Consider the following 115,343-nt stretch of genomic DNA (forward strand, 5'->3'; position numbering starts at 1 on the left):
GTCCCTGCTTTTTGATCAAAAGTAATGAAAGGCATCGAACTTGAAGAGGTTCCCCAATAGGTTCCATTCTCTGTCTTTGACAGTCCACTAACAGGTGATGTATTAATATTAACTGGTGATGTTGAAGTACCAACAGCGATATTGTTTCCTCTCCATGTCATCTTTGAACCTGTCGTTACCATGGAAATGGAGTGCATATTTATAATTCGGTCTGTTGTCAGATAAGGTGTTGAAAATTCAGAGTCGCCATCCAAAGTGACATTTCCTAGATAAACCTGAGTGGTTAAAGGACTAAATGTCGTTGTTGTCGATTGATTGGCCCAGGAATTTCCCCAGAATGCTCCCGTAAAGATTCCTGATTTGCTATCAAATTCGCAACTTGCAAATTGGTAAGCAGATTCCCCTGTTGCATATGTCCCACTGCTTCCACTCGCTCCCGTCGCGCTATTGCTGAAAGTTCCTGTCATTTGTTGTGCAGAAGCCCCATTCAATACTGTCCCCTGCGTATCAAGACCGACCATTGATTCATAGTTTGGATCATAATAAGTCATTGAAGGATTGTTTATTCCTTGTGTCCAACCACTTACACCATAAACAGTACCAACGGGTTGACTCGTTGTAGCATCAGTTGATGTCCGTTCAGTCCACGAGGGTTGAGCAGCGGTCCAAACAACACCACTTGGCGATTCCGTTGCCCCACTTTGTGTGGCGGTCGAAATCGGTTGACCTGGATTCGTTATCCCAGTCCCATTTGTCGTTGCAGCAACCACACTCGAATTTGCCGTCCAGCCTGTTACCGTGCCATATGTACTACTTGCAGTAAAGTCTGGATTATAGTTCAGGGTCAAAATACCGTTATTTTTTACATCAAGTGATGTAAAATTTTCTAATCGGTCAGCAAGATAAATGTGATTTAATCCTGTTTTATTTGCTGAGTTACCTAATGTTACCAAAGCCGTGTTAGAACCTGATGATACCGAACCTGTCGAACTGTTCCAATTTACATTACTTGAAGTAAAGCTCTCAACAGTGGTTGAACTAAATGAAGGATTGATAACACCTGTTGCATTACTTGCATTTCCCGTTGGATAGACACTACCATTGCGCATGGGCATATCAAATAAAGTATTGCTTGATGTTTCTGGTGCAGCATAGCCCTGACCACCTGAAATCTTCATAATTTGCCCAGCATTGAGCACGTTAATATTAACATTATAATTCAGGCCACTAGTCGAAATCCCATTATAATAGGTCAGGAAATGCGTATTGTGGGCAATTGGATAGTCTGAAGCGTAGATATTTCCGAAACTGTCCTTTGGCGCATCAACAGTCATATTGACCCCACTGATGTCAGTGTCAACATTTGGGTTCCCATCCGTCTGATAACCTCCGAAGTTAGCTGAACCATCTGCACGATAGGCAGACATTGAGTCACCTGAAAGCTGTGCCCCATTCAAAACGGACTGCGAAGGATTACCATAAATAAAGAGATTAATACTTGATGTTAAACCAGACCCCATCCAGGGCTCAGTGTCCTGCAAACTTCCATTTGCATTTGTAATTTGTTCGGCTGGAGCACCACCGCCTGTAAATGGCACACCTGGAGAGAACTTCAGGAGAGTACTCGAACTTACGCCGACCATAGGACTAGCACTGCTTGAGGATGTTGCGTTTTCAGCATCAACCGCTATATTTGAACTTCCAGTTTCTTGTCCATTGACTGGGCCACCACAAATTGTCTTGTGTGACAGGTCACTTCCATTTGGTGCTCCTGAATAATCACCACCTGTGATTCGAACTTGGGTTGATCCAATTAATTGCATAGGTGAATAATAAAGTGAATTACTCGAGGACCAGGCGGTACCAGTATTTGTTACATAAGCAATATTCCAGTTTTTGCCACTGCCTCCGCTTGTCCAGTAACCTGACGATATCAGAGTACCGACAAGTGATCCGTTAATGATTCCACCATCCATTTCGGTATTGGCATTCCCCTTGTGGAATGCCACATCGTAGTCTCCACCCGTGGCAACCGTATCGATTTGTCCACCTGTTATCTTCAATTCGGAATCCCCAAAAGTGATTCCTGCACTCCGACCACCACCGAAGGCTTGCCCAATCATTCCTCCATTGATATAAGTACCAGAGGCATAATTAGCTTGCGTGGCGCCACTTGATCCATTTTGATAACCAGAGAAAGCACCACCATAGACTTGAGTGGCAACAAGACCAAAGCCTGCCGCTGGCGTCGATCCAGAAATTAATGTAGACGAACCATTTTGATAATAATTGACGAAGTTTCCAAGTCCTGTTGTTCCACCTGCCGCTTCAAAAACGCCAGTGTTACTTGCGCCACTTGCTGTAACCTCAAAACCTGAACCATTTGCATAGGTATTGTTACTCTCTGAATAAAGACTGTTCAAGTTAGCTGGCAGATTGCCGAATGCCGTCCCAGCTGTACCTGAGGCACTATTTAGGAGTCCTGCACCCCATGTTGAGGTAACTAATCCAGTTGTCCCAATAGAGAGATAGGTTTGTCCATTTTGGTAACCAAAGTAAGAACCGCCACGGACGACACCTGCCCATATATTATCTGTACTATCCGACTTATCTATTGACACTCCTGTACTTGCAAAATTTTGTGTATTGCTGTCACATGAAGAACCTATCCTGCATGTGCTTGATTTGAAGGAACTTGAGGATTGATTTCCAAATCTACATTTTCGGCATGTGCTATGCCCGCACCTCCTCCTATCAAAGCTAAAGTCAGTACAGAGAGGACAATTTTGATTGCATATTTGGGCATCATACACTCCTTCTAAACCACAAATTGTATTCAATTGATTACTCAACTTAAAGCAGTTATAACATTTTTAGATGACAATGTCAATCACAAAATATCAAACACATTATTTTATTACGCTACGTTACGTTACGTTAGTTCTATTTTTTTGTATTTTGAAACCCTTGTAAGTTTGGTCATTCTTTGGCTCCTCCATTTGTCTCCATAAATGAACTGTGATATAATAACTACAGAATGCATTCATTCTCCTGACGAGAACCACCGTACCAGGTAAGCACGACGGCGAAATTTAAGGAGAATATCTATGTTTATCCAAATCACAGGCTCTGCCCTCATCTTATTTGCTTTTGTCCTAAGTCAATTAGGATTACTAAAAGCGACCTCTGTGACCTATCTCATTTTAAATGTGATTGGTTCTAGCTTTTTAGCATTTGATGCCTTTCACCTCCAACAATGGGGCTTTGTAGCACTCGAAGGGGTCTGGGCAATTGTTTCACTTATCGGTTTGATTCGCCTTTATTTTGAAAACATGAAAACTAAATCATCCTAATCTAAGGAAAATAAAAAAGACTTTCACAAGTCTTTTTTTGTTACAAAAAGTCAGTTTTTACGTATTAAATTTTGAGAGGAAAATCATATGCTTTGCACACTTGATATTCAATCCTGCTGAAGTTACATTCATTTCCAATTAATATTGAATATTTTGATTTCCTAATTAACTTTTGACCAGGATTGTTTAATCTTATTCGGTTGATATTCTAAACTAAAGATTTTAAGTAATTGAGACTTGCCTTCTAACCTATAAAAATTTATGTTAAATATACATAATATTTATTTTCAGCTTTTTTCTTTTTTGTTCTTAAAAAAAAAACAAAAAAGAAAAACACTGTGCAATTGCACAGTGCCAGTATTTCTTAACTTAAATTATTTAACTGCGTCTTTCAATGCTTTACCAGCTTTGAATGCAGGAACAACAGTTGCATCGATTTTGATTGCTGCGCCAGTTTGAGGGTTGCGTCCTTCACGAGCTGCACGAGCGCGAGTTTCGAAAGTACCAAAACCAATAAGTTGTACTTTTTCACCTTTTGAAAGGAATTCTGTAACTGCTTCACCAAAAGCGTTAACTGCTTTTTCTGAATCTTTTTTAGTCAAACCAGTTTTTGCTGCAACTTCAGCGATAAGATCTTGTTTGTTAGCCATTTTAAAAATGTCCTCCATTAATTTTTTACCTTTTACTTAGGCACTGTTTATTCTACCAAATATCGCCCGTCTTTGCAAGCTAAATCGGCTTTTTAAGGCTGTTTTTCAGTGTTTTTCAGTATTTTTTTCGTATTTAAGTTGTTTTTTGATGTTTCATCATTTTTTCATCAAGTCGAAAGTAAAATTTCCATTTGTTAAATCGATTTGATTGGTCTTGAGGTACAAATTGTCTGCCAGGATCAATTTATTTAAGTGGATGATGACTTGACTCGTTGAAGACTTTACTTCAACAAAATCAGGTAATTGATAAGATTTCAACATTTGTAAAATTGCGGAAGTGGGTAAACTTAAAGTTCCTGCTGATATACTCGTCACCGTCAAGGAAATTGCTCCATCAGATAAAGCCAGTGGTTCAAAATAGAGATACAAAGGTACTTTTGTTCCTAAAATTTTATAGTCAATATTCACAACAGCTTGTTGTTCAGAAATATAAAATTTGTAACTCATTCCATCTTTTTGATATTTTTTTAAGTAAGAATTCACTAATTCATTTACTTGTGAAGTCGTTGTATTAATTGTTGCAACTTTTTGATTTGTACTTGCACTTGTTGAACTGGTCTGATTCAAGGTGGCAGAGTCACGTGTCCCAGTAATTCGGATCCCGACAAATGCAACAAGAGCTAAGTTGAAAGCCAACAAGAGTAGAAATAAGATTTTCCAGATTTTGAATGAAGATGTCGCTTTTGTATCTTCTTTTTCAATATTGGGCTTTTCTAGATTTTTGCCTCTATTTTTCCTAGAAATTGAAATTTTTTTGTCCATTTTCTTCCTTTATAATTCGCTTATAATTTGCTCGAAATTAGTGGTTTATTTTTTCATAACTTTTAAAAACAGCATCAGCCATAATTTGATAACCCGTGTTGTTAGGGTGGAAATGGTCACCTGTGTAAAGTAGATTGTTGGAAACGTCTGTCGTTTCATCAGTGCTACTGGTGGATTCCTCAACGGCTTGTCCGCTCGTCCCCTTATATAACAAATCATTGATTGGAACAAAATAAGCATCTGCTTGTGAATTAACCACTTCTTCAGTTGCCTGATTCCAATTATTGATTACGTCTTGCATGACGGTAATATCTGGAAAATTAAGGTAAAAAGGGTTATAAATTCCTAAAACATAAATCTGAGCTTTTGAATTCGAATGGCGGATCTGAGCGAAAATTTTCTTTAGGCGACTTTGATATTCTTGAGCTGGCTTAACAAAGTCATTTTCGTTCATGTTTGAGATATTCGCTATATTTTCTCGGAGGACTTTCATGACGTCATTTCCACCGACCGTAATCGTAATGACATCTGCTGATTTCAAGCCAGCCTCGATGTCAGCTTTGCTCGTCATTCGTGAATAAATCTGAGCACTTGTATCCCCGGCTTTACCAAAATTTTGTATCTTCACTGTCGCATTTGATTTATTCTCTATTTTTTTGGCAAAAAGAGGTACAAATCCGCCCTGATTTGTCGCATCTCCAATTCCTTCAGTTAATGAATCTCCAAGTGCAGCATAGTGAATGGTTCTTGAAGTTATTTTATTCTGCCGACTACTAGCAAATTCATCGCCCGCCTTAGGGATTGCAAGCCATAAAATTGAGAAGATAAGCAAAATTGCTAGCAATAAGCCAGCAAGTGTATTGAATATTTTTTTCATCTTATTCGTAACTAATCATAATAGCCCAAGCTCCTGGACCTGTGTGTGTGGCAATCGTTGAATTTGTATCGAGAACTGAAATTGGTTTTTCAACATATTTTTGTAATGTTTCTTTCGCATGAGTTGAAAATTCCAAACTTTCAACATGAGAGATTCCGATTTCTTTGATCTTCCGACCAGATTCGCTCATGATTTTAGCCAAATCATCAAGCCAACGGTAGAATGTTTTCGATCCACGTCCACGAACAAGTGTCCCCAATTCGTGATCGCGTAATGTTCCGATAACTCGAATGTTTAACAAGGTACCAAAGAGTCCCGTCATCCGACTCACCCGGCCACCTTTAACCATATTTTCAAGCGTTGAAAAGCCAATGTATAATTCAGTATTTTCACGTGTTTTTTTAATGGACTCTAAAATTTCTTCTTTACTATGCCCTTCCTTTGCCATTGCAGCTGCCTGAACAACTTGGAATTTGAGCGCCTGATCCGTAAAATCAGAATCAATTACTGTAATATCTTTCCCTGATAACAAACTCCCTTGTCGGGCAGCCTCAACTGTTCCAGATAAAATATCTGTCAGATGGATTGAAATAACTTGATCACCATCTGCGGCTAGTTCATCATAAACTTCAGCGAACACGCCTACTGGTGGTTGGCTTGTTTTGGGTAAATTTTTAGCATTTTCCATTTTCTCCATAAATTCATCCAATTTAAAATCGGAATCCGAATAGAGAACACCGTCAATCATGACTGATAACGGTACGATTGTGATATTTAATGCTTTAACAATCTCTGGTTCGATAGTAATAGACGAATCTGTCACAATTTTTATTGCCATAATGTCTCCAAATCAAGTTCTCGTACCATAACTTGTGCTTGATGAATGTAATACATCGGTACGCGCAGATTCATTCTGCTTTAAAACTCATTTTCTTTTCTTTACAATTTGTGATATTATATATTATATCAAATTTTCAGGTGGAACGACTAAAAAAGATTGAAATCGATTAAAAAATGGCTTCATATTAAACTTTTGTTGATTAATATGGAAATTTATTAACGATTATTTTTTTTGTTTTAATACTGAAAATTTTGGTTTATTAATAGATATATTATTTTCTCAAATCGGGGAATAATAAAAACATTGCTTTCAATGTTTTGTTTTATAGTGAGGATATTATGGAAAAAACAGAATCTCGTCGTTATTTGATTCTTAATGAAATTTTCAATTCAATTACACATGGTGTTGGTTTGGGACTTTCTATTGCCGGACTTGTCTTATTGTTAGTCAAAGCAAGTTCAAGTGGGTCAGCGATGCAAGTTGTCGCAGCAAGTATTTATGGCTCGGCGTTAATTTTATTGTTTTTATTTTCTACATTAGCACATAGTTTACATTTTACAAAAGCTGTAAAAGTTTTCCGTGTTTTTGATCATTCAGGCATTTATTTTCTGATTGCTGGGACTTACACCCCCTATTGCCTCGTCGCAGTTAAAGGCTGGCTTGGTTGGACAATTTTTGGAGTGATTTGGGCTTGTGCCATTGTTGGAATTACTTTGACTGCCATTTATTTACCAAAATGGAATTCCGTCCCCAAGTCTTCAACCATCCTTTATGTTGTAATGGGTTGGATGATTTTGCTTGCCATTTACCCTTTATGGAATACGATTACGCCACTCCAATTTTGGCTTCTTGTTGGTGGAGGAGTCGTTTATTCTTTAGGTGCACTCTTCTATCATTTCAAGTTTCCCTATGCTCATGTGGTGTGGCACATCTTCGTCCTCTTAGCTGCTATATTAATGTGGTTTTCCGTTTACGGATTTATGGGTTAGAAACAAAAAAACTGAATATTGGTTCAGCTTTTTTTATTTAAAAATAATATTTTCTGCATAACCAGTGAGCCTATGGATAAGCACTTCACTTTCTTCAACATAAAGTTTTGTTTGGACCGTTTCTTTACGATCTGAAAAATGGAGAATCACGCGATGGGCCCCTGGAAATTCTCTTAGTATTGAATTTAATCTTGCATTTTTACTTGAATCTTTCAAATTGAGCCAGAGCTGACGTGAACTTGGTTCGGCAGATGCAACTTTTTCAGCGATGAGTTGTAAATTGTCATTGCGTTCCGAAATTTTTCCTGTGATAAAATAAAATTTACCTTTCTCAAGGATTTGAGAAAATTGTCGATAATATTCCGGGAAAAGCGTCACATCAAATTGATTTTGACTATCTGTCACAGTCAAGAAAGCCATGGATTGTCCATTTTTTGCGCGGTGTGTCCGAATAAATTGGACTTCTACTAAAATAGTAGCATGGTCTTTTTTCTTAAGGTCCTGCAAAGGTTTAAACTGTCCTTCATATAATTGTCCCAGTGTTTGCAGCGGATGTGGAGTTATTCCAACACCTAATTGTTCTTTTTCAAGCTCATATTTTTCAGCCTGACTTAGATCTTCTGCTTCTTGATAGGAAAATTTTAGCGGCGAATCCTTAAATAAATCGAGTTGAATATTTTGGATATAATCAATTAAATTTGAAATGTTTTGCAATAATTTTCCACGGTTAGGCTCCATCTGATCAAATGTTCCAATTTGAATTAAGGTGTTAATATATTCAACTTTTTGAAATTTCTCTGGACATTTTCTAATAAAGTCTTCCAAATTAACAAAAGGACGATTTTCAACAATCCAAAAGGCAAAATCACGTGAAATACTTTGGATATGGGATAGACCGAGATTAATTTTCCCTTGGTTGACTCGGTCATGATAAGGCATTTGATTGATATTAGGAGCTTGAATTTTAAAATTGTTATCCAATGCATCCGCAAGAATAATTTCTCTTTTACGATCCTGCAACTGAACTTCGAAAAAAGCATCTGGATAATGTGCCTTGAAGTAAGCAATTTGAAAAGCTAAGGCCGCATATGCATAAGCGTGAGAACGATTAAAACCGTAATTTGCAAAGCGCTCAATTAATTCATAAATTTTTAGGGCTTGTTCACTCGTATGCCCATTTTGAATGGCTCCCTCGAGGAATTCCTGTTTCAGCTTGTCAAACTCATTCCCTTTTTTCTTGGAAATGGCTCGACGAAGTAAATCAGCTTTTCCTAACGAGAAACCAGCAAATTTTTGAGCCACTTGCATAATTTGTTCTTGATAAATCATTATCCCGTAGGTTGGCGAGAGAATGTCTGTGAGTGAGTCATCAACAGGTTCAACAGCTTCTTTTCCATGCCGTCGTGCAACGAACTGAGGAATAAATTGGCTTGGACCGGGACGAAAAATGGAAGTTGCATCAACAATGTCATCAAATTTTGTTGGAGCGAGGCTTCTAAGGAACCGTCGCATTTGTGGATTTTCAAATTGAAAAATTCCCATGGTATTTCCTGAACGGAATAGCGCAAGTGTCGCTTCATCTTCCAAATCAATATCGATTGGATCAATGTCAATTTTTTCATGTTCTAGAACCGTTTGCCTTATCTGAGAAATCAAAGTCAAGTTACGGAGACCTAAGAAATCAATTTTCAACAACCCAAGAGCCTCAACGTCTTGCGCCTCATATTGAGTCAGAGCTAAATCATCTGAAGGTTTTAGAGCAACGTAATTGACGAGCGAGGCTTCACTCAAAACGACACCAGAGGCATGCGTTGAGGTCTGTCGTGGCATTCCTTCAATACGTCGGGCTACATCGTAAATGCGGTGAAGTTTATCATTTTTCAGCAATTCTGCTTTAAATCTAGGATTTCCTTCATATTCTTCAGCTAACGTATTATAACGTCTAGATAGCATCTTGGTCACTTGACCAATTTCAATTTCAGACATCCCAAATGCTTTTCCTGCATCACGTAGGGCCTGTCTTTTACCAAAAGTAGAAAATGTCACAATTTGAGCAACATGGTCACTGCCATAACGTCGCTTCATATATGCCAATAATTCAGCCCTTCGATCATCCGGCATATCGATATCAATATCTGGCATGGCAACACGTTCTGGATTGAGAAATCGTTCAAAAAAAAGATGGTTCTTGACGGGATCAACATGGGTAATTTGTAATGCGAATGCGACAAGTGATCCTGCGGCAGATCCGCGCCCCATGCCACAATAAATTTGATTTTTCCGAGCAAAACGAAGTAAATCACCAACTATCAAGAAATAGTCGTCAAAACCCATTTGATGAATGACAGATAATTCATGTTTGAGCCGCGATTGATAGTCTGGACTGACGAGTTGAAGGTCTATCAGCCCTTTTTCTGCTCGTTCACGAAGCATTTCGGAAGCATTACGACTTTTATCAAATCGAGGTAAGCCTAAGTTTTCCTCGAGGTCGTAGCTGATTTTTTCTGTCAGGGCTGACAGATTTTTAAGTGCTCCTGGAAAATTTTTCTGGTAATAGGCCTCATATGCTTCAGGCCTTTGCATTAATTCCACTGTTGGAAGAGCCAAGCTATGATCAAAACTTCCCCCATCACGTACGGTATGGAGGACCTCAAGGGTCGAATTATCAGTGGGAGTTAAATATCGAACCGCAGGAAACGGAAGCATGGGGATGCCAAAGTGCACTCCTGGTTGCGTTTTTTGATTTATCCCTACATAGAGGTCAACCTGGGACTTTAATTGGACCAATGCTGACAAGTCACCATAAGCTTCAGGAATCACTACAGCGAGGTCTTCTAAATGCGATTGAATGTCAGCAAATTGAATTTGTCCTTGATTATGCAAGGTTGAAATTCGTAGTAAATTTTTGTAGCCTTTTGTACTTTTGGCAATAAAAGAAAGTGTCATCGGAAAACCGAAAATTTCAAATGCTAACTCGATTGACACTACAGCTTGTAAATTGTATGCTTTTGCTTTTGTAATAAATCGGTATGCAGCGTGAAGATTCCCATTGTCACAGATTCCGACCGTTTGATAACCATAACGTTGGGCCAAATTTAGGTAATCATCGACTCGAACCACACTGTCTAAAAAGCTGTATTCTGTTTTCGTGTTGAGGAGTGCGAACATTTCGCTCCTTTCTGAATAAAATATTTTTCAAGTGAAAATTTGAATTTTGTGCTTAATTATATTATACTTGATTTTGTAGAAAAAATAATAGAAAGAAGCGTAAATATGAAACTTATTGTTGCTCTTTTTTGGTCAGCCGTCATTGGTGAGGTCGTTGGCTATATCATGACAGCACTTGCTGGCGTTGCTGACAACGCGATCTGGACGCTTGTTGTTTCAATTATATTTGGCTTGTTTGTTTATGTTGCTAGCAATATTGTTGTGACTAATCCAAAAGAAGAAAAATAATTTTACTTGTCAGATTACTGGCAAGTTTTTTGATTTTTTAATTTCAATTATTACTTTTTTATTATTTTTAAACTTTTAAAACTTGCAAATTGATGAAAACAGGTTATAATAATAAAGGACTGTCCTGAGCAATCAGGCAATTAGAATTATATGAAAGGAGAGTGCCTCAGTCTTGAATAGCGACAACCCTATACCCCCGAACGCAGATTATTTAACAACACAAAAAAGCTCATTCGAGCAAGACTGTCTTTTGCACACTCCTGCTCGTATATCTGCACTTGAAATGTAAACAGTTGAATTAAACTGCTTGTTTTGTTGAGCACCGTTTCATTTCTAAAGCAATTCAATCTGAGGCCACATAAAATATGGCTCCACTTGCATCAAATAAAGTTATCTGTTTAGTTAACGGACGAATTCACCGCGTTTCTGGTGGTGATTATTTAGAGAATCTCGACCCGAGTTTGCAAACCGTTATCAAACGTGACTATCCCAATGCAACTAATCAAAGTTTTATTTGTAATGAACACCAAGTTAAATTCCGTTTGGAAGTTCTTGATACACTTTTTCACCTTGATCTTCAGAAAAATTTTACGGTTAATGATCGTCTTAATGAAGAACTTGAAAAAGCTAATTTTGAAATTTCTGACGTTGAGGAACAACTTGAGGCCCAAGAAACTTGGGGCGAACGTGCTGCCGATAAGGTAACCGAATTCGTTGGTTCTTGGTCTTTTATCTTAATTTATACAGGTATTTTAGTCGTTTGGATGTTCTTAAACGTGACGGGAGCCTTCTTTGGTCTCGAATGGGATAAATATCCATTTATCCTGCTAAATTTATTCTTGTCGGTCACTGCTGCCATGCAGGCACCATTAATCATGATGAGTCAAAATCGGGCTGCCGACCATGACCGTCTCACAGCTAAAAATGACTTTCAGACAAACATCAAATCTGAAAAAGGGGTTGCAGCCCTACATGAAAAATTAGATCATTTGATGATGGATGATCAGACTTCAAATATGCAAATTCAAAAAATCCAAACCGAGATGCTTGGTGATATTCAAATTTTGCTTAATGAAGTTTATCAACAAAATCAAGATATTCGTGACCGTTTGGACGATGTTGAAGATCAACTTGATGATTTCGAAGAAACGCTTGATAACATCGAGGAAAATACGGATGATGAAGATGTAGAAAATTCAAAATAAAGAAAAGTGCTAATGATTAGCACTTTTTTGGTCAGTGCTGACCATTTTCCATCATAAAAAAACAGCTCATCATGAACTGTTTTTTTATTTTATTTGTGATTTTCGAGTGATGCTTTAACGAAGGCAGCATACAATTCTTCTGGTCGGTTCGGACGAGATTGCAATTCTGGGTGATATTGACAAGCTACGAAGAATTTCTTTTCTGACAATTCCACAATTTCAACCAGACGATTGTCAGGGCTGACACCAGAGAATGTAAAGCCTGCGGCTTCGAATTGGTCACGGAATTTGTTATTGAATTCATAACGATGACGGTGACGACGTTGAACTACTTCGGCATTGTTGTAAGCTGCAGCTGCTTTTGAATGGGCTTTAAGTTTAGCAGGATACAATCCAAGACGCAAAGTTCCCCCCATCTCTTCAACATCAACTTGATCACGCATGATATCAATGACTGGATATTTCGTTTCTGGGTCTAATTCAAATGAGTTTGCACCTTCGTAACCGAGCACATTACGTGCAAATTCAATCGCTGTTAATTGCATTCCAAGACACACGCCGAGGAAGGGGATATCATTTTCACGCGCAAATTTAATGGCTGAAATCTTACCTTCGGTCCCACGATGTCCAAAGCCACCAGGAACGATAATTCCGTCAGCATTTGCAAGTCGAGCTGCAACATTTTCATCGTTCAAGTCATTCGCATTTACCCAATCCACATCAACTTCGGCATCGAGTGGGAAGCCTCCATGCTTCAATGCTTCAACAACAGAAATATAGGCATCTGGAACTTCAATGTATTTTCCAACCATCGCAATGTTAACTTTTTTCTTTAAGTTCATAATCTTGTCGACCATTGCTGACCATTCAGTCATATCCGCCGCTGGTGCCTCAATTTTAAGATGGTCACAAACAACTTGGTCCATCCCTTGAGCTTGTAAGTTCAATGGAATTTGGTAGAGATGATCAACGTCAACCGATTGAATCACTGCTTCTGGCTCTACGTCACAAAACATAGCGACTTTATTGCGCATTTCTGTGGTGACAGGAACTTCAGTACGAAGGACAAGCATATTGGCTTGAATTCCAAATTCACGTAAGGTCTTAGTCGCATTTTGTGCAATTTTTGTTTTTAATTCACCAGCAGCACGTAAATGTAAAATGGGAACCGTATGGATATACATCACGTTTTCAGCACCCATATCAGATTTCATCTGACGGATTGCCTCAATCATTGGCATTCCTTCCATATCGCCGACCGTCCCACCGATTTCAGTGATGATCACATCTGCATCTGTTGCAGTTGCAGCACGCATGATTTTATCTTTGATTGTATCTGTCACGTGAGGAACCATTTGGACTGTTGCACCAAGATACTCCCCTTTACGTTCTTTTTGGAGAATTTCATTGTAAACTTTACCGGATGAAACGCTTGAAAACTTGTTCAAGTTAATATCGATGAAACGTTCGTAATGACCTAAGTCAAGGTCTGTTTCAGCTCCGTCATTAGTAACAAAGACTTCCCCGTGTTGATATGGGCTCATTGTGCCAGGGTCGATGTTGAGATATGGATCAAATTTTTGAACTGCAATTTTAAGTCCACGATTTTTAAGCAAGCGACCGAGTGATGCAGCGACAATCCCTTTTCCCATTGATGAAGTCCCACCACCTGTGACGAATATATACTTAGTTGACATTCTTTCTCCTTTTTTCTGCTGTTTTTCAATAATGAATCATTTTTAGCGGGAAAAACAAAAATAAGCTCCCCCAATGGGGAGCTTCTGAATTTACCGATTTTTCAAAAATGAAAAACCAGTGCCCGAACTTAATTATAACAAATTATAAAAAATGTGCAAGAAATAAATTTCAGGGTCTTCAAAATTGGTTTTATATTAAAGGTTAAACCGAATATTTTGCTCTTTCACCACCAATAAGCTTAGGGCGTGATTTAAGAGCTGTGACATGAGCTCCTCCTAATTCTTTAAGAACAGGACGGATTGGTATTTGAACATGCTTTACATGCATTCCTATAGCCGTATCTCCAATATCAAGACCTGCAAAAGCGGTGACATGCTCAATTTCAACTGGCCGATCGAATAACTTGTACGCGGCAACTTGTCCACTTCCACCAGCGTGGAGTTGTGGAATCACTGAAACGACGTCATAATCTTTTTTTTCTGCTAATTCTTCTTCTACAAGCAAGGCTCGATTCAAATGTTCGCACCCCTGAACAGCCAAATATATTCCTTTGGCCTTCAAAGTCTTATAAATTGTACCAACAATAACCTCACCAATTTCAGCTGAACTTGCTTTTCCAATTCGACCACCGTTAACTTCTGAACTAGACAAGCCCAAAACGAAAATTTGTCCCGCTTTAATCTGTGCTTGCTCAAGCACATCATCAATAATTATTTGTGTATCTGTTTCAATTTTTTTCAAATCCATGAATCATACCTGTTCTTTCTAAAAGTTTAGCGAAAATTGTACCAAAAAGGTAGCCAATTGTCGTTTGAATAATGTTGGGAATATTGGTCAATGGGTTTACTGCGGCCACAAAGCCATAAAGTAACCAGGTGGCAAAAAAATAGCCTCCGACCATGAAAAGTCCTGACAAAATAAAATTTATCCATTTTCGTTTCGTCAATGCACCCAAATAGCCTTGTCCGCCATGAATAATTAAAGAGAAGAACATCCATTGTGGGAAGCCCGATGTCAAATCGGATAGAAAAGCAGCAAGCCCACCAACGATTGCCCCTTCTCTCTTACCAAACGCTAGAGCTACTGTGAAAATTCCTGCATCAAGTAGTGTTACATAACCGTTTATCGCCGGAATTGGAATTTGTAAAAATCGTCCCACGACAAACGTTGCTGCCGATAAAAGACCTAAAAGGGCAATCCCCTTTGTTGAATATTTTTGATTCATTTTAATATTCTCCTCTATTTTAAAATTGTTTGGAATCTAAAACTTGTTCAAAATCGACCCCAAAACGTCGGTCCGCATCAATTGGAGTGGCCTTGATTGTTTCCCAAACAAAGTCAACAGCTACTTTGGCAGATTCAAACAAATTGTCTGATTTCAACAACTGAGCCGTCAAAACAGACCCAAAGATGTCACCAGTACCATGAAATGTACCTGGAAATTCTTCTGCTAAATAAGTTTGGAAATCGACTTTATTTTGTTTTTGCCTATATTCGCTGTCACTGCTTACAGCTACACCAATTTTTCCCTTTTGCGTTTTTATACCCGTCAGGACAACTGCTTTTGCACCTTGGTCAAGTAATTTTGATAAGAGAGTTGCGATAAACTCTGAATCATGTTGGTCATCTTGATAGGGTGTTTTGGTCAGCAAACACGCTTCCGTAACATTGGGTGTCAGAACGTCAGCAAAAGGAACTAATTCCGCCATTCTCTCTACAAATGCATCATCAAATACCTGATACAATTGACCATTGTCAGCCATGACAGGATCAATAACTATTTTATTCTCTTCCGTTTTATAAGTTTGAATCATTTTTTTCAGCACACCAATTTGCTCACCAGTTGCCATAAAGCCTGAGTATATGGCATCAAACTGAAGGTCTAGTGGTTGCCAAGCTGACATTATCTTTTCCATTTCAGAGGTCAAATCTAGATAGGAAAAATTCGTGAATCCCCCCGTGTGAGTCGATAAAAGTGCCGTCGGCAAAAGCCTTGTTTCGACACCAAAATAGCTCAAGATAGGCAGGGCGACCGTCAAGCTACAGCGGCCAATACATGAAATATCATGAACTGCTAATACATTTTTCGACACTTCTTAACTCCCTCTAATATTCTTTAATAAAAACAAATCTAAACCAATTTACTTACCCATGATAAATCACTTCTTTAAGAAAAAGTCCCTCCGGCGCCGCTGTTGGTCCAGCAAATTTCCGATTTTTACTCTCCAAAATCTTTGTTATTTGACTAACGGGCATTCTGTCATTTCCGATTTTTATTAAGGTGCCAACCATATTCCTTATCTGTTTATATAGAAATCCATTTCCTCTAAAAACAAACTTAATATTTTCATCATCAAGTACAATAAGTTCAGCCTGACTAATTTTTCTCACTTTATCTTCAACTGACGAGCCACTTGCTGTGAAGCCCGTAAAATCATGTTCTCCCATCAGTAATGTCAAGGCTGAACGCATTTTATCTAAATCTAACGAATAGCGAAAATGTGCTCGATAATGCCTTTTAAATGGGCTTCTGATTGGTGAATGTTCAAGATAATATTCATAAATTTTTTCATGCGGTTCAAAACGAGCGTGCCAGTCCTCAGCAACAACTTCCACAGACCGAAAGGCGATATCCTCTGGTGTTTGTGTATCCAACGCAAATCGCAAACGTTCAACATCACGCACGCCATTTAAGTCGAAATGAATGACTTGAGCCAGCGCATGGACACCTGAATCTGTCCGACCTGCTCCTTGTAAAATGACGGATTGATGTGAATTTAACCGCGTAAGTACTTTCTCAATTTCTTCTTGTACTGTCCGTTGATTGTTTTGCGTTTGGAAGCCAGCAAAAGCCGTCCCATCGTATGAAATAATCGCTTTATATCTTGTCATGAATTCTATTATAGCAAAAAATTTTAGAGATGACCTTTTCCTATTTTTAATAACAAAATAAAAAACCCTTACCACGAAAGTAAGGATTTACACACTCGTACGAAACGAGAATGAGGTTTGGCACCCATTGTTGAAGGATGAAAAATAAGACTAGAAGTTCGAAAGTCATACGTGCTGACAATCTAATGATTCAGGGGGGATTCGAACCCTCGACCGTTCGCTTAGAAGGCGAATGCTCTATCCAGCTGAGCTACTGAACCTTATATTTTTTTTGCAAGATTTTTTATTTTTTCAGCCAATCTCTTGCACTCTGGCTTGTCCATTCTCGCTAGGTCACTAAAGTGACCAGTCGAATCGCAGCTGAGCTACTGAACCTTATATTTTTTTGCAAGATTTTTTATTTTTTCAGCCAATCTCTTGCACTCTGGCTTGTCCATTCTCGCTAGGTCACTAAAGTGACCAGTCGAATCGCAGCTGAGCTACTGAACCTTATATTTTTTTGCAAGATTTTTTATTTTTTCAGCCAATCTCTTGCACTCTGGCTTGTCCATTCTCGCTAGGTCACTAAAGTGACCAGTCGAATCGCAGCTGAGCTACTGAACCTTATATTTTTTTGCAAGATTTTTTATTTTTTCAGCCAATCTCTTGCACTCTGGCTTGTCCATTCTCGCTAGGTCACTAAAGTGACCAGTCGAATCGCAGCTGAGCTACTGAACCTTATATTTTTTTCACGCAATAAAAAGACGCTGTCAATGTTTGCAAAGTTACTTTTGCACTGACAGAGTCCATTTTATCATATTTTTTTTAACATAGCAATTAATTATTGACCAGGGTATTTTGTGCCTTCAGGATAAATCGTACCATTGGTATAGACATAGTAGCCGTTTTTATAATAGACTGTATAGCCCTTAGGCGAGGTATAAACGTTTACTGTTCCAGTTGCAGAAAGCCCCGTTGGTACACTTGCTGTGGAGCTTTCAGAAGTACTTGATGTGCTCGTATTAGTCGTCGCATTCGAATTACTTCCACTTGTAGAACTACTTTCTTTTGTTGTGGTGCTTCCCAAATTAATCGTAGTATAGTCGGCCTTGTTACTGTCCGTAATTGGAACCATATCGCCGGTTTTACTCAAACCGTAGGATGTTTGTTTCCCATTTTCAGTCACGGTTGCTGATGGCATTACAAAGCCAGAAGATGATTGACTGCCAAAATATGATTCGTAAGTAATCAAATTACTTGGTAACGTACTGACAGTTGCTTCACCCAACGACTTCAGCATTGTATTCTGAATTGCTAAATACATGTTGTTCGGAATAAACTGATAAGAACCTCCATTGACAGTCATCCCAATTCCTTCGTATTGGATTGATACAACTTTCTTGAAACAGTCTTTATAACCCAGCAAGGAAGTCAAAGTTGTTGTTGTAATTGGAATATTTGTCTTAAAATCTTTAGAGGCTTCATTCAATATTTTTTGATATTGAGTCAGATTATCCAAAGCAAGTAATTTTTTCATCAAGGCTGAAATCACTTGACGTTGAGCAACTTGCCGTCCATAGTCACCACCTACGCGGTGGTGTCGGTCACGTGTGTAAACTAAGGCTTGGGCTCCATTAATGTGTTGCCATCCAGCAGCAACACGAGCAGTATATTGTGGCTCAGTGTCCGAAATAAATATTTCATGGTTGGGATTTGGATATGCTGAGGTCGATGCAGCGATCAATTTGGGATCATTATAGACATCTACACCGCCTACAGCATCAACTAAATTGATCAGTCCATCAAAATTAATGGTCACGAAATTATCAAGTTCGACACCCGCTTGTTCCCCAATCGTTTTCATCGAGTAACTCACGGCTGTTTCTAATCCATTCGAACTTCCGCCCGCATTATAGCCCATTGGATAAGCAGCATTCATTTTTTGCTTAGAAACGACTTTTCCTGAAGCATCCAGAATGTTGGTCATTGTATCACGTTCCATTGAAACCATTGTTACAGTATCTGTTTTAGGATTGAGTGTCATAACGATTTGTGAATCAGAATTACCATTCCAATCTTCAGCGGTTCCACGACCCGCACCACCTGTATCCACACCTAACAATACAATTGTTAAAGGTTTAGTTGCTTTCAAAATCTCTGTGGTATTTTTACTTCCGACTTTCGTATAAGTCGTTTTCAAGGCATTTACTGTTGAAGTTGATACTGTGAGCAAATAAGTCGCAGCAGCAGCTACCGTAAGTAAAATAATTGCTCCTGTCATGAGGAGTGATTTCATCCAAAGTTTCATATTAGCATTATATCAAAATTCTGACAATTAACAATATCATAAAGCTATTTTTAAGTTATTTTGCATCAAATTGTAATAAAAAAGGGACCAATCGTCCCCTGTAATTCAAATATATAGATGCATTTTATGCCTGAACGGATTCAACAAGTTGAACATATCGTTGGCCATGGGGAATCAATTGAATGTCTCGGTCGGCATCCGTATCAAAGCTATCAACATATTTATCAAACACAATTTCAAGATAATCTTCTGGCAAATCTTTCCCCAAAAGTTCTCCCCATTCAATTACCGAAACACCTTCACCAAATAAATAATCATCCATATCAAACGAGTCTGGATCATCACCAATCCGATAAACATCCATATGGTAAAGGGGTAAACGTCCTTCATATTCGCGTACAATGGTGTATGTTGGACTCTTAATCATCTGTTGGATATTTAATCCGAGGGCCAAACCTTTAACAAATGTCGTTTTCCCAGCCCCCAATTCACCTGTTAAGACGATAATGTCTTGAGCTTGTAAATTACTTCCTAATTTTTCTGCGAATTGGAGCATTTCTGCCTCATTGTATTTCATAATTAACTCTTTTCTAATAGATTTAAGAATGTTTATTGCGACGGCGCATTTGATGTGCTTCTGCATTAATCTTCATTTTAATTGTATCATCAATCTTACTTAAAGTGCTTTTTTTAGGTACAGACGTTGCCTTTTTTTCAACTTGATTCTTACCAACAACTTTTTTACGTAAATGTCTCCAAAATGCAATAATTCCACCAATAATCGCAAAAGAAGATGATAAACTCGACAGAATGATCGGGATCATACTACTATTATTTGATTTAGAATTATTGTTGTTTACTGTCTCTTTAATAATGGTGGTTGAACCAGTGGTTCCTTTATCTGATGACTCTGGTTGTGTGTATTGATTTGAGTTATTAGCAGTTGTTGTTTTGCTATCTTGATTCGTTGTATTAGTCGCCAGCCCATTATTATTATTTGTTTGATTATTACTTTCTGGTGTCGTCTGACTTGAATTAGCAGTCCCTGTTTTTGTATTTGCACTCGCACTTGAGGCAGTTGTCGCTGAACTGTTTGTTGTAGCATTACTTTCTTGAGTGGTTTGACTAGAACTGCTTGTACTTGTCGCTGTGCTATCATCAGCAAATACGTTTTGGCTTCCAAATAGCAGGAGGCCTCCAATTAAAAATGTACTAATATATTTTTTCATATTTTTATTATAGTTGATAAATCTTAAGTGATTCTCTAAAGAGGAAGGAGATTTCTTTCTAATCCTCATCAATTCATTATCCTTTCAAGCATTAACTCTGATAAAAGGTCATAACCTCGCGCTGAGAAATGAAGGCCATCATCTTGTAAATATTGATTTGGATTCTGTGAGGCAATCATTGCGCCATACAAATCAATCACGTTTTTGTCATAAAGTTGGCCTACCTTTTTCATTGTGGCTCTGTATCGACAAATTAGTGTATTAGAGCGATTATTAATATCAAGAGTATCATTATGATATGGCGGACTAATCAAAATGACTTTGTTCTCATCAAGTTGTTCGATCATGACGCTAAGATTTTTCGCATATTCACTTTCAGTAACTGAAAAATAACGTGAGGCATCATTAGCACCGAAGAAAATGAAAACAAAATCTGCTTTTTTCCGAACAATTTGAGGTAACCTTTTCATGGCATGTGTTGTCGTATCCCCATTTACACCTTGCAAATTAATTTCTAATTCAATTCCTCTTTTTCTTGCATTTGCTTCTAATTTTTTTCTTAAAATTTGTGTTGCTGGACGTCCCAAAATCCCATAGCCATTGGTAATCGAATCGCCAAATATTACAACTTTCGTTTTTTTTACTTCCCTTTCAACTCCAATATTATGTCCGTCTTAGAGTTACTGTTCTATTATAGTCGTTATGAAAATGATTTTCAAACACTTTAATTGCAAATCTAATCTTTTTTTATTTTTAGTATCAAACAATTTTTGATAGAATAGACCTATGCAAATTGAAAATATTACGATTAATTCCACTGCGGAATTAACTTTTTATAATAGAAAAAACCCAAGATTGGACCATCGATCACAGCCTGCTGTAATTATTTGTCCTGGTGGTGGTTATAAAGTTATTGCTGAACGTGAAGCTGAACCTCTTGCACTTGCCTTTTCCTCACAAGGTTTCCAAGTTTTTATTTTGAACTACACCGTAATGAGCAAAGGAACGACCGAAAATTTTCTTAATCAGGACATTGAAGAACTTCATGAAGGACTTGAATTGATTAGAGAAAATAAAACAAAATGGGAAATTGATGAGGATAATATTTTCCTTCTTGGTTGTTCTGCTGGTGGTCATGTTGTCTCTCGTTATTGCAATTTTAATCTCGCGAAAAAGCCAAAAGGAGTTCTTCTCTGTTATCCTGTAACTTCGCTTTCGTTTGGCTGGCCAAAAGATTTCCATCATTTCAATTTTGAGATTGAAGATTTAGAATCTTATAATGCTTGTGAAATGGTCAATCCTGATACACCACCTACATTTATTTGGCATACAATTAATGACAAAACTGTTCCTGTTTATAATACCTTGAAATATTGTGAACGACTCTCAAAATACAATGTTTCAGTTGAAGCACACATTTTTGATGATGGCCCTCATGGCTTATCTTTAGCCACACGTGCGTCATCTCCAAATGATAGCTTGCTCAATGATGATGTCTCGAGATGGTTTAATTTTGCCCTTCAATGGATCAATCGCAAACTCGACTAAAATAAAAAACGCACGATCTCAATCCTGCGTTTTTTTGTTTTATCGTTTTTCAGCCCAAACTTTTTTTAAGAAATCGAACGTGTAGTGTGCTGTATCAGGAACGACCACGATGTCTGTTCCTAAATCCTCTGGACGTCCAACTCCAATTGGCAAAGCTCCTGAATCTTTAATCGATTGAATTCCAGCTTGTGAATCTTCAAGACCAATGGACTCTACTGGAGATACGTTGACTGCTTCTGCTGCTGCGATAAATATATCTGGAGCAGGTTTTGATGCCGCAACTTTAGCTGGATCTGCAATGGCATCAAAATAATCAGTTAATTCCATACGTTCCAACAAGAATGGTCCATTTTTAGATGCAGACGCCAAAGCGATTTTTACACCATTGGCACGTAAGTCTTTTAATAATTGCAAAATACCCGGGTAAATGTCTGCTGGTGAAACGTCTTGAATCATTCTTACATAATTTTCATTTTTGCGATCACATAATTCTGCAAATTCCGCATCAGAATATTTATTCTCTTGACCACCGAGCGCAAGAATTTTACGTAGTGAGTCTTCACGTGCGACACCCTTGAGTTGTTCGTTAAATTGGCGGTCTACACCGTCAATTCCGATTTCTTCAGCGAGTGCTTTCCATGCACGATAGTGATATTCGGCAGTGTCAGTAATGACACCATCGAGGTCAAATAATACTGCTTTAAACATTTTGTTTTTCTCTTTCTATAAATAAAAATTTAATAAACAATGTGGCTCAATTATTTAACGCTAGCAGCACCTATTCTTGCTCCGGCTTTTGCTCCGCCATAATTGACATCAAAAGAATTTAAATGGTCATTTCCATTTGTGAAAATGACAAGGGTTGTCTTTTCGTAACCTGCCTGTTCGATTATATTCCAGTCAACCCGCCCAAGGACCTGTCCTCCCTCAACAACATCGCCTAATTTGATTGTCAGTATAAAGGGTGCACCCATTAAATTGACCGTATCAATACCCATATGTAAAAGAATTTCTAGTCCGTCAGCACGTCTTAACCCAACTGCGTGCCCCTCGATTAATACTACTTTTCCAGTTACTGGTGACAAAATTTGACTACTTTCAGGCGTCATAGCAAAGCCATCACCTAGAATTTTTTTTGAGAAAACGGGATCTGATACTTTTTCCATTTCAAAACTATTGCCATCAAATGGTGCATAGAGAAATTTGTCATCTTTTAAAACTTTATTTTTACCAAACCCAAACATATTTTCCTTAATTCTAAAAAATCATTCATGTTTCCTGTTATTGTAATTTTATATTCTGAGATTAGTGTTGTCCAATTTCACGTTCAACAACAGCTGAAATTGTATCAACGACTTCGTCAACCATTTCTTGTGTTGGTGCTTCCGCCATAACACGTAATAGTGGTTCTGTGCCGGAAGGGCGAACAAGAATACGGCCCTGTCCATTCATCTGACTTTCCATTTGAGAAATCACTTCTTTAATTGCTGGGACATCCATTGCCCCATCTTTTGCAGCATTGTTGGCCACACGAATATTCGTTAATTTTTGAGGATAAATCGTTACTTCGCTCGCCAATTCAGAAAGTTTTTTGCCAGTATCTCGCAAGACTTTAAGTAATTGAATGGCTGAAAGTTGACCATCCCCTGTTGTATTGTAATCAAGGAAAATCATGTGACCTGATTGTTCACCGCCAAAATTATAATGATTTTTCTTCATTTCTTCGACCACGTAGCGGTCTCCTACAGCCGTGACAACTGAATTTAATCCTTCAGCCTCAACGCCTAAATGGAAACCGAGATTAGACATGACTGTCGTAACAACAGTGTCCTCAGCAAGTCGACCTTTATTTTTTAAATATTTGCTGACAATAAACATAATTTTATCGCCATCTACAATATTTCCGTTTTCGTCGGCGGCAATCAAGCGGTCCGCGTCTCCGTCAAAAGCAAGTCCAATATCACTTCCTGTTTCAACAACTTTTGCAGCCATCGCTTCTGGATGAGTTGAACCAACTTTAACGTTGATATTCAAACCGTCAGGGTTTTCGCCAAGCACGGTCAACTCAGCATTCAAATCGGCAAATACAGCACGAGCACTTGTATGTGACGCCCCATTGGCACAATCTAAAACGACTTTATAACCAGCAAAATCACCTTCAGCTGTTGATTTCAAGAAGGCTTGATATTTGCGGACACCTTCAATGTAATCATGCAACATTCCCAAACCTTGAGCTGAAGGACGTGGCAAAGTATCTTCAGGCGCATCAATTAATGCTTCGATTTCAAGCTCTTTGGCATCTTCAAGTTTGTAGCCATCGCCACCAAAGAATTTGATTCCATTGTCAAGCGCTGGATTATGACTGGCTGAAATCATAACTCCAGCAGAGGCACCATCCTTCTTAACCAAATAAGCGACACCTGGTGTTGCAATAACGCCTAAGTCATAAACCTCAATTCCTACTGAAAGAAGGCCAGAAATCAAACTTGTTGCAAGCATTTGTCCCGAAATACGTGTATCACGTGCGACATAGACTTTTGGCGTTCCCGTTTCGTGTTGACTTAGTACATAACCGCCAAAACGGCCAAGTTTGAATGCCATTTCTGGTGTTAATTCAACATTAGCTTCTCCGCGAACCCCATCGGTCCCAAAATATTTACCCATTATATTGTTAATCTCCATTTTCAGATTTGTTACATGTCTGAAATCTTTTTTTCATGTTATTTTAATAACAGCCTTTTTTAGTTTATCATTGACTGTCAATTTTAGCAAATTTTCACTCTATTATCACTTCTTTTTAACCGGACTTAGAGTAATTTCAACTGTACCTGGTTTGACAGAAACACCGTCAGCACTGACAGTTGCTTCAATCTTCTTCTCCGCTCTAACACCCGTTATATCAGCACTGACGGTAATTGAAGTGATCTTGTCCAATGCAGTCTGTTGTCCATATATTTTGACTTTTTCAGACGATACCGACGTCTTAATTGTAGATAAACTTGAATCCATTGTTCCTGTCAATTTTACATTTAAGGGAACGTATTTGGAAAGCTTATCGACATTAACCTTCATTCGAACAACGCTTGGGTTAATAATTGCCGGCAATGTCTTGCCACTTGAATCTACCGCCCTCAATGAAACTTTTCCCGTGTAGTTATCCGTCAAAAGTACATCGCTTGGCAAATCAGCCTCGATTGCATAGATTTTGGAAATACTTTCTTTCCCCGCAGTAACATTGACTGATTGCTCCGACAAATCGATCGAACTGACCGAAAATCCTGCAGGAATTTGCGTTTTATCAACTTTAGGAATAATCTCAAAGTCTTGGCTCGCTTTTTCTTCAACCGTGACATCTGCGTAAGTCGGGTCGATTTGTGCGGTCACACCACTCGGTAATTGCTCGACTCGAATTGGGTAAACATTGGTCCCCATTTTAGCACCTGACAGGTCAACTGACAGATAAAAATTTCGAGTTTCAGAATTTTCTTCATTCGTAATCTGCAGTCGGTTGTATCCTGATAAATGCACGGTTACCGCTGAAACTGTGCTTGAAACGAAATATTTATTATTATCATATTGCATCTCAATCGGCACATTTGTCACTGTCGCTGTGTATACAGAACCCGTTGTCGAGACGCCATCATTTCTGATTGCTGTCACATTAGCATTGAAAAATAAGACAATCGCAAAGAAAACTGAGGTCAAGATATAGAAAAATTTAGACGTAAAAAATTTATTTCTCATTTTTTACCTCCTTACTCAGATCTGGCTTCAATATGGCAACGAGAATATCATGGAATCTTTCTTTAGAAATATCTGCGAAAAATTCACCATTATGCGCAACAGAAATCCCTCCTGTTTCTTCAGAAACAATAATTATCAAAGCATCTGAAACTTCAGATAGTCCAATAGCTGCACGGTGTCGGGTCCCAAATTGCTTCGAGATACCTGATTTTTCAGTTAGCGGTAAATATGCTGAAGTAACCGCAATTTTATCTCCTTGTACAATGACAGCACCATCATGAAGTGGTGTATTCGGAATAAAAATATTTATGATAAGTTCACTCGTGATGTCGGCATCCAAGTGTATTCCTGTAGAAACATATTCCGCCAAGGTTTGAGATTGTTCAATAGCAATCAGTGCCCCAATTTTGCGTTCACTCATATAAGCAAAAGATTTTTCATAGGCTGCAATATGTCCATCGGCTGTCCCTTTTTTCGTTGGTGTAAAAATGGTTGTGGTTCGGCCAAGACTCTCCAAGACCCGCCTAATTTCTGGTTGGAAAATAATAACACCAGCAATCACACCATAAGTAATAACCTGATTAAGCAGCCATTCCACAGTTGTCAGTCCAATCAGTCCCGCAACAATTTTGATGATTAAAAAGATAATCACTCCACGAACCAAGGTCATGAGTTTTGTTCCCTGGACAAATCTGATAGCCATATACAAGAAGAAACTTACAATCGCAATATCTAAGATTGCCACCGCGGTTCGATATGGAGACTCATTTAGTTCAAATATTTTTTGCCAAAAACTAGGGTCGAAAAATTGATTAAAATCGCTCAAATTTCCCCCTCCTATTCGTAATTTCTTAATTAATTATATCAAAAATAAGCGCTAACTGCGAAGAAAGAACAAGAAAAATTGCTGTCAGTGCTTACAATTCGATGACATGAGAATGACAAAAAAATAGTTTAAGATACCGAATAATCTCAGCATATTGAACTATTTTGTAATATTTTATTTAGTTTAGCTTGTCTTAATGATTAGCTTTTCTTGCGGCTCTTCTTGCCTCACGCTCAGGGTCAATTGGGCGATCTCGTTTTGCTACCTTTACTTGATCCGCAAGAAGCGCTGTTTGTTCTCCTTGAAGCTCTTTCACTTTATTCTCTTTGGCAATAAATTTGTCATAGTCGCCAGACATTCGGGCATATCTCAAAAAACGTTTGCGTGAATCCGCCATGGCTTTATCGTAAAGTTGTTCCGCATGGTCAATGTTAACCCTTTTTAAGTTACCAAATCGAGCCTGTTTCAGCAACAAATCATGAATTTGTGTAAAATCAGGACGTTTAAAATCAAGTGTGAATGGGTTTTTCCCAATCTCTTCAAGTTCGGGATTGTAGCGGTAAAGTTGCCAATAACCGCTGTTGACTGCCTGTTTCGCCTCATCCAAGACTTTACTCATACCTTCATATAGTCCATGAGAAATACAAGGGGTGTAAGCAATGATGAGACTTGGCCCTTTGTGTTTTTCAGCTTCGTCAAAAGCTTTAATGGTCTGCATCATGTTTGCGCCTGAAGCGATTTGAGCAACATATACATTGCCGTAGGTCATCGCCATAGCTCCGAGGTCTTTTTTGGCAGCTACTTTTCCAGCGGAAGCAAACTGTGCAATGGCACTTGCAGGCGTTGCTTTTGAAACCTGTCCTCCCGTATTTGCATAAACTTCATTGTCCATGACTAAAATATTGACGTCTGCACCAGAAGAAATCACATGATCGAGCCCGCCAAAGCCAATATCATAAGCCCATCCGTCGCCACCAAAAATCCATTGACTAGGTTTAACAAACAAATCTTTTTGCCGATAAATCGCTTCTAATCTTGGCGAATTAAAATGCTCAGATGCAAGCATTGCTTTCAATTTTTCGGCACGGGCACGTGTTCCTTCGGAATCAAAACAATGGCTGACCCAATCTTTAGCTAATTCTTGTAAATCGGCTGACATTTCTGGGAGTGCTGACAGAATCTCTTGAGCCAATTTTTGACGGCGTGTAACTGACGCTAAATGCATTCCATAACCATATTCAGCATTATCTTCAAATAAAGAATTTGACCAAGTTGGGCCTTGACCTTCATCGTTTATTGTATAAGGCGTAGCTTGTGTTCCTCCATAAATTGAGGAACAGCCAGTGGCATTCGAGATCATCATTCGATCACCAAACATTTGCGTCAAAAGTTTGATATAAGGCGTTTCACCACAACCTGAGCAAGCTCCTGAGAATTCAAATAAGGGCTTGTTAAATTGAGTACTGGCAGGTGTCAATCGCTTGCCCATTGGATTTTCTTTGGTCTTTAAAGTCATTGCAAAAGCCCAGTTAACTGCCTCTTCTTTTTGACTCTCATAAGGCATCATTTTCAATGCCTGCCCTTTTTTAGGACAGGCTTCGACGCAAAGCCCACAGCCCGTACAATCTTCAACAGAAACTTGAATTCGATAAGATCGCCCATCTAAATTTTTGTAGTCCATCACCTTAAAGCCTTCTGGAGCCCTATTCCATTCATCTTGGTCAGCTAAAAATGGTCGAATCGCCGCATGCGGACATACAAAAGCACACTCGTTACATTGAAGACAAAAATCAGCATTCCATTCAGGTACTTCCAATGCAATCCCTCGTTTTTCAGCGGCTGATGTTCCAGTGATTGTACTTCCGCGCGTCATTTCTTGATCGACCAAATCTTGTACTGAAAGCTCGTCTCCTTCAAATGCATTGACTTTATCTAAAAGATTAAATACATATTTCTGCCGAGCATTTTCTGGATGACGCTCCTCTTTTTCAACTTCGGTCAGTTCTTTCCAATGAGCAGAAACGGTTACTGGCTGGAGCCCAAGAATCGCCTCCTCCATGGCTTTTAAATTTTGTTCAACAATCGTAGGCGATTTTTTTTCATACTTTTGAGCATCTTTTTTCAATAAATCATAAACTTCATCAAAAGGCATAATCTTTGTTAACTTGAAAAAGGCGACTTGCATAATGGTGTTAATTCTTCGACCTAAGCCAACCTCACGAGCTATCTTTGCAGCATCAATAATATAAAATTGGACGTTTTTTTCAGCCAGTTCTTTTTTCAATCGAGTTGGGAGATGTTGTTCGAGTTTTTCAGCCGACCAGGATGTATTAAGTAGGAAAATCCCTCCTTTTTTAAGTCCCTTTAAGAGATGATAATTATGGACATAAGTTGTATTGGCACATTCAATAAAGTCACTTTGAATTTCCATATATTCGGACAGAATTTCTTCTTTGCCAAATCTTAAATGACTGACAGTAAGCCCGCCCGATTTTTTCGAATCGTATTCAAAAGCTCCTTGAACAAACAAATTTGTATGATCGCCAATGATTTTAATCGCTGCTTTATTTGCGCCTACAGTTCCATCTGACCCAAATCCCCAAAACTTTGCTTGAAAAGTACCATTTGGTGTTAAATCAAGAGGTTTATTAACGGCTAAAGATAGATTGCTGACATCATCTTTGATGCCAATTGTAAAGACACGTTGGGGCTGTTCTTTACTTAACTCGTCATAAACAGCAACAATATGTTCTGGTCGAACTTCCTTGCCACCAATACCGTAACGCCCTCCAATGACCTTCACATCATGGTCAAACAAAGCACTTTGTACATCAAGAGAAAGGGGTTCGCCATTAGAACCTGATTCTTTAGTCCGATCCAAAACGGCAACAGATTTTACAGTAGCTGGAAGTTTTTCTAAGAATTTTTCAAGCGGAAATGGACGATAAAGATGAATATTCAAAAAGCCAACTTTTCGACCTTTCGCATTCAAATGATCGACAGTTTGCTTGATTGTCCCTGCTACAGAACCCATACTGACAATAACTTCCTCAGCATCAGTTGCCCCATAATAATTGACTAAATCATAAGAAGTCCCGCGCAGTTGATTGATTTGCAACATATATTTTTCGACAATGCTTGGCAACTTTTCATAATAAGCATTAACAATTTCCCTTTGTTGAAAATATAGATCAGCATTTTGGTTGGTGCCCGAAACCGTTGGATGATCTGGATTCATCGCCCTTTGTCTAAATAAAGCTAATTTTTCCTGGTTAACCAATGGTGCTAAATCTTTCACATCAAGCACTTCTATTTTTTGAATTTCATGGCTTGTTCTGAATCCATCAAAGAAGTTAACGAAAGGAACCGAGCCATCAATTGCTGCTAAATGAGCGATTGCGGAGAGATCCATAACTTCTTGAACGCTTGATTCGGCTAACATGGCAAAACCTGTTGAGCGGGCTGCCATAACATCAGAGTGATCGCCAAAGATATTCAATGCTCCAGTCGCAACTGCTCGAGCCGCCACATGAATAACAGCTGGAAGAAGTTCACCAGCCATTTTGTACATATTGGGCAACATCAGAAGTAATCCCTGAGACGCGGTGAATGTTGTCGCAAGGCTCCCTGTCTTCAGCGCTCCATGCATAGCTCCAGCAGCACCAGCTTCAGATTGAAGCTCAGTGATTTTAACTGTTTGCCCCCAAATATTCTTCCGCCCCGCGGTTGACCACGCGTCCGTATAATCGGCCATTGGTGAACTTGGTGTAATCGGATAAATTAGTGCTAATTCTGAGAAAGCATAGGCAACGTGAGCTGCAGCCATATTCCCGTCCATTGTTTTTTGTACTGACATTTTATAAACCTTTCGGCCGAGCAATTATTTAAACAATCCTTAACAAAAAACGGTGTCGATGAATTTTGTCTTCTACAGGGGGATCAACGATTGAGAAATAATGAAATATGCAGAAAAATTGCTTAAGCGCTTAGCCTCTACTTATAAATTTTGACTAATTTTATTCTAGCATTTTCTTTGTGAAATAGTTATCCAACACTGTGTCAATTAACTTTGACAATTACCATTCACCCCCGTGACTAAGCCATTTCCATCGCTGTTGTTTTTTTAAATAAATAAAAAAGGTCTACTTGACCTTATTTTTTTTCTTCTCGTCATCTGGGCTTTTTTCTTTAATAATGTAAATAGGACGATTTTTTGATTCTGAAAAAATATCTGCGATATAGCGCCCAATGATTCCAAGCGTAAACATTAAGAAACCAAAGCAAAGCAAGATAATTAATGACATAGAAGTCCAACCACTAACCGAATTATGGAAGACCAATTGTCGAACAAACAAAATAAACATGATCAATATATCTACACCAACAATCGACATGCCCATATAGGTTGCAAAAACGAGTGGCGCTGCTGAAAAATTTACCATCCCATCAATGGCATAAGAAACTTTATTTTTAAAGCTCCATTTTGACTGACCAGACATCCGCTCCTGATTTGCATAGGTCACGTATGCGGTGTTGAAACCTACCCAAGCAAAAATTCCTTTGGAAAAGCGATTGACTTCACTAATTGACAAAATGGCATCCACCATTTGTCGCGTCATCAAACGAAAATCTCGAACGCCATCAACAATAGGAACTTCTGAAATTTTATTAATTACTTTATAGAACAGTTTTGAGCTCGCCGAAACAAGCAATTGCTCTCCTTTTCGATCAGTCCGTTGGGCTGCGACACAATCAATTTCCACGTCCTGAATTTTTTCCCACATGTCAATTAACAATTCTGGTGGATCTTGCAAATCAGCATCTAATAGCGTCACATATTCACCACTTGATGCTTCAAGTCCCGCGAAAATGGCTGCTTCTTTCCCAAAATTTCGAGAAAATGACAAATAACTTATAGAAGCTGGATAGGCATGATGCAATGCTTTTATCTTTGCTAAAGTGCTGTCCGTCGAGCCATCGTTGACAAAGATGTATTCAAATTCCAATGGGATTTCTTGTTCAATTTTTTGTATCGCATTAAAACAAGCAGAAACTGTATTTTCTTCATTGTAACATGGAATAATGAGACTTAATTGTTGAACCATCATACACCGCCTTCTAATTTTCAAATAAAAGTGTTCATTCTATTATAACCTGTTTTGACTTAAATTGAACGAAAAATAATAAAAACTCTGCCATTACTGACAGAGTCATTAAGAGGAAAAACTTTGTTCAATACTTATTCGTGGATGCGTTTTTCAGTTTCAACATCAAAGAAATGTGCTTTATTCAAGTTCAATGCAACGGTAATTTTTTCTCCAGGATTGCGGAAATCACGCGCTTCAACACGAGAAACAAATTCTGTGCTACCTGATTTTAAATAAAGCATTGTTTCCGCTCCAAGCAATTCTGAAACGACCACTTCAGCTTCCACATTTTGATTTGGATATGCTTGTTGTGCCAAATTACTTGATTGAACATCTTCAGGACGTATTCCAAGAATAACTTCTTTTCCTTCATATCCCAATTCTTTAAGCATTTTATTTTTTCCTTCAGGAAGATCGATGTCAATTCCCTCAGCATTTGTCAATTTGCCATTTATAACTTTAACAGTAAAGAAGTTCATTGCTGGAGATCCAATAAATCCGGCCACAAATTTATTTGCTGGTTCATTATAAAGTTCTTGAGGTGTTCCAATTTGTTCTACACGTCCAACTGTACCAGTTTTGTCTGAATTTGGAGATGAGGACATGATGACAATACGGTCAGCAAGTGTCATGGCTTCAGTTTGGTCATGGGTTACATAAATTGTTGTTGCACCAATACGACGGTGAATTTTAGCAATTTCAGTACGCATTGACACACGGAGTTTGGCATCCAAGTTTGACAAAGGTTCGTCCATAAGGAAGACCTTAGCGTCACGGACAATAGCACGTCCCATGGCAACACGTTGACGTTGACCACCTGAGAGGTCGGCAGGTTTACGGTCCAACATATCCGTCAAGCCAAGAATTCCTGCCGCTTCTTCCACACGACGCTTAATCTCGTCTTTTTTAAATTTACGTAATTTAAGTCCAAATGCCATGTTGTCGAAAACGGTCATGTGTGGATACAAAGCATAGTTTTGGAAGACCATGGCAATATCACGGTCTTTAGGTGCAACGTCATTCATGACTTTACCATCAATTTTAAATTCGCCTTCGGTAATGTCTTCAAGTCCAGCGACCATACGCAATGTTGTTGATTTACCACAACCGGAAGGGCCAACAAAAACGATAAATTCTTTATCTTTAACATCCAAATTGAAATCTTCAACGGCATATTGAGTAGCTGATGGATATTTTTTGTAAATCTTTTCTAAGCTAAGAGTAGTCATATTTTCTCTCCATATTTTTGATACCTTAATTTTACTGCAAACGTTTTCTTTATTCAATGTAATAAGTGCACAATTTAATTATACAAACTGCATAATAAAAGTCTGTCAGAGCTGACAGACTTAATTTAATTTTCCGAATTAACTGCTGCTCCTTCAGATTGAACACGATCCGTTTCTTCAGCTAGTTTTTGTGCCACTGCTTCAAAGGCAAGACTGTCTTCATCTCCAACATAATTTTGATCGTTAATTTCGTCCAAATTCACAAACATTTTGATGTGATTTTTCAAATTATCAAATTTTACTGGAGCTTTTCCACCAAATTCGCCATCCAAATTAATCAATGTCGGGCGTTTTTGGTCAAGAGGTTCAATTTCAATGTGCGAAGTTTTTAGATATTCAACATTGACATCACCTATATGTTTCCCAGAGCCATTGGCAACCATACCAAAGAGGGCGAGTAAAGAGAAAAAGTCATCTGTTTTAACCATGATTAAAGTAAATTTTCCATCATCAAGTTTGGCATCTGGTGCAATTTTTTCAAAACCACCAACTGAGTTCGTTAATGCAACGAAAAACATCGATATTTTGCCTTCAAAAACACCTTTGTCATGGGTGACACGAACATTTTCACATTTAACACGAGGAAGTAATTCCGCTCCTTTTGAAAGGTAGGCAAGATAGCCAAACATCGTTTTTAAATTACTGGGAACACTGTAAGTCAATTCTGTCAGTGCACCGCCAGCAGCAATATTAATGAAATATTTTTTTTCTTCATCAATTGGTGTGGCCACACCCACGTCAACTTTCAAGATTTGCTGTTTCCCAATGACTTCAACAGCGGCAATCGGATTATTTCTTGGAATTTTTAATGCTCGCGCGAAATCATTTGTCGTTCCTGTTGGAATTATAGCTAATCTAGGCCGTCTCTTAAAGGGTGATATTCCACTTACCACTTCATTAATAGTTCCATCACCACCTGCAGCAACAATCAAATCAAAGCCTGCCTCAGTAGCACGTGCCGCCTCTTTTTGTGCTGATTTGGGCTCAATAGTGGTCTGGAAAGCTGAAGCCTCATAGCCAAAACCTTCGAGTTTATCAAGGACATCAGCAACATTTTTCTTCATTATTTCTTGTCCGCTTGATGGATTGTAAATCAAACGTGCACGAAGTTTTTCTTTTCTCATTTCTCTCTCATCTAATTCTAATACATTTACAAATTAATTAAATCTTCTTCTGACCAAATTTCAATTTCTAAATCTTGTGCTTTCGTCAATTTTGAACCAGCATCAACACCAGCAACAACAATATCCGTTTTCTTAGAAACAGACCCTGATACATTGGCACCTAGATTTTCAAGCTTTTCTTTGGCCTCATTTCGCGTCAAGGTAGTCAATTTTCCAGTTAGTACGACCGTTTTACCAGATAATGGACTGTCCGAAGTCATGCGAGCCCCAAGATAATCAAAATTGAGCCCGGCATGTTCCAATTCGTCAAGTAGTTTTTGTGCCCCTTCTGTTTCAAAATAAGTTGTCACAGCAGTTGCAATGACGCCTCCTAACGTTGGAATAGCTGAAATTTCTTCTTCCTTAGCTACAGATAATTTACGTAAATTTGCAAATTCTTCAAGAAGTAGTTTCGCTGCTTTAGACCCGACATGACGAATTCCTAAACCAAATAAAAGTTTTTCCGCTGAATTTGATCGGCTGGCTTGAATAGCGTCAACAATTTTCTGTGCTGATTTTTCTTGGATCTTATCAAGTTCTGCAAGTTGAGTTGCAGTTAAATGATACAAATCAGCCACATCTGAAACTAATTTCTTGTCAAATAATTGGGAAATTACACTTGGTCCCAATCCCACGATATTCATCGCATTCCTTGATGCAAAGTGAATCAATTTTTCTCGATTTTGAGCAGGACAAAGGGGATTAACACAACGAAGGGCAACTTCATCCTCAAAATGGAGCAGTTCCGAATCACACTCTGGACAGTGTGTTGGAATATGCATCGGTTCATTTTCTTTTGGACGTTTGTCAAATAGAACACGTTGAACAGCTGGAATAATATCGCCAGCTTTATAAATCAAGACTTTATCGCCTATGCGTATGTCTTTTTCATGAATGTAATCAATATTATGTAAGGTTGCTCGAGACACATTGGTTTGCGCAAGAATTACAGGTGTCATGTTTGCGGTTGGCGTCACGACGCCTGTCCTTCCAACTGTCCAATCTACAGATAAAACCTCTGTTTCAGCCAATTCAGCGGGGAATTTGTAGGCAATTGCCCAACGTGGGGCTTTAACAGTAAAACCGAGTTCTTCTTGCGTTGCTAAATTATTTACTTTAATAACGACACCATCTATGTCATAGGCAAGCTGATCGCGCATCGCAGTGGCATGTTCAATGAATTCCCAGATTTCATCCATATTTTGGGCAAATTTCCGTTCTGGATTCACTGAAAAACCAAGCTTTTCAAAATACTCAAGAACTTCTTCTTGCGTATCATTGGTGGCAGGACTAGCTTCTTGATACAAAAAAGTAGCTAAGCCTCGTTTGGCAACAACTTTTGTATCTAGCTGACGCAAAGTACCAGCAGCTGCATTTCGCGGATTCGCAAAAGGAGCCAGCCCTTCTAATTCTCTTTCATCATTGAGTTTTACAAAATTTTTGCGAGGGAGATAAGCTTCACCACGAACAACAATGTCAATTGGTTCTGCTAAGCGGAGTGGAATATCCTTAATCCGTTTCACATTTTCAGTAATATTTTCGCCAATAGAGCCATCTCCACGGGTCGCCGCTGTCGTAAGAATCCCATTTTCATAATAGAGCGATAGGGATAACCCGTCAATCTTCAATTCGCAAATATATTCTGGCTGTGGCACGTCTTTTCGGACACGTTCTTCCCATGCAGCAAGTTCTTCACGCGAAAAAACGTCACCTAAACTGAACAGGTTATAGGGATGCTGAAATTTTTCAAAACCAGAAAGAACAACGTCTCCTGTTCGTTGCGTTGGCGAATCGCTGCGGATAAGTTGAGGATTCTCTTTTTCTAGTGTCTCCAATTCACGATAGAGTCGGTCGTACTCACTATCTTCGACAGAGGGCTGATCTTTTGTATAGTACTCAAAGGCATACTTATTGAGTAACTCCGTCAATTCCTTAATTTTTTGCTCGATATTCATAGTAATATTTTATCATAATTTGAAGCGTAAAAGGAGCTATATTTTTTTGCTTCCTTTTGATTTCTTTTTTGAATAAACAGATGGAACAAAAAACCGTCAGTACAGACGGTCCATCATTTTCTCATTTTAGTTTTTCTTTAATCGTAAAAGCTGCACCAAGTAAGCCAGCATCGTTGCCTAATTCAGCTTTACGAATTGTTCCCAGAAGTCCCATTTGATTTACACGGTTCAATGCTTGATGACGCCCTATCAAAGTCGTCCATTCATTGGTCAGTGCAGACATGAAATATGAATTTTCCGAGATGCCCCCTCCAACTATAATCGCATCTGGATCAAAAATGGCAAATAAATTAAGCAAATTCGTTGCCAAATCGGATACAAAACTATTCCAAACCGCAGTTGCATCTGCATCGCCTGCCTTAACTCGTTCGATTAGAAGGACAGGATCTGTAAATGGTTCATGTGTCCCATATGTATCAAGGACTTGATTATATTTTTGCAAAAGTCCCAGAACTGTTGCCGAATGGAAGGTTTCAGATGCCACTTCAATATTGCCTGCTTTTGGAACATGATGATAAAGTGGCCAACCCAATTCACCAGCTAAGCCATGTCCCCCGTGATAAACTTGACCATTTAGCACAATTCCCCCACCAATTCCTGTACCAATAACGGCTGTAATATAATTTTGAAGGTCTTTTGCTCCACCAACCCAGTGTTCTGCAATGGCAGCAGCATTTGCATCATTTTCGACGACGACAGGAAGTTGGGTCAAACCAGACAATTTTTCACGCAATGGTAGACCGTACATGCTTTGAAGTGCACCAAAAGTAGTCATTACGCCGTCACTCGACACTACACCTGGCGCCGAAATCCCGATTCCATCCAAGGAATATCTGGCTTTGAAGTCGTCCGTGATTTTGGTTAATAAAGATAGAAATTCGACTTCTTCTTTAGGCGTTGGAACTTTCGCTTTTTCTAAAATCTGTCCTTTTTCGTTAACTACACCAAATTTAATGTTTGTGCCACCAATATCAAATGAAAGATACATTTTTTCCTCCAAAAATAAGAATATTTTTATTATTTTTTAATTTTCACCAAGCATATTTGCAATAATTTCATGTGTTTTCAAAATATTATCTTGTTTTAATCTAGTCAATGCTGCCAGCCTTGAATCTGCCTGATAAGTTTGAACTTCTTTAATCATGGCATTAACCAAATCATCAAATCCACGATTAAAGGTCGATGATTTCCAGCCATTAATTCCAAACGTCTGTTTATCAATTCCTTTAAAACTTTCAAGTTCTGTCAGTTCTGATAGAACCATTGTTTCATCGGGGGATTCAACTTCAAAGGACTCTCGATATGCGCCTGAATTGAGGTTCATTGTGGCTATCCCGGTGGTGCTTCCGGTTTCGATCAAGACGAGAGCCCGTTCTAATTGCCCCTGTTCATCTTGCTTCACTTGAAATTGATAAGAATTAATCTCATCGTCTAAAAGGTAAATGAGTGTATCAAGAGGGTGGCTAAAAATATCATAAAGTTGAAATTTAAGATTTCCATTATGATTTGCTAAATTTTTTGTAATTTTTATAACATTTTTATTAGAAATTGCTTTTAACTTTTGAGTTTGTGGTGCAAAACGGCGATTAAAACCGATCACAAAAAGTACTCGTTTTTCCTCAGCCAATTGATAAAGTGCCCTGACTTCAGACAAATTTTGCGAAATAGGTTTGTCCATTAAAACATGAACCCCTGCTTTCAAATAACGTTGAGCTAATTGAAAGTGCTGACTCGTTGCCGCATGAATGATTACTAAATCTACCGTTTCAAGGGCAGCCAGATCAGTCGTAGCATATTCAAATTTATATTTTTGACGAACTTTTTCGGCCCTTTCCCAATCACGAGAATACAAAATAAAGCGATGTTGATCTTGCAATCCTGCATAAACTGGCAAGTAAGCCTTACTGGCAATGTTTGAAGTTGCTCCAATAATTCCAATTATCATTTCTATCTCCAAATTACAATCATATTCTTATCATTCTAACATTTTTATCAGAAAACCGCTTGATTAGAAAACGTTATCATTGTTATTTTTATTTCATTTGATCTTTAGAAAAGATGACCATCACCATCCCTTTTTTGATCGAAATATTCATTTCAGAACCAATAAATTCATTACTTGCATAAATCGTTTTAAAATTGTCTTCAGCTTTCAATGGGTATTTGGCCCCCTCAATCGCAAGACTATTTCCTGTTTCAATTTGTAAGAATCCAATATATTTCATATCTGGTCGTGCTTTTATTTTATGTCTCCCTGCAGGGAGGTAAGAAATTAAGTTCTGCTGATTCACTAAAGAAATACGCGTCGCAAAAGGGGTGTATTTTTTATCCACTGGCAAAAAAAGGTTCGTTAACATATGATCCATTCGCCCTCCAAGAGCGCCAGCGATAATAATTTTTCCTTGATTAAATCGCTTCAAAGCAACATCCAAGGCGACTTCTAAATCAGTATCATCCTTTTCAGCAGGCAAGATAATCAATTCCTTCGCTTTGGTCTTTATTAATTTCAGCTCATCTGCGTTAACAGAATCGAAATCGCCAACAGCCAAATCAGGAAGGATACCTGCATTTATGAGATTTATATTACCAAAATCTACTCCGATAACAAAATCATAAGAAATAGATGAGAAATCAGCTGGCATTCCTGCAGCAATTAATATATTCATCGCTCGTCTCCACTTCCTGAAATTTTATCACGCCGCAAACGACTTTCTAATTTTTCAATATTTTGATTGGCAACCGTGTCCAAATCAAGCCCCAAATAACGCGCGACAGTTGACAAATACCAGAGCACATCGCCCAATTCTTTCCCGATGACCATTCTATCTTCTGGACTAATTTTTCCTGATTTATCTCGAATAATTTTTTTCACCTTATCTGCAACTTCACCCGACTCACCTGCCAAACCTAACACCTTATCCAAAAAGGCAAAATCAAGTCTGTCAATGTCTTGAATATTGCCATTCACATCAAATCGGATTATTTTTTCTTGATATTCATTTAGTTTCATGCTCTCATTATAGCAAATTTAGACTGGTCTGCTCAAAGTTATTTTATCTTCTCGATATTCCAAGTTTTTAACAAATCTTCTTCTCTGCTTCTTACCAAAGAATAAGAAAAGAAGGGCAGGTAGGCTATAAATGATAAATTGAAAGGCAATTAATTTTATAGACGTTACTGTTGAAATTGTTGAACCACCACTCATGCAAAACCCATAAAAATCTATGAAAGCATGAGCTAAAATACTCGTCCACAAATTTCCTGATTTCACATACAACACTGCCAAGAAAAAGCCCATTGGAAAAGTGTAAAGAACCTGAAAGCTGACATTTAATAAAGAATTATTTGTCAAATTTTCAAAATGCAAAAGTGAAAATAACAGTGAGGACACCAAAAGACTCACCAAAAGTGGGACTTTTTTTGACACTAATGTCCCCAAAATCATACCGCGAAAAATATATTCTTCACAGATGGCAATGAGCATGGCATAAATAAAATTCGTTAGAATAAAATCTTCTGCTCCCCATAGCCATTGTCCTTGAAAAAACAAGGGGTAAATGAGGAAAAGAATTGGACTCCATAACAAAAGTATTTTAATAATAGAATAGTGTTCAAATAAAACTTTTTGCTTAAAAATCATCTGATTGAGCAGATAAAAAATGATAAAATAGAAGAGCTGTGGCAAAATATTGGTGACCACATTCGCCGATGCAGATAAATTTGATTCGACATATTTTGTGATGAGATTAAAAAGTGGATTGAACATTTTCCAAAATGGACCAATGACCCAAAGATAAAATATAACAGTTAAGTAAATCAGAAGTGCTTTCCTCATCTATTTCTCCATTTCATCATATTAAGATATTACTTATTATATACTTTCATGACATTATTAAAAGTAAATTTCATCGAAAAATGAAAGTGTTCAACTTGATCATAAAAAAAAGATTTCTCATACATGAGAAATCTTTTCTGTTTCTAATCGATTTGCAAATCGTACCAATTGTTTTTTCCCAGTCAAATAATAAGCCAAAATGATGATGCCAAAGAGAATGTAAATTTGTAAGACAGAATTCGGTGTTGCTGAGGTCGAATCCATTTTACCTCCTGAGATAAAAAAGGCAGCAAAATCTTGAATGGCATGTGCAAGAATTGGATAAAGAATATTATTCGACTTCAAATAAAGTAAGCCTAAAAATGCTCCGAGTGGGATAGCGTATAAGACTTGCAAGCTAACATTATATAAAGAATTGTGAAGCAGATTAATAAAATGTGTGCAAGCAAACAGAGTCGAGGATACAATCAAAGCAACTAAAACTGAACGTCCACTGGACACCAGCCGTCCCAAAATCAATCCTCTGAATATATATTCTTCCGTAATTCCAACAAGAAGAGCAACAATCAGAATAAGTAATATGGCGGACAAACCTAAATGATTCTGTTTCAAACCAGATGAAAATGCGATATAAGTCGTCGCTAATATTAGCCATGAATACCACATCAAACCAAATCCTTTAACGTAAGGATAAAATTCCATCAAAATTTTTTGCTGAATAAATCTCCGATTCAGGCCAATAAAAGCAAGCAACATAATGAGTTCAATTAAAAATTGAACGAACATATTCTTCGTCACACTTCCATTAATCCACTCATTTAATGAGGGTTTCAGTGGAATAAGGACCAATCGTTCTAGTGCAAAAAAGGCCACCAGACTCCCAAAAACAAGCCAAACTTTTTTCATATCATCCTCCTTTTTTAGACTATTATATCATTGAATGGGTTAGAAAATAAAAAATTTCTCAAAAGTGAGAAATTTATTTATTATTAAGGACGGACGCGATTAATCATACGAGGGAAAGGAATTGCTTCACGGATGTGTTCATTACCTGTAATAAATGTAATGGCACGTTCCAGACCAAGTCCGAAACCTGAGTGGGGAACAGAACCAAACTTACGCAAGTCCATGTACCAAGTGTATTCTTCTTCAGTCAAATTCCAATCTTTGATAACTTGCGTCAAAACATCGTAGTCCACTTCACGTTCAGAGCCGCCGATAATTTCGCCGTAACCTTCTGGTGCCAAAAGGTCTGCACAAACAACGTGAGATGGGTTACCTGGTTCACGTTTCATGTAGAATGCTTTGATTTCAGTTGGATAATTCATGACAAAAGTCGGAACACCAAAGTAGTTTGAAATAAAGGCTTCGTGTGGTGCACCAAGATCATCACCAGCTTCGATGTGCTCATATACTGTTTCTTCATCATTTTCATGTTCTTGCAAAATAGAGATCACTTCGTCATAGCGAACACGTTTGAAAGGCTCATCAACATATTTTTGGAGCAATGTTGTGTCACGTTCCAACACTTCTAGAGAGGGTTGACAGTAGTCTAATACCCCTTTAATAATGTATTTTACATAAGCTTCTTGAAGATCTAAAGATTCTTCATGTGTTTGGAAAGCAGCTTCTTGTTCAATCATCCAAAATTCAGTCAAGTGACGACGTGTTTTGGATTTTTCAGCACGGAAAACTGGACCAAAGTTAAAAACCTTACCATATGCCATTGCAGCAGCTTCCAGATAAAGTTGACCTGTTTGTGAAAGATAGACCGGTTGTCCAAAATAGTCGATTTCAAAAAGTTCAGTTGAATCTTCGGCAGAAGAGGCTTGTAAAATGGGAGTGTCAATTTTGATATGCCCCTCTTTATTGAAGAATTCATAAGTCGCACGAATAATTTCATTACGAACCATCATGATGGCTTGTTGTTTTTTAGAACGAAGCCAGAGATGACGATGATCCAGTAAGAATTCAACGCCGTGTTCTTTTGGTGTGATTGGATAATCATGTGAAGTTCCAATCACTTCAAGATCAGTAACATCGAGTTCAAAACCAAATTTTGAACGGGTATCTTCTTTGACTACTCCTGTTACAATGACCGAAGTTTCTTGTGATAAATGTTTGATTTCTTCGAACTTCGCCAAACCAACTTCTTCACCATATTTTTCAATTAATTGTGGTTTGAATACAACAGCTTGGAAAAAAGCTGTTCCATCACGTAATTGCAAGAATTGAAGTTTCCCTTTTCCAGATTTATCAGCGACCCATGCGCCTATTTTGATTGTTTCACCAACGTGTTTGTCAACGTCGATGATTGAGATTAAATCTTTCATTTTCTAAAAGTCTTTCTATATTTTTAAATTGATTTTTTAATTATACGAGTCAAACCACATGGCCAAATTGATTTTTTTGTAAGTCATGTGATACAAAGTGAATTCAGTATTTTACTAATTCAATTGGACGATCCAGTCGATTGATTACTTGAATTCATCCACGAATGAATCCGTTGAACGGCTTCTTTTAGGCTGGTCAAATCACTTGAATAAGATAAACGGACATTCTCACTTGATCCAAATCCAGCACCAGTGACTAAGGCCACTCCTGTATCTTCTAAGAGGGCAGTCGTGAACGCGGTCACGTCTGTGAAGCCCTTCATTTCCATTGCCTTTTTCACTTTTGGAAAAAGATAGAAAGCACCATTGGGTTTGATAACTTCAAATCCTGGAATTTCAGAAAGCAGAGGATAAATCGTATTCAATCGGCTCTCGAATGTTTTTCGCATGAATTCGACCTGCGTTTTATCCCCGTTTAATGCCTCTATGGTTGCATATTGGCTGATGGCTGTCGGATTCGAAGTGGTTTGGCTAGCAAACTTTGTCATGGCCGCAATAATTTCTTCATCACCAACCGCAAAACCAATCCGCCAGCCTGTCATTGCATAAGTTTTTGAGGCCCCGTTGATAACAATCGTCCGTTTTTTAATCTCTTCTGACAAGCTCGAAATCGGTGTGAATTTCTCATCTCCATAAATTAAATGACAATAAATATCATCCGCCAAGATAAGCAAATCATGCTCAACAGCCCAATTTCCGAGTGTTCTTAGTTCTTCTTCACTATAAATCATACCCGTTGGATTGGAAGGGGAATTTAAAAGTAAGACTTTAGTTTTGTCACTCATGACCGCATCTAATTGATCAACGGTAATTTTGAAATGATTTTCTTGTGTTGCTTGCACAATGATCGGATTTCCTTTGGCCATTTTGACTTGGTCAACATAAGAAACCCAATAAGGTGCCGGAATAATTACTTCGTCACCTGGGTCAAGTACAGATTGGAAGAATGCATAAAGTCCAAATTTCGCACCGCTTGTAATCAAAACTTGATTTGTTTCAATCTCGTAATTATAAAATGAGGCAAAATAATTTTGTACTGCTTTTTTCAATTCTGGCAATCCACCAGCTTGTGTGTAATAACTTGCCTTACCATTTTGAATGGACTCAATTGCTACTTTTCCAATATTTTCAGGGGTCGGAAAATCAGGCTGACCCAAGGTTAAGTCAATGATATCGCGTCCTTCACTTTTGAGTTCTTTTGCACGATTGGCTGCTGCCAAGGTCACTGATTCATCCATGTTAAGGACAAAATCTGAACATTTTTTCATATTTCCTCCAGTATTTTGAATAATTTCAATACTTTACATCAGTTGTTGACCAGTTTTGAAGTCATAAATTTTAAAATCAGAAGCATTATTAACTTCCCAGATGGTTTGATTATGGTAAAGTCCTAAAACAATTGAAGTAGTATCCTTCTCTTTTAGTTTTTCAGGAGATATTCCCTTGCTTAATTCCACGACGGTCAATTTTGAGCTATTTTTAGGGATAATTACACCAATTTCTTTACCTGTTTTGTCAAGTCCAATCACTGAGTAGGTCGTTTCATTTGTCGTTGCGGTTCCAAAAGCTTCTGGGGTCTTCAAATCCGTATGAGATTTAGCAATTTCAATCGCTTGACTTCGAGAACTCGTAAACGGGTGAATGGCTCCACCAAAATAACAAATAACTCCAAGATAAATCGCGAGTACGACGGAAAGGATACCTATTGTGACCTGTGAAACCACGCTCATTTTCCGCTTTCTCATTTCGCTCTTTCCTCTTTTCTTGTCTTTCCATTTTGTGAAATTAATTTTCATTCACTTTTTAAAATACATCTTTTTAATTATATCAAAAATTCTAAAATTTCGCTGACCGTATCTTTGAAATCAAGCTTCTTGAGCGTCACAATTTCAGAGATGTTTCGCCGCATTTTTTTGGCATAACTTTTCCCTAAGATTCGATTGTCCAGCAATACTACTATTGATTTTTGCTTGGCTTTTCGATTGACACGGCCAAAAGCTTGTTTCAATTTTAATGTAGCCATGGGCACATTGAATTCGTAAAACGGATTTGCAAACTTCTGCGCATATTTTTTGGTTAAAATATCATCTGGTGTTGAAAACGGAAGTTTTGGCAAAACTAAAATTAATTTCTTCTGCTTTTCAAAATCGACACCTTCCCAAAATGAACCTAGCCCAAGTAAAATTCGGCTTTCACCGCGATCAAATTTTTTTTTAATTTGTGCAGCCGTTCCATTAATATCCTGTGCTAAAATATTCCACCCGTCAGCCGATAATTTTTCAGCTGTAAAAGTAAGCGACATTTTTGAGGTAAAGAGAACGACGATTGGAAAACCTAGTTCAGCCAATTCAGCAATTGCTTCAGCGGTATAATGAGCATAATCAATGATACTCGTGTTTTTCACATTGGGTCCATCGGTCATTGCAATAAGTTCTTGGTTTTTAGCTTTTTCCCCTAAAATTTTATAAAAATGATACTCCCTAAATCCTAGCAATTCTGGAAAAGAAGGATTCTTGTCACTCAAAGACAGAGTCGCACCAATCATATAGAGTTTTGTTGATTCGGGCACCAGTTGTGCAAAATTGTAAAAATCATTATTGCTCGCGAAAAGGCGGTCATTTTCCTTCCAGACAATTGCATGTTTGTCTGACAGCAAATCTGTCAGCTCTGATAGACCCAATTCTTCTGCATCAAGCCTAATTTTTGCGAGGTCTAAATTCTTTTTATTGAGTTGGTAAACTAAGCTTTCCTGCAATCTCTTCTTCAATTGAGATTCTGTTCCATCAATTTTAAGCAATTCATCCGTTATCCGAATCGATTTTTGGCCTAATTTTTCCATGGTTTCAAACAATTGCTGCGCCTCATCAACGACCAAGACACGATTTTCTAAGAATGACTCTGGGTAATCGGCCAAACGTTCGATTAAGTAAGCATGGTTAACGACTTTAATTTGTGCATGTTTTGCCTTTTCCTGAGCTTTTGGCCAAAATTCTTGCATGTAATGCAGTTGTTTAGGCTGTAAATCGGCACTGTAAGCAATGACGGATAAATAATCATCATTGGTCATCACTTTAGATAACTCATCTAATTCGCCAGAAGTTGTTTCTGTCAGCCATACTAAAACCTTCATCTTGAATATTTCAAAATTCTTGCCATCAGTATTATTTTCCAAGATATTGGAAAATTTTTCGATAGAAATATAATTTTGATTGCCAACAATTTTAGCCATGCGTACGCCAAATTTTTTGATCAGGACAGGTGCAACATCTCGCATCAATTGATTTTGCAGAATTTTCGTTGGTGTTGACACCACGATCTTTTTTCCTGAGGCAAGAAGGGGGAGTAAATAGGCGAAAGTCTTTCCCATCCCTGTTGGAGCCTCAATAAAGTCGGTCTGTGGATAAGAAAGAGAAGCATCCATGTATTTAGCAAGCTCAATTTGTTTTTCTCTGGCATTTAGACCTATTTGTGCTAAGTTTTCCACAAAATCTGTTGAGAGTGTTGTTGATTTATTTTTTCGAACTTTCATGATGTGTGACTTTTTGGTCGCAATATTATGAATAAGTTCAAAACCAGCAGGTTTTATCTTTGTGAATTCAATCTGCTCTTTCAAAAAATAAGCTGTTTCATAAAGCAAATTTTCCGAATGGTTTATGATTTCTCCAAGAACCATACGTGGTAATTGACGTGCTTTTTCTTGGATTTTCAAAAGTAATTCTGCTGTTGCCAAGGCATCAGACATGGCCGCATGAGGATGGTCGTGATTGAGTTTTAACTTTTCTCCTAAAGCTTCCATTCCGTATTTATCAAATGTTGGGTAAAAGACACGCGCTAATTCAACAGTATCCACACGAGGCAATTCAAATTCAATTCCTAACTGTTGAAAACTTTTCCACATCAGTCCATAGTCAAACTTCGCATTATGCGCAACAAATACACAGTCCCGTAATAAATTGTGAACTTCATCGGCTACTTGCGCAAAATCCGGTGCTTTTTTTAATCGTGCATCACTTAGTCCAGTTAATTCCTGAATGCGCGGCAAAAGGGGCTCATGCGGATTGACATCTGTGGTATAGTTCCCCACAATTTCGCCATTTTCCACAAGTGCAATTCCAATCTGAATAATTTTATTCTCACTACTATGAGCATCGGTCGCTTCCAAATCCACCACAGCATATCGAGTCATGTATTTTACCTTATTTCTTTAGGAAATTTTGTTCCAACTTCCCCAATTCTTGTTCTAAATTCACAATTTTGTGAACACTAAAACTTCATTTTTATTATACCACAATCCCAAAATGAAACAGTTTTCATTTTACAAAATAAGGAAATTAGAGTAAAATTAAATTATCAAAAGAAATACTCATTATAAAGGAGTCGCTTATGTTAGATAATTACAAAAAAATTCTTGTTGGTCTTGATGGTTCAGTCGAATCAACCAAAGCATTTGATAAGGCAGTTGCCACAGCGCTCCGCAATGATGCCGAATTGGTCATTGCTAACGTAATTGATTTACGTGCCTTTCAATCAATCTCAGCTTATGACACCGTTGTAGCTGATGATACGCATAAAGGTGCAGAAAATCTGATCCGTGATTTTGCGGACGATGCCCGAGCTGCTGGTGTAAAAAATATCAAAACGCGCGTTGAATTTGGGTCACCAAAAGTGATGTTGGGTCAAACCCTTCCAAAAGAAGAAAATGTCGACTTGATTGTCCTTGGTGCGACAGGTTTATCTTACATTGAACGAATTTTTATCGGATCCGTTGCAGATTATATCATTAAAAATGCGCCTTGTGATGTCCTCGTTGTACGTCAATAATTAATTTTCATGCAAAAAACAAAAAGCTGCCAGTACTGACAGCTTTTTAATTTTAAAAATTTTTGACCAAAACTTATTTTGTGGCCATCGAATTGGATGAAACACCTATATTTGACCAGAGATTGTTGTCACCGTAATCTACACTCATACCAGTCACACGTTTATTCACTGGAGTATAAGCGATGTCAAAATTAGTAGGCACAACGTAGGCTTTTTTAATCATATCATTTGAATATTTAATGAAAGCAGCTTTACGGTAAGCAGAATTATCAGCTTTAACTGAATCAATATTATTCATATCATTTGTGATTTCGGGATCATTAAAGTGTCCAAAATTATATGGCGCTGCTGCAGAGAACAAATCTTGTTGCGAGGGTTCGCTTGAAAGAGACCACGATCCATCTGTGATATCCCAATCATTCGCTCCAGGAGGCGTCGTCATCTTGTCCACCCAAGAGTTGAATTCCATCAGTTTTCCATTATAAAGGGTAACTTTGACACCGATCTTCTGCCATTGTTGGATGTAGTTTTGATCAATGGTTTCTTGATTAGCATCACCTTGACGAGCAGCATAGACGAAGCTCAAGGTTTTTCCGTCTTTTTCGCGATAACCCGTTGATTTATTCAACTTCCAACCGTCATCTTCTAGCAATTGATTCGCTTTTGCTAAATTCTGTTTTTCGTACCCTTTAGCATTTGCATCCGTAAATTGTGAAAAGATGGGTGGAATCATACCATTCGCTGGGGTTGCCAAACCATTTGAAAATTTATCATCTACTTCAGCAACATTTCGTGCATATCCCAATGCCTCACGAACAGCCTCATCTTGTAGTGGTGTCTTACGATCTTGAACATTTAGCGATTTCGCCTCATCGTAGTGTCCAAGATTAAAGTACATCAAAGAAAGAAATAGATCTTGATTACCAAGAGTGACATAACCTTTCAAATTCTTTACGGCAGTGTATTGACTTGAAACCATTCCATTAATGAAATCATACTGTCCAGCTTTTAAAGCAGCTGCTGCTTTGTCAGTTGATACTGTTGAATAAATAATTGATGACAATTTTGGTTTTTTACCATAGTAGTAAGGGTTTGGAACATATTTTATCGACTCGCCTGTAACAATATTCACAGGCATAAATAGACCAAATACTAAAGGGTTCGTCGTTGTTTTTGGACTTGAAGCCAAATCTTTTGGAGCAATCCCTTTTAAATAATTGTATGGGTCTGCTGATTCAAGGAAATAGCCGTTACCTGATTGAGTGAATCCAGGCTTATTTTCTTTAAATTGAAGTTTGATCACCTTACCATTCGCTCCATCAGGAAATGTAATCCCTGATATTGTTTTGCTTTTACTATTATGGAAGTCATCCATCCCTACGATGTTAGACAATAAACTTGTCCATCGGTCTGAACCATATGCTGGGTCTGCAATCACTTCGTATTGGAACTCATAGTCTTTAGCAGTTACTTCCGAACCGTCAGACCACTTCAGATTTTTACGCAAAGTAATTGTTGCCGTTTTAGCTGCTTTGTCAAAACTAATATTCGCAGGGCCTCCATTTTGGATTTTAAATGAGCTGTTTACGTTAAACAAGGCTCCTCCAGAGGGGGAGGTCATTGTGCTAAACGTAGCATCATCATCTAATTCAGATAACCACTGGGCTTTGAAAGGTGAATCAGATTCATATGCGACTTTCAGTTGTCCCCCATTGATTGCGCTTGATTTATTATCATAAGTAATATCAAAATTGCCCGCTTTCAAAACTTTGGGTGTCACGGTTGACGAATTCCCACAAGCACTTAACGTTGCTGTTGCAACAATTAAGCTTGTTGCAAGTAAAGTAACTTTACTTTTTTTCATAATTTTTCTCCAAATAATTTTTATTTTTGTACTCTCATGTTTATTTCCAAATCATTACTACTTTTTATCACAGAGGGGGAACAGTCCTTGGAGCAACTGAAAATGATGAAAAGTAGTAAAAATTCGGAAATAAGCCAACAAGATAAACAAATGGAACCGAATTGTTTCTTTAATGTCAGGCAATCGAAATGACATGTTAATTATTTAGCGCCTTGTCTGTCGTTGATCGGCAACGCGTCTTAATGATTGTCCAATAAAAATAATACCCAAGATCGTAACTAAGATGACGATAACCGCAGGGACCCATGTCCAAGGCATGGCCGTCATGGTTTCAGGATTGATTGCTTCATTGGTCATCGTTCCCAAGGAAGGACTTCCGGCGGGGAGACCAAAACCAAGGAAACTTAATCCTGTTTCAAGTCCAATATTTCCTGCAAAAATCAAAGTCGATTCTGCAATAACGAGAGAAGACAGATTTGGCCAGATTTCTCGAAACATAATCTTAAAATCAGAACTGCCGGATGTCTTCGAAGCGCGAACATAATCACGATTAACCTCCGTCAATGTACGCGCACGAATCAGTCGGGTTGTGCTAATCCAACTAAAGAGGCACATAATCCCTATCAAAGACCAAGAATTAAAACTTGGGATGATGGTTACTAGAACAATGATAATCATTAAACTCGGTAAAATCATGACAAAATCGACAATCCTCATGAAGATAAAATCAAACTTGCCTCCGAAATAGCCAGTCGTTACTCCTAAAATATTCCCCACAAATACCGTAAATACAGTAACTCCGATGGCAATATTAAATGAATTGCGTGCGCTGATTAAGAGCATCATAATAATATCTCGTCCTCCATTATCTGTTCCAAGAAGATGCCCGTCCGTCAATGGCGGTAAATATTGTTCCATGATGTTAACATCAACATAACTGGACTTTTGAATAAAAAGTGAAGAAAGATAGACAGTAAAAAAGAGCAAGACTAAAATAATCAAAGACCATTTTGCCAACCTATCATTAGAAATTTCGCGAATAACCGCTTGTAGCGTAACTGATGAATTTTTTTGTTTCGTTTGTTTTGACATGGTTCCCCCTACTCAATCCTGATACGAGGATCAACAATCGCCATAATAATATCTGATAACAATGCTCCAAGGAGTCCCAAAAAGCCATTTAGCAATATCAATGCCGTAATCATCGAGTAGTCCCTTCCCGTGATCGATTGAATGAATAAATAACCGAGCCCAGGATAGCCAAAAATAGTTTCAGCAAAAATAGCTCCACTCAAAAGGCCCGTAATAACAAAGCCAAGATATGCTGCAACGGGAAGCGAGGCATTCCTCAAGATGTGGCGAGTGAAGATAAATTTCTCCTTGACCCCCTTGGCACGCGCCGTTTTTACATAATCTTGAGTTTCTTCATCAAGAATTCCCGACCTGAAGTAAGTAAATATTCCGGTTGTTCCCAATATTGCCATCGAAAATGCAGGTAAAATCATATGATATATTCTGCTAATTAGAACAGGAAAGAAGCCAACTGCATTCGGACTAACCGTCCCGCCAGTGGGAAACCACTTAAGTGTAAATCCAAAAATAACAATCATTAACAGATAGACGACATAAGGGGGGATACCAAAAGTAATGGAGTTATAAGTCAACCAAAGTTTGTCTTGCCATTTGCTTTCATTCTTGGCTGCAGAAATCGACATTGGAATTGCAAATAAATAAGTCATGATTACTGATAAAAGGGAGAGCCAAAAGGTATTGATTGCCCTTTGACCAATGACTGTTGTTACTGGCATGTGCAAATTGTATGACATGCCTAAATTACCATGTAATGCGTTGCCAATCCAACGAATGTATTGTTTCCACCAAGGATCATCTAATCCTGCGGCCCTCCTAAGTGCAACAAGTTGGTGCAAATCAGTTTTTGCTCCAATTAATCCAGTAAATGGATCACCGGGCATCATTTTTGCAAATAAAAATACTAAGATGCTTAAGATAAAGAGCTGAGGAACCATCAACAAGATGCGTCTAACAATTACTTTCCACATTTATTTTTCCTCTCCATCTGGTAAAGCAGCCCAGTGCATGTTTCCAATTTTTTTCAATGGCAAGGCACGTCCGTCAATTCCATAATATCTATTCTTTTGATTTTCAAAGTTTAGTTCCACTTCTTTACGGTATCTTTTATTTTATTCTCTTTTTGAAATATCTATTGAGGGAATTGACGACAAAAGTCTTTTCGTATAGATGTGTTCTGGATGATTAAAAATTGCATCACGTGAGCCTTTTTCAACAATCCTCCCATAATGCATGACTGCAATATTGTCTGTCATATGTCGTACCACACCTAAGTCGTGTGAAATAAATAAAAAGGCGATATTCATTTCTTTCTGAATTTGTTTCATGAAGTTCAAAACTTGAGCTTGAACGGATAAATCTAATGCCGAAACAGGCTCATCGGCCACAATCAATTTTGGATTTGTAGAAACAGCGCGAGCGATTCCGATTCTTTGCCGTTGCCCTCCTGAAAATTGGTGCGGATATTGTGTCAGCGTTTCTTGGGGTAAACCAACGATATCCAACAATTGAAGAATTCTTTTTTTCTCGGCAATTGGTTCTAATTTTTCAAAATTTCTTATCGGTTCAGCGATAATATCATAAATCGTTTTGCGAGGATTCAGACTTGACATCGAGTCTTGAAAAATCATTTGAACATCTTTGTTGTATTGTATTTTATTTCTGACTCTTTTCTTACTAATATCTTGACCTTGATAGATAAGCTGCCCAGCCGTCATTTGCTCAAGTCCGACTATTATTTTACCAATCGTTGTTTTCCCTGAGCCCGATTCCCCAACTAGTCCAACGGTTTCTCCTTCACTGATATTCAAATCAACACCATCAACCGCATAAACTTGACCTGTAATTCGGTTTAAAAAACCAGATCTTATCGGATAGTGTACTTTCAAATTATTTAATTTCAACAATTCAGTCATGAGCTGCTTCTTTCTTTTGATCTGGAAATTTAAACCTTCTCCAAGCTTCACCGCGGACATAGTGAAGGGGGGATACTTCTGCCAATGCTTCAGAAATAACAGTCTGAGCTTGATTTTTCATCCATGGAACCCTTAGCAAAAATAAGTCTTTATCATGTTCCATTTGATTTAATGACGGCACTTTTCCTGGGATGACATAGAGCTCATCTGAAACCGTATCAGCTGAAGGAATTGACCTCAAAAGAGAGCGCGTGTAGGGATGTTTTGGATTATTGAATATTTCTGAAACTGGTCCTTGTTCAACAACTTGCCCGGCATACATGACCACCACTGTATCTGCAATTTCAGCAACCACGCCTAAATCATGCGTAATGATAATGACTCCTGCATTCTTTTTCTTTTGTACTTCCAAAATCAAATCTAGAATTTGAGCTTGTATGGTAACATCCAAAGCGGTTGTTGGCTCATCAGCAATAATCAAATCTGGATTATTGGCAATCGCAATTGCGATCATTACTCGCTGTCGCATTCCTCCAGATAGCTGATGAGGAAATTGATTAGCGATTCGTTCTGGATTTGCAATACCGACTTGATTGAGAAGCTGAAGCATTCGGGCATTTTGTTGCCTTTCTGAATAAATGGCATGAACAGCCATCGCTTCTACAATTTGAAAACCGATTTTCATAAGTGGATTTAATGCAGCCAATGGATCTTGAAAAATCATGCCAACTTTTTTCCCTCGAATCGTTGCCATCTGATCACCAACTTTTCCGACGATTTCTTCACCCTCAAGCTTTATTGACCCCGTTATTTTAGTTTGTTTAGGATTGTGTAATGCCATTATGGCGGTCGCAAAGGTCGATTTACCTGAACCCGACTCTCCAACGATTGCGAGCACTTCTCCTCGATGAACATCTAAACTCATTTTATAAACTGCATTATAAAATCTCCCATCTATTCGAAAAGCAACACTGACGTTTTTTGTCGTTAATAAAATCTCATTATTCATCCCTTTTTTCCTCTTTATCTCCTAAAATAAGTAATACAAATATATTGTATTTTGTAATTTTAAGAATACATTAAGTTAAATTAGATTATATACTTTTAATATAATTGTGTCAACAATTAAAATAAAATAAATTTGGAAAACGATTAAATATCAGATTAAATATCAGTTTAAATATCATAAGAATGGTTCAATGTCATTACATTTTGAATAAAAAAAAATCCTCCTAAGAGGATTTTAATTCTCACCATGTATCTTTAATTTCTCAAGTATCATCTTGTTTATCCCCTTTGGATTTTGTGCTTTAATCATTGCGTAAGCAAAATTAGGGCCAAAAGTTTTAGGCGAAATTGCAATGTATCGAGGTTGCCAATCAGTTGGAGCCCATTTCTTCTTGGCCTGATAGAGCCCTTTAAAACCGTAAACTCCGTTCAGATTTTCATAGACAAATTGGAATAACTGAGTCGTAATCGACTTATCATCCTTGTCCATGTTGGCAAGAGGGCAGAGGCCAATATTTCCCCATGTCACTCCCTCTTGGGCCATTTTTTCAAAAGCCTGTGCAAAAATAATTTCCATCGCTCCGTTTGGTGCCGCGTCTCTTCGACGCGTCACATCAGCCATATATCCACTGCCTTGAGCATAAGGAACAAAAATAATAAAAGCTTGCATTTGCCCATCTGCATTTTCAGAGTAAAAATAACGCCGTCCCAAAGGATTTTCAAGAGCTAAACCACCAAGCATAAAGCCCATTTCGGCACCTTTTTGTTTAAACCATTCTTGAGAGATTTCGTTAATTTCGTGTTCAACGGCTTGATTGCGTTGTTTCAGCGGTTCATATTCTTTCACAACGAGTCCATTTTTCTTCGCATGATTAATATTTGCACGCACTTTCGCACGTGGTTTACCACTTAATGTAAATTCTGACAAGCGTACACAGGCATCCTCGCCAATTTTTATCATGCCAAAATCTAAATCTTCATATGCCGTACGGAACTCCTCAGTGATATCCATGAAAAGTAGCTTCCAATTGTTTTTATAAGCAAATCGACGAATTTCAGATAAAAATGTAACCGCATCTTCTTTTGCACAAATAATATCACCACAAATGACCATGATATTGTTCACCATAACATAGGCAATAACGCCTTCTGTCATTTCCCCAAAAAAATAATGCTTGTCACTCATCAAAGTCATATAATCCATAGGATTTTTGCCAAAACGATTAACTAAATCATAAGTTTTCTTGCGTTCAATTGAACTCACAAAAGGGTTATAAACCAGCGGTTTCAAAACGAGCAATGCAGCGATGACGATACAAACCCAGCTCACAATGATTAAAGACAGTGCAAAGAGATGTACTTCGGAAGTGTATTTGGAGAGATTCGTATCCATCAGAAATAAAAATTTCAATGAATCATTAAAACTCAAGACAGCATTATGCGCACCCTGATAATCATCACTCAAAATACTCATTGATAAAATTGTATTGAAAAGAGCCATTGCTATTGGTACTGCGGCTATGATTAAGCCACGTTTTAGAGATAAGCGTTCAGATGAACGTTTAAAATCTTTGTAGGTTGCTCCTAGGACAATCAATATGAACAATGAAATGAAGGTACTCAAAGCAAAGACATGACCCGTCAGCAACAAATGTAAACCGAGTAAAACAGATTGAGTCACCATGGCAATTATCCATGCCGAGCGGACATAACGAAAAAGATTGACACTGACAAGCAAGCCAATAAAGCCAAGTACAAAAGCTAGAATGAAATGGGTACTCAGCCCAAATGGTGCAACAAAGCGATAATAATTGAAGGTTCGATTATAACCAAATGGATGAATTCGCCAGATATAAAACCCAATGACATTACTTAAACTCAGCAAAAACATAAGGGTCATGGCAATATTTTGGGTAATGCGCTTAATTTTCAACCAATTATTTTTTCCAATAATAATTTCTGTGTTCATGTCATAATATTATCACAACCACTCTAATAATCGCAACCTTTATCGATTTTTATTGCAACAAAAAAAGCCAAGCGGCTTTTTAATTGATTATTTTGCGAGTGCATCTTTTGCAGCATCAGCAAGTGCAGTAAATGCAGCAGCGTCAGCGATAGCAAGGTCAGCAAGCATTTTACGGTTGATTTCGATATCAGCGAGTTTCAAACCGTGCATCAATTTGCTGTATGAAAGTCCATTCATACGTGCAGCTGCATTGATACGTGCAATCCACAATTTACGGAAGTCGCGTTTCTTTTGACGACGATCGCGGAATGCGTAGTAGTATGAATTCATGACTTGCTCTTTAGCAGTCTTGAAGAGACGGTGCTTAGCACCATAATATCCTTTAGCGAGTTTTAAAACGCGTTTACGACGCGCACGAGTTGCAACGCTACCTTTAACACGAGCCATTTGTGTTTCTCCTTTATTTCTTAGAAATTTTTAATTCTGTCCGTACTGACAGTTTTTTTCAAATTTATTTTTCTGTCAGACAACCTTATTTCCTTGATAATACACAAGTAAAATCTGAAAGATCGAATTGACAGTGCTTGTTTTAACTAAAATGAATTAAATTTAATTATTTCATCCCTACAAGCATACGTTTAATACGTTTGAAGTCTGATTTAGAAACCATAGTACCTTTACGCAATTGACGACGTTGTTTTACAGTCTTACCGTGGAAACGGTGAGATGTGTAAGCGTGGAAGCGTTTAAGTCCGCCTGAACCTGTACGTTTGAAACGTTTTGCAGATGCGCGGTGAGTTTTTTGTTTTGGCATTTTATTTTCTCCTTAATTAAATTTAAGGGTTAGAAACCCTTTGACGTTCGTCAATTCGATTCAAGTTGCTCTTATTTTTTAATTGGAGCAAGTTGTAAGAACATCTGACGACCGTCCATTTTGGCTCTTTGTTCAACGACAGCAAAATCTTTTGTTGCTTGCGCGAACTTGTCCATCACTTGACGACCCACATCTTGGTGGGTTATCATCCGACCTTTAAATCGGATTGAAACCTTAACTTTATCCCCTTTTTCAAGGAATTTAATAGCTTGACGAAGTTTTGTGTCAAAGTCGTTTTGGTCAATCACAGGTGATAGACGAACTTCTTTTACACTAACAACTGCTTGTTTCTTTTTCGCTTCTTTTTGCTTTTTCTTTTGCTCAAACATGAATTTTGTATAATCCATGATTTTAGCAACAGGTGGTTCTTGATTAGAAATCAAAACCAAGTCCATGTTAAGCGTTTCAGCTTGAGCGAGTGCTTCACTTGTTGGTGTTACTCCAAGTTGTTCACCCTCTGCACCAATGAGACGTACCTCACGAGCACGGATTGCACCGTTCATCATAGGTTTTCTATTGTCTTGTTTAGCTATGTTCGTTCTCCTTCTAATAAATAATATTTAAGAAAAACAAAAGCGGAACGACAATCTCGCCCCGCTCATGAAAACATTCGTTTTTGTGAATAATTCCATTCGTTTGCCCAGGGCTATAACCTCTAAGGCGAGAAGCGGGTGCTTCTGCTTTTCAACTTAACCAGTATAACACAAGAATTGTTCTCTGTCAAATAATATCATTTTTCAAGAAATTAATAGCTTATCACGAGAATTATTTGGACTTTGTATATCATTCTTGAATATTAATATATTATGAGAAAATAATTAATATAATATTAGAAAACCATAAATGGAGAATAAGATGCCAAAAGACACTAAAACAAGTACAAAACAAAGAATTATTAGAGGTTTAATGCTTTGCACCCTCCTGCTTTCACAAACAGCTCAGACCTACGTGGCTTATTCAGAAGCAAGCAATGTGTCCAATGCGACACAAGTTGACCTTAACAAAGCCGCTGGTAATTTAGAAAATGCCATGGCCGTTGCTGAAGGCAAAAAACGCGAGGATGAAGAAAAAGCCAAAGAAGAATCCGCTTTGAATTCTGAAAATGAACATCCATCCGGCGATGGCGGAGACGGTTCTCCACCATCTGGTGATCCCTCTTCGACAGAAATTGAAACGCCACTCGTAATGCCTAGATGGTCTTCTGAAATTTTGGATTTTCAAGGATTTGATAAGCATCTTATTTCAGCATCTAATGCAGAAATCATTGGGCAAGATCTTGGCCAAAAATTGGGATTTGTCGAAGGGATGGGGAGTATTGAAAGGCCGTTTGTTTTAGATTCTCTCGATCAACTCAAATTAATCAATCAAATCGAAAACGGGTGGCAAAATCAACTTTTCTCGGTGGTACTATCAGAAGATACTGTTGGTAATCAAACCTCTTTTGAAGGCCATATTAATGATTTTAAGACATTAGCTGGTGGTTCCTTTTATTATATACTTTCAGCAGGAATCTATAACTTTGAGCAGAATAATACGTGGTCTCCCATAGGCAACACGAGTGGAGAGTTTACAGGTCATTTTGATGGCAACGGTCAAACCATCAATAATTTACAAGGTCAAGGACTTTTTAATATCATCGCAAAAAATGCTTCTGTCAAAAATTTAACCATTCAAAATGCGGAGATTTCAACAACACGGGACCGTTTGGGAATTCTAGCGCATTATAATAATGGACACATAGAAAATGTTAGTGTTGGTGGCCGTGTGAGCGGTGGAAACTATGAATCCATCGGTGGGCTGGTCGGTGGTAACAACGAAGGGCAAATTACTCGTTGTCACGTTCTAAGTGGAACAAGCGTTTCTGGTTCGGCCTTCGTTGGGGGATTGGCTGGATTTAGTGAGGTTGGTTCTTCTATTTCTGAAAGTAGTTCGGCAGCCTCTGTCTCAGGCAATCATTCAATTGGTGGTTTAGTGGGTGAGTGGACTGGAGCCAACGGAACAAGTATCGAGAAATCTTGGGCAACAGGTGAAGTCAATGGTATTTATTGGGTTGGTGGCTTGGTTGGTCGTGCTGTAAACTCTAATTCTCGGCTTATTGAAACCTATGCTACTGGAAAGGTAACGGGAACCCATTCTAAAATTGGCGGTCTTGTCGGTGAAACTGCTTCTACTATCCTGCGTTCCTATGCCACTGGTCATGTTGAAAATACTGGTCTTTCGACAACCAATCCTGGGGGAGCTCCATCTGCTGATATCGGACGTTACACGGGTGGACTCGTTGGAATAAACGGCTCCATGAATATTACCGACAGCTATGCGTTAGGGAATGTTATCGGTCATCGCGTTTCAGGCGCAAATAATTCAGGCATTGATGTCGGTGGACTCGTTGGTTTTTCACAGGGACAAATTGTTGGCTCGAACCGTGAACTTATTCCTGCATTGATTGACGGGCAAGATGACTTCTTGTGCGGCTTCTCTTTCGCCACAGGTCAAGTCTCTGGTTATGGTAATGTAGGAGGTCTTGTAGGAAGAACAAATGCCAGTGTCAACAATACTTTTGCGGGGTGGTGGAATGAAAACTCACGTGCCGTTAAAGAGGGAACAAGTACTGTAACAGCAAGAGATATGAATGATAACCTAGTCCCAGTTGGCGTCGACAATTCTCTACTTACGGGTAATAATTTTGGTGGTCTCGTAGGTCAACTCGGAAATGCGACCGTTACCACGGCACGTTTGACTTGGTCATACTCAGTCGGCGATGTGATTGCTCCCATGCGTAACAATTCAAATACAAACACTGCATGCAATGTGGGTGGCCTAGTTGGTGATGTTTATGGAAACATTTCAACTTCTTGGGCACAGGGCAGTATTTATGGAAACCAATGCGTTGGGGGTCTTGCTGGACGTGCGGCTACTTCGGTTCAAATCACCCAATGTTATTTCACAGGAACAATTGTTGAGGGAGCAAATTTTGTTGGCGGTCTTTTAGGGCAAGGTGGAAACCAGATTCTTTATTGCTACTCCTCTACAAAGGTATTGTTGTCATGGTCGTCAGGGCAAGCAGCAGGCATTTACGGGGGTGATACAGGAAAACCACTGATTAATTATAATTTCGTCATTGGTTCCCTTGATTTGTCTGGAGGAACAAACGGGGGTGCAATTGCCGTTCATACCAGTATGGCAAACATCAACGCAGGGAATTGGCGTTGGGCTGGTTATGTGTCATCCACGAACATTCCAAATAACAATGAAAAAAATATCAATGGGGCTCCATTGTCAGCTGACGCACTTCGAAACCCTGGAACTTATGGTTTGACTGATCAACTGGGTGAAATTTCAGGATCGAGCTTTACTAATTTTGGTACTTGGGGAGGTCGTGACTGGATTTATAATTCGAGCAAACTTCAATTTCCACTTTTGGGATTCGGTCCAGAGCAGCCCTATATCCCATTTCTTTATTATTTATTCGGAGCCAATTATCCAATTGTATATGGCAATGATCTCTTTGGGGCAGAAATTACAGGGATTGACTTCAATCAGGCACGTGCCATTGTCAGTTCTGACATTCCTCCAGTTATTCCAACTAAAAAGCACGATGATTATGATGTGACAATTCAAATTAGTGAAATTTTTCAAGTGGACGCATCAAGTTCGGTTGCAGGTCAATATGATAAATCAGGCACTGCATTGAGCGATTACACATACGAACTTATCGGGAGTACAAATGAAGCCCTCAAAGGTCAAAAGCCTGAAATTATTGTCAGCTGGTCTGAAGAATTTAGGATTCACGAGACTACTCGAATTTGCTACAGCGACGGATATATCACTTTGAAATTCAATTCAATGAACCCGCTACCAAATTATTTAGCGAGTATGACACCACAAAACAATGTCTTTGATATGAAGTCGAATGCATTTAAAACCTATCTCGGCGAAAACTATCGTTTTCGCGCGACTGAAAAATCAACCAATGGGCAGCAGTTTGACACAGGGAATCTCTACATTGCACCTAAAGAAATTACCGTTCAAGGTGAGGTGACCGATAAAATGTGGGATGGTACGACGAAAGCAGAATGGGTACCCAATAAAGGGCCAGAACAAAATTCAGCCTTTTTCGATCAAATCCGCTACCCCGATACGACAATAAAATCAGGAAAAATAGATGAAGAGAATTCACACGTCCATCTTGCTCAGGATATTACAATTGAATTTGAAAATGCCAATGTTGGTGATAATAAAAAAGTCATAACCAATGGAGACGTCGGTTTGACTGGTTCACATGCCAATAATTATCGCCTTGTATTTGACATTGGAACGGCAAGAATCACACCATTTGATATTGCTAAAGCTCCGATGATTGACTTCCGACAAGGGCGAACTGTCACGCGCTCTTATTCGGCCGAAAATCTTGTTGCTGAAATTGAAATAGCACCTGAAGTTTTAATTTATTACAATTCAACTGATTTTTTCAAAGTTACTTTGGATAAAAATTGGACGGTGCAATATCAAGATGAAAATGCTGGGACAGACAAGCAAGTAATGAAAATATTGAACCCATCTGGTGATGAGGTTAGTAACTTCATTCTTTCTTACAATGGAGATCAAAATTTTGACTGGAGCAAAATTTTCTCACCTCATCATCCCGAACAGACTGAATTAATGAATCAACTCATGCAAATTTTTCTTTCGGGTACTCTATCTCCTGAAGCTTTAATAGAGAGCATCGACTTGACCCCCGATTCAACTAAAATTAATCATTACGATGCTTCTAACTTGCAAGACAAAAAATCACCTGTGGACGACAATGGTGAATGGACAGCACCACAAGAAACACCTCAAACGGGAGAATGGGTAGCCTGGAAAGATGGAATTATCACCCCAGCGTTTGCCCAATGGATTTCTGGTCGGCTCAATCAAAAAACCTATGACGGTACCCCGTTTATCTTGAAATCTTCCGTCATGGTAGATGAATTAGATGACAACGGACAGCCAATTTATGAGAATGACAAAGTCAAACAAAAAATTGATTTGAACGCTGTTGGTGCTTTACCAACCCTAAGTGTCGCAAGCGGTCAGATTCAATTTGACTACGCTTTTGATTTTATCGAATTAGACTTGGGGGAATTGACCGAAAAAATTCAAATTGAACTTAATCTCCTTAATGATGCTGATGAAGCTGATCGAGTCAATGGAGCTATTCAAACCATGAGAAACCATTTAACTCAATTACTTGAAGGCACTGAAGCCTCTCTTGAAGGTACGGGTATTACCGTTGATTACGTCATGCAGGCGATCAAGATTGAGGATATGATGAAAAAATCTGATGAAATTGTCTTAATTACAGGTCCAGATAGTTTTAGATATTTAGACGAAAAAATTGGAATTGGTGAATGGCAGTGGCAAAACGTTCAGAAAAGTATGGTCAATCCCAATATTCAAGGCCTACCAGTAAATTTGGAAAATTATCAGACTCGAGTGAGTACAGGTGACAAACCAGAGTTTGCCAAAATTGACATATCCGATGGTAGGATCCCGCCTGGACTGATTACTGCTGAAGAAATCCAAGCTGGACAGTTACGATTTATTCCTGGTGAAATTGAAACACGTGAGTACGATGGCAAAACAGAAGCTTCCATCAAAACATTGCCTAAGTTCAATATTATTCTTTACAAGACCTTGCCCATCAGTATTGAGAGGGCGATGGAACTTCACGATAATGAAACGTTCATTCATGACGGGGTCAGTTATGAAATTGTCACCGCTGACAAAGAAAATAGTGGGTTTGATTACTCAGAAGCAATTTATCGGGAGCTGCCTGGGAGTCCAATCATGGCTTCAGAAATAGAAATCGAAGTTCACAATCTGCATTTTGGGTCAGATGACCTTACCCAAGTGAATGCTCCAAATGCTTACATCAAATCAAAACTAGACCTGAATGCAGGAGCAAATCGAATCCATCTTAATCTCAATGAGCAATTAACTGGTCCAAGTGATGTTTATGACAGTACAATTTCAACTGAGCCAACCGACGGACTTCAATGGCGCTTTGAATCGACATTCATGTTGGGAGAAAAAAATCTTTCTGATCAAGCCAGGTTACAAATATTAAATTTGGCTAAGAAAAATATGTTCGGAACGATGACCAATCCGAATTTCCAAGAAGACATCAAGGCACCAATTGATAAAGAGTTGGAGAGTTTAATTTTCAAAGGTGGCGATTTAAAAGGACAGTATGAGAACGCAATTGAGGACTGGGACCAATTTTCAGCCATTCTGATCTCTAATGTTTATCAAAGCAAAGAATATAGTGCGGCTGAAATTATTCCACGTGAATTATCTTGGACGCCTGGCAGAGTTGCAGGAAAACGTTATGACGGAACTAAAAATGTGTATGAAATCCTGTCTGAGCCTGAATTACGGCATGTCAAGTCTAATGGACAAGGGCTGTCATTAATCCCAGGAGACGGCGTCCTCCCTGTTCGTGGTTGGGCCGAATTCGATTCTGCCGATCTTTCATTAACTTTAGACCCGTTCAATTTACTGGAAATTGACACACTTTTTTCTAATGTTTCAGCGGCACCCTATTTTCTGAAGACAGATCCTCCGCAGTCGCGTGATACTTATTGGGGACTTCAACATTCTCTTGAAAACTATGATACGGAGAACTTGAGAAATGAAGCACGCCTGTACTTTACTCATCGTGCAAACACTTCCGAAATCAATGCTAAAGCCCAAGCTTACTTTGATGGGGAACATCCAGAGCATTATTTCCATGCTGATAAATTAATCAGCCTTAAGGAACGCCGCTACCAAATGAATCCCTCAAATTATTTGCCCTTATTTGACAATTTTGAAGCTTGGAAATCGGCTGGTAATATGGGAACAACCTATCTCAATTGGTCCAACGAACAAAAAACAGCTTGGATCGATGCCAAAAATGATGGCCTCTTAAGCTATGCGGAATGGCTTTCAGAAATTGCTTTTGCTGAATGGGTCAGTGATGACAGCGAAATGAAAACGGAAAATGGGCAGACTTATCTGAGTTGGCTCCAATCCAAATCGGGACGAGATGATTCAAGTAGCGCAACAAAAATTAAACATCAAGGCGTTTCAAATTATAGTCTGAAACACTCTGATGGAACGAGTTACAATGCAATTGGATTGCCAAAATTACCTTTAACCAAAGTACTGTTGGAATCTGATGACGACGGAATTTCAAAACTTACTCAAGCCAAAGGGAAAGAACGTTTATTTGGCCAACCTGCCTTTTATCCAGCAGTAATAACTCCGACTGAGCTCAGTAAAGAAAACATTAACATATTAACACATGGCTATATAAGTAAGACATGGAACGGCCTAAACAATGCTACTTTTGACCACGTCATTGAAAAAGAGAATAAAAACCTTGGCACTTTTGATGTGGCCTTTGATCTCCCCTATTTCGAAAACCTAGATGGACGTTATCAAAATGCAAAAAGTCACCAAACCCTTTGGCTCGATATGCAAAAGAGTAATTATTCTTACGTGGGGCACGGTGTTCAAGGCGAATTAAGTCTGGATGAAAATTTACTAGAAGATGATGTCTATACTGGTCCCATTGAATATGGCGATAGCAAATCAGCATTAAGATACAGAGAATCCTATGCCGCTGGTGAAGAGAAACCAGTCGCTCAAACATACGATCACAATATCAATGTAACCAATCCGATATTCAATGATAAAAATATTACATATAATGACCTTGGTTTGAGCGCTCAAGAGTACCTCACACGCTATCTTTATTTTGGTCAGATCAAACCACTCGAGATTACGATGGACAATTGGCTCAACTATTTACATATTAGTCCTGGCCATTATGAAAAAGAGTGGGATGGCACCACTGCTCTGACTTTTAACAACTTAAAGGAGTGGGCACAAATTTTCTTATTGACCGAAGGGAGCTTGGAGGGAGGACAAATTCCCGAAGGCTATACTGACTTGAATGCCTATGTTGAATTTCTTCGTCAACCTCAAGCTCCTGATTTACCCGAAAAACAAGTAGCTTCACCTTTCGAAATTTACCAGTCTATAGATCCACAAACCGAATACAATGAATCAAGACCAACCCTTGAAAATGAAACCCATTGGATGAATATGAAGAATACAGAGCTCTGGACTACAACTGATGACTATTCCATCAGTGATGAAGTGGTTCAAATGATTCTTCTTGGAGCTGAACAATATTTGAAACAAGCTGATGCAAATCTAGATTTATTATCAGAACTGACAGATAAAGGCTGGTCTGGCCAATCACTTTACCGCGGAACCATTTTATCTCGGCAACTCAATCCAGATTTAATTGAGAAAATGGAAATTAAAACGACCGCAGGTTTCATTCGTAAAATTTATGACGGCACAACGGTTGCATTTGGCGATAAAGTGAGCGTTGAACAGGAACGCCCTGTCGTCATTCTCCTCGATGAATTAACCGGCTACGAGCAAAAATGGGATGACATTGCGCGTGCCTGGGTCGATGACCTTGAAAAACCAATCACACGTAAAATAGAATTGGAAATCCCTTATGAAGACTACGCCGACTTCATCATGCCTGAGTCATCTGAATTTGATGAAGCAAATGTTGGGAAACGAAAAATAAATACCGTCATTACAAACATCGAGACAAGACTGCTCAATTTTTCAAATGACATGGACAAAACACAATTCTTGAGCAAACTGGGAGTTGAACTTTATCAGGGCGAAATTTTACCGCTTATCGTTACTGATGAAACTAATTTCCACAACGGAATCAGCCTACAGGAACCAAATCTTGAGCGTCTTCTACCCGAACCGGCTCAAGTTGAACGGTTGTATAATGGAACAAAAACAATTGAACAGTCTGATCTCAAGAACCATTTACTCCCCCAATTGAAAGTGGATGTCGCATCAAATTGGGGTGATCCAGAACATCTTGGTTCACCTTTGACTCAAACAATATCACTCAATTTTGATGAAAGCTGGAAACAACACATCAACTTTGACAATAAAAATGTGACTGTCAATCAAGCTGAGTTGGCACAAGGAAAAATTGTCCCCATTAACAAAACGGTCATTTCCTCTCAGGTCAGTCGAACCTTCGATCCACAAAATAATCCAGCTGATAAAAGTAATGTTTGGATTGACAATAATGAAATCAAGCATGAAGACTATAATGTCATCCTCACTGACAGCGCATGGAAATACTTGGAAGCACGATTATTTACTGGCAAAATTTTGCCTGCGCCACTAGAATGGGCCATTGGACAGACCAATGATCGTCTTTATGACCAGACAACACTGGCCAGCATTCACAAGATGCCAGAATTACAAGAGGTTTTCGCCAATGAAGTCAAGACCAGCTTCCAACTGGGAGAGCTCCAAACGCAAATTCTTGAAAACATTCATTTCTATGATAGCGAAAATAAAACAGCAGAAATTAGTGGCTTCAATAATCCATTAAACTGGGCAGTCAAATATGACCCACAGACGGCCAATTTACCCATTGAATTCTACATGCTTGATGAACAAAATCCAGCTCAAATCCAATATGGAAAAATCGATTTTGACGCATTCTTAAACCAAGAAATGCTCGAACAATACCCTGCTCTTGCAAACTATCTTTATCCTAAAACTACTGAATATACTTTTGAAAATGCCGCCATTACTGGACAAAAAATCATCGTTGGAACAAATGATGATCAAGAAGACGAGAAATACGATACAGAAAAAGAGTCTTATAACGGTAGACCATTTACAATCGGGCAAATTCAACTTGGACAAGTCATAGAACGTGCTTATGATGGAACCAAAACTGCCGAAATTGAGCAAAAACCGGTCATCACAACTGTCATTACTGATGAGAATGGAAACGAGCAAGTGATTGACCTGACAGATTTTATTCGTTTTGATCAAGTCGAATTTGATAACAGGCATGTTGGAGAAGGTAAATCTATTAAAGCCAAGATTAGCTTGAAAGAAATATCGATTGACGGAATTAGTTACGAGCTCACAGATGCTCTAAAACAAAAAATTGAAAATGCAAGTTTTCTTGGTACGATTAGTCCACGCCAAATTTATTGGACTACTGGTCAAATCGCAGCCAAACAGTATGACCGTGAAGTCAACGTTGCTGCCAACTTAATTCACAGTCCAGACTTGCAAGGTACCGAGGTCAATGGGCTGACAGATGGAATTCTCGCAATTGATCAAACGGTCAGTAGTGACACAACTAAAAATGAAATTGTCAATAAAATACAAGGTATGACCCGTTATGAAAATACAGCAGGCATTGCCAATATTGATGTCGCCTACGATCTTGATGACAATGTAATTCCGGTTACCGTCACAGCTACAAATTGGGGAATTTCTGGCGACAACGCTAGCAATTACCAAATTATTGATCCGAGTCATTCAATTGCAGGTGTCACAGATTTTCCAGCTCAGATCGGACTCGAAAATCCAGTAGCTGTCCAACCTACCTTTGAATCCCTGTCAGAAGACGATCAGGTGATTGGTCTCGGTGGACTCATTCTTCCTCGACCGGTACATTTTGTAGGACAAATAAACTTAACAAAATCTTATGATGGCAATGCCTTACTCATTGCTGACAAAAATCAGTCCAACTGGTCTATTGAACGTCCTGAAGATGGTTTTGAGGCTCACAATTTCCATTATGCAAGTCCGCAACTAGAACTAGCAAACGCCAGCCTCGGAATCATGCATCAACTCGACAATGCAGATCAAATAATTTTACCTGAAGCCCACGATGATGTTGCTTATTCAATTTCTGATTTATTAGGGCATCAAGAATTGAATGGAAGGATTGACGAACAAGTTAATTTAGACCAACCTGGTCAATTGCGACACCATGCGCTGTCCGGTCGAGGTAAACTTGTCGGAAAAGATGCGGCCAATTATATCTTGGCTGACAATGAATTGGCAAATGTTCAAACACGAATCAGCAAGGCAAGTGGTCCAGAAATCGTGCTAAATCCGCTTGAAATCAATGCCGATAGCTTTTCGGTCGAGCCAACATTTTACGACACCCATGGTCCTGCAATCGTTTTGCCTAATCAATTGCCTAGTGATGAAGACATCAAAGCATCAGCACTCTTTGCCTTAGATCTAGTCGCTCAAGTAGCACCGAGTACATTTAGCCCTCAACACACTGCTGTCTATCGCTTGTCAACATCGAATAATATTACCTCTATCAGCACTTACAGCGCTGATCCAAGTCTTTGGCAAACCAGTTCAACCTTTACTAACCTCCAGCCAAACACCCAATATTATCTCTATGCACAGGCTATCGAAAGTAGAAACTTTTTCGAAGGACCAATCAGTCAACTTCTCCTTGTCAGCACGGACAGTAAAGGTAGTCCAACACTCTCCATTCTTCCAAACCAAAAAGGATTCCTTGCACAAACAGGGGATATTCCACAATTTCTCATTGAGGGGGCGCTCATATTATTCTTAGCCTTTCTTATCAATGAGAAAAAGAAAAGAGATAAAGAAGAAAATTTGACAAATGATGAATAATATAAAGTTCAAAAATGAAACTCCTACGGGAGTTTTTTTGTATATCATTTAATTACATTAGAAAAAAATGATAAAATTATGATAAACAAACTTAGAAAGATTAGAAATTGAAATTAATGAAAATTATTATTCAAAACACCTCAAAACAATTGCCCAATAATCAAAAGAACCTTTTTGAAATCCGAGAAGATAATACATTGATGCCACTAATAACGCCTTGTCCAACCAATACCATCTCAAAATCACAAATTCAAAACTCAAAGGACTAAACCCATGAACTTTACTGAATTAACGCACCTTTCCAATGAAATAAATAAATCTCGAAACTGGTCTCCACACCGAAAAGTCATGTTTGGTCAAGGGATTCTATCAAGCCTTCACTTGCCCCAAATCATTAATCAGCCGAGTCAAGAAGCGCATGATAGTCAAAACCATAATGAACCTTACTCCCTTAATTTAATTTCCGGAATTATTGATAAATTAGTAGACCACGAAAACATTCATTTGATGAAAACGGTCGTTTCGCAAACTGATTTTTCCAACCATCAAAAACTCCTCAATAATGCATTTCAACATTACAAACAACCTGATATCCCAGAAGTAAATGGAATTTTTAAGGTTTTTCACAAAAATTGTTGGTTAGAGCAACTAAAGAACAAGCAAAAAAATATCGTCCTCGTCGTTACGGGAGAGCTTCAGGGTGATTTTTATTTTTTTACCGAAATGAAAAACAAGGTAAAATTGAATCGATTAAAATTTGAACAACCTGGTCTTTACAACTTTGATTTTTTGAAAAAACAAGATCACTTTCTCTTACCGCCATATATAAAAAAACAGACGCTATAAGTCTGTTTTTAGGTCCAGCCAATCAAGGCAGGCCTCGAGATTTGCGAATTCATAATCTGCAACGGTATGATTTTCCGGACCTATGTAAATCGTAGTCATTCTCATTTTTTTGGCGGGAATAATGTCATTGCCAAGATGGTCCCCCACCATGATTGTTTCAACGGCATTAAAATGTTCATTTTCCAGAACAAATTTGAAAGCTTCCAAATCAGGTTTTTTCAGCCCAATTTCATCAGAAATGTAGACAGGAAATAGATTATTGAATCCAAATTGTCGAATTTTTTCACGTTGTTCCCAACTGTCGCCATTACTCAAAATCGCAATCGAATATTGCTTTGATAAGGCAAGCAATCGATTGACTAAATGATCATCTTGTTCAATTTCTTCAATCAAAGCTGTCAAATAAATATCAAAGAAATTTTTAATAAAGAGTTCTTTATAAGGCATATTAAAATAGTCTAAAACAAGACGAACACGCTCTTCGCGTCCAAACTCAACTGATATTTTTCCAGCATGGATTTGTTCCCAAATTTCATGATCAAATATAATATATTGTTCCATAAATTCATCAATTGTTACCTTATCAAACGGCAACAACTCAAGAAAAATTTTTCGATGGGCCGAAACCCAGTATTTACGCAGAGGAAACAAAGTATTATCCCAATCAAAAATGATATTTTTAAGCATCTTCCCTCCATTCTTTTCTTCCATTTTAACAATAAATTATTACTTATTCAATTTAACAAAAAAATGTTCAATAAATTGAGCATTTTTTTGATTTATTATTAATGCGCTTCAAGATAAACCATCAAAATAGAAATATCTGCAGGATTGACACCTGAAATACGGCTCGCTTGCCCCAATGTTTCAGGATTTATTTTTTTGAATTTTTGACGTGCTTCCGTCGCAATCGAATCCAAAAGATCCCAATCCATCGACTTTGGAATTTTCTTTTCTTCCAAGCGATGCATTTTTTCAACCTGATCCATTGCCTTTTTGATGTAGCCAGCATAGGTTACTTCAGTTTCAATCAGATCTATGACCGTCCGATCAATTGGCTCCGGTGCATCCCCAATAAATTTGACAAGATCTTGATAATGAACTTCAGGACGTTTTAAGAAATCAGCGGCTGTAAAAGCATCCTTGATTGGTCCAAAGCCCATCATTCCTAAAATTTCTTGTGTTTCTGGTATAGGTTTGATTTTTTCGGTATTTAAGCGCGTCATTTCCCGATTGAATTCATCCATCTTAGCTTGAAAGACTCTCCAACGCTCATCATCAACAAGTCCTTTTTCACGTCCAATGGCTGTTAAACGAACATCTGCATTATCGTGGCGTAAAATTAAACGATACTCTGCACGAGAAGTGAGCAAACGATAAGGCTCAATTGTTCCTTTCGTGACTAAATCATCAATCATAACACCGATGTAAGCCTCACTGCGTTTCAAAATCATTTCTGGTTTCCCCAGTACCTTAAGTGCTGCATTCATCCCCGCAACAAGCCCTTGTCCAGCAGCTTCTTCATAACCTGATGTTCCATTGGTCTGCCCCGCTGTAAACAAGCCCGAAATCAACTTTGTTTCGAGCGTTGGACGTAATTGGTGCGGGAATATCATGTCATATTCAATGGCGTACCCTGTCCGCATCATTTCCACATTTTCAAGCCCTGGAATAGTTTTAAGTGCAGCAAATTGAACATCTTCAGGCATTGAGGTAGAGAATCCACCCACATAAATCTCATCTGTATTACGCCCTTCTGGTTCGAGGAAAAGTTGATGGCGCGGCTTATCTTCAAAACGCGTGATTTTATCTTCTATCGATGGACAATAACGTGGGCCTACTCCTTTAACAATTCCTGAGAAAAGAGGTGCTCGGTAAAGATTATCACGTAAGATTTCATGCGTTGCATTTGACGTATAGGTCAAATAACATGGAATTTGGTCCTTCAAATAATCTTCATCTTTTGAAAGATATGAAAAATGATTGGGATTTTCATCACCCGGTTGGATTTCCGTCTTTGAATAGTCAATCGAACTTTTCAAAACACGAGGAGGTGTTCCGGTTTTAAAACGACCTATTTCAAAGCCCAAATCACGTAAATTATCTGCTAAACCAATTGAAGGAATAGAATTATTCGGCCCGGAACTGTATTTCAAGTCACCAATAATAATTTCGCCACGAAGTGCTGTTCCTGTCGTAACAATAATAGCTTTGGCTCCATAATAAGTTCCGGTTTGGGTCCGAACACCGATGACTTTAGTTTTGGCTTCATCTGTTAAAATTTCTTCAACCATACCTTGACGGAGGGTCAAATTTTCTTGACGTTCAATTGTCTTCTTCATTTCATCAGAGTAAAGTTGTTTATCAGCTTGAGCACGTAACGCACGCACAGCTGGCCCTTTACCTGTATTCAACATTTTCATTTGAATGTAAGTTTTGTCAATATTACGTCCCATTTCGCCACCTAAAGCATCGATTTCACGGACAACGATTCCTTTTGCCGAACCGCCCACAGACGGGTTACAAGGCATAAAGGCAACCATATTGAGATTTATCGTGAGAAGGAGGGCTTTGGTTCCCATACGAGCCGCAGCCAAAGCTGCTTCAACGCCCGCATGACCTGCTCCAATGACGATCACATCATATTCTTCTTGAAATTGCATATTTTCTCCAAATTTTTTACTATTTTCATCACCAACTATTTTGGCGACAAAAAAGCCAAAGCCAGTGAAAAATACGTTTTCCGCATCTGAGAACGCTAAAAAAAACATATTTTCCCGAGCTTTGACCATCGAGTTTTTATGATAGTGTTATTCTACCTCTTTTTACCTATTTTTTCAAGAACTTCCGCTTGAGACTTGTTCCCCCAAACGAAAAATAAATTCGAAAACTAAATCAGTTGAAAGAATCGAAGGATTTGAAAAAATAAATAGATAAAATAAACGATTAAGGAAAAACTTAAAATGACCATCGTCAAATTTATTGATTTCTTCATCTTTTCCTCACTTTCGTAATCATTTTCTAATTTAATTGTACAAAATAATAAAAGAATAACAAAAGCAAATCATTTTCATAAATTTTCACTAAAAAAAGACCCTGTATAAACAAAGTCAATTCTAATTTCTTAATAAAGATCACTTGATAAAGTATCAAAGTGCCCCAATTTGGTTGAACAAAATTTTGCGGGGTTTTCGCCACTTTGTTTGCTATATGCCCACCGTTTTTTCTCTGTTGGTAATTGATGCCAGTCCTCAAGTAGGGCTAATCCATGATATTGTTGTTGATACCCCGCACACTCTTCGCACCAAATCTGATCCTGAGGTTCCCAGAATGCCGAAAGCAGGTCATCTTGACTCTTATATTTTTCAAATTTTTTCGCCATATCAAGCCATTCATTTTTATAAAACTTTAATGCCCTTGAAAAATTATCAAATTCTTTGACTGAAATAATGTCTTCTTTCCAGCCCTCGAAGAACCACCAAGGTTCATCGGTTCCATACATCATCACAACTCTATACATAATTCTCTCTTCGCTGAAGTGTTACTTCCTCTATCATAACGAATTATTCAATTTTTTTGAAATAATCTGCTCATTTCTCAATATGTTTCAGACAAAATTCCCAAATTTTATTCAATCGCTCTTCCTGGTGGGTGAGGTGAAGAATACCAAATACGGCCTCAAAGCCCGTTGAGATTCGATAAGTGACGACATCAGTATTTTTAGCCGTTGTTTTGCTGTGTGCATTACGTCCACGCTTAAAGTAAATGAGTTCATCTTCTGTTAGAAAATTAGTTTCTTCCATTGCGGAAATTATTGCGGCCTGTGCTTTTGCTGACACAAATCGCGTGGCATTTTTTTGAAGTTGTGATGGTTTTGTTATCCCCAAACTTAATAAATAATCACGAACAAAAACTTCATAAACAGCATCGCCGATATAAGCAAGCGCAATTCCATTCAATAATTTAGCAGAATTTTCATTCATGATGCCACCTCACGCCATCTTTCGTGTCTTCCAAAATAATCCCTTTGGCCTTCAACTCATCACGAATTTGATCTGATTTCGCAAAGTCTCTCATTTCACGAGCCACTTGTCGTGCTTCAATAAGCTGTTCAATTTCAGAATCAATACCGGCTTCAAGTTCCAATTGCAACCCCAAGATTTCCATTACATCTTCAAAAAAGTGTTTGGTTTCTATACCACCGTTTCCTTTATTGACCCATGATATAAAATCATAAAAGATCGTTAAAGCATTGGCAATATTGAAATCATCATCCATCGCTTCGATGAACGACCGCTTAAAAGCTGTCAGTTCGGACAAATCTGCAGTCCCTTCTTGATTCAAATTACGATATGCATTTTCTATCTTTTTGACATTATTGTCAGCATCGAGAAGTGCCTCATCTGTAAAATTAACGGGACGACGATAATGCGTTGTCGCAAGGAAAAATCGTAAATTTTTTGCAGGAACAACTTTTAATAAGTCGTGTACAGTCGTAAAATTGCCAAGCGATTTAGACATTTTCTCCCCATCCACATTGACAAAGCCGTTGTGCATCCAATAATTGGCAAATCTTTGACCAGTTTTTGCTTCTGATTGGGCAATTTCATTGGTATGGTGTGGAAACTCTAAATCAGCTCCACCACCATGAATATCAAGCGTATTCCCCAAAAGGTCCATTGACATTACTGAACACTCAATGTGCCACCCTGGACGTCCTTCTCCCCATGGGGAGTGCCATGAAACCTCCCCTTTTTTCGCTGATTTCCATAGCGCAAAATCAGCCGATGTTTCTTTTCGGCTTGTCTCCTCATCGGTTCGCCCAGAAGCCCCTTCTAGCAATTCATCCAAATTTTTATGAGCTAATTTTGCATAGTCTGTAGACCTGGATACACGAAAATAAACATCTCCTTGGGAAACATAGGCAAAATCTTTAGCAATAAGCTCCTGAATAAACCCAATCATCTGGTCAATATATTCGCTTGCTTTCGGATTATGCGTTGCATGTTTCACACCTAACGCATCAATATCCTCAAAAAATGCCTTTATATAGCGTTCTGAAAATTCTTTTGTAGATAAATTTTCTGAATTTGCACCTTTGATAATTTTGTCATCAACGTCAGTAAAATTTGATACATAATTAACATCGTAGCCTCGATACTCTAAATATCGACGGACTACGTCAAAAGCGACAACACTTCTTGCATTGCCGATATGAATATAATTATAGACCGTTGGTCCACAAACGTACATGCTGATTTTTCCAGGTATTATTGGCTGAAAATCTTCTAATTGACGACTGTAAGTATTGTAAATTTTCATTATAGTTCCTTTTTAATCTTCATCATAAACAATTGATGTCACAAGCGACCGAATAGGCAAATAGAGTAAAGGGATTCCCGTGTAAGCTGCGTAGCCTAGGCTTGAAATTCCAATGGCAATGATGGCCATCAACAGCAAATCCCAAGGTTTTCGTGCTTGATGACGACTCACACTAATTTCATTTAAACGATAAACAGCCTTGCTAATCAACGCCGCAAAACGAGAAGTTACAATGATGTATAAAATATAAATTGTAGTGAAATATGCTGGGTGATTACCATTATTTGCTTGCGTCATAAATGGAAAAAGGGAAACGAGCATTAGGAAAATTGTGTACGCGAAAATTTGCCAACCCGAAATTTTCTTTATCCGCCCAAAAAACTTGCTAAATTGAAAATAATAAGAAACGACTACCAGAAAACTCACAAAGAAAATAATGAGTGAAGTAACCGTGTCTTGAAAATAATACTGCTTATTATTCATCAGTTTTGGCAACGGAATTTCTAGAACCATAATCGTTGCAATAATTGACATTACTGCATCGGTAAAAGATTTTAAAGTTGAAAGCATCTGTCCTTCATAGACAGCGACTTTTCTTTTCCCCATTTCTTACTTCACCTCACAAATGTGATGAATGGTAACTTGCTTCACGCATTTCTTCTAGAGAATTAATTATTGACTCATCTTTTTTACCGTTGACACGAACAACTTTTGCAGGAATTCCCACCACTGTCACGTCATTCGGAACATCTGTAACAACAACAGCACTCGCACCAACTTTGGCATTTTCTCCAATTTCAATGGGTCCTAAAAGTTGAGCATGGGCCGAAATGAGTGCCCCCTTTCGTACCGTTGGGTGTCGCTTGCCAGAGTCTTTCCCAGTTCCGCCCAGCGTTACACCATGATAGAGTTTCACACCAGTTTCAACTATTGCGGTTTCCCCTATTACAAGTCCTGAACCATGGTCGATAAAAACACCATTAGCAATCTCAGCCCCTGGATGAATTTCTATTTGTGTTAAAAAACGCCACAGTTGAGAATTCATTCGTGCTAATAATTTTGCATCATGTTTCCATAACCAATGTGACAAGCGATGTGCCGCTAATGCTTTTAAGCCAGGATAAGTTAAAATTATTTCTAAACTTGTTCGCGCGGCGGGGTCATTTTCGCGCGTTACTCGAACTCCTTCTCGCCAAAAGCCCTTCTTTTTTTCTTTCATTGTTACCTTACATTAATAAATTTTTTTCTATTGAAAAAATTAATTTTTGATATAAAAAATACTTATAGTCAAATTATACCATAAGTATTCATTCTAGGAATAACCTCAGCTATCAGCCAATTTCATTCCAAAACATCAAGGTTTTTTGATAATCATCATTGGTTGCACCAATCGGATTAATCGTTACACCGTCCGTTTTTCCAAAAACATTCTCACCTTCATCTGGATGACGCAAAGTTTTCAAATCCATCATTAGAACTTGACCACGATTTTCTTTAAAGGGATCGACAAAGTAGGCCTCATTGTACCATGCCGCAAAAGAATTTAGGTTATCAAAAATAGGAATAAATTCTTGCCCATCTTGAGTGGTCAAATTTGCAAAACCACGATGGATTTTGTCTTCCTCATCCGTCCAAACAAATGTAGGAACAAGGTATTTTCGAGTAAGCCGTTCTTTTTTTACATTCTCAGGATCAAGCATCTCATTCAGGATTCCAGTGTAATAGCTGACAAATTTTAGCAGGCTTTCCTTGTCAAAATAAACCGTGTTATCATGAGATTCATCTGTTGCAAGTTTCGGATTAAAGGCTACCGAAGCAATTTCTGTTTGCATTAAAGCGGTCAAAATCTCACGAATGGGACGTAATTCCCACTCTGTTTCGACTTCAGTTAAGGATTTTTCAAAAACTGCTAAATCTTCCTCAGTTGTAAACATAGGTAATGTTTTATGACCTTCAACGTCAAAAAAGAATATTTTTGACGGAACCAAAACAGGAAAAGCTTGTAGGGCATAAACAAAGGAAATATCTTCTAAAAACTGTCCTTGATTGGCCAACGAATTCTTTAATTTGTCATTAAGCTCCGGGCTTAAATTATATTTGCTCATGTTACTCCCTTTATTCTGGTTTAGTTGTAGAAAGCTCTGGGAACTCATCAAAGTCATTCTTTATTTCAACTTTTCGCTCACGTTTTTCAAATTTCGCTGCCTTGTCTTGATTTCCACGGTCATTTCCATTGTTCCTTCGGTCATTTGGCTTACGGTCAAATTTGCCATTTCTTCGCTCACCATTCTCACGGCGTTCACGAGGTTTACGCTCAGGTTCAACGTAGCCTTCTGGTTTATCCAAAAGGACACGGATTGAAGCATCAACACGACCTTTGTCGTCAATTTTCATGACTTTGACTTTAACAACATCTCCAAGTTTTACAACATCTTCAACTTTTTTCGTTCTTGCCCATGCCAATTCTGAGATATGAACCATTGCATCTTGCTTCCCAAAAAGGTTAACAAAGGCGCCAAAATTCTCAATTCGAACAACTTTTGCGTCATAAATGTCCCCAACTTTTGCCTCGCGGATTAATTCGCTAATTAGTTCTTTGGCACGGTTAATGGCCTCTTGGTCATTGGAGTAAATGGATACATTTCCTTCTTCATCAATATCAATTTGAACATGTGTTTCGTCAATGATACTGTTGATGTTTTCACCACCTTTACCAATAACAACTTTAATTTTATCAACGTCAATCTTCATGCTTTCAATCTTTGGCGCTGAAGGTGCCAATTCAGGGCGTGATTCAGGAATTGTTGCTTCAATAACATCCAAAATTTGCATCCGCGCGACTTTAGCCTGAGCTAGTGCTTCTTTCAAAATTTCAGCTGTGATTCCTTGGATTTTAATATCCATTTGTAAAGCTGTGATTCCATCACGTGTTCCAGCAACTTTAAAGTCCATGTCTCCAAAATGATCCTCAAGCCCTTGAATATCAGTCAAAATCGTATATTCTGAACCGTCAGAAATTAAGCCCATCGCAATTCCAGCCACTGGCGCTTTAATAGGGACACCACCAGCCATTAATGCAAGTGTACCTGCACAAATTGATGCTTGTGATGAAGAACCATTTGATTCGAGTACTTCTGCCACTAAACGAATAGCATATGGAAATTCCTCAAGGCTTGGCAATACTTGTGCCAACGCACGTTCTCCTAATGCGCCATGTCCGATTTCACGACGTCCTGGCGCACCATAGCGACCCGTTTCACCAACAGAAAATTGTGGGAAATTATAATGATGCATGAAACGTTTTTTGTGTTCCAAGTCTAGTCCATCAATAATTTGAGCGTCTCCCATAGGTGCCAATGTCAAAGTTGATAAAGCCTGAGTTTGCCCACGCGTAAAAAGGCCCGATCCATGCGTAACAGTATTTGGGGTAAAATCAATTTCGGCCTCTAAATGACGGATTTCATCAATTTGGCGACCATCAGGACGGACTTTATCCTCAATAATTAAACGACGGACTTCAGCATGCTCCATTTGTTCTAAAATTTCAGCAACATCGCGGAGTATTGTTTCTTTGTTTTCTGCATCTGCATATTCTGCCTCAAATTCCGCTAAAGCACGTTCTTTTACCTCTTTTGTTTCAGCTTCACGAACAACCTTATCGGCGTTTTTTACCGCAACTTTTAAGTCCGAATTATATTTAGCACGAACAACAACTGCAAGAGAAGGATCAACCTGGAGTAAATCAACCTCACGCTTTTCCTTTCCGACAGCTAAAACAATTTGTTTTTGGAATTCAATCAATTGTTTCACTGCATCATGACCAGCAAGTAAGGCCCCTAACATAACCTCTTCAGATAATTCTTTAGCTCCTGACTCAACCATATTAATGGCTTTTTCCGTTCCTGCAACAGATAACTCTAATTTTGAAATTTCTTTTTGTTCTTTCGATGGATTAATGACATATTGTCCTTCAATATAGGCCACTTCTACACCTGCGATAGGACCATCGAAAGGAATATCAGAAATAGCTAAACTCAATGAAGAGCCAAGCATCGCTGACATACGAGGAGTCGCATTTTCGTCATAGGACAAAACGGTGTTAATAACCTGAATTTCATTGCGGAATCCCTCAGCAAACATCGGACGGATTGGTCGGTCTATTAAACGTGCTGTTAATGTCTCATCCGTTGATGGTCGACTTTCACGTTTCATGAATCCACCTGGGAATTTCCCAGCCGCATACATTTTTTCAGTGTAATTGACCGTCAGAGGGAAGAAATCCCCTGTCGCCATTTTTCCCATCGTCGCTGCTGTTAAAACTGTAGTATCACCGTATCGTACGACAACAGCTCCATTTGCCTGTTTTGCAACTTGACCTGTCTCTATTGTTAAAGTACGCCCAGCAAATTCCATTGAAAAAGTTTCTTTTGACATTTTTTCTCCAACCTTTTTGTTTTTTGTGCTACTTATTTAACTTGACGTGCATCTAAACAAAAATCAACGAGCAAAATAATGTTACCGATTGCAAATGACTTGAACGCTCATTTTTGTATAGAATAGCACGCCCCTTCATTATACTATTTTTGTTCCATAAAAAAAAGATTGAAAGACAAATCAATTTTTGATATAATAAAATTGTATTCTATTGCTTACAATTTTAAAATGAATTATTAGGACTGATTTGAGAAGAATGAAAGAAATTACAAAGGAAGAACTTAAAACAATACAGCTTGAAATAATCTCCTATGTAGACAGCCTTTGTCGCCAGCACCAGATTGAATATTCAATTAGTGCTGGCACACTCTTAGGAGCCGTAAAGTATAGGGGATATATCCCCTGGGACGATGACATAGATATCATGCTTACGCGTCCAAATTACGAAAAATTGCTGCATTTACTGAGTTCTAATTTGCCTCAAAATCTTTCCCTCCTTTATTTCAAAGTGCAGCCCACTTTTTTGCCAATGTCAAAACTTTATGATAATCGAACCTTCTACAGAAGTTCCCTAGATAAATTAAATAACCAAACTGGTATTTTCATTGATATTTTTCCAATCGATAGTCTTCCAAATAATGAAAAGGAAGGGGAAAGGTTTAAGCAAGCTGTTCGAAAAGAAGTTACGAATTTAACGTCAACAAGAGCCGGGCTTGCCTATGCCAGTTCGGAAAAGCTCATTTACTCATTAGCAAAATCAGTTTTATGGTTACCTGCTCATTTGCATTATCGAGGAAAAAATATGCTCCTTGCCGAAAAAGTTGATGCACTGATGCAAAAATATAATAACCAAGGCACTTTATTTTGCAATTATGTATTCTCCCCACCCAAAAAAACGGCTTATTTCCCTAAATTAATTTTCAAGTCTTATGAAGATATCCATTTTGAAAATTTAATCCTTCGCAAAATTACTAATCATAAGCCTTATTTAGATGAACTCTATCACTCATGGCAGCTTCCTCCAAAAAAACGAGATATAAAAAATCATGCTTACTATCACTGGTATTGGAAGTCTCCCCCTAAATAATGCGCAAAGAAAGGGACTTTATGCGGCTAATCAATTCGGTCAAGAATATGACCTCCGCTTTTTTTCAAATGATGATAAGCACCCTTCTTGGTTTCTGTGTCAGGAGCGTTTTTATTGCCACTTTAGGTCTTGAGTATCAGGGATTAAATGGACTTTTTTCAAGTATTTTATTCATGCTATCAATCGCCGAACTTGGTATCGGTACCGCAATTATCTTTAATCTTTATCCTCTTATTAGTCAACAAGAGACAGAAAAAATAAAGACACTAATGCATTTTTATAAAATTTGCTATCGCATTGTCGCCTCTGTCGTTTCATTCATCGGACTTGCTTTACTCCCTTTCCTAAAAATCATGATCAATTTTCATGGAATCTCAGAAAACATCAATTTGCTCTATCTCCTTTATTTATCAAGTACGGTTGCCACCTATTTGTTTTCTTACAAAAGATCCATGCTATATGCCGATCAAAAGAACTATGTCTTAAATATCACTGATACGATGACATCAATTCTGATGAACATTATTTTTTTATTCGTTTTAATTAAGTTCCGATCCTACGTAGTTTACCTTGTTGTTACACTTGTCTTTACCATCCTAGAAAACCTTTTTATTTCCGTCTATGTTGACAATAAATACCCTTATCTGAAAGAAAAAAAGACAGAAAAACTGGAAGCAAAGGTATTCAGCAATTTCAAATTACAAATTTATGGAATGTTTTTCCATAATGTTGGAAATTTCGCTGTTTTTGGTACCGATAATCTAATCATTTCCAAATTTCTAGGACTGAAAGTTATGGGACTTTATTCAAATTACTTACTCGTCATTACTTCTATTTCCACTTTACTGACTGCGATAATTACTAGTCTCACGGCTTCAGTTGGGAATTTATTAACGGAAAAAAAAACAGCTAAATCTTTTGAAATTTATCAAAATATTTCCTTTATCAATTTTTGGATATACAGCTTTGCATCCATTTCAATATTTTTGTTGATGCAACCTTTTGTCATACTCTGGTTAGGAAAGAATGAACTTCTTTCGGAATCAATTCTCCTTGTCATTACGATCAACTTTTACGTTCAAGGACAACGAAAACCGATACAACTTTTTCAAAATGCTTCGGGTATTTTCTACGAGAATAGACATATTCCAGTTTTCGAGTCGGTCATCAATTTAATAAGTTCCATTTTGCTGGTCAATTACTTAGGCCTTTCTGGTGTTCTTTTGGGCACGCTACTCAGTACGATGGTGCTCTACTCTTATAGCTTTCCAAAGTACATTTACCAACCCGTTTTTCACCAAAAAATCAAGGCCTATTTGATTGAACAAGCTGGATATTTAATGCTTTTCCTAATCATCCTCGCAATGAGCTGGATAGTGTCTGCATGCATTACACGATTCAACAATACCTGGATTATTTTTATATTAAATGCCATTTTGGCGTTATTTCTCCCAAATCTCTTCTTTTTATTCGTCTTCCGTAAAAGATCTGAATTTAAATATTTTGAAAATTTATTAAGAGATATTTTCAAAGGAAACTTAAAATGATTAACAAAAGTCCTTTATTTTCAATTATTGTCCCTGCTTTCGATGTTGAAGAACAAATTGAGAAATGCCTAAATTCCGTTTTCACGCAAATATTTCGAGATTTTGAACTTATTGTTATAGATGATGGTTCAACAGACCGTACTCAGGAAAAAATTTTATCTTTAATGAATCTCTTTCCTGGCCAACTAAAATTAATCACACAAAAAAATAGTGGCGTTTCGGCAGCACGAAATAAAGGAATTTCACTGGCCTCTGGTCAATTTATTCTTTTTCTCGATGGCGATGACTATTTATCAAATCGGCACTTGCTAAACCTCTCGAAAATTTTACCTACCGATTCTTTTATCTCTATTTTCAACAAAATCAATATTCTTCAAAATAATTCGGTACGACCAACAAGAATTGGCAAAAAAATGAGCCAATCTGTCATTTCAATTGATCAAGCCATCGAGTTTTGCCTTGACGATCAATCCTTTAGGGGCTGGCCAGTCAATAAAGTTTTTTCTCGCGACATTATATTAAAGCACCAAGTTCAGTTTAATGAACAAATCCATCAAAGAGAAGATCGTCTCTTTTGCGTCGAATATTTTCTCGCTGCAAAATTAGAAGATCCTGACAAAAAGATTTTGATTATTGATCAGCCAACTTACTATTACGTCATGAGAGATTCAAGTCAAACACATCAGGTTAACGAAAAAACATTCAGTCTCTTACAGGCACAAGCATTAATAAATCAAAAAACAAATCATTTGAGTAGTCGAGTAGACCAATTAAATCGAGTGAAGTCAATCAATGACGTCTGTTATTGTTACCTCTATGGCAAAAAATTGAAGATAAATAATCAATTAATGGATCAAATTATCTCCAATCTATTGAGCGACTTTTGGAGTAATCTTCTTTTTTTAACTATAAAATCGGGCCAAACAATTAGAAACCGGGTTCGACTCTCTCTACTTTTTCTAAAAATCTGGAGATTAGAAAAAACTAAGTAAATAAGCATGGATAGTCTTTATTTGTGGCTGTTTCACAAGGGACTTCAAATACAATCCACGCGCATGATGACGATCTAACAAACTTCCCAAATGATAATAAAAATTCGCTTCGTCCTTTTTTGACATGATAAATATTCTTGGGAATTTTTTCAGAACCAATTCAACGGCTTCTTCTTTCGCTTGACTATCCTGCGAAATACTATTCAACGTTGGATACTGGTAGACGAGGACCTGATTTAAAAAGGCTATTTGAAATCGTAAGCTAAATCGAAAGACAAAATCCCAATCTTGTAGTCGCGGTAAAACAGCATCAAACTTAATTTGTTCAAAGCAACTTTTCTTAATAAAAAGTGTTTGCGTGCTTAAAAAATTGCCTTTCAAAAGTTCAGAACTTGTGACCATCCCTTCTTGATGTTTCAACTCATAATGTTCTAATGGACCTCGCCAACTTAAGCCCGTTGCCACCATATCACAATTCGTTGTCTGCAAAAAAGATAATTGCTTTGCCAATTTATTAGGCAACCATTCATCATCCGAGTCTTGAAAAGCGATATATTCTCCCTTTGCATAAGCTGCCCCACAATTTCGTGCTTTGTTAGCTCCTTGGTTCTGGTTTAATTGAATCAAAATCAGGCGTTCATCAGCAATCCTCTGAACCTGCTGTACAGAGCCATCCGTTGAACCATCGTCAACAACGATTAATTCTAAATCAATGGCGTGACCAACATTATCCTTTTGCGAAAGCACACTGTTGATTGCTCTCAAAATTGTATCTTCTCGATTATACATTGGAATGATTACAGAAATCATCGCTAGCTCCTTAAAAGTTCTTCAGCCAATTTTCTATTTCGTAGTTTTCAAAATCAATAGAATCATCAAATTTATTTTCTAAAAAATCTTTGATTTGATCATGATTATTTTCATTAAGAATAAAAATATTATTTGAGTTATAGTATGGCTCTTTTTTTATTGATAGATTATTTGTAATCAATTTCTTCTTCAAAAATCCAGCTTCAATTGGACGCATGGTAGAACTTTCTTGGCCTTTTTGAACAATTTCGAGGATACAGTTAGATTGGCTATATTTTTCGATAACTTTTTGATAAGGCACTGGCTGTGCATAATGATAATTTATTCCTTCCGTGCGATTGGGCGGGTAAGTCCCCGTAATTTCAAAACAGGTCGTAATTCCAATCGCTTGCCACTCTTTTTTGAGCTTCAGTAAATCGATTAACCTTTTTTTATCCTCGCCAATAAAAATTATATCTTGCCTTATTTTTAAGGCGTGCATTTTTTTAAAATTTTCTTTACAAATGGGTTGGGCTATCACGCGGAGACCAAACTGAATTGAATCTTTGCGGTCGAAAGTCCAAATTTGACAGGGATACTTTTGCCACTCATTCACACTGGTAATTTCATTTTCAATATTATTCAGATAATAGAGATGGAGCGAAATTTCCGGCCATTTTCTCGCCAAGTAATCCAATACTGGTTTAGTCTCACGATTTGCTGTGAAAACGATTCCCTTGATTTCTCGAAGTTCCTGAAACCAGTCGCCTAGTAAAGATAAATAGGGCCAGCTTATTCCTTTTTCGTAAAGTTTAATTGCGAGAGTAATCCTCCAATGGGCCAGCTTCTTATCTGAAAATAAAGCAGCACTTAATTTTCTTTGTTGAGCTGCAGCAAAATAGGGAACAATCCCATTATTATTTTCATAACTTACAATAATATTTTTCATGACAATCCTTAAATCTCATCGATGTTTTGATTTATTGAGTTACAATCGAACGAGTCAAACAAAATTAACCTAAGCCGTAAATTAGCAAACCAATAGAACTTTAAAGCTTGCGCGATTAAACTTTTGATGTTTCTTCTTAAAATAACCCCCATTAATCGTCCCTGACGAAACGCCATTATGAAATCTTATGGAGGTACAAATCCTACTGAATTTGGATAATAAAACTTAGCCTATCCAAACCACTTTTCGCCTGATGAACGGTCAATCGACTAATCGAAATCATTATCGCTCAAATATTAATGCAACTTGTTTCATTGCTTCTTGATACCTATTTCATTAATCTTTTTAACATGTTATTAAAACGATACAAAATCAATAATAAATGGATTTTTTTATGATAAAGGAGTGAAAAAATAATTCGATTCAATTTAGTAAGCTTATTTTTTTCACATTTTTCGTATATTTCTCTAAAAAAATTATCATCCGCAAAACGAGTTAAAAAATCACGTATCAATTCTCCATCCTTTGAAAAATTGCTTCTTGAAATAACCGATAAGCGTTCCATAAAATAAAGCATGGCCTTTCTATTTTTCATCGCCTCGCCATCATCAAGTTACCACGCATCAACAAAATTAAAAAATTCTAATAAAACTTCTTTTATAGATAAGTAGGCTCCAAAATCAACTTTTTGTTTAGTCATTGATGCTGGATTAATCCGATAAAAATATAAGTTTTCATCAAGAAACACAATTTTTTTCGCAGCTGTCACTAAGGGAAGGATTTGCAATAAGTCTTCTCCCATCGAAACTCTTTTACCGAAATAAGAATAATTCATTGTCGGGTCAAACAAATTACGATGAATGACTTTATTCCAAATCGGATTGAAGTCAACTTGGTTCGCAATAAGATGATAAATTACATTTTTCTTTTCTTTCTGAAATACTTCAAGATTATGGAAATTAGTATTCATTGCTGGAAATTGAAACATATCATCCATTGAAAAATTAAAAAACAAAAAATCAGCGTGCGTTTGCTCCAAGGACAGACATATCTTTGACAAAGCAGTCTCTGCAAGTTGATCATCTGCATCCAAAGCCATCAAATAATTACCAGAAACCCGCCTAATCCCCTGACGTCGCGCCAATAGCAAGCCTTGATTAGACTGATGGTAAACGCGAATTCTTCTATCCTTTTTACTGGACTGATCCGCAATTTTTCCACTTTGATCAGTTGAACCATCATCAATGATAATCAATTCCCAATTTGTATAAGTTTGTCGAAACAGACTGTCAATCGCCTGCTGTAAATATTCATCTCCGTTATAAACTGGTAAAATGATTGAAAATTTATATTGATTCATTTTTAATTCCTGGTTACTCTTTCGATTATTTTCATATCCACTTTCTCATCAAATTTACGTGCAAATAGACATTCGGAGTTTATAATTTCTTGCAAGTTTTCAGATTTAAAAATGGCGGGTTTTCCATTTTCCCAATTAACAAGTCGAAGACAATCGATTTCATTTTTTGTTGATAAATGCTTAAAGTCTTTATCGTGAGTAGGGGAGTGGTAAAAATGTTGGCTAAATGTGGAATCCATTAAAACAGTTTGGAGAAAAATTTCATCAGTTGCAAAACCGTGGTGAAAAACTTTTTTTATCCAATTGGCTTGCCCCACGACATAGCGTGCACAATCATCACTAATGCTAAACCACTGTGAGCCACTAAAAAAATTTATTTTCTGATTTCGACGAATATTTAAAAACTGTTGTATTTTTTGAAGGGCTACGTTGCATTTTCTCCCCCACATTCCTGTTTGCAATCGTTTCTGAATGGGATAAAAATAATGAACGCGATAATCAAACTCAAAATTCTGGTCAAATGAAACGAATTCTTTCCCCATATTTTTTTCAAAGAACTGGTGAATCTGTCCTTGGTCTTTTATTGGGAGGTCCTGCCCCGATAACAAATGGTAATAAGCATGATGCCCCATCCGCGTTGCTTCTGTCAGTAATGACAGCTCCGCGAGTACTAAGCTAAAGCTCCCCCAGTTTGTATCCATTCGTTGAACGAAATGAAGATGGCAGTGCTGTGTTCTAAAAACAGCAGTGTCAATCGGACCCGCTTTTTTGTCCAAGTGTACAAATAGTTCATTTCGCTTGTCATCAATGCTGGAAATTAAAAACCTCAAGGTTTCATCTTGACGATGGGCTAAGATTAAATAAGCGTGCATTCAGACTCCTCATTTTCATTTTTATATTAAATAATAAAAGTAAGACCACATTGCAACAAGAAAACAAAAAGTTATCATTATTCCACTCAGCATTACTTTTCTTGAAAGCCAATCAAATCCGACAGTAACAAAATACATTAAAGGTAATAGAATAGAAATAATGTACCTCCCCGCGGGTTCATAATCTACAAAATAAGAATAATAGAGCGAGCAAGAAAACGCCGAAACCATGGTCAACAAAAGTCCAATCCTGAATAGTTTCATTTCAAAAGAAAGTGTACGCCAGTTTCTAATTGTAAGAAAGATGCCCCCTAAAAAGCCACTGGTCAAAACAATACCATAGATGTCATAAATCACACTCGGCATTAACAAATGAGCATGATTGAACCAAGTGCCAACGAAGCTAAGAGCGCTCAAATAAAGCCAGCCAGTGGCTTTAGGTATCTTTTGGAATTTAAACCCCGAAACCATTTGAAACAATGATTCATGAACATGGGCTGGCGTAGGACGAATCGACGGCTTTAATGGTGGATTTATAGATCCAAATCGTTCTGAATAAAGGCTTACGGTCTTCAACCCTAAAACATCATGAAAATGAAGCCAATTTCTGACAAAAAACCAACTTGTTAAAATTAATATCAGCACAATAATAAGCAGCACTTTTATCACAAAACGTTTCGAAAATGTCCTTTTTTTTACATTAAATATGATGAAGCTCGCAAGCCCAAAAATAATAAATCCATATGCAAAATAATAGGAAACTGCACCTATCGAAAGTCCCACAGCTAAAAGGATACAAGTTGGCCAATCCCAATTTTTCTTCATACCTAACAAGAGAGCAAATGTAATCAAGTAAGATGCCAAAAGCGACATGATGTCATTGTTCAAATAGCTCCCCAAAATCATCACTTCGGGCAAAAAAATAGACAATGAAATAAATAAGTACTGACTTGATTTTTTATTGAATTGAAGTTGTGCAATTTCCCACGACAGAAAACCGACTCCACAGGCCGCAAGAACGCTTCCTATTCTCCCACCAATAATAAAAAGCTTGTTCCCTTTTTCAAATAGAAATAATACTTTAATCCAAAAAACAGCTACCAGCGAAGGAAAGTAGGGCTCCATGGCATATGAGAAGCCCCAAAGGGGAATTCTAACCGCCGATTCATTTCCGATTGGCAAACGATTTAAGTGAAAAATATATCGAACAACAAGTAACCGTGCTTGTTCATCATTACCGAAAATATGCACATTAACAACGGCCGCATTCATCAGGAGTAAAAAGTATAAAAACAAAGCAATCCATAATAGAAAGTTTTCTTTATTTTTTACCAATATTGAACTAATACTCATAATTTTACTTTCTAAAAGCAAAATATAAATCACGAACTCTTGAACTCATTGCCGGATAATAATGCCAATCTACTAAAATCTGCTTTACAACAGGCAACAAATGTTTACTTTTCGCATTTTCAAGCCTTCGTTGGTAAAAATCACGATAGTTTTTCATTTCTTCAGCTTGATTAATTTTTCGTTTTTCCAAAACGTGGTAAAGAATATCATAAAAACCTACAAATTTTTTCAATTCTGAAAGATGTACATTTTTAGGAGATCTCAAAGTAAGTAATTTTTTACCGGTTGCATTGTGCTGATGCAGAACATGAGTTCCCACTATGCGATTCAAATTAAAACCTGTCCCTAAAAGACTAGACAATGTTGAATTCAAAACATCATGTGTCACATTATAATCTGGCTGCCAGAATTCAATCATATCTTCAACAAATCCCCGTCTCATAACATCGACCCAGCCCACCCGATAGGATTGATAAAGTAACCTTTTAGGATATTTAGAGATCATTTCTTCTCGGTCATCAAACTGAAAATAAGTAAACCAAGAAGGCAAATCGGAACTTTCTTGCGATAATTTTTTTATCTCTATGTCTGCACTAAGCAATTCAATCTCCGGAAATTCAAGCATGACTTCAATTTGAACTTTATTTTTATCCGCTAGCCAAATATTATCTTGATCTGAAAAAAAGAAAAAAGAAGCGTCGGTCTTTAATCCATCGATTAATAAAAGTCGAAAATTTAATCGCCAACCTATATTTTTGTCATTTTCAAATATCTGCCAACCTTTCAGTTCATATTTTTCGATATAATTTTTCAAAAATTGAACAGTTTGGTCACTCGAATGATCATCGCGAAAGATAACATAATCCGCCGGTAGTTCTTGCAAGCGGATCGTATCTAATTGCGATACTATTAAATCCGCAGCATTATAGGTAGCCATTAGAACAGCCGTTTTTTCCATTTTAGTTTCCTCTTTTTAAAATTGAAAGCATTGCACTATTTGTATTTTTTTGATTACTTTAGTTCTATTATATCTTTTTTTGGCATTAAAAAAAAGCCCCATTTGAGGCTTTTTATTAATTTTATTGCAATTATTATTCTGCTGCTTTTACAGCAATTGTTCCTGTTACTTTAAATTGATTTTCAGCTGCAAAAGCTTTATAAGTTTCCATTTGTTTTTCTGTTGCGAAGTAAAGGTTGCCATCAATTTCTGATTGAAGTACTTTACCAGAAGTATCTTTCATTGCACGAGCCATGATTGATCCGTTTTCGCCAACATAAACATCACCCTTGATGTTACCACCTTCAAGGTCAAATGCTGGAGAATTAATCGTCAAGCTTTTCACAGTCAATGTGAATGATTTTGTCACTTGGTGATCACTATTTTGGGCAATCAAAGCTAAAGTACGTTGAACTGCTCCTTTTTCATTTAAGAAGGTACCGTTAATTTCAAGAGCTTTACCTGACGCATCAACATCAGCATTAGCTGAAACTAACCATGCCCCATTTTCGCTCAAAGCTGATTTCAATACTGACAAATCAGCTGTACCGGTTGTCGCACCAGTTTGAGTGTCTGTCCCATTTCCTTTAAAGAGATAAGTAACATTTCCGTGTTCGCCCACTTTGACACCGCCAGCTTCAACTGCAACAACATCGCCTTTAACAACTGAAGTTGTTCCAGTGACTTTAACTTGTTGTGCTTCTGGTAATGCTTTATATGCATCAAGTAAATCTTGGCTTGCAAAAGTCAAATTACCATCAATAGTTGCTTGTCCATCAACACCTGTACCGGTTTGACCATGGAAGCCAGCTGCATATACATTTACGTTCCCTTTAACTGTTCCGTTAGAAATATAGAATCCTGGTGACTTAACTTCTATTTTATCAACAGTCAAAGTATAACGTGATGTGATTTTGTGGTTGTCATCTTGAGCATAAACAGCTAACTTACGAGCAACAACATTGTCACCAATGAACAAGCCATCAACAGTTAATGTTTTTCCTGATGCATCCATATCGCCTTTAGTTGCATTCAACCAAGAGCCATTTTTAGCAAAACCTTTTTGAAGGTCTGAAAAATTGCTCGTCCCTTGAGTTGCTCCAGCAAAAACATCCGTTGTTTTTGCCGTCTGACTCGTTTTCGTCTCAGAAGTAGACGATTTCGTTGAACTACTATTTCCACAAGCTGCAAGTAGGGATACAGACAATACTGACACTGCTAAGAGTGAAACGATTTTTGTTTTCTTCATGATATTCTCCTAATAAGGGATTTGTTTTTTAACTTGCTGAGCTAATTGCTTGACAAATTAGACAAAATCTTTACAAAAACATTATAACATTAAATTATTTAATATACAAGAGTTTGCATAAAATTCCACAAAGTTCACAAACCATTGCTTTGTAGCTGATGGAAGCGCTGTTAAAAAATTCGTTTTTTATCTTTTTAGTAAAGTAATTGATAAATTTTGGCAAATAAAAAATACCCAATGAGAGTATTTTTTATTTTAATAGTGTCGCAAGTTTTTCTTTTGTAGAATATAAACTCGTCGGATTTATTGATAAATTTCCATCTTTTTTTGAGTCACCAAGTTAATTTTTTGAGCATTTTTTAGGGCCGTATTATATTGAAGGGCGATGGTCTGAAACTCACTGAAATCAATATCCGTATGAACTGCGTTGCTAAAGGTGTTGAGGATATTTTGATAATAGCTTAAATCAGCAAGTGATTTAATCGAAGTATTTGCTTTAATTTTTTGATAGACTGCTGTAGAAACCTTTAATACTCTTTCGCTAATCGCATTGTTTTGTCCACCATCGGTGGTCCCAATATAGGCCGCTACTTGAGCTGCACTTACCAATGAAAGATTCCCTTTTCCAAATTGGTAAGGAGCTGATGTAAAGGTTGTTGGATTATCGATTTCTATTCCACCAACAGCCGCTACCAAATCTCCTATTTTAGTAACGTCAACTTGAACAAATTTGGTAATTTGTAACCCTAATAGACTTTGAACTGACATCTGAGCTTGATTTTCGCCACCTGTTTGGAAATTTTGTAAAAGTGTCTTTTGACCACTAATTTTAGCATCAATTGGAAGATTTACTAAACCCATTTGTTTCGTGTTTTTGTTCATCACCGCTAGCCCCATTGCATAACAGGGACCTGATTGAGTACTTCCTGAGCCTGTTTCTACAATAAGAATTGACATCGCATGAAGATTAGAAATGGAAACACTAGAAGTTGTTGTTGAAGGAGCAATGTATGAATTTTGATAGGTATTTTGTACATTTTTATAGATACCATATGCCACGCCTGCCAAAGTTAACAAGAGAAAACCTACGATTCCTAATGTTACTTTTAATACAAAATGGTTATGATGCTTACTTTTGTGATGGTGTGTATGAAATAGGCCACGATGATGGTGGTGGTGTGCTGTTTGATTCATTCTTTTTTATCTTTTCATCTCCATTTTTTATTACGCTTATCGGTAGCTAATCGAAGGTGTCACTCCGTAATTTTTAGCTACGCCAAGTAAATAACCTGTTCCATAAGCCTCAGCTTTAGCATATTGAGAGGCACTCGCCTTATCCACAACAGCGGGATTTAGCGTAACAATAAGACTTGGGTAGGTTGCCCCAGGGGAAATAGATTCAATGACCGACCGTCCAGCCAAACCATTGATGGCAGAGGCTTGAGCACTCATGATAGAATAAAAATTCGCTTGATTCGTTGGCGTTCCATCGCTCACTGAACCTGAATTCGAAGATGTTGAAAATGTAGTTCCCTTACTCGTTTCGCTATTCATTGATTCATTCACTTGACCAACTTGTTCCGAGGATGTCTTATTTGTCGAATCTTGAGACGTCTTATTCGATTGACTAGCTTCAGGAGTTGTTGATTTCCGATCTGATTCCGATGTGGTTACCTGTGATTTTAGATTGAAAGAGCTTTGCTGATTTTTTGAACTGGTATTTTTATGAGAAACCGCATTATTTGAAAAAGAGGGGCTAAAAAACAATGTTATAAATCCCAACACATACAAAAAGCCACCAATGATTAAGAATAATCTTTTGTTCCTCATCATTGTTTGATTTTCTCTTTTGTTCCTACCTCGTATCCAATACCATCCCCCTAAGATTAGGCAACCACAAGCGAGGATTATTGCTCCTATTCCGACAAATAATGTAAATTTTCCCAATGCGAATTCCCTTTCTGATAAATATACGAGAGGACTTGATTATTTGAACCAAGTCCTCCATATTTGTCTCTAAACTTTTTTACTTATCATTAAACAAGATTATAAGAAACAGATTTAACACCTTCAGTAAGTAAACCTTCTGTACCAACTGCTTCTGCCTGGGCAATCAAACTATTAATCTGAGCTTGAGTATAGCCTAATGCAAGTGCTTTTGTTTCAGCTGCTTTTACTGCCACTGTTACGACTGCAGCAGCCGTAGTAGAATCATAAGTTACAGACTGAACTGGGCTTAAATTAAGGAAATTTGTATAGCCAGTATTTCCGCTAGACGTGATGTAAGCATTCATCTTGCTGTTGGCCAACGTAACCATTTCAGCAGTTGATGGAACTGTTTCTGTAAAGCTTAATGCATAGAAAGCTGTCGTTGCATTACCATATCCTGTAGGAAGGGTCTTGCTCGTTGTATAAAAATGGTTTGCTTTCGCATTGTATGAAACTGATACTGGAACAGCTGTTGAAGCTGCAGAATATACTGTCGATGGGAATTGAGTGTATCCTAACGCTTTCAAGTGTGCGACATACGCTGCGCTTGTGTTAGTCGTAAAGACATGACGTTGTAATTTATTACTGTACCAGTTGTTAACTAGTGTCCCTGAAGTAGGTGCATAACCAATAACATGCAATGAATTGTAGCCTTGCATTTGAAGGGCAAACAAGCGTGTTGCATCAGTTGTCAAATAGTGGTCATTGCCTTTGGCAATTTCATAAATTGGTGTTTCTCCTACATTAACCGTTACTGTAACTGTTGCATCTTTAGTATTTGCTTCTGTTCCTGCTGCAGTAACTGTTGCTGTATAAGTTCCTACTTTGGAAGTGTCAACATTACTTACTGAAATAATATCAGTTGCGTGGTGCGCATTTGATGGGCCTAAGATTTCGAGTGCAGTCGCACCATTTTCTGCTTTTGTGACATCAGCCTGTGTGTATTCAGCTGCTGAAGTAGCACTAGCCGTCAACATTTTTGTGTTGACATATTGAGCAACTGCACCAATAGCTGTTTTAACTTGAGCTGCAGTTGCGCCAACTGGTACAGATACAGTTTTAGGGGCGGTGACCATAAATGTGGCCTTATAAACTCCAGCTGCCGTAGGACCTGTTTCAACATCGGTCGTTGTTGCTGATGTTGTCGAGGTATAAAGTTGTGCATTCGCTACGATTACTCCGCCAAAAGTAAGCGCAACAATAGCCGATCCACAAATAAGACCTGTTTTAACAGATTTAGATTTCATGTTTTTCTCCTTTATCAAAGATCTTAAGAGGGTTCTATTTTTACCTCTCCAATATCTTTTCTACTTTATTTGTACTCTTTTTATTACAGTTTGTCAAGAATAAATATATGTCTTTTACATAATCCAGAGCTTTTCATTACTTTTCACAAATATGGTCATCCATACTCTAACTTATAGCCAGTGACACTGTCATTTATGACATTTTTTTGGTAAAATAGGAGTTATCTAATGCAACTTCAAAGTCGAATTTGAAGTAGAATAATATGAAAATGGAGAGAAATCGTGGTTTACTCTGACTCGCACCTAAAACTTTTTGCCTTGACATCAAACCCTGGACTAGCTGAACATATCAGCCAATTTACAGGAGTACCTCTTGGGAAAGTTTCTACTAAACAATTTTCTGATGGCGAAATTATGATCAATATGGAGGAATCAGTTCGTAGTCGTGACGTTTTTATTGTTCAGTCTACTAGCTGCCCTGTTAATGATCATCTTTGGGAATTATTGATTATGATTGATGCATGTAAACGTGCTTCAGCCCATTCAGTGAATCTTGTAATGCCTTACTTTGGTTACGCTCGTCAAGACCGTACTGCCACTTCTCGTGAACCAATTACAGCTAAACTTGTTGCAGACATGATTGTTAAAGCAGGAGCTGATCGTATTTTGACTCTTGACTTGCACGCTGTCCAAGTACAAGGATTCTTCGATATTCCAGTGGATAATTTGTTTACTGTTCCACTTTTTGCTGACTACTATCGTAGCGCTGGTTTGTTCGGTGATGATGTCGTTGTAGTTGCACCAAAAAACTCTGGCATTAAACGTGCGCGTAGCTTAGCAGAATATTTGGAATCCCCAATTGCAATTGTCGATTATGAAGATGACGACAAACAACGTGAAAACGGCTATGTTATTGGTAATGTTGAAGGAAAACGTGTCATCCTCATTGATGATATTTTGAATACTGGAGTCACATTTGGTAACGCAGCAGCGGTTGTTAAAGCTGCTGGTGCAAACGAAATTTATGCAGTTGCCAGTCATGGTTTATTTACAACCAATGCTGCTGATATTTTAGAAAAATCTGATATTAAAGAAATTTTGGTCACGGATTCTGTTGTCACTGACCACCGTAAACCTTCAAACGTGAAGTACCTATCTGCCGCTGAATACCTTGCTAACGCGATCTTACGTATTCACGAAGGCCGTCCCGTATCTCCATTGTTTGAACACGAAAAAGCACAGGACTAATCAAATGATCTATTTAGACAATGCTGCTACTACTCCTGTGTTGCCTGAAGTTGTAGAAGTGATGTCTGAAACACTACTTTCAACTTTTGGTAACCCATCGAGCATTCATTCTTTCGGGCGTCATGCTGCCCAATTGATTAGAAACAGTCGTGCCTCCATAGCGGATGCACTGGCTGTGTCAGAACGGCAAATTACGTTCACATCTGGAGCGAGTGAGGCAAACAATACGGCACTAATTGGCTATGCGCTTGCACACCGTTCGCTCGGAAACCACATAATTACAACCGCAATAGAGCATCCCTCCGTTATTAACACTGTTAAATATCTGCACGAACGATTTGGATTTGATGTGACAATCATTACACCAAATGAAGATGGTTTAATTACTGCAAATTTAGTAGAGCGAGAATTACGTTCGGATACTTTGATTGTCAGCATGATGTATTCAAATAATGAAACAGGTCAATTGCTTCCTGTTAAAGAAGTTGGTGCTCTTTTAGCAAATCATTCTGCTGTTTTCCATGTTGATGCGACTCAGGTGATGGGTAAAATCCCAGTCCTTCCACAAGAGATTGGCGCTGATTTCGTTTCCGCATCTGGTCATAAATTTCATGGTCCAAAAGGGGTAGGCTTCCTTTATCATTCAGATGTCCTTTTTGACCCATTAATTCATGGGGGTGAACAAGAAGAAAAACGGCGCGCAGGTACCGAAAATATTCATTCTCTTGTTGGCATGGCTTTAGCATTGAAGATTTCTATTGACAAAATGGAAACCAATTTTCAGCACGTTGCTACTCTTAAAGCACATCTTTTCGATCAAATTCAAGGCTTAGATTATTACAAAAATGAATTTGGTCCAAGTATGCCGCACGTTGTTAATATCGCCTTTCCAAACGTCAACCATGATTTGCTTCTAACAAAGCTTGATCTGGCAGGAATTGCAATTTCAACTGGTTCTGCTTGTACAGCAGGTACAATCGAGCCTTCTCATGTCCTTGCAAGTTTCTATGGGGAAGACTCAGCTAAACTTAAAGAAAATATACGTGTCTCTTTTTCGGAACTTAATTCAATTGAGGATGTGGATCAATTTGTGCTCCAACTAAAAAAAGCATTACATTAATACCGTAATAAACAAATACGAATAAAAAATTAGGAGGTTTTATGGCTTTCGTTACTGAAAAACACCTTGATGATTGCAAAGATACTTATGCCCTTTCTCCATCAATCAAAAAATTTACACTCAAAGATAATACTTTTATTCAAACTAAGGCGGGTTCTTACGAATTCAAAAGGATCCTTGAAGAAGTCCCTAATTCTGGGAGAGGTTTCTTATTAAAAATTATTATTAATTCAGATTTGACAGGATTTAAAATGGCTATCACCGATTTATCAGGTCTGAGAAATGTTAATATATTCAAAAACGCCAATTCAATCATTCAGGAAAAGTTTTATTTCCAAATGAATGCTTTAGTAGATCGCGGTATTTTCATAACAAAATAAAAAATCTGTCCTGTGGATAGGTTTTTTTATAGCCTTTAAAATTAAAATGAGCAAAAAAAAAGCTGTCAATACTAACAGCTTTTGTAATTTCAATTATTAAATTGAATAAAGGTTGTGAAAGTCGAATTATTTATCGATTTTAGCAACCATACCTGAACCAACAGTACGTCCACCTTCACGGATAGAGAAAGTTGTTCCTTCTTCAACGGCAACTGGGTGGATAAGGTCAACTTCGATGTGGACATTATCACCAGGCATTACCATTTCAGTTCCTTCAGGAAGTTTGATTGAACCAGTAACGTCAGTTGTGTGGAAGTAGAATTGAGGACGGTAGTTATCGAAGAATGGAGTGTGACGTCCGCCTTCTTCTTTTGTCAAGATATAAACTTCACCTTCAAATTGTGTGTGTGGAGTGATTGAACCTGGTTTAGCAATAACTTGACCACGTTCAATTTCGTCACGAAGAACACCACGGAGCAATACACCAACGTTATCGCCAGCTTCACCACGTGAAAGTGTTTTACGGAACATTTCAACACCAGTAACAACCGCTTTTTTAGTGTCTTCTTTGATACCAACGATTTCGATTTCGTTTCCGACTTCAACAACACCACGTTCGATACGTCCTGATGCAACAGTACCACGACCAGTGATTGAGAATACATCTTCGACTGGGAGCAACAATGGTTTGTCAAGGTCACGAACTGGAGTTGGAATATATGTATCAACGATATCCATCAATTCAAGGATAGCGTTAACGTATTTTTCTTCACCGTTCAAAGCACCAAGTGCAGAACCAGTTACGAATGGAATATTGTCGCCATCGAAGTCATATTCTGACAAGAGGTCACGAACTTCCATTTCAACAAGTTCAAGCAATTCTTCGTCATCAACGAGGTCAGCTTTGTTAAGGAATACGATAAGGTATTTAACACCAACTTGACGTGAAAGCAAGATGTGTTCACGTGTTTGAGGCATTGGTCCATCAGTTGCAGCAACAACGAGGATAGCTCCGTCCATTTGGGCAGCACCAGTGATCATGTTTTTAACGTAGTCCGCGTGACCTGGGGCATCGATATGCGCATAGTGACGGGCAGGAGTTTCGTATTCAACGTGAGCAGTGTTAATTGTGATACCACGTTCGCGTTCTTCTGGAGCAGCATCGATTGATGCGTAGTCTTTAACAACGTTAGTTGCAGAAGGGTATTTTTCAGCAAGAACTTTAGTAATTGCAGCAGTCAATGTAGTTTTACCGTGATCGACGTGTCCGATTGTTCCGATGTTAACGTGTGGTTTGCTACGATCGTATACAGCTTTAGCCATTTTAAAATGTCTCCTTATATTGAAAAAAAAATATTTTTAATTGGCAGGCTGTGTTGCCACAATCTACCGTTCTTGACAATTATAACGAAAATAACGGAAAAAAGCAAGTTTTATCAGCCTTTTTAGTTACTTTTTTTGAAATTTTGATGAATTGCTTGCATCAAAAACCTACAAAATCAGTTGAATGTCTACCACGATTGAAAAGTTGCTCTTTTCTTGTAGTCCAATGTCAAAAATGTTATGATTAGTCCATAATATCGTTTCACAAGAAAGGATGATAAATTTCATGGGATTAACATTTAGAAAAAGAGATGATTTTGATAAAATGATGGATACTCTTGGGGTCTCCAACGTAGATTTGGTTTCATTAGGAGATGATTTAACTACAAAAAATGATCACCCTAAAGATCCTTTTGCAAAGTTTTTGGACACTGACATTCATAAACAAGAAGACGATTTGTCAATAAAATTTTCAGAAACTGAGACAGATCATAAATAAGAAAAACATTTGAAATTTACTACTTTTACTGATACAATAGTGAAAATTATTAAATTATATTGAGGAAATTATGGCATATAAAAAACAAACCAAAAGTACTTTTCAAAAAATCGTTTTCGTCGTTGTTGTCATCATGATTATTTTGACACTTTTCAGCGTCATTGCGATGGTACTTCCAGCATTCTAAAAAACTGCACAAGCAGTTTTTTTTTTATTAAAAAAACTCTATCAGCACGTCATGCTAATAGAGTTTTAATTTAATCTTACGCTTCAAAACCAGATATTAATACTTCGGGGAAGTCTTTTTCAACAATGGCTGAACAATTATCACAGAGCATATGGAGATGCTCATTAGCATTCGTACCAACGGTTTTATCAGTTCGGCGACAACGGTCACAGACTTGTCCTTCAGCATGTTCAACAAGGATTGCTGAGTCGTTAAAGACATAAGCATTATCAGGTGCCTTATCAGTTGAGATTTTCAATTCTGACACAATAAGCAATGTAGCCAAATTTTCATCTAATGAATTCAAAAGCGTACGAGTAACTTCGTTTGGATAAACAGTTACTTTGGCTTCGAATGATTTTCCAATCAATTTCGCTTCACGCGCTTCTTCAAGTGCCTTCAAGACTTTGTTTCGGAAATCGAAGAAAGCATTCCAATTTTCAAGTAATTCGTCTGAGCCTGGATAATTAATTGCTTCGGGCATTTCAGCGAGATAAGCATATTCTTCAGTTTCATCTTCAAGGTATGTCCATACTTCTTCAGTTGTGTGTGGCAAAATTGGAACAAGTAATTTTACCAAATTAACCAAGATATGATACATCACCGTTTGCATTCCACGGCGACTTTCAGATTTAGCTGAATCAATATAAACAACATCTTTCGCAAAATCAAGATAGAAAGCCGACAAATCATTCGTTAGGAAGTTAACGACTTCTTTATAAACACTAATGAAACTGTAATGATCATAGCTCTTACGAACAGAACGGACCAATTCATTAAATTTAACAAGCATATATTTATCAACGCCTGTTAACTCAGCATATGCGATAGCATCAGTATTTTTATTGAAGTCTACTGTATTAGCAATCAAGAAACGAAGCGTATTACGAATTTTACGATAAACATCCGAAACTTGACTCAAAATATCCATAGAGACACGGACATCATTCTCATAGTCGACAGTGGCAACCCACAAGCGAAGAATATCAGCACCAAATTTTGTTGTTACATCCGCAGGAACAATTGTATTGCCAAGAGATTTAGACATTTTCATGCCTTTTCCATCTAGTACAAAGCCTTGTGACAAAACTGCTTTATAAGGTGCGACCCCATTAACAGCGACAGACGTCGTTATTGATGAATTGAACCATCCACGGTATTGGTCTGATCCTTCAAGATAAAGATCTGCAGGATAACTCAATTCTTTACGAGTGTTCAAAACACCATTCCAAGAAGATCCTGAATCGAACCAAACATCCATGATGTCATTTTCCTTGGTGAATTCTCCATTTGGTGAACTTGGATGAGTAAATCCTTCGGGCAAAAGATCCTTCGTTTCGTGAGTAAACCAATATCCGGAGCCATATTTTTCAAAGAGTTGAGCCACATGTTCTGTCGTTTCAGGTGTGATAATTGGAGTTCCATCTTCACCATAGAAAATTGGCAATGGTACTCCCCACGCACGTTGACGTGAGATGACCCAGTCACCACGGTCTCGAACCATATTGTAGAGACGTGTTTTTCCCCATGGAACAATCCAGTCAACTCGTTCAACTTCGTCCATGATATTTTGACGGAATTTATCAATTGAAGCAAACCATTGTGGCGTTGCCCGGTAAACGACTGGTTTCTTTGTCCGCCAATCGTGTGGATACGAGTGAGTAAAGTAAGTAATATTCAAGAGACGATCATTTTCCTCAAGCCAGCCTTGAATTGTTGGAATTGCCTTTTCATAATACATTCCTTCAAGTCCAGGTGCATTTTCATTGAAACGACCTTGACCATCTAAATCTTCAATTACAGGCAATTGATATGAACGTGAGTAGAAATAGTCATCTTCACCATGGTTAGGAGAAGAATGGACTAATCCTGTCCCTGAGTCAAGCGAAACATAGTCCCCGACCATGACCAAAGATTCACGGTCATAGAATGGGTGATGTGCTGTCATGTACTCAAGTTCTGAACCTTTAATGGTTTGTAAAACTTCAGGGTCATTCCAGCTTAATTTTTCCGCAACATCTTGAAGTAAATCTTGTGCGACTAAAAACTTTCGATTATTCACTTGAACAAGAACATAAGTATAATCGGGGTGAACAAAAATTCCTCGATTTGAAGGGAATGTCCAGACAGTAGTCGTCCAAATGACAAATTCTGTATCTTCGGGCAACTTTCCTTTAGTATCAGACGCCTTGAAAGCTACATACAACGAAGGTGATTTCACATCATGATACTCAATTTCAGCTTCTGCAAGAGAAGATTCAGATGATGGAGACCAGTAAATAGGTTTAGCCCCCTTATAGATATAGCCTTTTTCGGCCATTTTACCAAAGACACGGATTTCTTGCGCTTCAAATTCTGGTAAAAGTGTCAAATAAGGATGTTCCCAGTCTCCAAGAACACCAAGTGATTTAAAATCTTTTCTCTGTTTATCAACTTGTGAGAGGGCATATTTTCGGCATTCTTCGAGATAAAGGGCGCGGTCCATTTCCTTGCGTTTCATACCTGCTTTAGCCAATTGTTGTTCAATAGGCAAACCGTGTGTATCCCAACCAGGAACATAAGGGGCACGAAAACCGGCCATTGATTTATAACGGACAATAATATCCTTCGAAACCTTGTTCAATGAATGTCCAATGTGAATGTTCCCATTAGCATATGGAGGTCCATCATGAAGCATGTAAGAAGGTTTCCCTTCGTTCAACGCTTGACGTTTACCATATAAATCGTTATCATCCCAGTCTTTTTGCCAAACAGGTTCTTTCTTAGGAAGACCGGCACGCATCGGAAATGCCGTTTTCCCAAGATTTAAAGTATCTTTAATTTTCATTTCTACCTCCGAAGTGGATTTAAAATTTTACATTTATTTTTCCTCTGTGAATAAATTTAGCCAATTATTACTGCCCTCTTTATTCACAGTGGAAAAGTCAAAAAACAAAAAAGCGGCTTTCGCAAAGGACGAAAACCGCGGTACCACCTTAATTTATTTTGTCAGTGATGACAAAAACTTGCTAACAGGTAACGTCTGTCAACCGTCTTAACTTAATTTAGTTCAGTTAAGAGAATTTGTCTTACGACATCGTCAACTGATAAAATAAAATAGAGTGACTACGAGACTTCCATCAACACTCGCTTGCTTTAAGTATCTTTTTTATTTGTTGTTTTGACTTTTTTGATTATTCGTGTGACTCACTTGTTGTTTCTGATTCATCAGGTAAGGTTTCATTTACAGTTTTTTCAACTGATCCTGGATTTTCTTCTAATTCAGGAAAAATTTCAGATGAATGATGTTCAACGTGTTCGACTGTAACATCAGGTTCCTCGTTGTCATCTTCAGAATTGTGTTCAACAGGTTCTTCAGTTGTTTCATGGTTAAATGATTTAGCTTCTGAAACGGCTTCAGGCATTGCTGTGATTTCAGTATCTGCTTCAACTTCAGCATCTGCCTCGACTTCACTTGTTTCTGCTAATTCTTTAGCTTCCACTTCAGTTTCAACATTAGCATCTTCGTCTGTTACTCCTTCGCCCTCATTCGCTTGAGTTGTTGACTCAAGAATCTCTTGAAGTTTTTCCTCAGGATTAATCAAGTAATCACTCGACGCAGGTTTTAAAACTTCTTCCCAGTCTTCAGATTTAATTTGAACGAGTTGATTTTCAATCATTGAATTCATACGTTGATGGTAAATGCGCATTGTACGTTTCAAATCATCTGTGTTACGTACCATTTCACGTGCATCATCAGATGCAGCATTCAAGATAAGACTGGCTTCTTTTTTTGCTGCTTCAATAATTAATTGGCCCTTAGTTGCTGCATCAGCAATTGAAGATTGACTTTTTGCATGTGCATCAGTCATCAAACTATCAGCCTCTTTTTCAGCTTGAGCTTTTAAGTTATCCGCAGCATCTTGAGCGACAACGATTGATTTATTCAATGAATCTTTCATTTCGTCAAAATATTTTACGCGTTCACGTAAAGTTTTTAACTCACGGTCCTGGTCCTTCAATTTTTGGGCAAATTCATCATAATCACGTACCACGATATCCAAAAATTCATCAACTTCGTGTTTATTGAAACCACGCCATTGTGGATTAAAGGTTTTATTTTGGACGTCCAGACTATTTAATGTCATCGTTCCTCCTTTAGTCATGTAGATGCTGCCTTCCATAAGAAGGCATGTTATAATATTTAAAAAATTAATGAGGAAATTTTTTAGATTTTCCTAATCAATTTTTTAAAAATTAAAGTCAAGTCTACATGTGCTAGTTAATTCTAGACTATTTTTTATTTTTGATTATTATAACTGAAACTTTCTGTTTTCTCTTTTTGGTAAGCCCCAAAAGATCAATTATTTTTATCCGTCCGAATCCTCGAACACTAATTAAATCATTGATTGTCACAGAAAAATCTTTTTTTTCAATTTCAAGGTAATTTAATTTTACCTTATTTGATTCTAACATATTAGTCGCAAGATTGCGAGAAACATTAAAAGAAGCGGCAATGATTTTATCTATTCGCAAGTTTTCCACAAGGATAACCTCATGAATAGAATTATCCACAGCTTTTTCCAATTTTGAAAAGGACACTTCTTTAATTTGAACAGAAACATTTGAAATTTTCTCGATTGAAACAAATAGTTCAACAAGATGTCGACTGACAAATACTTGAACTTTTTGGTCAGCAATGACAATATCACCAAGTTCTTGTCTTCTTACACCAGATTGATTCAGAAATGCACCTAGAACCTGCGCATGCCGAATTGAGTTAAACTTACTTGCATATTTAATTTCCAGCAAAGCAACATCAAAATCTGATAACTCGAGATCGTAAAAGAGAGGGGCCAAAATTACTTTGTGTAACTCTTCCGTTCCAATGTCTTCTGTAGAAAAGAATTTAATTTCTCTTTGCCCAATTAAATTCTTTAAAACGTAACATTCTCTCGGATTCAGAAAAGGCGTCGTTATTATTGCATAATCATCTTCAACTCGATTGAGCCAGTCGAAACATCGTTCAATGAAGTTACGTTCCTCTGGCTTGAAATGCTGGTAAATATTCTCATTAATCATACTAATGCATTAAAGACGATGACAATGAATTTTTCGATGACTTGAATTGAAATCAAAGCCACCAAAACAGTGAAATCAAGGCCTGCAAATTGCAAAGGTAGCCGATCGAAAAGATTTAAGTATGGCCGAACAAGTTTTATAATCCAACGTCCTACAATACTTGACTGTAGTTGAGGAATCCAGCTCATTAAAGCATATGCAACTAAAATCCAACTATAAATATCCATCAGACGGAAGATAAAACTTAAAACATTTGCGATAAGATTCAAAGTCGAAATTGTCATCATTAGTATAAATCGTAGCTTTCAAAATTTTGACCAGCTAACATAGACATCTCTTTAGCTGCATCTACTGTAATATGAGCAGGGGTCATTAAGAAAATTTGTCCTCCCACATTTTGTATATCACCATCTAATGTAAAGGCAACACCCGTCATAAAGTCGATTGAACGACGTGCCTGGTTGTCACCCATGAATTTAAAATTAACGAGAACTGATTCCCCATTCTTTACAATTCGTGCAGCTTCCATAATGTCAGCATATGCACGTGGTTCTTTAATTGCAATAGTAGAAACAGCCGCTTCAACTTTTTGTTGAGCTGTCATTGTTTGGTTCATTGTATTCTTTTCTAAAGTACTTTCTTTAGGTGCTGTATTAGAACGCATTTGAGTTTGACGCGTTTGTTGTTGTTGACGCACCTGAGGTCTTGAAGTTGAATATTGCGTATCCCGCTTTTGACTTGGAGCCACAGGTTTAACCTTTTCTTCAACTGCTGAATTTAATGGCGTAGTTGGTATTACTACTGGTTTTGGTTTTTGAATGGCGCTTGGAGAATCTTCGAATTCTTCATCCTCTTCTACAAAATACTCACGTAGACCATTTACCCAATCTTTAAAGGCCATTGTTTCCTCCAGTTCCTAACTTAGTTTAATAGTATAACTTTAACATTTAATTAAAAAACTTACTACCATCAAATCTTAAAAAAGTAATAAATTATTACAAAATGTTAATATAATGTATTCATATTTTAATAACAGGAGATATAATTCTCACAAATTAAAAATGCATAAATATACAGCGCCTTTGGATTTTCAAAAATGTATATACTAATATTTCAAGTCAACACCTTTAAAAAATTCATGGCCTATTCGAACAAAGGTTGCACCTTCTCGAATTGCAATTTGATAATCACGGCTCATTCCCATGCTCAGTTCTTTGCAGGAAACATTTTTCAAGTTTTGGTTAGAAACTTCGACTTGCAATTTCTTTAAAGTCTTAAAAATAGTTGCACATTCATCTTCCGTTGCCGTAAAAGGGGCCATTGTCATCAGACCAACAATTTCGATATTGTTAAATTTTTCAAATTCAGGCAATACTTCTTGGAGCTCATTTGGTTGAAATCCATGTTTACTCGCCTCTCCAGAAACATTTACTTCTAGGAAACATTTGATTCTATGAGTCGCACGTTTTTCAATCTCACCCGCAAGTTTCATAGAATCTAAAGCATGAAAATAATCAACAAGATTTATTACATCTTTGACTTTTCTGCGCTGTAAACTGCCAATAAGATGCCAAGTCAAATCAAGATCTTTCAACTTTTCATACTTATCGAGAAAAAGTTCTGTCCGATTTTCAGCAATATTTGTAATTCCATTTTCCATGACTTCACGAGCTAAATCAGCATCAACGTATTTTGTAACAGCTAATATGGAAATGGGCTGATTAGAATAATAAGACGCAGCACGAGCCGCATCTACATTATTCAATATATTCTTAACATTTTCGCTTATCATCTGCTTAGCGTTTACGGAAGAATGGTGGTGTATCTAAATCATCTTCTGTGGTTGGGACACCATTGAAACTTGTTACATTTGAAGTTTCACGGTTATTATTGTTTACTGCTTGACGAGGTGAAGCTTCCCGACGCAAATCCCAGTCCCCAAATGATGATGCATTATTATTTTGGTTTTGAGAAGGAGCAGCTTGTGTCGCTTGTGTTGTACGTTTAACTGGTGTGTGTGTCAAATTTGCATTGTGAACAAAGTTTTGACGACGTGGTTCTTCTTTTCTTACAGGTTGGTTCAATACTTGATCGACATCCTCTTTAGAAACACCAGTAGCTACAACAGTTACGCGAATTTCATCTTTAAGATTTGGATCAAGTGACGTACCAAGTAAAATATTCACATCATTACCAGCGGCTTGAATAACAATTTCAGAGGCATCTTGTGCTTCTGTCAAGCTCATATCCATACCACCTGTAACGTTCAATAGCACATTTTCAGCACCTTCAATTGTTGTTTCAAGTAATGGACTGTAAATTGCTTTACGAGTCGCTTCAATGACACGATCTTCACCAGTCGCAACACCAATACCCATGAGGGCATCACCTTTATTTGCCATAACAGTTTTAACGTCGGCGAAGTCAAGGTTAATCATACCTGGATTTGTAATCAAATCTGTAACACCTTGAACACCTTGGCGTAAAACGTTATCAGCTTCACGGAGAGCTTCTGTCAAAGGTGTTTTCTTGTCAACAATTTCAAGCAAATTATTGTTTGAAATGATCAACAATGTATCAACGTTAGCACGTAATTCTTCGATTCCTTCAGTTGCAAAATAAGAACGTTTTGAGCCTTCAAATCCAAAAGGACGTGTAACAACTGCAACAGTCAATGCGCCCAATTCTTTTGCAATTTGAGCAATAACAGGTGCAGCACCTGTACCTGTTCCGCCGCCCATACCAGCAGTGATGAAAATCATATCAGAGCCTTCAAGCGATTGTGAAATTGTTTCTGCTGATTCTTCAGCTGCTCGTTGTCCTACATCTGGTTGTGCACCGGCACCAAGACCGCGTGTTAATTTAGGTCCAAGTTGGATGACTGTGTCTGCTTTTGAGCTACGCAATGCTTGAACATCTGTATTTGCAGCAATAAATTCAACGCCTGAAACGCCTTCTTCAATCATTCGGTTAATTGCGTTTCCGCCACCACCGCCGACACCGATAACTTTAATTACAGCGCCTTGTGTTAAGTCTGTATCAAATGAAAATTCCATTATTTAATTCTCCGTTTTTCGTGTGATTAGTCAAAGAGGTTGCCAAACATATTTCGTATGCGGTCAACAACGCCTTCTTTTTCTTCTTCAGGTTCAGTAGATTTTGGAGCACTAACTGGTGCTTGGTAATAATCTGTATTCTCTGATGTTGAAGGAGCAGCTTGAGCAGTGGTATTATTTGCAACTGGTGCAACATATTTATCAACTACTTCAGGAACTGAGTAACTAAAATCCCCTGTAATAGCATGTGAAACAAGGATATCAATATCACTTCGATTACCAACATAATCAATGACACTAATCACCTGAGCAAATGCGGGGTTACGAAGTCCCATTTCAGCTGGTACAAATAAACGCGCATTTAAATTAAGCAAATTTGTTGCTAAATCAACAACGCCTGGCATTGCAGCAGCCCCACCAAGAAGAACTACACCTCCCGGTGCATCAAAGTTGTGATTACGTTCTAAATCTTGGCGAACACTTTCGATAATTTGAGTTAAACGTGCTTCAATTATCTGTGAAAGATAATATTCAGTCACTTGTTCTGGTTCAGACTTTCCTACTACATCAACCAAGAAATATTCATCTTGGCTTGCACGATCAGTACTTGCTTCACCGTAGTTCACTTTCAAATCTTCCGCAGCCGTCAGGGAAGTATTGAGGACAGTTGAGATATCTTTGGTAACGTAATCGCCACCTTCAGGACTCGTATGTGTAAAGACTAAAGCTTGTTCTTTTACACCAGTAACTGTCGTTTGACCTGCCCCGAGGTCAACGATAACAGTTCCAAATTCACGTTCCCCTTCAGAGAGCACATAGTGTGCCATTGCCAAAGGAGCAATCACGATGTTGTCAATGCTTAAACCAGCACGTTCAACAACTTTTCGAATATTATGAACTAAGGTTTTAGGACCGGTGTAAACTAAGCCACGCATCTCCAAACGTACTCCAAACATCCCACGTGGATCTGAGATTCCTTGGAAACCATCAACTGTAAACTCAGTTGTCTCGACAGCAATGATTTCTCTTTCTGGAACAATTCCACGCATCAATGCATTTTGGATAACCTGAAGCACATCCGCATCTGTAATTTCTTTAGTTTCACCAACAATTGGTACCATCCCTTGGCATGGTTCCATTTCTAGTTGATTAGCAGGAATGCTTACATTGATATGATCAATCGTAATTCCAGCTCGTTCTTCAGCAGCATTGACAGCTTTCTGCAGTGCCTGTGCTACTTTTTCTATATCAACGATGATGCCATTTTTTAGCCCATCACTTTTAGCGTTACCAACGCCGATAATATTCATTTCACCTGAGACGTATTCAGCAACCAACACTTTAATTGTGTTTGTTCCGATATCAACGCCTGTATAAAGTCCACTTTTGGCCATAAAAGCGACTCCTTTCCTCGTCCATCACAATTCGTTTTTTATTTCAATTTCAATGAGTGGCATAGATAGGTTTTACCTAATTACACCCATTATCTATTTTAACACAAAATCACAGTAAAACAATAGTAGAACTGTGATTTTTTAAGGTTTTTTTATTTTATTTTCTCACTTTATTCGAAATCGAGAAAATAGCGAGTGTATTTTCACCCGTATGGGTCACTATAGTTGTCCCAATTGGTCTGATATCAATTTCATTGACAAGTTTTGAATCTAAAATTGTTTTCTTAACTTCAAGTGCGGTCTGATTCGAACCCGAGTAACCAATTAAGATTCGTGGGTAGTTTAAATCAATACTGTCAAGTGTTTTTTCAACTAACTGGTGAATTGCTTTTTTTCGTCCTCGAACTTTACTGACTTGGCGCAACTTTCCTTCAGTGTCAACATCAAGTAACGGTTTTATATTTGCCATCGTGCCAACAATTGCGACTGCTTTGGGGATTCTTCCGCCACGTGCCAAATGACTCAAATCTTCAACCATAAATTGGCTACTTAAATGCATTTTCAATGTTTCAATTGCTTTAGCCGTTACTTCAATTGTCTTTCCTTGATCACGCATCTTGACTGCTTCTTCAACCAAAAATCCTTCCCCTGATGCTGCAGCGAGGGTGTCAATAATGACAATTTTAGCTTGTGGGAATTCTTCATGAACCATGTCGCGTGCGATGACTGCTGACTGAAAAGTGCCTGAAAGGCCTGATGAAAATGCCAAATAGAGCACTGCTTCATTTTTTTTCGCAAAATTCTTGAATGTTTCAACAAACTGTCCCGAGTTAATTTGTGAGGTTTGAACTGATTTTCCAGCTTTCATTTCACGAAGGAGGGCCTCTGGTGTCAATCGTGAATCGCCAAAGGTATCAAAAGCTTGGTCATCAACTGTAACTGTTAAACTTAATACAACAATTTGATGAATTTTAGCATACATTTCATCAAGATCCGAAGTTGAGTCTGTAAGAATATTAAAAGTCATACTTGCTCCTTTTCTAAAAAATAATGATTCAACTTTATAATAATTTTTTAGCTTCGATTTTTATAAATCTCATACATCAGTACACCAGCTGCAACCGATGCATTTAAGCTCTGCACATGGCCGGTCATCGGAATAGTAATCATCTCGTCAACTTGTTTTTTTAAATTGAGCGCAATCCCTTTCCCCTCATTCCCGATAATAAGTGCAATTTTTCCGGCAGTGTTCCACTTATGGTAAGGTGTTCCATCCATGTCAGTTCCGAAAATCCAGAAATCATTATCTTTCAATTTTGTCAGGGCTTGTGAAATATTAGTTACACGTATAACTGGTACGTATTGAAGTGCACCAGTACTTGCTTTTACAGCAACTGGAGTAATTCCAACTGAGCGATGTTTTGGAATAATAATTGCGTCAACTCCTGTCGCATCAGCTGTTCTCGCAATAGAGCCTAAATTATGTGGATCCGTTAATTCATCTAAAATGAGAATGGTTGCGGCGCCTTTCTCTTTCAACTGCGAAAGGATGTCATCCAAGTCAGCATAGGCAAATTCAGATACTCGTGCAACAAAACCTTGGTGAACGCCATTATCCGTCATTTTATTTAATTCAGTTTTCGGGGTCCAAGAAATATTCACCTTCTTTTCGCGCGCAAGTTCTTTTATTTTATCAACATTTTTTCCACGTAAATTTTCTTCCACGTAAAGTTTATTGACTGTGCTCAAATTTAATGCTTCCGTTACGGCGTGTAAACCGTATATAATATCCGTATTTTCCATGTGCTTATTATAACAAAAAATAATGGCAAAAGAGAGATAAACTAATTTTCTACCCTACTTTTTTTATTTTCGCAAAATTATGTAATGTGAAAATAAATTATGTAATTGCATTTTTCAATCCGATAAGCTTCGTTTTTTCTTTGTACATAATTTATTCTGAAAGGGCACTGTAATATTCTTGCATAAAAAAACTATTGCCTTATGCAATAGTTTTAATTATCATTATTATTTTGCCAATGCACCCATTGGATCCCAAGGAAGGAGCACATTTGGTTCAGCTTCATAGGCTGCTAATTCAGCCTCACTTAAAAATTCTTTGCGAACAACGATTTGATAAGTAAATTCGTCCATCCATTCGTCTGAAGCAACGAAGTAACCATCAAATGCACCCGCATCTTTACCCCATGAATTTTCAATTTTCCATTTTGTTGATTGACCATTTTCGTCCAAGTCAACACCAGTAATGACCATCGCATGAGTCATTAAACTTTCAGCATAATCTAAGCGTGATGCTTTATCCTGTGTAAATTTAATGTCTAGTGCTGTTTCAAAATCATAAGAATCCAGTGTCAAAAGACCAGCCTTACGGTTTGAAACTTGACCAACATCACAACCGAACCAAACAGTTTCTCCAGCTTGCATTTGTGCAATCGCCAATTTTTTGAATCGATCCATCTCGATGTTCAAATGTTTTACAGGACGAGCTCCGACAACATTGCCAAGGAATTCAACCGTGTAGCTTTGGTTATAGGGTTTATCTTCAGTTGGCGCATTGATAACTGAAACATATTCATCAAGATCAATACCAACAAATTTGTCATAAAACTCTTGAGGTGTGCCTGAGAATTTAGTCAAGTTTTCGCCATCTTTATCGCGGAAAGCAAAGTCAAATTCTTGAGGCGGTAATCCCAAAGTTGCCGCTAAGTAGTTGAAAATTTCAGCCAACAACGTTTCGCGTAAGGCAACAGTATCTTTTCCTGCTTTAGCAGCCTCCAGTAAGAGTTGAGCATCTTGACGAAGGAGTTTATTTAGGTATTGGTCTAACTCATTACTTGCTGATGAAGCAACAGACTCAGGATAAACAGCTTTTGGAACTACGCCATATTTTTGGAAAATCGCTACAATCATGTCCCACTGTCCGCCATCACCTTGAGGTGTTTGGAGCAAGAAACGTAGACGTTCGCTATCCATATTGGGATTTTCCAACAGTTGTTCGAAGAACCAATTTGATTTTTCATACTTATCCCAGAAGAAAGTGTACGCTTGAGAAAATTCAAAATTCTCCATTTTGAAGTTAGCGATCGTTTTATGACGGAAAGTATTCAATGCTGCAAACATCCAACAACGACCAGATTGCTTTTGATTGGCAACTGGATCTTTTGTCAAATCAATTGAAAATTCTGACAAATTTGCTGCATGTGAACTGCGAGCTTCCAGAGCATTGAGTAAACCATTTTTTGTTACTGCATTTTCAACTGCACGATATTTGGCATTTGAAGCAAAGTCATCATATAATTTTTGTGTAAAATCTTTAGTTAAAGTCATTATCTCTCCTTTAATGTTCTCGTTTTTCTATTATAATCTAAATTCTCAGATAAGTCTAATAATAGAGGATTTTACTTTAATCTTCACTTTATCTCAATAATTTTTCTAAATCGTTCGTTGATTAATATCATTTTTCCAAAAATATAAAAATGGTTGTTCAAAAGATTTATTGCGAGATAATTTACAATGAAATTTCTAAAAATTAACAAAATTATACAATTTGATACTTTTTGTAACTTTAAAGGTTGATTTTATTTTAAATTTGTGTAAAATATATAGTTGTGGGGAGTATATAATTTCCAAGTATTAATTTATAGATTTTGAATGTTCTAAAAATATCTCAAGTCTAGGAGAGGATATCTCTCAATTAATTTATTCATCTTGATAGTAAAATTAGGCATCAGCAAATCTGGTATTTTCAACCCCAAACGAAATGATCGTTTAAAGGAGGTCAAATTCAAGCTACTCTAGTTAAGTACTAGAAGGAAAAACCGAAGCATGGTCTGTAAATAATGATTTTTCCTAAAATTATCTAATCACTTTTATTATTATTGCTTGATAAGACAGGTGATAATATTAACTTGTGTTCAACATCTAAAGGAGAATTATAAGTATGAAAAAAGATGATATTATTACGCTTCCATCAGGAGAAAAAGTTAAAATTGTAAGCGCCGATCTTACAAAATATAAAAATATTATTGTCGTCGAACGAGATAATTTAGAACGTCGTGTTGTTGATCGAGAGAGTATGACTTTGACTAAGGCACCAAATCTAAGCACTTATTAACTCTCTGAGGAAAAAATTAGTTTGAATTAAAAAAAGGTGAGATTCACCTTTTTTATTTTACTTGCTTTTCCAATTCACTTTTTGCATTTTTCAACCATGGATGAACAACTTGAACCCCATGATCAAGAATAAAATCAATGTAATATAAGGCAGCAGATTCTGGACTTACCTGGAGATGTTCAAGAAGACCAGCTTTAAATGGTGCATTATCCCCACCATCCCAACTAATTTTATCAGCTAAGAAAACAATAAGATCAAGCTTCGAAAACTGTGCCTTTAACGTCGTATGGCATCCAATTGCAGAGAGAATTTCGTCATTAAAGATTCCAAATTTCCAGCGGGTTAAAAATTGCGAAATTTTTTGATGGATTAACATTGGTGCTTCAAGCTCTTCAGGAAGCAAATTGATCCCTGAAATTTCAGCAACCTTTATCCGTTTTTCAACTGGAATTATACCACCTACATCATGAAATAAGCCTGCAACAAAAGCTTTTGATGGATTTTCACCATATTTTTTTGCTAATTCTTGTGCAGTATTTGCGACTGCTAATGAATGTTCATAAAGTGGTCCTTCTCCTAAAAAACGATGCACTTTTTCAATTAATTCGTCCATAACCTTTACCTATCTTCAAATTTTTCCTAATTCTAAAAATAAAATCTATTCATTAAGATTCGGCAGCTTTTGCAACCGATTTCAATACATTGAAATTAATTATATCAAAAAAATCTACGAACTGTAGATTTTTTGAAAGTACTAGACCATTTTTTCTAAAAGCTTTATTAAGGTCATTGCTGATGATTTTCCAGCATCTAGGATAAATTCATCAAATTTAACATTAGCGTCATGGTCAGCTGTATCTGACATTGCCCGTATAATTACAAAAGGTCGTCCTAAAGCGTGTGCAGCTTGAGCAATTGATGCGCCTTCCATCTCTACCGCTAAAACATCTGGGAAATGCGATTTAATTTCTTGAACTTTTTCTCCGCTTGAAATAAAACTATCCGAACTTGTAATCAGTCCAACATGCGGTTCATCAATCACTTTTTTTAATTCCGACACAAAATATTTACTTGATTCATAAAAAAGTGGTTGTTGTGCCATCTGGCCGAAGGCATAACCAAAAGCAGTCACATCGACATCATGATAAGCCAATCGGTCAGCAACAACAACATCACCAATTTTCAAAGTAGTGTCAACTGCACCTGCCGAACCTGTATTAATAATGGCATCCACTTCGAACAGGTCAACTAAATAAGACACTGCCAGTGCTGACATCACTTTTCCGATGCCTGACTGAACAAGAACGACATCATGACGGCCAATTGATCCTGTATGAAAAACAAAATTATGATGCATTTGTTTATTAGCGTGTTCTAAATGGCTGACAAGTGTCCGAATTTCTTCTTCCATTGCCGCAATAATTCCTATTTTCATTCTCATTCTTTCTATTAAATTACATATTAGAGGAAGTAATACCAAACGAAGAGTACCAGTAATACGATAACAATAAATATTACAATGAGTAACCATTTATTAATCGACTTACTTCTCTTTTTTTGTTTCGCATTTTCAATTCGACGACTTTTATAGACAGATTGTTTTGACAACTTTTTCTCAATTTTGTCATATTTTTCTGAAAGTTCCTCGTCATTATCCATTTCTTCTTGCAGGTGGCGGTCAAGCTTCTTTTTCTTGCGTCTTGCGTCTTCAATTATTTCATCGGTTAGAATCGGTCTTGGCATTTATCAAATCTCCACGTAATTTTTTTAATTCCCAAAATTGAACAGCCATAATTGTTTTGGCATCGCAAATTTCTCCTACTTCGATCATCTTTTTGGCTTCATTGAGCGAAACTTTTTTTACTTCTAGGAATTCTTCTTCATCCATTGGTCTTGGATGGTCAACTTTCCTTAATTGATCTGTAAAGTAGAGGTAGGTTTTTTCAGATGAGAAACCAGGCGTACCATAGAAAGGAGCTATTGTTTCAAGTTGTTTACCTTGAGAAATTGTGTAACCTGTTTCCTCTTCCAATTCTCGTAATGCTGCAATTTCAGGAATCATTTTTTCACCGAATTCCAATTTTCCGGCCGGAATTTCGTAGATGAATTGCTCTAACGCTTTTCGATACTGACCCACCAAAATCAATTGATTATTTAGAATTGGTGCAACCGCGACACCGCCGTTATGAAACACAAGCTCTCGTTTTCCAATTTTCCCATCTGGTAAGCTTACTGTATCATGAACGACACGAAAAATTGAACCGTGAAAAACAAGCTCTCGTGATAGTGTTTTTTCTTCATATTTATTATTCTCAGCGTCTAACATACACTCTTTTCTCAATTCTTGAGGAACACTCTTCCTCATTATCATATCTACTTTATTTCATTTCCCACGGTAGTGAGGCATTTTTTTTGCACGTCCAATTTTATTCACTTGACGTCCTCTGGCAATTGCGATTGATTCATCAGGCACATCCTCAGTAATGACTGAACCTGCAGCAGTTAAGCCATTTTTACCAATATGGATAGGTGCGATTATTGTTGAATTAGAACCAATAAAAGCAAAGTCGTCAATTTCAGTATTAAATTTATTTCGACCATCATAGTTGGCAGTAATTGTTCCTGCACCGAAATTAACTTTTTCACCAACAGTCGCATTTCCGATGTAGGTTAAATGACCAGCCTTGGTCCCTTTTCCAAGTGTTGAGCCCTTTATTTCAACAAAGTTTCCAACATGTACTTCTTCGCTTAAGACTGTTCCTGGACGAAGATGCGCATATGGTCCAACATTTGAACCAACACTCATCCGACTATTTTCAATTGTTGAATTGCGAATTTCACTATCTGAATGAATCTCAGAATCAATAATTCGACTTCCATTTGTAATATGAACATTATTAAAAATTACTGTTTTACCTTTGATAACCACATTACCTTCAATTACTGTTTCAGCACCAATTGTCACGTCAGAATCAATATATGTACTTTCGGGATCGATAAGCGTAACACCATTAATCATATGCTGTGTGTTGATTCTCTGGCGCATAATTTTTTCTGCTTGAGCCAAAGCTACACGATCATTTACCCCGAGACTCTCATCAAAATCTTTTAAAATGTAAGCATCCACGGTTTTATTAGCTTTTTTGAAAATTTCAATGACATCTGTTAAGTAATACTCTCCTTGAGCATTATCTGTAGTAATTTCATTTAGAGCTTTGAAAAGCGATTTATTATCAAAAACAAATGTTCCTGTGTTGATTTCAGTAATTGCTTTTTCCAATTCGCTTGCATCTTTTTGTTCAACAATCTTTTCAACAGTGTGGTCTTTACCACGAACAATACGTCCGTAACCAGTTGGCTCAGGCGTGATCGCTGTCAAAATGGTTGCTGTAGCTTTATGTGACTCATGATATTGAAGTAACGCTTTTAAAGTTTCCCCTTTAATCAATGGGGTATCGCCAGCAATGACAAGTGTTGTTCCTTCCTTGTCAGCAAGCAAATCCGCAGCAATCTTGACCGCATGACCAGTCCCTAATTGTTCGCTTTGTTTAACAAAATTAGTTCCCTTAGGTAGGGTTGCAATGACACGGTCAGCTTCGTGACCAACAATAACGATATTTTTTTCTGTTTCTAATGACGAAACACTAGCTAATACGTGTCCAAGCATCGTTTTACCTGCTACTTCGTGCAAAACTTTTGGCAGCTTAGATTTCATGCGTGTCCCTTTCCCGGCCGCTAAAATAATGGCGTATTTATTCATGCTGACTTCTCCTTTTAATTCAAACAATAATATTTATTTAATTATATCATAAAACGCATTCTAGGGCTAGATACATCTGCTTTATGAGAAGCAATGACTAGCTTTTTTCATTAATAAATTGCTGTTTTTATTCCCAACTTCTATTTTGTGGTAGAATAAATTCATAAAATAGTTTGGAGAAAAAAATGAAATCAATCGGATTTATCGGTGTTGGAAAGATGGCAACTGCAATCATCTCAGGCTTGGATAAAGATAAATTTAATATTTTTATTTCAGGACGTGACCTAGAAAAGACCCAAAAACAGGCGACTGAATTACAAGTATTGGCAATGGCAAGTCATGAGGAACTCGTTGAAAAATCTGACTTTGTAGTCTTATCTGTAAAACCTCAAGTATTGGCAAAAATAACAGATGAAATCTTGCCAGCTTTAACAGCTGACAAGACGATAATTTCGATTGCCGCAGGCTATACACTGAGTGATTTAGCTCATCTGATGACACTTGAAAACATGCCAATTTTACGTGTCATGCCAAACATTAATGCTAAAATTCAACGTTCAACTTCAGCAATCGTGCGCAATGAGTTCGTCAGTGATGACAACTATCAATTTGCTAAAGAAATCTTTGAGAATATAGGATCTGTTCATGAAGTAGCTGAAAAAGATTTTTCAGCATTTACAGCAATTGCTGGTTCGAGCCCTGCTTTTATCTACATATTTATTGATGCTTTAGCACGCGCTGGGGTATTTCATGGCCTC

General features: G+C 37.7%; 99 protein-coding genes, 1 tRNA gene, 1 pseudogene and 1 other annotated feature (2 of these 102 cut by a window edge). Of the genes and pseudogenes, 18 read left to right on the forward strand and 83 right to left on the reverse strand.

Annotated features, from left to right (window positions below; translation table 11 throughout):
* Together RT41_RS04225 and RT41_RS10430 are read right to left on the reverse strand one after the other, a co-directional pair.
* Positions 1–2,621, reverse strand: partial view of a beta strand repeat-containing protein gene (locus RT41_RS04225; RefSeq protein WP_096817684.1) — the 5' portion only. The gene continues 529 nt to the left of window position 1, outside the view; 2,621 of the gene's 3,150 nt are visible here — the first part of the coding sequence; it begins with the start codon at positions 2,619–2,621; its stop codon lies beyond the left edge, outside the window.
* Positions 2,622–2,665: 44 nt separating this feature from the next.
* Positions 2,666–2,809 carry a hypothetical protein gene (locus RT41_RS10430; protein ID WP_180752679.1) on the reverse strand — a complete coding sequence of 48 codons (144 nt, stop codon included), beginning with the start codon at positions 2,807–2,809 and terminating at the stop codon, positions 2,666–2,668.
* A 298-nt stretch (positions 2,810–3,107) separates the two neighbouring features.
* Between RT41_RS10430 and RT41_RS04230 the strand changes: the two genes are divergently transcribed.
* A complete protein-coding gene (locus RT41_RS04230) occupies positions 3,108–3,353 on the forward strand; it encodes a CBU_0592 family membrane protein (protein ID WP_219524936.1) in 246 nt (81 codons plus the stop codon).
* A gap of 374 nt (positions 3,354–3,727) precedes the next feature.
* On the opposite strand, the gene RT41_RS04235 is transcribed toward RT41_RS04230, so the two are convergent.
* The 4 genes from RT41_RS04235 to RT41_RS04250 all read right to left on the reverse strand — a co-directional run bounded on the left by RT41_RS04235 (position 3,728) and on the right by RT41_RS04250 (position 6,540).
* Complete coding sequence (locus RT41_RS04235; RefSeq protein ID WP_096817685.1) at positions 3,728–4,003, reverse strand: HU family DNA-binding protein; 276 nt, start codon at positions 4,001–4,003, stop codon at positions 3,728–3,730.
* A 156-nt stretch (positions 4,004–4,159) separates the two neighbouring features.
* Positions 4,160–4,825: a YpmS family protein gene (locus RT41_RS04240; RefSeq protein WP_054639736.1), complete on the reverse strand. Its 666-nt coding sequence runs from the start codon at positions 4,823–4,825 to the stop codon at positions 4,160–4,162.
* Between the two features lie 37 nt (positions 4,826–4,862).
* Positions 4,863–5,702 carry an SGNH/GDSL hydrolase family protein gene (locus RT41_RS04245; RefSeq protein ID WP_096817686.1) on the reverse strand — a complete coding sequence of 280 codons (840 nt, stop codon included), beginning with the start codon at positions 5,700–5,702 and terminating at the stop codon, positions 4,863–4,865.
* Position 5,703: 1 nt separating this feature from the next.
* Positions 5,704–6,540 carry a DegV family protein gene (locus tag RT41_RS04250; RefSeq protein WP_054639733.1) on the reverse strand — a complete coding sequence of 279 codons (837 nt, stop codon included), beginning with the start codon at positions 6,538–6,540 and terminating at the stop codon, positions 5,704–5,706.
* Between the two features lie 341 nt (positions 6,541–6,881).
* Here RT41_RS04250 and trhA point away from each other — a divergent pair, with 341 nt between their 5' ends.
* Positions 6,882–7,532 (forward strand): PAQR family membrane homeostasis protein TrhA, encoded by a 651-nt coding sequence (trhA, locus tag RT41_RS04255; protein ID WP_054639732.1) that lies wholly within the window; start codon positions 6,882–6,884, stop codon positions 7,530–7,532.
* Between the two features lie 33 nt (positions 7,533–7,565).
* Here trhA and RT41_RS04260 read toward each other — a convergent pair whose 3' ends face one another.
* Positions 7,566–10,700 carry a DNA polymerase III subunit alpha gene (locus tag RT41_RS04260; RefSeq protein WP_096817688.1) on the reverse strand — a complete coding sequence of 1,045 codons (3,135 nt, stop codon included), beginning with the start codon at positions 10,698–10,700 and terminating at the stop codon, positions 7,566–7,568.
* A 105-nt stretch (positions 10,701–10,805) separates the two neighbouring features.
* Between RT41_RS04260 and RT41_RS04265 the strand changes: the two genes are divergently transcribed.
* Together RT41_RS04265 and RT41_RS04270 are read left to right on the forward strand one after the other, a co-directional pair.
* On the forward strand, positions 10,806–10,988 hold the full coding sequence (locus RT41_RS04265) for a DUF2929 family protein (RefSeq protein ID WP_054639731.1): 183 nt from the start codon (positions 10,806–10,808) through the stop codon (positions 10,986–10,988).
* A gap of 365 nt (positions 10,989–11,353) precedes the next feature.
* Positions 11,354–12,193, forward strand: a complete 840-nt coding sequence (locus tag RT41_RS04270) for a DUF1003 domain-containing protein (protein WP_096817689.1) — start codon at positions 11,354–11,356, stop codon at positions 12,191–12,193.
* An 89-nt stretch (positions 12,194–12,282) separates the two neighbouring features.
* Here the strand turns inward: RT41_RS04270 and RT41_RS04275 are convergent, their stop codons facing one another.
* From RT41_RS04275 to RT41_RS04320, 10 genes are all read right to left on the reverse strand, one after another.
* Positions 12,283–13,890 (reverse strand): CTP synthase, encoded by a 1,608-nt coding sequence (locus tag RT41_RS04275; protein ID WP_096817691.1) that lies wholly within the window; start codon positions 13,888–13,890, stop codon positions 12,283–12,285.
* A gap of 202 nt (positions 13,891–14,092) precedes the next feature.
* Complete coding sequence (locus RT41_RS04280; protein WP_054639729.1) at positions 14,093–14,638, reverse strand: TIGR01440 family protein; 546 nt, start codon at positions 14,636–14,638, stop codon at positions 14,093–14,095.
* Positions 14,619–15,116 carry an ECF transporter S component gene (locus tag RT41_RS04285; protein WP_054639728.1) on the reverse strand — a complete coding sequence of 166 codons (498 nt, stop codon included), beginning with the start codon at positions 15,114–15,116 and terminating at the stop codon, positions 14,619–14,621. The genes RT41_RS04280 and RT41_RS04285 overlap by 20 nt, the downstream gene beginning before the upstream one ends.
* Before the next feature lie 19 nt (positions 15,117–15,135).
* Positions 15,136–15,984: a pyridoxamine kinase gene (locus tag RT41_RS04290; RefSeq protein ID WP_096817692.1), complete on the reverse strand. Its 849-nt coding sequence runs from the start codon at positions 15,982–15,984 to the stop codon at positions 15,136–15,138.
* A gap of 52 nt (positions 15,985–16,036) precedes the next feature.
* Positions 16,037–16,783 carry a tRNA pseudouridine(38-40) synthase TruA gene (gene truA / locus RT41_RS04295; protein WP_054639727.1) on the reverse strand — a complete coding sequence of 249 codons (747 nt, stop codon included), beginning with the start codon at positions 16,781–16,783 and terminating at the stop codon, positions 16,037–16,039.
* A 186-nt stretch (positions 16,784–16,969) separates the two neighbouring features.
* Positions 16,970–17,043 (reverse strand) — tRNA-Arg (locus RT41_RS04300).
* Between the two features lie 560 nt (positions 17,044–17,603).
* Positions 17,604–19,070: an LCP family protein gene (locus RT41_RS04305; RefSeq protein ID WP_096817693.1), complete on the reverse strand. Its 1,467-nt coding sequence runs from the start codon at positions 19,068–19,070 to the stop codon at positions 17,604–17,606.
* Between the two features lie 124 nt (positions 19,071–19,194).
* Positions 19,195–19,647: a tRNA (adenosine(37)-N6)-threonylcarbamoyltransferase complex ATPase subunit type 1 TsaE gene (tsaE, locus tag RT41_RS04310; RefSeq protein ID WP_054639532.1), complete on the reverse strand. Its 453-nt coding sequence runs from the start codon at positions 19,645–19,647 to the stop codon at positions 19,195–19,197.
* Positions 19,648–19,669: 22 nt separating this feature from the next.
* Complete coding sequence (locus RT41_RS04315) at positions 19,670–20,299, reverse strand: hypothetical protein (protein ID WP_054639533.1); 630 nt, start codon at positions 20,297–20,299, stop codon at positions 19,670–19,672.
* Between the two features lie 68 nt (positions 20,300–20,367).
* Positions 20,368–20,961 carry a GDSL-type esterase/lipase family protein gene (locus RT41_RS04320; RefSeq protein ID WP_096817694.1) on the reverse strand — a complete coding sequence of 198 codons (594 nt, stop codon included), beginning with the start codon at positions 20,959–20,961 and terminating at the stop codon, positions 20,368–20,370.
* 124 nt (positions 20,962–21,085) lie between these two features.
* Between RT41_RS04320 and RT41_RS04325 the strand changes: the two genes are divergently transcribed.
* The gene (locus RT41_RS04325; protein ID WP_054639535.1) at positions 21,086–21,847 is read left to right on the forward strand and encodes an alpha/beta hydrolase; all 762 of its coding nucleotides are present in this window, start codon (positions 21,086–21,088) and stop codon (positions 21,845–21,847) included.
* A gap of 39 nt (positions 21,848–21,886) precedes the next feature.
* Here the strand turns inward: RT41_RS04325 and pgmB are convergent, their stop codons facing one another.
* The 20 genes from pgmB to RT41_RS04425 all read right to left on the reverse strand — a co-directional run bounded on the left by pgmB (position 21,887) and on the right by RT41_RS04425 (position 46,445).
* Positions 21,887–22,555: a beta-phosphoglucomutase gene (pgmB, locus tag RT41_RS04330; RefSeq protein WP_054639536.1), complete on the reverse strand. Its 669-nt coding sequence runs from the start codon at positions 22,553–22,555 to the stop codon at positions 21,887–21,889.
* A 50-nt stretch (positions 22,556–22,605) separates the two neighbouring features.
* Entirely contained in the window at positions 22,606–23,091 is a 486-nt protein-coding gene (locus RT41_RS04335; protein ID WP_054639537.1) for a PTS sugar transporter subunit IIA, read from the reverse strand.
* A 61-nt stretch (positions 23,092–23,152) separates the two neighbouring features.
* Complete coding sequence (gene glmM / locus RT41_RS04340; RefSeq protein WP_096817696.1) at positions 23,153–24,511, reverse strand: phosphoglucosamine mutase; 1,359 nt, start codon at positions 24,509–24,511, stop codon at positions 23,153–23,155.
* A 123-nt stretch (positions 24,512–24,634) separates the two neighbouring features.
* A complete protein-coding gene (locus tag RT41_RS04345; protein WP_096817697.1) occupies positions 24,635–25,591 on the reverse strand; it encodes a CdaR family protein in 957 nt (318 codons plus the stop codon).
* A complete protein-coding gene (cdaA, locus tag RT41_RS04350) occupies positions 25,581–26,417 on the reverse strand; it encodes a diadenylate cyclase CdaA (protein ID WP_096817698.1) in 837 nt (278 codons plus the stop codon). Before cdaA ends, RT41_RS04345 begins: the two co-directional genes overlap by 11 nt.
* Positions 26,418–26,610: 193 nt before the next feature.
* Complete coding sequence (nifJ, locus tag RT41_RS04355; RefSeq protein ID WP_096817699.1) at positions 26,611–30,273, reverse strand: pyruvate:ferredoxin (flavodoxin) oxidoreductase; 3,663 nt, start codon at positions 30,271–30,273, stop codon at positions 26,611–26,613.
* 286 nt (positions 30,274–30,559) lie between these two features.
* Positions 30,560–31,522 carry a glycosyltransferase family 2 protein gene (locus RT41_RS04360; RefSeq protein WP_096817841.1) on the reverse strand — a complete coding sequence of 321 codons (963 nt, stop codon included), beginning with the start codon at positions 31,520–31,522 and terminating at the stop codon, positions 30,560–30,562.
* Between the two features lie 134 nt (positions 31,523–31,656).
* A complete protein-coding gene (locus RT41_RS04365) occupies positions 31,657–32,793 on the reverse strand; it encodes an ABC transporter ATP-binding protein (protein ID WP_096817700.1) in 1,137 nt (378 codons plus the stop codon).
* A gap of 125 nt (positions 32,794–32,918) precedes the next feature.
* Positions 32,919–33,977 (reverse strand): diacylglycerol kinase family lipid kinase, encoded by a 1,059-nt coding sequence (locus RT41_RS04370; RefSeq protein WP_096817701.1) that lies wholly within the window; start codon positions 33,975–33,977, stop codon positions 32,919–32,921.
* Between the two features lie 26 nt (positions 33,978–34,003).
* On the reverse strand, positions 34,004–35,965 hold the full coding sequence (ligA, locus tag RT41_RS04375) for an NAD-dependent DNA ligase LigA (protein WP_180752682.1): 1,962 nt from the start codon (positions 35,963–35,965) through the stop codon (positions 34,004–34,006).
* Between the two features lie 127 nt (positions 35,966–36,092).
* Positions 36,093–37,019 carry an ROK family protein gene (locus RT41_RS04380; protein WP_054639538.1) on the reverse strand — a complete coding sequence of 309 codons (927 nt, stop codon included), beginning with the start codon at positions 37,017–37,019 and terminating at the stop codon, positions 36,093–36,095.
* Between the two features lie 36 nt (positions 37,020–37,055).
* On the reverse strand, positions 37,056–37,976 hold the full coding sequence (locus tag RT41_RS04385; RefSeq protein WP_054639539.1) for a Gfo/Idh/MocA family protein: 921 nt from the start codon (positions 37,974–37,976) through the stop codon (positions 37,056–37,058).
* Positions 37,977–38,064: 88 nt separating this feature from the next.
* Complete coding sequence (locus RT41_RS04390; RefSeq protein ID WP_054639540.1) at positions 38,065–38,697, reverse strand: thiamine diphosphokinase; 633 nt, start codon at positions 38,695–38,697, stop codon at positions 38,065–38,067.
* Positions 38,694–39,041: a nucleoside triphosphate pyrophosphohydrolase family protein gene (locus RT41_RS04395; protein WP_096817703.1), complete on the reverse strand. Its 348-nt coding sequence runs from the start codon at positions 39,039–39,041 to the stop codon at positions 38,694–38,696. Before RT41_RS04395 ends, RT41_RS04390 begins: the two co-directional genes overlap by 4 nt.
* An 18-nt stretch (positions 39,042–39,059) precedes the next feature.
* Positions 39,060–39,866 (reverse strand): CPBP family intramembrane glutamic endopeptidase, encoded by an 807-nt coding sequence (locus RT41_RS04400; protein WP_096817704.1) that lies wholly within the window; start codon positions 39,864–39,866, stop codon positions 39,060–39,062.
* 117 nt (positions 39,867–39,983) lie between these two features.
* Positions 39,984–40,772: a CPBP family intramembrane glutamic endopeptidase gene (locus RT41_RS04405; RefSeq protein WP_096817706.1), complete on the reverse strand. Its 789-nt coding sequence runs from the start codon at positions 40,770–40,772 to the stop codon at positions 39,984–39,986.
* 83 nt (positions 40,773–40,855) lie between these two features.
* The gene (asnS, locus tag RT41_RS04410; RefSeq protein ID WP_096817708.1) at positions 40,856–42,199 is read right to left on the reverse strand and encodes an asparagine--tRNA ligase; all 1,344 of its coding nucleotides are present in this window, start codon (positions 42,197–42,199) and stop codon (positions 40,856–40,858) included.
* A 119-nt stretch (positions 42,200–42,318) separates the two neighbouring features.
* Entirely contained in the window at positions 42,319–43,527 is a 1,209-nt protein-coding gene (locus tag RT41_RS04415) for a pyridoxal phosphate-dependent aminotransferase (protein WP_096817711.1), read from the reverse strand.
* Positions 43,528–43,560: 33 nt separating this feature from the next.
* The gene (locus tag RT41_RS04420; RefSeq protein WP_054639545.1) at positions 43,561–44,004 is read right to left on the reverse strand and encodes a cell wall elongation regulator TseB-like domain-containing protein; all 444 of its coding nucleotides are present in this window, start codon (positions 44,002–44,004) and stop codon (positions 43,561–43,563) included.
* Positions 44,005–44,081: 77 nt separating this feature from the next.
* On the reverse strand, positions 44,082–46,445 hold the full coding sequence (locus RT41_RS04425) for a helicase C-terminal domain-containing protein (RefSeq protein WP_096817713.1): 2,364 nt from the start codon (positions 46,443–46,445) through the stop codon (positions 44,082–44,084).
* Between the two features lie 197 nt (positions 46,446–46,642).
* On the opposite strand from RT41_RS04425, the gene RT41_RS04430 reads away from it, so the two are divergent.
* Positions 46,643–47,080 carry a universal stress protein gene (locus RT41_RS04430; protein WP_096817716.1) on the forward strand — a complete coding sequence of 146 codons (438 nt, stop codon included), beginning with the start codon at positions 46,643–46,645 and terminating at the stop codon, positions 47,078–47,080.
* 73 nt (positions 47,081–47,153) lie between these two features.
* On the opposite strand, the gene RT41_RS04435 is transcribed toward RT41_RS04430, so the two are convergent.
* The 9 genes and pseudogenes from RT41_RS04435 to infC all read right to left on the reverse strand — a co-directional run bounded on the left by RT41_RS04435 (position 47,154) and on the right by infC (position 56,306).
* Positions 47,154–48,944 (reverse strand): oligopeptide ABC transporter substrate-binding protein, encoded by a 1,791-nt coding sequence (locus RT41_RS04435; protein ID WP_096817718.1) that lies wholly within the window; start codon positions 48,942–48,944, stop codon positions 47,154–47,156.
* Between the two features lie 204 nt (positions 48,945–49,148).
* Positions 49,149–50,036 carry an ABC transporter permease gene (locus RT41_RS04440; RefSeq protein ID WP_096817721.1) on the reverse strand — a complete coding sequence of 296 codons (888 nt, stop codon included), beginning with the start codon at positions 50,034–50,036 and terminating at the stop codon, positions 49,149–49,151.
* A gap of 8 nt (positions 50,037–50,044) precedes the next feature.
* On the reverse strand, positions 50,045–51,004 hold the full coding sequence (oppB, locus tag RT41_RS04445; RefSeq protein WP_096817723.1) for a murein tripeptide/oligopeptide ABC transporter permease OppB: 960 nt from the start codon (positions 51,002–51,004) through the stop codon (positions 50,045–50,047).
* Positions 51,005–51,949 (reverse strand): annotated as a pseudogene (locus RT41_RS04450) (ATP-binding cassette domain-containing protein).
* Positions 51,942–52,958 (reverse strand): ABC transporter ATP-binding protein, encoded by a 1,017-nt coding sequence (locus RT41_RS04455; protein WP_096817727.1) that lies wholly within the window; start codon positions 52,956–52,958, stop codon positions 51,942–51,944. The pseudogene RT41_RS04450 and the gene RT41_RS04455 overlap by 8 nt, the downstream one beginning before the upstream one ends.
* A gap of 234 nt (positions 52,959–53,192) precedes the next feature.
* Positions 53,193–54,926 (reverse strand): bifunctional lysylphosphatidylglycerol flippase/synthetase MprF, encoded by a 1,734-nt coding sequence (locus tag RT41_RS04460; RefSeq protein WP_096817729.1) that lies wholly within the window; start codon positions 54,924–54,926, stop codon positions 53,193–53,195.
* An 87-nt stretch (positions 54,927–55,013) separates the two neighbouring features.
* On the reverse strand, positions 55,014–55,373 hold the full coding sequence (gene rplT / locus RT41_RS04465; RefSeq protein WP_054639601.1) for a 50S ribosomal protein L20: 360 nt from the start codon (positions 55,371–55,373) through the stop codon (positions 55,014–55,016).
* A gap of 166 nt (positions 55,374–55,539) precedes the next feature.
* On the reverse strand, positions 55,540–55,740 hold the full coding sequence (gene rpmI / locus RT41_RS04470; protein ID WP_096817730.1) for a 50S ribosomal protein L35: 201 nt from the start codon (positions 55,738–55,740) through the stop codon (positions 55,540–55,542).
* Positions 55,741–55,811: 71 nt separating this feature from the next.
* Positions 55,812–56,306 carry a translation initiation factor IF-3 gene (gene infC / locus RT41_RS04475; RefSeq protein ID WP_219524937.1) on the reverse strand — a complete coding sequence of 165 codons (495 nt, stop codon included), beginning with the start codon at positions 56,304–56,306 and terminating at the stop codon, positions 55,812–55,814.
* Positions 56,307–56,361: 55 nt separating this feature from the next.
* Positions 56,362–56,489, reverse strand: a sequence feature (ribosomal protein L20 leader region).
* 166 nt (positions 56,490–56,655) lie between these two features.
* Here infC and RT41_RS04480 point away from each other — a divergent pair.
* Both RT41_RS04480 and RT41_RS04485 read left to right on the forward strand, forming a co-directional pair.
* On the forward strand, positions 56,656–67,350 hold the full coding sequence (locus tag RT41_RS04480) for a GLUG motif-containing protein (RefSeq protein WP_096817734.1): 10,695 nt from the start codon (positions 56,656–56,658) through the stop codon (positions 67,348–67,350).
* Between the two features lie 273 nt (positions 67,351–67,623).
* Positions 67,624–68,196, forward strand: coding sequence for a hypothetical protein (locus RT41_RS04485; protein WP_096817736.1), 573 nt, complete (start codon positions 67,624–67,626; stop codon positions 68,194–68,196).
* On the opposite strand, the gene RT41_RS04490 is transcribed toward RT41_RS04485, so the two are convergent.
* The 9 genes from RT41_RS04490 to pnp all read right to left on the reverse strand — a co-directional run bounded on the left by RT41_RS04490 (position 68,191) and on the right by pnp (position 77,952).
* A complete protein-coding gene (locus tag RT41_RS04490; RefSeq protein WP_245811590.1) occupies positions 68,191–68,883 on the reverse strand; it encodes an HAD family hydrolase in 693 nt (230 codons plus the stop codon). The two genes, RT41_RS04485 and RT41_RS04490, sit on opposite strands and share 6 nt — an antisense overlap.
* Before the next feature lie 98 nt (positions 68,884–68,981).
* Entirely contained in the window at positions 68,982–70,859 is a 1,878-nt protein-coding gene (mnmG, locus tag RT41_RS04495) for a tRNA uridine-5-carboxymethylaminomethyl(34) synthesis enzyme MnmG (RefSeq protein WP_096817842.1), read from the reverse strand.
* A 461-nt stretch (positions 70,860–71,320) separates the two neighbouring features.
* Positions 71,321–71,716 (reverse strand): DUF1033 family protein, encoded by a 396-nt coding sequence (locus tag RT41_RS04500; RefSeq protein ID WP_096817740.1) that lies wholly within the window; start codon positions 71,714–71,716, stop codon positions 71,321–71,323.
* Between the two features lie 70 nt (positions 71,717–71,786).
* Positions 71,787–72,179: a Mini-ribonuclease 3 gene (locus tag RT41_RS04505; protein WP_054639557.1), complete on the reverse strand. Its 393-nt coding sequence runs from the start codon at positions 72,177–72,179 to the stop codon at positions 71,787–71,789.
* Positions 72,172–73,521: a cysteine--tRNA ligase gene (gene cysS, locus RT41_RS04510; protein ID WP_342743684.1), complete on the reverse strand. Its 1,350-nt coding sequence runs from the start codon at positions 73,519–73,521 to the stop codon at positions 72,172–72,174. Before cysS ends, RT41_RS04505 begins: the two co-directional genes overlap by 8 nt.
* 9 nt (positions 73,522–73,530) lie before the next feature.
* A complete protein-coding gene (locus tag RT41_RS04515; protein ID WP_096817744.1) occupies positions 73,531–74,124 on the reverse strand; it encodes a TMEM175 family protein in 594 nt (197 codons plus the stop codon).
* 13 nt (positions 74,125–74,137) lie between these two features.
* Complete coding sequence (cysE, locus tag RT41_RS04520; RefSeq protein ID WP_096817747.1) at positions 74,138–74,737, reverse strand: serine O-acetyltransferase; 600 nt, start codon at positions 74,735–74,737, stop codon at positions 74,138–74,140.
* A 112-nt stretch (positions 74,738–74,849) separates the two neighbouring features.
* On the reverse strand, positions 74,850–75,623 hold the full coding sequence (locus RT41_RS04525) for a hypothetical protein (RefSeq protein ID WP_054639559.1): 774 nt from the start codon (positions 75,621–75,623) through the stop codon (positions 74,850–74,852).
* A 10-nt stretch (positions 75,624–75,633) separates the two neighbouring features.
* Positions 75,634–77,952, reverse strand: coding sequence for a polyribonucleotide nucleotidyltransferase (pnp, locus tag RT41_RS04530; RefSeq protein WP_096817749.1), 2,319 nt, complete (start codon positions 77,950–77,952; stop codon positions 75,634–75,636).
* A 256-nt stretch (positions 77,953–78,208) separates the two neighbouring features.
* Here pnp and RT41_RS04535 point away from each other — a divergent pair, with 256 nt between their 5' ends.
* The 3 genes from RT41_RS04535 to RT41_RS04545 are packed head-to-tail and all read left to right on the forward strand — an operon-like array spanning position 78,209 to position 81,578.
* A complete protein-coding gene (locus RT41_RS04535) occupies positions 78,209–79,039 on the forward strand; it encodes a LicD family protein (protein ID WP_096817751.1) in 831 nt (276 codons plus the stop codon).
* Positions 79,039–80,586 carry a lipopolysaccharide biosynthesis protein gene (locus tag RT41_RS04540; RefSeq protein ID WP_245811593.1) on the forward strand — a complete coding sequence of 516 codons (1,548 nt, stop codon included), beginning with the start codon at positions 79,039–79,041 and terminating at the stop codon, positions 80,584–80,586. The genes RT41_RS04535 and RT41_RS04540 overlap by 1 nt, the downstream gene beginning before the upstream one ends.
* Positions 80,583–81,578, forward strand: a complete 996-nt coding sequence (locus RT41_RS04545; protein WP_096817753.1) for a glycosyltransferase — start codon at positions 80,583–80,585, stop codon at positions 81,576–81,578. The genes RT41_RS04540 and RT41_RS04545 overlap by 4 nt, the downstream gene beginning before the upstream one ends.
* On the opposite strand, the gene RT41_RS04550 is transcribed toward RT41_RS04545, so the two are convergent.
* The 11 genes from RT41_RS04550 to RT41_RS04600 all read right to left on the reverse strand — a co-directional run bounded on the left by RT41_RS04550 (position 81,561) and on the right by RT41_RS04600 (position 92,383).
* Positions 81,561–82,388: a glycosyltransferase family 2 protein gene (locus tag RT41_RS04550; RefSeq protein ID WP_096817755.1), complete on the reverse strand. Its 828-nt coding sequence runs from the start codon at positions 82,386–82,388 to the stop codon at positions 81,561–81,563. The two genes, RT41_RS04545 and RT41_RS04550, sit on opposite strands and share 18 nt — an antisense overlap.
* Positions 82,389–82,398: 10 nt before the next feature.
* The gene (locus RT41_RS04555) at positions 82,399–83,316 is read right to left on the reverse strand and encodes a WaaS/CpsH family glycosyltransferase (protein WP_096817757.1); all 918 of its coding nucleotides are present in this window, start codon (positions 83,314–83,316) and stop codon (positions 82,399–82,401) included.
* Positions 83,317–83,644: 328 nt separating this feature from the next.
* Positions 83,645–83,911: a hypothetical protein gene (locus RT41_RS04560; protein ID WP_054639569.1), complete on the reverse strand. Its 267-nt coding sequence runs from the start codon at positions 83,909–83,911 to the stop codon at positions 83,645–83,647.
* An 18-nt stretch (positions 83,912–83,929) separates the two neighbouring features.
* Positions 83,930–84,676, reverse strand: coding sequence for a glycosyltransferase family 2 protein (locus RT41_RS04565; protein ID WP_096817759.1), 747 nt, complete (start codon positions 84,674–84,676; stop codon positions 83,930–83,932).
* Between the two features lie 2 nt (positions 84,677–84,678).
* Entirely contained in the window at positions 84,679–85,548 is an 870-nt protein-coding gene (locus RT41_RS04570) for a beta-1,6-N-acetylglucosaminyltransferase (RefSeq protein WP_054639572.1), read from the reverse strand.
* A 21-nt stretch (positions 85,549–85,569) separates the two neighbouring features.
* Complete coding sequence (locus RT41_RS04575) at positions 85,570–86,901, reverse strand: glycosyltransferase family 39 protein (RefSeq protein ID WP_143467345.1); 1,332 nt, start codon at positions 86,899–86,901, stop codon at positions 85,570–85,572.
* A 4-nt stretch (positions 86,902–86,905) separates the two neighbouring features.
* Positions 86,906–87,859, reverse strand: coding sequence for a glycosyltransferase (locus RT41_RS04580; protein ID WP_096817763.1), 954 nt, complete (start codon positions 87,857–87,859; stop codon positions 86,906–86,908).
* A gap of 133 nt (positions 87,860–87,992) precedes the next feature.
* On the reverse strand, positions 87,993–89,147 hold the full coding sequence (locus RT41_RS04585) for a hypothetical protein (protein ID WP_054639575.1): 1,155 nt from the start codon (positions 89,145–89,147) through the stop codon (positions 87,993–87,995).
* A 303-nt stretch (positions 89,148–89,450) separates the two neighbouring features.
* Positions 89,451–90,341 (reverse strand): LCP family glycopolymer transferase, encoded by an 891-nt coding sequence (locus RT41_RS04590; protein WP_096817764.1) that lies wholly within the window; start codon positions 90,339–90,341, stop codon positions 89,451–89,453.
* 36 nt (positions 90,342–90,377) lie between these two features.
* Positions 90,378–90,980, reverse strand: coding sequence for a hypothetical protein (locus RT41_RS04595; protein ID WP_054639577.1), 603 nt, complete (start codon positions 90,978–90,980; stop codon positions 90,378–90,380).
* Positions 90,981–91,183: 203 nt separating this feature from the next.
* Entirely contained in the window at positions 91,184–92,383 is a 1,200-nt protein-coding gene (locus RT41_RS04600) for a hypothetical protein (RefSeq protein ID WP_054639578.1), read from the reverse strand.
* A gap of 282 nt (positions 92,384–92,665) precedes the next feature.
* Here RT41_RS04600 and RT41_RS04605 point away from each other — a divergent pair, with 282 nt between their 5' ends.
* From RT41_RS04605 to RT41_RS04615, 3 genes are read left to right on the forward strand one after another with little or no spacing between them, the layout of a single operon-like run.
* Entirely contained in the window at positions 92,666–93,631 is a 966-nt protein-coding gene (locus tag RT41_RS04605; protein WP_096817767.1) for a ribose-phosphate diphosphokinase, read from the forward strand.
* Between the two features lie 4 nt (positions 93,632–93,635).
* Positions 93,636–94,751, forward strand: a complete 1,116-nt coding sequence (locus RT41_RS04610) for a cysteine desulfurase family protein (RefSeq protein WP_054639579.1) — start codon at positions 93,636–93,638, stop codon at positions 94,749–94,751.
* A 41-nt stretch (positions 94,752–94,792) separates the two neighbouring features.
* A complete protein-coding gene (locus RT41_RS04615; protein WP_096817769.1) occupies positions 94,793–95,131 on the forward strand; it encodes a DUF1831 domain-containing protein in 339 nt (112 codons plus the stop codon).
* 126 nt (positions 95,132–95,257) lie between these two features.
* Here the strand turns inward: RT41_RS04615 and tuf are convergent, their stop codons facing one another.
* A complete protein-coding gene (tuf, locus tag RT41_RS04620) occupies positions 95,258–96,454 on the reverse strand; it encodes an elongation factor Tu (protein ID WP_096817771.1) in 1,197 nt (398 codons plus the stop codon).
* Positions 96,455–96,740: 286 nt separating this feature from the next.
* Between tuf and RT41_RS10330 the strand changes: the two genes are divergently transcribed.
* Both RT41_RS10330 and RT41_RS04630 read left to right on the forward strand, forming a co-directional pair.
* Complete coding sequence (locus tag RT41_RS10330) at positions 96,741–96,953, forward strand: SPJ_0845 family protein (RefSeq protein ID WP_143467346.1); 213 nt, start codon at positions 96,741–96,743, stop codon at positions 96,951–96,953.
* Between the two features lie 70 nt (positions 96,954–97,023).
* Positions 97,024–97,140, forward strand: coding sequence for a DUF4044 domain-containing protein (locus tag RT41_RS04630; RefSeq protein ID WP_096817773.1), 117 nt, complete (start codon positions 97,024–97,026; stop codon positions 97,138–97,140).
* A gap of 76 nt (positions 97,141–97,216) precedes the next feature.
* Here the strand turns inward: RT41_RS04630 and ileS are convergent, their stop codons facing one another.
* The 11 genes from ileS to pepC all read right to left on the reverse strand — a co-directional run bounded on the left by ileS (position 97,217) and on the right by pepC (position 110,038).
* Positions 97,217–100,006: an isoleucine--tRNA ligase gene (gene ileS, locus RT41_RS04635; RefSeq protein WP_096817775.1), complete on the reverse strand. Its 2,790-nt coding sequence runs from the start codon at positions 100,004–100,006 to the stop codon at positions 97,217–97,219.
* 346 nt (positions 100,007–100,352) lie between these two features.
* The gene (locus tag RT41_RS04640) at positions 100,353–101,306 is read right to left on the reverse strand and encodes a DivIVA domain-containing protein (protein WP_096817777.1); all 954 of its coding nucleotides are present in this window, start codon (positions 101,304–101,306) and stop codon (positions 100,353–100,355) included.
* A 145-nt stretch (positions 101,307–101,451) separates the two neighbouring features.
* On the reverse strand, positions 101,452–102,240 hold the full coding sequence (locus RT41_RS04645; RefSeq protein WP_054639580.1) for a YlmH family RNA-binding protein: 789 nt from the start codon (positions 102,238–102,240) through the stop codon (positions 101,452–101,454).
* Positions 102,237–102,527, reverse strand: coding sequence for a YggT family protein (locus RT41_RS04650; protein ID WP_245811596.1), 291 nt, complete (start codon positions 102,525–102,527; stop codon positions 102,237–102,239). Before RT41_RS04650 ends, RT41_RS04645 begins: the two co-directional genes overlap by 4 nt.
* A complete protein-coding gene (locus RT41_RS04655; RefSeq protein WP_054639581.1) occupies positions 102,527–103,141 on the reverse strand; it encodes a cell division protein SepF in 615 nt (204 codons plus the stop codon). The genes RT41_RS04650 and RT41_RS04655 overlap by 1 nt, the downstream gene beginning before the upstream one ends.
* Before the next feature lie 204 nt (positions 103,142–103,345).
* Positions 103,346–104,032 (reverse strand): YggS family pyridoxal phosphate-dependent enzyme, encoded by a 687-nt coding sequence (locus RT41_RS04660; RefSeq protein WP_096817779.1) that lies wholly within the window; start codon positions 104,030–104,032, stop codon positions 103,346–103,348.
* Positions 104,033–104,036: 4 nt separating this feature from the next.
* Positions 104,037–105,296: a cell division protein FtsZ gene (gene ftsZ / locus RT41_RS04665; RefSeq protein WP_054639583.1), complete on the reverse strand. Its 1,260-nt coding sequence runs from the start codon at positions 105,294–105,296 to the stop codon at positions 104,037–104,039.
* A 26-nt stretch (positions 105,297–105,322) separates the two neighbouring features.
* Positions 105,323–106,690 carry a cell division protein FtsA gene (ftsA, locus tag RT41_RS04670; protein ID WP_096817781.1) on the reverse strand — a complete coding sequence of 456 codons (1,368 nt, stop codon included), beginning with the start codon at positions 106,688–106,690 and terminating at the stop codon, positions 105,323–105,325.
* Between the two features lie 157 nt (positions 106,691–106,847).
* Positions 106,848–107,717, reverse strand: a complete 870-nt coding sequence (locus tag RT41_RS04675) for a DegV family protein (RefSeq protein WP_054639584.1) — start codon at positions 107,715–107,717, stop codon at positions 106,848–106,850.
* 47 nt (positions 107,718–107,764) lie between these two features.
* Positions 107,765–108,493 carry a 23S rRNA (guanosine(2251)-2'-O)-methyltransferase RlmB gene (gene rlmB, locus RT41_RS04680; RefSeq protein WP_096817782.1) on the reverse strand — a complete coding sequence of 243 codons (729 nt, stop codon included), beginning with the start codon at positions 108,491–108,493 and terminating at the stop codon, positions 107,765–107,767.
* Between the two features lie 225 nt (positions 108,494–108,718).
* Positions 108,719–110,038: an aminopeptidase C gene (gene pepC, locus RT41_RS04685; RefSeq protein WP_096817784.1), complete on the reverse strand. Its 1,320-nt coding sequence runs from the start codon at positions 110,036–110,038 to the stop codon at positions 108,719–108,721.
* A gap of 613 nt (positions 110,039–110,651) precedes the next feature.
* Between pepC and RT41_RS04690 the strand changes: the two genes are divergently transcribed.
* Positions 110,652–110,825 carry a bacteriocin gene (locus tag RT41_RS04690; RefSeq protein ID WP_096817786.1) on the forward strand — a complete coding sequence of 58 codons (174 nt, stop codon included), beginning with the start codon at positions 110,652–110,654 and terminating at the stop codon, positions 110,823–110,825.
* Between the two features lie 52 nt (positions 110,826–110,877).
* Here RT41_RS04690 and yqeK read toward each other — a convergent pair whose 3' ends face one another.
* From yqeK to glmU, 5 genes are all read right to left on the reverse strand, one after another.
* Positions 110,878–111,438, reverse strand: coding sequence for a bis(5'-nucleosyl)-tetraphosphatase (symmetrical) YqeK (gene yqeK, locus RT41_RS04695; protein WP_096817788.1), 561 nt, complete (start codon positions 111,436–111,438; stop codon positions 110,878–110,880).
* A 141-nt stretch (positions 111,439–111,579) separates the two neighbouring features.
* A complete protein-coding gene (locus tag RT41_RS04700) occupies positions 111,580–112,260 on the reverse strand; it encodes a 5'-methylthioadenosine/adenosylhomocysteine nucleosidase (RefSeq protein WP_096817791.1) in 681 nt (226 codons plus the stop codon).
* A gap of 26 nt (positions 112,261–112,286) precedes the next feature.
* A complete protein-coding gene (macP, locus tag RT41_RS04705) occupies positions 112,287–112,568 on the reverse strand; it encodes a cell wall synthase accessory phosphoprotein MacP (protein WP_054639586.1) in 282 nt (93 codons plus the stop codon).
* Positions 112,543–113,151 (reverse strand): NUDIX hydrolase, encoded by a 609-nt coding sequence (locus RT41_RS04710; protein WP_096817793.1) that lies wholly within the window; start codon positions 113,149–113,151, stop codon positions 112,543–112,545. Before RT41_RS04710 ends, macP begins: the two co-directional genes overlap by 26 nt.
* A 57-nt stretch (positions 113,152–113,208) precedes the next feature.
* Positions 113,209–114,585 (reverse strand): bifunctional UDP-N-acetylglucosamine diphosphorylase/glucosamine-1-phosphate N-acetyltransferase GlmU, encoded by a 1,377-nt coding sequence (gene glmU / locus RT41_RS04715; RefSeq protein ID WP_096817796.1) that lies wholly within the window; start codon positions 114,583–114,585, stop codon positions 113,209–113,211.
* Between the two features lie 185 nt (positions 114,586–114,770).
* Here glmU and proC point away from each other — a divergent pair, with 185 nt between their 5' ends.
* Positions 114,771–115,343, forward strand: partial view of a pyrroline-5-carboxylate reductase gene (gene proC / locus RT41_RS04720; protein WP_054639587.1) — the 5' portion only. It continues 219 nt past the right edge of the window; 573 of the gene's 792 nt are visible here — the first part of the coding sequence; the start codon lies at positions 114,771–114,773; its stop codon lies off the right edge, out of view.

Source organism: Lactococcus fujiensis JCM 16395, from assembly GCF_002441655.1.
GTDB lineage: Bacteria > Bacillota > Bacilli > Lactobacillales > Streptococcaceae > Lactococcus > Lactococcus fujiensis.

Excerpts from the sequence above, each read along its gene's own strand:
- RT41_RS04595 (WP_054639577.1), bottom strand. The coding sequence starts at position 90,980 with ATGATGAGGAACAAAAGATTATTCTTAATCATTGGTGGCTTTTTGTAT.
- oppB (WP_096817723.1), bottom strand. The coding sequence starts at position 51,004 with ATGTGGAAAGTAATTGTTAGACGCATCTTGTTGATGGTTCCTCAGCTC.
- RT41_RS04460 (WP_096817729.1), bottom strand. The coding sequence starts at position 54,926 with ATGAACACAGAAATTATTATTGGAAAAAATAATTGGTTGAAAATTAAG.
- RT41_RS04555 (WP_096817757.1), bottom strand. The coding sequence starts at position 83,316 with ATGAAAAATATTATTGTAAGTTATGAAAATAATAATGGGATTGTTCCC.
- RT41_RS04240 (WP_054639736.1), bottom strand. The coding sequence starts at position 4,825 with ATGGACAAAAAAATTTCAATTTCTAGGAAAAATAGAGGCAAAAATCTA.
- RT41_RS04540 (WP_245811593.1), top strand. The coding sequence starts at position 79,039 with ATGCGCAAAGAAAGGGACTTTATGCGGCTAATCAATTCGGTCAAGAAT.
- rpmI (WP_096817730.1), bottom strand. The coding sequence starts at position 55,740 with ATGCCAAAACAAAAAACTCACCGCGCATCTGCAAAACGTTTCAAACGT.
- RT41_RS04425 (WP_096817713.1), bottom strand. The coding sequence starts at position 46,445 with ATGACTCGATATGCTGTGGTGGATTTGGAAGCGACCGATGCTCATAGT.
- RT41_RS04525 (WP_054639559.1), bottom strand. The coding sequence starts at position 75,623 with ATGAGCAAATATAATTTAAGCCCGGAGCTTAATGACAAATTAAAGAAT.
- macP (WP_054639586.1), bottom strand. The coding sequence starts at position 112,568 with ATGCCAAGACCGATTCTAACCGATGAAATAATTGAAGACGCAAGACGC.
- RT41_RS04645 (WP_054639580.1), bottom strand. The coding sequence starts at position 102,240 with ATGATTAATGAGAATATTTACCAGCATTTCAAGCCAGAGGAACGTAAC.
- RT41_RS04435 (WP_096817718.1), bottom strand. The coding sequence starts at position 48,944 with ATGAAAAAAAGTAAAGTTACTTTACTTGCAACAAGCTTAATTGTTGCA.
- RT41_RS04385 (WP_054639539.1), bottom strand. The coding sequence starts at position 37,976 with ATGATAATTGGAATTATTGGAGCAACTTCAAACATTGCCAGTAAGGCT.
- RT41_RS04405 (WP_096817706.1), bottom strand. The coding sequence starts at position 40,772 with ATGAAAAAAGTTTGGCTTGTTTTTGGGAGTCTGGTGGCCTTTTTTGCA.
- RT41_RS04675 (WP_054639584.1), bottom strand. The coding sequence starts at position 107,717 with ATGACTTTTAATATTCTTACAGACTCAACTTCGGATCTTGATGAAATG.
- RT41_RS04370 (WP_096817701.1), bottom strand. The coding sequence starts at position 33,977 with ATGAGAAAAGAAAAACTTCGTGCACGTTTGATTTACAATCCATCAAGC.
- RT41_RS04235 (WP_096817685.1), bottom strand. The coding sequence starts at position 4,003 with ATGGCTAACAAACAAGATCTTATCGCTGAAGTTGCAGCAAAAACTGGT.
- infC (WP_219524937.1), bottom strand. The coding sequence starts at position 56,306 with ATGATGAACGGTGCAATCCGTGCTCGTGAGGTACGTCTCATTGGTGCA.
- glmM (WP_096817696.1), bottom strand. The coding sequence starts at position 24,511 with ATGGGTAAATATTTTGGGACCGATGGGGTTCGCGGAGAAGCTAATGTT.
- ftsZ (WP_054639583.1), bottom strand. The coding sequence starts at position 105,296 with ATGGAATTTTCATTTGATACAGACTTAACACAAGGCGCTGTAATTAAA.
- RT41_RS04600 (WP_054639578.1), bottom strand. The coding sequence starts at position 92,383 with ATGAAATCTAAATCTGTTAAAACAGGTCTTATTTGTGGATCGGCTATT.
- RT41_RS04245 (WP_096817686.1), bottom strand. The coding sequence starts at position 5,702 with ATGAAAAAAATATTCAATACACTTGCTGGCTTATTGCTAGCAATTTTG.
- RT41_RS04570 (WP_054639572.1), bottom strand. The coding sequence starts at position 85,548 with ATGCACGCTTATTTAATCTTAGCCCATCGTCAAGATGAAACCTTGAGG.
- RT41_RS04700 (WP_096817791.1), bottom strand. The coding sequence starts at position 112,260 with ATGAAAATAGGAATTATTGCGGCAATGGAAGAAGAAATTCGGACACTT.
- pnp (WP_096817749.1), bottom strand. The coding sequence starts at position 77,952 with ATGTCAAAAGAAACTTTTTCAATGGAATTTGCTGGGCGTACTTTAACA.
- RT41_RS04505 (WP_054639557.1), bottom strand. The coding sequence starts at position 72,179 with ATGAATGAAAATTCTGCTAAATTATTGAATGGAATTGCGCTTGCTTAT.
- RT41_RS04380 (WP_054639538.1), bottom strand. The coding sequence starts at position 37,019 with ATGTATCTTTCATTTGATATTGGTGGCACAAACATTAAATTTGGTGTA.
- RT41_RS04455 (WP_096817727.1), bottom strand. The coding sequence starts at position 52,958 with ATGAATAATGAGATTTTATTAACGACAAAAAACGTCAGTGTTGCTTTT.
- rlmB (WP_096817782.1), bottom strand. The coding sequence starts at position 108,493 with ATGGAAAATACGGATATTATATACGGTTTACACGCCGTAACGGAAGCA.
- RT41_RS04560 (WP_054639569.1), bottom strand. The coding sequence starts at position 83,911 with ATGAAAAATAGAAAGGCCATGCTTTATTTTATGGAACGCTTATCGGTT.
- yqeK (WP_096817788.1), bottom strand. The coding sequence starts at position 111,438 with ATGGACGAATTAATTGAAAAAGTGCATCGTTTTTTAGGAGAAGGACCA.
- RT41_RS04610 (WP_054639579.1), top strand. The coding sequence starts at position 93,636 with ATGATCTATTTAGACAATGCTGCTACTACTCCTGTGTTGCCTGAAGTT.
- RT41_RS04430 (WP_096817716.1), top strand. The coding sequence starts at position 46,643 with ATGTTAGATAATTACAAAAAAATTCTTGTTGGTCTTGATGGTTCAGTC.
- pepC (WP_096817784.1), bottom strand. The coding sequence starts at position 110,038 with ATGACTTTAACTAAAGATTTTACACAAAAATTATATGATGACTTTGCT.
- RT41_RS04305 (WP_096817693.1), bottom strand. The coding sequence starts at position 19,070 with ATGAAACTTTGGATGAAATCACTCCTCATGACAGGAGCAATTATTTTA.
- RT41_RS04580 (WP_096817763.1), bottom strand. The coding sequence starts at position 87,859 with ATGGAAAAAACGGCTGTTCTAATGGCTACCTATAATGCTGCGGATTTA.
- RT41_RS04260 (WP_096817688.1), bottom strand. The coding sequence starts at position 10,700 with ATGTTCGCACTCCTCAACACGAAAACAGAATACAGCTTTTTAGACAGT.
- rplT (WP_054639601.1), bottom strand. The coding sequence starts at position 55,373 with ATGGCTCGTGTTAAAGGTAGCGTTGCAACTCGTGCGCGTCGTAAACGC.
- RT41_RS04650 (WP_245811596.1), bottom strand. The coding sequence starts at position 102,527 with ATGATGACAATTTCGACTTTGAATCTTATCGCAAATGTTTTAAGTTTT.
- RT41_RS04535 (WP_096817751.1), top strand. The coding sequence starts at position 78,209 with ATGAAAGAAATTACAAAGGAAGAACTTAAAACAATACAGCTTGAAATA.
- asnS (WP_096817708.1), bottom strand. The coding sequence starts at position 42,199 with ATGAAAGATTTAATCTCAATCATCGACGTTGACAAACACGTTGGTGAA.
- RT41_RS04315 (WP_054639533.1), bottom strand. The coding sequence starts at position 20,299 with ATGAAAAAATATATTAGTACATTTTTAATTGGAGGCCTCCTGCTATTT.
- RT41_RS04550 (WP_096817755.1), bottom strand. The coding sequence starts at position 82,388 with ATGATTTCTGTAATCATTCCAATGTATAATCGAGAAGATACAATTTTG.
- tsaE (WP_054639532.1), bottom strand. The coding sequence starts at position 19,647 with ATGAAATACAATGAGGCAGAAATGCTCCAATTCGCAGAAAAATTAGGA.
- tuf (WP_096817771.1), bottom strand. The coding sequence starts at position 96,454 with ATGGCTAAAGCTGTATACGATCGTAGCAAACCACACGTTAACATCGGA.
- RT41_RS04400 (WP_096817704.1), bottom strand. The coding sequence starts at position 39,866 with ATGAGGAAAGCACTTCTGATTTACTTAACTGTTATATTTTATCTTTGG.
- RT41_RS04420 (WP_054639545.1), bottom strand. The coding sequence starts at position 44,004 with ATGAGAAAGCGGAAAATGAGCGTGGTTTCACAGGTCACAATAGGTATC.
- ftsA (WP_096817781.1), bottom strand. The coding sequence starts at position 106,690 with ATGGCCAAAAGTGGACTTTATACAGGCGTTGATATCGGAACAAACACA.
- glmU (WP_096817796.1), bottom strand. The coding sequence starts at position 114,585 with ATGAATAAATACGCCATTATTTTAGCGGCCGGGAAAGGGACACGCATG.
- RT41_RS04710 (WP_096817793.1), bottom strand. The coding sequence starts at position 113,151 with ATGTTAGACGCTGAGAATAATAAATATGAAGAAAAAACACTATCACGA.
- RT41_RS04415 (WP_096817711.1), bottom strand. The coding sequence starts at position 43,527 with ATGAAAAAATGTTCAGATTTTGTCCTTAACATGGATGAATCAGTGACC.
- RT41_RS04640 (WP_096817777.1), bottom strand. The coding sequence starts at position 101,306 with ATGACATTAAATAGTCTGGACGTCCAAAATAAAACCTTTAATCCACAA.
- RT41_RS04325 (WP_054639535.1), top strand. The coding sequence starts at position 21,086 with ATGCAAATTGAAAATATTACGATTAATTCCACTGCGGAATTAACTTTT.
- RT41_RS04660 (WP_096817779.1), bottom strand. The coding sequence starts at position 104,032 with ATGATAAGCGAAAATGTTAAGAATATATTGAATAATGTAGATGCGGCT.
- RT41_RS04390 (WP_054639540.1), bottom strand. The coding sequence starts at position 38,697 with ATGAATATATTAATTGCTGCAGGAATGCCAGCTGATTTCTCATCTATT.
- RT41_RS04265 (WP_054639731.1), top strand. The coding sequence starts at position 10,806 with ATGAAACTTATTGTTGCTCTTTTTTGGTCAGCCGTCATTGGTGAGGTC.
- RT41_RS04575 (WP_143467345.1), bottom strand. The coding sequence starts at position 86,901 with ATGAGTATTAGTTCAATATTGGTAAAAAATAAAGAAAACTTTCTATTA.
- RT41_RS04655 (WP_054639581.1), bottom strand. The coding sequence starts at position 103,141 with ATGGCCTTTAAAGATTGGGTAAATGGTCTACGTGAGTATTTTGTAGAA.
- RT41_RS04480 (WP_096817734.1), top strand. The coding sequence starts at position 56,656 with ATGCCAAAAGACACTAAAACAAGTACAAAACAAAGAATTATTAGAGGT.
- nifJ (WP_096817699.1), bottom strand. The coding sequence starts at position 30,273 with ATGTCAGTACAAAAAACAATGGACGGGAATATGGCTGCAGCTCACGTT.
- RT41_RS04485 (WP_096817736.1), top strand. The coding sequence starts at position 67,624 with ATGAACTTTACTGAATTAACGCACCTTTCCAATGAAATAAATAAATCT.
- RT41_RS04285 (WP_054639728.1), bottom strand. The coding sequence starts at position 15,116 with ATGAATCAAAAATATTCAACAAAGGGGATTGCCCTTTTAGGTCTTTTA.
- truA (WP_054639727.1), bottom strand. The coding sequence starts at position 16,783 with ATGACAAGATATAAAGCGATTATTTCATACGATGGGACGGCTTTTGCT.
- RT41_RS04630 (WP_096817773.1), top strand. The coding sequence starts at position 97,024 with ATGGCATATAAAAAACAAACCAAAAGTACTTTTCAAAAAATCGTTTTC.
- RT41_RS04230 (WP_219524936.1), top strand. The coding sequence starts at position 3,108 with ATGTTTATCCAAATCACAGGCTCTGCCCTCATCTTATTTGCTTTTGTC.
- pgmB (WP_054639536.1), bottom strand. The coding sequence starts at position 22,555 with ATGTTTAAAGCAGTATTATTTGACCTCGATGGTGTCATTACTGACACT.
- trhA (WP_054639732.1), top strand. The coding sequence starts at position 6,882 with ATGGAAAAAACAGAATCTCGTCGTTATTTGATTCTTAATGAAATTTTC.
- RT41_RS04280 (WP_054639729.1), bottom strand. The coding sequence starts at position 14,638 with ATGGATTTGAAAAAAATTGAAACAGATACACAAATAATTATTGATGAT.
- RT41_RS10430 (WP_180752679.1), bottom strand. The coding sequence starts at position 2,809 with ATGATGCCCAAATATGCAATCAAAATTGTCCTCTCTGTACTGACTTTA.
- RT41_RS04345 (WP_096817697.1), bottom strand. The coding sequence starts at position 25,591 with ATGAGAAATAAATTTTTTACGTCTAAATTTTTCTATATCTTGACCTCA.
- RT41_RS10330 (WP_143467346.1), top strand. The coding sequence starts at position 96,741 with ATGGGATTAACATTTAGAAAAAGAGATGATTTTGATAAAATGATGGAT.
- ileS (WP_096817775.1), bottom strand. The coding sequence starts at position 100,006 with ATGAAAATTAAAGATACTTTAAATCTTGGGAAAACGGCATTTCCGATG.
- cysE (WP_096817747.1), bottom strand. The coding sequence starts at position 74,737 with ATGAAAGAAAAAAAGAAGGGCTTTTGGCGAGAAGGAGTTCGAGTAACG.
- RT41_RS04395 (WP_096817703.1), bottom strand. The coding sequence starts at position 39,041 with ATGAAACTAAATGAATATCAAGAAAAAATAATCCGATTTGATGTGAAT.
- RT41_RS04365 (WP_096817700.1), bottom strand. The coding sequence starts at position 32,793 with ATGACTACTCTTAGCTTAGAAAAGATTTACAAAAAATATCCATCAGCT.
- RT41_RS04690 (WP_096817786.1), top strand. The coding sequence starts at position 110,652 with ATGAAAAAAGATGATATTATTACGCTTCCATCAGGAGAAAAAGTTAAA.
- RT41_RS04590 (WP_096817764.1), bottom strand. The coding sequence starts at position 90,341 with ATGAATCAAACAGCACACCACCACCATCATCGTGGCCTATTTCATACA.
- RT41_RS04515 (WP_096817744.1), bottom strand. The coding sequence starts at position 74,124 with ATGGGGAAAAGAAAAGTCGCTGTCTATGAAGGACAGATGCTTTCAACT.
- RT41_RS04270 (WP_096817689.1), top strand. The coding sequence starts at position 11,354 with ATGGCTCCACTTGCATCAAATAAAGTTATCTGTTTAGTTAACGGACGA.
- RT41_RS04250 (WP_054639733.1), bottom strand. The coding sequence starts at position 6,540 with ATGGCAATAAAAATTGTGACAGATTCGTCTATTACTATCGAACCAGAG.
- RT41_RS04500 (WP_096817740.1), bottom strand. The coding sequence starts at position 71,716 with ATGTATAGAGTTGTGATGATGTATGGAACCGATGAACCTTGGTGGTTC.
- RT41_RS04585 (WP_054639575.1), bottom strand. The coding sequence starts at position 89,147 with ATGAAGAAAACAAAAATCGTTTCACTCTTAGCAGTGTCAGTATTGTCT.
- mnmG (WP_096817842.1), bottom strand. The coding sequence starts at position 70,859 with ATGCAATTTCAAGAAGAATATGATGTGATCGTCATTGGAGCAGGTCAT.
- RT41_RS04440 (WP_096817721.1), bottom strand. The coding sequence starts at position 50,036 with ATGTCAAAACAAACGAAACAAAAAAATTCATCAGTTACGCTACAAGCG.
- RT41_RS04545 (WP_096817753.1), top strand. The coding sequence starts at position 80,583 with ATGATTAACAAAAGTCCTTTATTTTCAATTATTGTCCCTGCTTTCGAT.
- RT41_RS04615 (WP_096817769.1), top strand. The coding sequence starts at position 94,793 with ATGGCTTTCGTTACTGAAAAACACCTTGATGATTGCAAAGATACTTAT.
- RT41_RS04335 (WP_054639537.1), bottom strand. The coding sequence starts at position 23,091 with ATGTTTGGGTTTGGTAAAAATAAAGTTTTAAAAGATGACAAATTTCTC.
- RT41_RS04565 (WP_096817759.1), bottom strand. The coding sequence starts at position 84,676 with ATGAATCAATATAAATTTTCAATCATTTTACCAGTTTATAACGGAGAT.
- RT41_RS04490 (WP_245811590.1), bottom strand. The coding sequence starts at position 68,883 with ATGCTTAAAAATATCATTTTTGATTGGGATAATACTTTGTTTCCTCTG.
- RT41_RS04275 (WP_096817691.1), bottom strand. The coding sequence starts at position 13,890 with ATGTCAACTAAGTATATATTCGTCACAGGTGGTGGGACTTCATCAATG.
- RT41_RS04360 (WP_096817841.1), bottom strand. The coding sequence starts at position 31,522 with ATGGTTCAACAATTAAGTCTCATTATTCCATGTTACAATGAAGAAAAT.